At 65.8% G+C, this 111,706-nt stretch carries 104 protein-coding genes, 1 tRNA gene and 1 pseudogene (1 of these 106 cut by a window edge); 42 read left to right on the top strand and 64 right to left on the bottom strand.

The window, feature by feature from the left end:
- From PO605_RS24775 to PO605_RS24755, 5 genes are all read right to left on the bottom strand, one after another.
- A protein-coding gene (locus PO605_RS24775) for a hypothetical protein (protein ID WP_272207035.1) crosses the window boundary here: on the bottom strand, positions 1–450 show its 5' portion. It extends 561 nt beyond the left edge of the window; 450 of the gene's 1,011 nt are visible here — the first part of the coding sequence; the start codon lies at positions 448–450; its stop codon lies off the left edge, out of view.
- A gap of 80 nt (positions 451–530) precedes the next feature.
- Positions 531–1,844: a hypothetical protein gene (locus tag PO605_RS24770; protein ID WP_272207034.1), complete on the bottom strand. Its 1,314-nt coding sequence runs from the start codon at positions 1,842–1,844 to the stop codon at positions 531–533.
- 523 nt (positions 1,845–2,367) lie between these two features.
- Positions 2,368–2,859 (bottom strand): response regulator transcription factor, encoded by a 492-nt coding sequence (locus tag PO605_RS24765; RefSeq protein WP_272207033.1) that lies wholly within the window; start codon positions 2,857–2,859, stop codon positions 2,368–2,370.
- A 375-nt stretch (positions 2,860–3,234) separates the two neighbouring features.
- A complete protein-coding gene (locus PO605_RS24760) occupies positions 3,235–3,450 on the bottom strand; it encodes a hypothetical protein (protein WP_272207032.1) in 216 nt (71 codons plus the stop codon).
- Positions 3,451–3,547: 97 nt separating this feature from the next.
- Positions 3,548–4,102 carry a MarR family winged helix-turn-helix transcriptional regulator gene (locus tag PO605_RS24755; RefSeq protein ID WP_017407357.1) on the bottom strand — a complete coding sequence of 185 codons (555 nt, stop codon included), beginning with the start codon at positions 4,100–4,102 and terminating at the stop codon, positions 3,548–3,550.
- Positions 4,103–4,219: 117 nt separating this feature from the next.
- On the opposite strand from PO605_RS24755, the gene PO605_RS24750 reads away from it, so the two are divergent.
- Both PO605_RS24750 and PO605_RS24745 read left to right on the top strand, forming a co-directional pair.
- Entirely contained in the window at positions 4,220–5,071 is an 852-nt protein-coding gene (locus PO605_RS24750; RefSeq protein ID WP_047470914.1) for an EamA family transporter, read from the top strand.
- A gap of 45 nt (positions 5,072–5,116) precedes the next feature.
- Positions 5,117–5,752, top strand: coding sequence for a nitroreductase family protein (locus PO605_RS24745; RefSeq protein WP_272207031.1), 636 nt, complete (start codon positions 5,117–5,119; stop codon positions 5,750–5,752).
- Between the two features lie 28 nt (positions 5,753–5,780).
- Here the strand turns inward: PO605_RS24745 and PO605_RS24740 are convergent, their stop codons facing one another.
- Complete coding sequence (locus PO605_RS24740) at positions 5,781–6,140, bottom strand: hypothetical protein (RefSeq protein WP_047470910.1); 360 nt, start codon at positions 6,138–6,140, stop codon at positions 5,781–5,783.
- Between the two features lie 281 nt (positions 6,141–6,421).
- On the opposite strand from PO605_RS24740, the gene nikR reads away from it, so the two are divergent.
- From nikR to PO605_RS24725, 3 genes are all read left to right on the top strand, one after another.
- Positions 6,422–6,880, top strand: a complete 459-nt coding sequence (gene nikR, locus PO605_RS24735) for a nickel-responsive transcriptional regulator NikR (RefSeq protein WP_126311923.1) — start codon at positions 6,422–6,424, stop codon at positions 6,878–6,880.
- Between the two features lie 89 nt (positions 6,881–6,969).
- On the top strand, positions 6,970–9,033 hold the full coding sequence (locus PO605_RS24730) for a TonB-dependent receptor (protein ID WP_047470907.1): 2,064 nt from the start codon (positions 6,970–6,972) through the stop codon (positions 9,031–9,033).
- A gap of 26 nt (positions 9,034–9,059) precedes the next feature.
- Positions 9,060–9,767: a DUF4198 domain-containing protein gene (locus tag PO605_RS24725; RefSeq protein ID WP_272207030.1), complete on the top strand. Its 708-nt coding sequence runs from the start codon at positions 9,060–9,062 to the stop codon at positions 9,765–9,767.
- 58 nt (positions 9,768–9,825) lie between these two features.
- Here the strand turns inward: PO605_RS24725 and PO605_RS24720 are convergent, their stop codons facing one another.
- Positions 9,826–10,848 (bottom strand): tripartite tricarboxylate transporter substrate binding protein, encoded by a 1,023-nt coding sequence (locus tag PO605_RS24720; protein WP_272207029.1) that lies wholly within the window; start codon positions 10,846–10,848, stop codon positions 9,826–9,828.
- A complete protein-coding gene (locus PO605_RS24715) occupies positions 10,845–12,167 on the bottom strand; it encodes an arylsulfatase (protein ID WP_272207028.1) in 1,323 nt (440 codons plus the stop codon). The genes PO605_RS24720 and PO605_RS24715 overlap by 4 nt, the downstream gene beginning before the upstream one ends.
- A gap of 150 nt (positions 12,168–12,317) precedes the next feature.
- Between PO605_RS24715 and PO605_RS24710 the strand changes: the two genes are divergently transcribed.
- Positions 12,318–13,214 carry a LysR family transcriptional regulator gene (locus tag PO605_RS24710; RefSeq protein ID WP_272207027.1) on the top strand — a complete coding sequence of 299 codons (897 nt, stop codon included), beginning with the start codon at positions 12,318–12,320 and terminating at the stop codon, positions 13,212–13,214.
- 57 nt (positions 13,215–13,271) lie between these two features.
- Here PO605_RS24710 and PO605_RS24705 read toward each other — a convergent pair whose 3' ends face one another.
- Complete coding sequence (locus PO605_RS24705) at positions 13,272–14,570, bottom strand: D-amino acid dehydrogenase (RefSeq protein WP_272207026.1); 1,299 nt, start codon at positions 14,568–14,570, stop codon at positions 13,272–13,274.
- Between the two features lie 114 nt (positions 14,571–14,684).
- Here PO605_RS24705 and PO605_RS24700 point away from each other — a divergent pair, with 114 nt between their 5' ends.
- Together PO605_RS24700 and PO605_RS24695 are read left to right on the top strand one after the other, a co-directional pair.
- Entirely contained in the window at positions 14,685–15,170 is a 486-nt protein-coding gene (locus PO605_RS24700) for a winged helix-turn-helix transcriptional regulator (protein WP_016448134.1), read from the top strand.
- A 332-nt stretch (positions 15,171–15,502) separates the two neighbouring features.
- Complete coding sequence (locus PO605_RS24695) at positions 15,503–16,732, top strand: IPTL-CTERM sorting domain-containing protein (RefSeq protein WP_047475196.1); 1,230 nt, start codon at positions 15,503–15,505, stop codon at positions 16,730–16,732.
- Positions 16,733–16,757: 25 nt separating this feature from the next.
- Here PO605_RS24695 and PO605_RS24690 read toward each other — a convergent pair whose 3' ends face one another.
- The 8 genes from PO605_RS24690 to PO605_RS24655 all read right to left on the bottom strand — a co-directional run bounded on the left by PO605_RS24690 (position 16,758) and on the right by PO605_RS24655 (position 24,119).
- Positions 16,758–17,348, bottom strand: a complete 591-nt coding sequence (locus PO605_RS24690; protein ID WP_016448132.1) for an HD domain-containing protein — start codon at positions 17,346–17,348, stop codon at positions 16,758–16,760.
- 46 nt (positions 17,349–17,394) lie between these two features.
- Positions 17,395–18,255, bottom strand: a complete 861-nt coding sequence (locus PO605_RS24685) for a phosphodiesterase (RefSeq protein WP_047475198.1) — start codon at positions 18,253–18,255, stop codon at positions 17,395–17,397.
- The gene (locus PO605_RS24680; protein ID WP_047475199.1) at positions 18,242–19,303 is read right to left on the bottom strand and encodes an ABC transporter ATP-binding protein; all 1,062 of its coding nucleotides are present in this window, start codon (positions 19,301–19,303) and stop codon (positions 18,242–18,244) included. The genes PO605_RS24685 and PO605_RS24680 overlap by 14 nt, the downstream gene beginning before the upstream one ends.
- Entirely contained in the window at positions 19,293–20,060 is a 768-nt protein-coding gene (locus PO605_RS24675; RefSeq protein WP_034347925.1) for an ABC transporter permease, read from the bottom strand. Before PO605_RS24675 ends, PO605_RS24680 begins: the two co-directional genes overlap by 11 nt.
- A 119-nt stretch (positions 20,061–20,179) precedes the next feature.
- The gene (locus tag PO605_RS24670; RefSeq protein WP_272207025.1) at positions 20,180–21,037 is read right to left on the bottom strand and encodes an ABC transporter permease; all 858 of its coding nucleotides are present in this window, start codon (positions 21,035–21,037) and stop codon (positions 20,180–20,182) included.
- Positions 21,034–22,071: an ABC transporter substrate-binding protein gene (locus tag PO605_RS24665; RefSeq protein ID WP_047472772.1), complete on the bottom strand. Its 1,038-nt coding sequence runs from the start codon at positions 22,069–22,071 to the stop codon at positions 21,034–21,036. Before PO605_RS24665 ends, PO605_RS24670 begins: the two co-directional genes overlap by 4 nt.
- A gap of 80 nt (positions 22,072–22,151) precedes the next feature.
- Entirely contained in the window at positions 22,152–23,141 is a 990-nt protein-coding gene (locus tag PO605_RS24660) for a LacI family DNA-binding transcriptional regulator (RefSeq protein ID WP_047472773.1), read from the bottom strand.
- 87 nt (positions 23,142–23,228) lie between these two features.
- The gene (locus tag PO605_RS24655) at positions 23,229–24,119 is read right to left on the bottom strand and encodes a LysR substrate-binding domain-containing protein (protein ID WP_272207024.1); all 891 of its coding nucleotides are present in this window, start codon (positions 24,117–24,119) and stop codon (positions 23,229–23,231) included.
- Positions 24,120–24,258: 139 nt separating this feature from the next.
- Here PO605_RS24655 and PO605_RS24650 point away from each other — a divergent pair, with 139 nt between their 5' ends.
- Genes PO605_RS24650 through hpaH form a run of 3 tightly spaced genes read left to right on the top strand, consistent with a single transcriptional unit; the run spans position 24,259 to position 27,025 of the window.
- Positions 24,259–25,239: a Bug family tripartite tricarboxylate transporter substrate binding protein gene (locus tag PO605_RS24650; protein WP_272207023.1), complete on the top strand. Its 981-nt coding sequence runs from the start codon at positions 24,259–24,261 to the stop codon at positions 25,237–25,239.
- Between the two features lie 18 nt (positions 25,240–25,257).
- The gene (locus PO605_RS24645; RefSeq protein ID WP_272207022.1) at positions 25,258–26,211 is read left to right on the top strand and encodes a dioxygenase family protein; all 954 of its coding nucleotides are present in this window, start codon (positions 25,258–25,260) and stop codon (positions 26,209–26,211) included.
- Positions 26,212–26,224: 13 nt separating this feature from the next.
- Positions 26,225–27,025 carry a 2-oxo-hept-4-ene-1,7-dioate hydratase gene (hpaH, locus tag PO605_RS24640; protein WP_047472775.1) on the top strand — a complete coding sequence of 267 codons (801 nt, stop codon included), beginning with the start codon at positions 26,225–26,227 and terminating at the stop codon, positions 27,023–27,025.
- 21 nt (positions 27,026–27,046) lie between these two features.
- Here hpaH and PO605_RS24635 read toward each other — a convergent pair whose 3' ends face one another.
- On the bottom strand, positions 27,047–27,844 hold the full coding sequence (locus PO605_RS24635) for a nucleotidyltransferase domain-containing protein (protein WP_047472776.1): 798 nt from the start codon (positions 27,842–27,844) through the stop codon (positions 27,047–27,049).
- Between the two features lie 169 nt (positions 27,845–28,013).
- Between PO605_RS24635 and PO605_RS24630 the strand changes: the two genes are divergently transcribed.
- Together PO605_RS24630 and infA are read left to right on the top strand one after the other, a co-directional pair.
- Positions 28,014–29,405, top strand: coding sequence for a GntP family permease (locus PO605_RS24630; RefSeq protein WP_272207021.1), 1,392 nt, complete (start codon positions 28,014–28,016; stop codon positions 29,403–29,405).
- A gap of 490 nt (positions 29,406–29,895) precedes the next feature.
- The gene (infA, locus tag PO605_RS24625) at positions 29,896–30,162 is read left to right on the top strand and encodes a translation initiation factor IF-1 (RefSeq protein WP_016448120.1); all 267 of its coding nucleotides are present in this window, start codon (positions 29,896–29,898) and stop codon (positions 30,160–30,162) included.
- 141 nt (positions 30,163–30,303) lie between these two features.
- Here infA and PO605_RS24620 read toward each other — a convergent pair whose 3' ends face one another.
- The 4 genes from PO605_RS24620 to PO605_RS24605 all read right to left on the bottom strand — a co-directional run bounded on the left by PO605_RS24620 (position 30,304) and on the right by PO605_RS24605 (position 33,127).
- Positions 30,304–30,588: a pentapeptide MXKDX repeat protein gene (locus PO605_RS24620; protein WP_272207019.1), complete on the bottom strand. Its 285-nt coding sequence runs from the start codon at positions 30,586–30,588 to the stop codon at positions 30,304–30,306.
- A gap of 104 nt (positions 30,589–30,692) precedes the next feature.
- Entirely contained in the window at positions 30,693–31,484 is a 792-nt protein-coding gene (locus PO605_RS24615) for a molybdopterin-dependent oxidoreductase (RefSeq protein ID WP_272207018.1), read from the bottom strand.
- Positions 31,481–32,134 carry a cytochrome b/b6 domain-containing protein gene (locus PO605_RS24610; protein WP_026062850.1) on the bottom strand — a complete coding sequence of 218 codons (654 nt, stop codon included), beginning with the start codon at positions 32,132–32,134 and terminating at the stop codon, positions 31,481–31,483. The genes PO605_RS24615 and PO605_RS24610 overlap by 4 nt, the downstream gene beginning before the upstream one ends.
- Before the next feature lie 69 nt (positions 32,135–32,203).
- Entirely contained in the window at positions 32,204–33,127 is a 924-nt protein-coding gene (locus tag PO605_RS24605; RefSeq protein WP_272207017.1) for a LysR family transcriptional regulator, read from the bottom strand.
- Between the two features lie 114 nt (positions 33,128–33,241).
- Here PO605_RS24605 and PO605_RS24600 point away from each other — a divergent pair, with 114 nt between their 5' ends.
- The 5 genes from PO605_RS24600 to PO605_RS24580 all read left to right on the top strand — a co-directional run bounded on the left by PO605_RS24600 (position 33,242) and on the right by PO605_RS24580 (position 37,353).
- Positions 33,242–34,195 carry a hydroxymethylglutaryl-CoA lyase gene (locus tag PO605_RS24600; RefSeq protein WP_272207016.1) on the top strand — a complete coding sequence of 318 codons (954 nt, stop codon included), beginning with the start codon at positions 33,242–33,244 and terminating at the stop codon, positions 34,193–34,195.
- Positions 34,196–34,224: 29 nt separating this feature from the next.
- Complete coding sequence (locus PO605_RS24595; protein ID WP_334313821.1) at positions 34,225–35,370, top strand: CaiB/BaiF CoA transferase family protein; 1,146 nt, start codon at positions 34,225–34,227, stop codon at positions 35,368–35,370.
- Between the two features lie 77 nt (positions 35,371–35,447).
- Entirely contained in the window at positions 35,448–36,431 is a 984-nt protein-coding gene (locus tag PO605_RS24590; protein ID WP_047472782.1) for a tripartite tricarboxylate transporter substrate binding protein, read from the top strand.
- A gap of 227 nt (positions 36,432–36,658) precedes the next feature.
- Positions 36,659–36,946 (top strand): hypothetical protein, encoded by a 288-nt coding sequence (locus tag PO605_RS24585; protein ID WP_016453658.1) that lies wholly within the window; start codon positions 36,659–36,661, stop codon positions 36,944–36,946.
- Positions 36,943–37,353 carry a hypothetical protein gene (locus PO605_RS24580; RefSeq protein WP_043791292.1) on the top strand — a complete coding sequence of 137 codons (411 nt, stop codon included), beginning with the start codon at positions 36,943–36,945 and terminating at the stop codon, positions 37,351–37,353. The genes PO605_RS24585 and PO605_RS24580 overlap by 4 nt, the downstream gene beginning before the upstream one ends.
- Before the next feature lie 180 nt (positions 37,354–37,533).
- On the opposite strand, the gene PO605_RS24575 is transcribed toward PO605_RS24580, so the two are convergent.
- On the bottom strand, positions 37,534–37,977 hold the full coding sequence (locus tag PO605_RS24575; RefSeq protein WP_272207014.1) for a hypothetical protein: 444 nt from the start codon (positions 37,975–37,977) through the stop codon (positions 37,534–37,536).
- Positions 37,978–38,105: 128 nt separating this feature from the next.
- On the opposite strand from PO605_RS24575, the gene PO605_RS24570 reads away from it, so the two are divergent.
- The 4 genes from PO605_RS24570 to PO605_RS24555 all read left to right on the top strand — a co-directional run bounded on the left by PO605_RS24570 (position 38,106) and on the right by PO605_RS24555 (position 41,775).
- A complete protein-coding gene (locus tag PO605_RS24570; protein WP_016448111.1) occupies positions 38,106–38,405 on the top strand; it encodes a hypothetical protein in 300 nt (99 codons plus the stop codon).
- Between the two features lie 83 nt (positions 38,406–38,488).
- A complete protein-coding gene (locus PO605_RS24565) occupies positions 38,489–39,421 on the top strand; it encodes a dioxygenase family protein (protein ID WP_272207013.1) in 933 nt (310 codons plus the stop codon).
- Between the two features lie 12 nt (positions 39,422–39,433).
- Positions 39,434–41,083, top strand: coding sequence for an ATP-binding protein (locus tag PO605_RS24560; RefSeq protein ID WP_272207012.1), 1,650 nt, complete (start codon positions 39,434–39,436; stop codon positions 41,081–41,083).
- Positions 41,080–41,775 carry a response regulator gene (locus PO605_RS24555; protein ID WP_272207011.1) on the top strand — a complete coding sequence of 232 codons (696 nt, stop codon included), beginning with the start codon at positions 41,080–41,082 and terminating at the stop codon, positions 41,773–41,775. The genes PO605_RS24560 and PO605_RS24555 overlap by 4 nt, the downstream gene beginning before the upstream one ends.
- A 27-nt stretch (positions 41,776–41,802) precedes the next feature.
- Here PO605_RS24555 and PO605_RS24550 read toward each other — a convergent pair whose 3' ends face one another.
- Together PO605_RS24550 and PO605_RS24545 are read right to left on the bottom strand one after the other, a co-directional pair.
- Positions 41,803–43,113 carry an NtaA/DmoA family FMN-dependent monooxygenase gene (locus tag PO605_RS24550; protein ID WP_272207010.1) on the bottom strand — a complete coding sequence of 437 codons (1,311 nt, stop codon included), beginning with the start codon at positions 43,111–43,113 and terminating at the stop codon, positions 41,803–41,805.
- Positions 43,114–43,132: 19 nt separating this feature from the next.
- A complete protein-coding gene (locus PO605_RS24545; protein WP_272207009.1) occupies positions 43,133–45,082 on the bottom strand; it encodes a TonB-dependent receptor in 1,950 nt (649 codons plus the stop codon).
- A gap of 358 nt (positions 45,083–45,440) precedes the next feature.
- On the opposite strand from PO605_RS24545, the gene PO605_RS24540 reads away from it, so the two are divergent.
- A complete protein-coding gene (locus PO605_RS24540; protein ID WP_012204987.1) occupies positions 45,441–46,232 on the top strand; it encodes an IclR family transcriptional regulator in 792 nt (263 codons plus the stop codon).
- Between the two features lie 30 nt (positions 46,233–46,262).
- Here the strand turns inward: PO605_RS24540 and PO605_RS24535 are convergent, their stop codons facing one another.
- Positions 46,263–47,078, bottom strand: a complete 816-nt coding sequence (locus PO605_RS24535) for an ABC transporter ATP-binding protein (protein WP_272207008.1) — start codon at positions 47,076–47,078, stop codon at positions 46,263–46,265.
- A 119-nt stretch (positions 47,079–47,197) separates the two neighbouring features.
- On the opposite strand from PO605_RS24535, the gene fepB reads away from it, so the two are divergent.
- The 3 genes from fepB to PO605_RS24520 are packed head-to-tail and all read left to right on the top strand — an operon-like array spanning position 47,198 to position 50,316.
- Positions 47,198–48,199: a Fe2+-enterobactin ABC transporter substrate-binding protein gene (gene fepB, locus PO605_RS24530; RefSeq protein ID WP_272207007.1), complete on the top strand. Its 1,002-nt coding sequence runs from the start codon at positions 47,198–47,200 to the stop codon at positions 48,197–48,199.
- Between the two features lie 3 nt (positions 48,200–48,202).
- On the top strand, positions 48,203–49,279 hold the full coding sequence (locus PO605_RS24525; protein WP_272207006.1) for a FecCD family ABC transporter permease: 1,077 nt from the start codon (positions 48,203–48,205) through the stop codon (positions 49,277–49,279).
- Entirely contained in the window at positions 49,276–50,316 is a 1,041-nt protein-coding gene (locus PO605_RS24520) for a FecCD family ABC transporter permease (protein WP_047472247.1), read from the top strand. Before PO605_RS24525 ends, PO605_RS24520 begins: the two co-directional genes overlap by 4 nt.
- 46 nt (positions 50,317–50,362) lie before the next feature.
- Here the strand turns inward: PO605_RS24520 and PO605_RS24515 are convergent, their stop codons facing one another.
- Positions 50,363–50,734: a hypothetical protein gene (locus PO605_RS24515; RefSeq protein ID WP_047472246.1), complete on the bottom strand. Its 372-nt coding sequence runs from the start codon at positions 50,732–50,734 to the stop codon at positions 50,363–50,365.
- Between the two features lie 204 nt (positions 50,735–50,938).
- On the opposite strand from PO605_RS24515, the gene PO605_RS24510 reads away from it, so the two are divergent.
- Complete coding sequence (locus PO605_RS24510; protein WP_156136072.1) at positions 50,939–51,112, top strand: XRE family transcriptional regulator; 174 nt, start codon at positions 50,939–50,941, stop codon at positions 51,110–51,112.
- Between the two features lie 144 nt (positions 51,113–51,256).
- Here the strand turns inward: PO605_RS24510 and PO605_RS24505 are convergent, their stop codons facing one another.
- From PO605_RS24505 to PO605_RS24495, 3 genes and pseudogenes are all read right to left on the bottom strand, one after another.
- Positions 51,257–53,683 (bottom strand): hypothetical protein, encoded by a 2,427-nt coding sequence (locus PO605_RS24505; RefSeq protein WP_156136071.1) that lies wholly within the window; start codon positions 53,681–53,683, stop codon positions 51,257–51,259.
- 375 nt (positions 53,684–54,058) lie between these two features.
- Positions 54,059–54,430 (bottom strand): annotated as a pseudogene (locus PO605_RS24500) (hypothetical protein); the annotation flags it as partial.
- 253 nt (positions 54,431–54,683) lie between these two features.
- Positions 54,684–54,878 carry a hypothetical protein gene (locus tag PO605_RS24495; protein ID WP_156136070.1) on the bottom strand — a complete coding sequence of 65 codons (195 nt, stop codon included), beginning with the start codon at positions 54,876–54,878 and terminating at the stop codon, positions 54,684–54,686.
- Between PO605_RS24495 and PO605_RS24490 the strand changes: the two genes are divergently transcribed.
- Together PO605_RS24490 and PO605_RS24485 are read left to right on the top strand one after the other, a co-directional pair.
- On the top strand, positions 54,877–55,461 hold the full coding sequence (locus PO605_RS24490) for a hypothetical protein (protein ID WP_156136069.1): 585 nt from the start codon (positions 54,877–54,879) through the stop codon (positions 55,459–55,461). The two genes, PO605_RS24495 and PO605_RS24490, sit on opposite strands and share 2 nt — an antisense overlap.
- Positions 55,421–56,404 carry a hypothetical protein gene (locus PO605_RS24485; RefSeq protein ID WP_156136068.1) on the top strand — a complete coding sequence of 328 codons (984 nt, stop codon included), beginning with the start codon at positions 55,421–55,423 and terminating at the stop codon, positions 56,402–56,404. Before PO605_RS24490 ends, PO605_RS24485 begins: the two co-directional genes overlap by 41 nt.
- A gap of 15 nt (positions 56,405–56,419) precedes the next feature.
- Here the strand turns inward: PO605_RS24485 and PO605_RS24480 are convergent, their stop codons facing one another.
- From PO605_RS24480 to PO605_RS24470, 3 genes are all read right to left on the bottom strand, one after another.
- The gene (locus tag PO605_RS24480; protein ID WP_047472250.1) at positions 56,420–56,821 is read right to left on the bottom strand and encodes a hypothetical protein; all 402 of its coding nucleotides are present in this window, start codon (positions 56,819–56,821) and stop codon (positions 56,420–56,422) included.
- A gap of 489 nt (positions 56,822–57,310) precedes the next feature.
- Positions 57,311–58,246, bottom strand: a complete 936-nt coding sequence (locus PO605_RS24475; protein ID WP_047474256.1) for a LysR family transcriptional regulator — start codon at positions 58,244–58,246, stop codon at positions 57,311–57,313.
- A gap of 223 nt (positions 58,247–58,469) precedes the next feature.
- The gene (locus tag PO605_RS24470; protein WP_082001634.1) at positions 58,470–59,177 is read right to left on the bottom strand and encodes a class I SAM-dependent methyltransferase; all 708 of its coding nucleotides are present in this window, start codon (positions 59,175–59,177) and stop codon (positions 58,470–58,472) included.
- A gap of 358 nt (positions 59,178–59,535) precedes the next feature.
- Here PO605_RS24470 and PO605_RS24465 point away from each other — a divergent pair, with 358 nt between their 5' ends.
- The 3 genes from PO605_RS24465 to PO605_RS24455 all read left to right on the top strand — a co-directional run bounded on the left by PO605_RS24465 (position 59,536) and on the right by PO605_RS24455 (position 62,677).
- Complete coding sequence (locus PO605_RS24465; protein ID WP_047474254.1) at positions 59,536–60,504, top strand: alpha/beta fold hydrolase; 969 nt, start codon at positions 59,536–59,538, stop codon at positions 60,502–60,504.
- A 90-nt stretch (positions 60,505–60,594) separates the two neighbouring features.
- Positions 60,595–61,599, top strand: a complete 1,005-nt coding sequence (locus tag PO605_RS24460) for a tripartite tricarboxylate transporter substrate binding protein BugE (RefSeq protein WP_013802855.1) — start codon at positions 60,595–60,597, stop codon at positions 61,597–61,599.
- Positions 61,600–61,762: 163 nt separating this feature from the next.
- Positions 61,763–62,677, top strand: a complete 915-nt coding sequence (locus PO605_RS24455; protein ID WP_013802854.1) for a LysR family transcriptional regulator — start codon at positions 61,763–61,765, stop codon at positions 62,675–62,677.
- Between the two features lie 20 nt (positions 62,678–62,697).
- Here the strand turns inward: PO605_RS24455 and PO605_RS24450 are convergent, their stop codons facing one another.
- The 6 genes from PO605_RS24450 to PO605_RS24425 form a co-directional block, all read right to left on the bottom strand.
- The gene (locus tag PO605_RS24450; protein ID WP_012205004.1) at positions 62,698–63,675 is read right to left on the bottom strand and encodes a Bug family tripartite tricarboxylate transporter substrate binding protein; all 978 of its coding nucleotides are present in this window, start codon (positions 63,673–63,675) and stop codon (positions 62,698–62,700) included.
- Between the two features lie 33 nt (positions 63,676–63,708).
- Positions 63,709–65,214, bottom strand: coding sequence for an acyl-CoA synthetase (locus PO605_RS24445; RefSeq protein ID WP_047474251.1), 1,506 nt, complete (start codon positions 65,212–65,214; stop codon positions 63,709–63,711).
- Entirely contained in the window at positions 65,211–66,116 is a 906-nt protein-coding gene (locus PO605_RS24440; protein WP_047474250.1) for an SDR family oxidoreductase, read from the bottom strand. Before PO605_RS24440 ends, PO605_RS24445 begins: the two co-directional genes overlap by 4 nt.
- Before the next feature lie 319 nt (positions 66,117–66,435).
- The gene (locus PO605_RS24435; protein ID WP_272207005.1) at positions 66,436–67,881 is read right to left on the bottom strand and encodes a c-type cytochrome; all 1,446 of its coding nucleotides are present in this window, start codon (positions 67,879–67,881) and stop codon (positions 66,436–66,438) included.
- A 5-nt stretch (positions 67,882–67,886) separates the two neighbouring features.
- On the bottom strand, positions 67,887–68,474 hold the full coding sequence (locus tag PO605_RS24430) for a (2Fe-2S)-binding protein (RefSeq protein WP_047471245.1): 588 nt from the start codon (positions 68,472–68,474) through the stop codon (positions 67,887–67,889).
- A complete protein-coding gene (locus tag PO605_RS24425; protein WP_272207004.1) occupies positions 68,471–71,392 on the bottom strand; it encodes a xanthine dehydrogenase family protein molybdopterin-binding subunit in 2,922 nt (973 codons plus the stop codon). The genes PO605_RS24430 and PO605_RS24425 overlap by 4 nt, the downstream gene beginning before the upstream one ends.
- 433 nt (positions 71,393–71,825) lie before the next feature.
- Here PO605_RS24425 and PO605_RS24420 point away from each other — a divergent pair, with 433 nt between their 5' ends.
- The 5 genes from PO605_RS24420 to PO605_RS24400 all read left to right on the top strand — a co-directional run bounded on the left by PO605_RS24420 (position 71,826) and on the right by PO605_RS24400 (position 76,062).
- Positions 71,826–72,872 (top strand): methionine ABC transporter ATP-binding protein, encoded by a 1,047-nt coding sequence (locus PO605_RS24420; protein ID WP_016448088.1) that lies wholly within the window; start codon positions 71,826–71,828, stop codon positions 72,870–72,872.
- 3 nt (positions 72,873–72,875) lie between these two features.
- Positions 72,876–73,541 carry a methionine ABC transporter permease gene (locus PO605_RS24415; RefSeq protein WP_012205011.1) on the top strand — a complete coding sequence of 222 codons (666 nt, stop codon included), beginning with the start codon at positions 72,876–72,878 and terminating at the stop codon, positions 73,539–73,541.
- Positions 73,542–73,620: 79 nt separating this feature from the next.
- Positions 73,621–74,430 carry a MetQ/NlpA family ABC transporter substrate-binding protein gene (locus tag PO605_RS24410; RefSeq protein ID WP_047471250.1) on the top strand — a complete coding sequence of 270 codons (810 nt, stop codon included), beginning with the start codon at positions 73,621–73,623 and terminating at the stop codon, positions 74,428–74,430.
- A gap of 4 nt (positions 74,431–74,434) precedes the next feature.
- Entirely contained in the window at positions 74,435–74,965 is a 531-nt protein-coding gene (locus PO605_RS24405; RefSeq protein ID WP_047471253.1) for a cupin domain-containing protein, read from the top strand.
- Positions 74,962–76,062, top strand: coding sequence for a DUF6817 domain-containing protein (locus tag PO605_RS24400; protein ID WP_047470774.1), 1,101 nt, complete (start codon positions 74,962–74,964; stop codon positions 76,060–76,062). Before PO605_RS24405 ends, PO605_RS24400 begins: the two co-directional genes overlap by 4 nt.
- A gap of 59 nt (positions 76,063–76,121) precedes the next feature.
- On the opposite strand, the gene PO605_RS24395 is transcribed toward PO605_RS24400, so the two are convergent.
- Complete coding sequence (locus tag PO605_RS24395; protein WP_047470770.1) at positions 76,122–77,165, bottom strand: bile acid:sodium symporter family protein; 1,044 nt, start codon at positions 77,163–77,165, stop codon at positions 76,122–76,124.
- Between the two features lie 118 nt (positions 77,166–77,283).
- Between PO605_RS24395 and PO605_RS24390 the strand changes: the two genes are divergently transcribed.
- Positions 77,284–78,198 (top strand): LysR family transcriptional regulator, encoded by a 915-nt coding sequence (locus PO605_RS24390; RefSeq protein ID WP_272207003.1) that lies wholly within the window; start codon positions 77,284–77,286, stop codon positions 78,196–78,198.
- On the opposite strand, the gene PO605_RS24385 is transcribed toward PO605_RS24390, so the two are convergent.
- The 8 genes from PO605_RS24385 to PO605_RS24350 form a co-directional block, all read right to left on the bottom strand.
- A complete protein-coding gene (locus PO605_RS24385; protein WP_272207002.1) occupies positions 78,173–79,528 on the bottom strand; it encodes a D-tagatose-bisphosphate aldolase, class II, non-catalytic subunit in 1,356 nt (451 codons plus the stop codon). The two genes, PO605_RS24390 and PO605_RS24385, sit on opposite strands and share 26 nt — an antisense overlap.
- A gap of 4 nt (positions 79,529–79,532) precedes the next feature.
- Positions 79,533–80,501 carry a tagatose kinase gene (locus PO605_RS24380; RefSeq protein WP_272207001.1) on the bottom strand — a complete coding sequence of 323 codons (969 nt, stop codon included), beginning with the start codon at positions 80,499–80,501 and terminating at the stop codon, positions 79,533–79,535.
- 60 nt (positions 80,502–80,561) lie between these two features.
- Entirely contained in the window at positions 80,562–81,608 is a 1,047-nt protein-coding gene (locus PO605_RS24375; protein WP_272207000.1) for an ABC transporter permease, read from the bottom strand.
- A complete protein-coding gene (locus tag PO605_RS24370; protein ID WP_272206999.1) occupies positions 81,605–83,122 on the bottom strand; it encodes a sugar ABC transporter ATP-binding protein in 1,518 nt (505 codons plus the stop codon). Before PO605_RS24370 ends, PO605_RS24375 begins: the two co-directional genes overlap by 4 nt.
- Positions 83,123–83,181: 59 nt before the next feature.
- Positions 83,182–84,102, bottom strand: a complete 921-nt coding sequence (locus PO605_RS24365) for a substrate-binding domain-containing protein (RefSeq protein WP_272206998.1) — start codon at positions 84,100–84,102, stop codon at positions 83,182–83,184.
- 34 nt (positions 84,103–84,136) lie between these two features.
- The gene (locus tag PO605_RS24360) at positions 84,137–84,946 is read right to left on the bottom strand and encodes a DeoR family transcriptional regulator (protein ID WP_209800528.1); all 810 of its coding nucleotides are present in this window, start codon (positions 84,944–84,946) and stop codon (positions 84,137–84,139) included.
- Between the two features lie 111 nt (positions 84,947–85,057).
- Entirely contained in the window at positions 85,058–85,789 is a 732-nt protein-coding gene (locus PO605_RS24355) for a type 1 glutamine amidotransferase (RefSeq protein ID WP_016448076.1), read from the bottom strand.
- A gap of 150 nt (positions 85,790–85,939) precedes the next feature.
- Complete coding sequence (locus tag PO605_RS24350; RefSeq protein ID WP_272206997.1) at positions 85,940–86,851, bottom strand: DMT family transporter; 912 nt, start codon at positions 86,849–86,851, stop codon at positions 85,940–85,942.
- A gap of 14 nt (positions 86,852–86,865) precedes the next feature.
- Between PO605_RS24350 and PO605_RS24345 the strand changes: the two genes are divergently transcribed.
- A complete protein-coding gene (locus PO605_RS24345; protein WP_026062195.1) occupies positions 86,866–87,435 on the top strand; it encodes a helix-turn-helix domain-containing protein in 570 nt (189 codons plus the stop codon).
- A gap of 45 nt (positions 87,436–87,480) precedes the next feature.
- Here PO605_RS24345 and PO605_RS24340 read toward each other — a convergent pair whose 3' ends face one another.
- A complete protein-coding gene (locus PO605_RS24340) occupies positions 87,481–87,900 on the bottom strand; it encodes a hypothetical protein (protein ID WP_082001662.1) in 420 nt (139 codons plus the stop codon).
- Between the two features lie 260 nt (positions 87,901–88,160).
- Between PO605_RS24340 and PO605_RS24335 the strand changes: the two genes are divergently transcribed.
- Positions 88,161–89,381 carry an MFS transporter gene (locus PO605_RS24335; RefSeq protein WP_047475098.1) on the top strand — a complete coding sequence of 407 codons (1,221 nt, stop codon included), beginning with the start codon at positions 88,161–88,163 and terminating at the stop codon, positions 89,379–89,381.
- A gap of 187 nt (positions 89,382–89,568) precedes the next feature.
- On the opposite strand, the gene PO605_RS24330 is transcribed toward PO605_RS24335, so the two are convergent.
- From PO605_RS24330 to PO605_RS24260, 15 genes are all read right to left on the bottom strand, one after another.
- On the bottom strand, positions 89,569–94,191 hold the full coding sequence (locus PO605_RS24330) for a DUF4347 domain-containing protein (RefSeq protein WP_272206996.1): 4,623 nt from the start codon (positions 94,189–94,191) through the stop codon (positions 89,569–89,571).
- Positions 94,188–95,045 (bottom strand): sulfotransferase family protein, encoded by an 858-nt coding sequence (locus PO605_RS24325; RefSeq protein WP_034364027.1) that lies wholly within the window; start codon positions 95,043–95,045, stop codon positions 94,188–94,190. Before PO605_RS24325 ends, PO605_RS24330 begins: the two co-directional genes overlap by 4 nt.
- A gap of 13 nt (positions 95,046–95,058) precedes the next feature.
- Complete coding sequence (locus PO605_RS24320) at positions 95,059–95,586, bottom strand: phage tail protein (protein ID WP_034364007.1); 528 nt, start codon at positions 95,584–95,586, stop codon at positions 95,059–95,061.
- A gap of 9 nt (positions 95,587–95,595) precedes the next feature.
- Positions 95,596–96,123, bottom strand: a complete 528-nt coding sequence (locus PO605_RS24315) for a phage tail protein (RefSeq protein ID WP_047219765.1) — start codon at positions 96,121–96,123, stop codon at positions 95,596–95,598.
- A gap of 22 nt (positions 96,124–96,145) precedes the next feature.
- On the bottom strand, positions 96,146–96,667 hold the full coding sequence (locus PO605_RS24310) for a phage tail protein (protein WP_034364006.1): 522 nt from the start codon (positions 96,665–96,667) through the stop codon (positions 96,146–96,148).
- A gap of 57 nt (positions 96,668–96,724) precedes the next feature.
- Positions 96,725–97,222: a GNAT family N-acetyltransferase gene (locus PO605_RS24305; RefSeq protein ID WP_052013988.1), complete on the bottom strand. Its 498-nt coding sequence runs from the start codon at positions 97,220–97,222 to the stop codon at positions 96,725–96,727.
- Positions 97,212–98,393: a hypothetical protein gene (locus PO605_RS24300; protein ID WP_047473802.1), complete on the bottom strand. Its 1,182-nt coding sequence runs from the start codon at positions 98,391–98,393 to the stop codon at positions 97,212–97,214. The genes PO605_RS24305 and PO605_RS24300 overlap by 11 nt, the downstream gene beginning before the upstream one ends.
- Complete coding sequence (locus tag PO605_RS24295) at positions 98,386–98,964, bottom strand: aspartyl/asparaginyl beta-hydroxylase domain-containing protein (protein ID WP_231574509.1); 579 nt, start codon at positions 98,962–98,964, stop codon at positions 98,386–98,388. Before PO605_RS24295 ends, PO605_RS24300 begins: the two co-directional genes overlap by 8 nt.
- A gap of 53 nt (positions 98,965–99,017) precedes the next feature.
- Positions 99,018–99,704 carry an adenylyl-sulfate kinase gene (gene cysC, locus PO605_RS24290; RefSeq protein WP_043791449.1) on the bottom strand — a complete coding sequence of 229 codons (687 nt, stop codon included), beginning with the start codon at positions 99,702–99,704 and terminating at the stop codon, positions 99,018–99,020.
- Between the two features lie 749 nt (positions 99,705–100,453).
- Positions 100,454–100,529, bottom strand: a tRNA-Thr gene (locus tag PO605_RS24285).
- Between the two features lie 26 nt (positions 100,530–100,555).
- Positions 100,556–101,563, bottom strand: a complete 1,008-nt coding sequence (locus PO605_RS24280; protein WP_012205101.1) for a class 1 fructose-bisphosphatase — start codon at positions 101,561–101,563, stop codon at positions 100,556–100,558.
- A 198-nt stretch (positions 101,564–101,761) separates the two neighbouring features.
- On the bottom strand, positions 101,762–104,488 hold the full coding sequence (gene pepN / locus PO605_RS24275) for an aminopeptidase N (protein WP_047473805.1): 2,727 nt from the start codon (positions 104,486–104,488) through the stop codon (positions 101,762–101,764).
- Positions 104,489–104,566: 78 nt separating this feature from the next.
- Positions 104,567–105,671 (bottom strand): peptide chain release factor 2 gene (gene prfB / locus PO605_RS24270; protein ID WP_126312227.1). Its coding sequence is split into 2 segments (ribosomal slippage): positions 104,567–105,589 and positions 105,591–105,671, totalling 1,104 coding nucleotides; the frame shifts between segments, so codons are not numbered across the junction.
- Positions 105,672–105,963: 292 nt separating this feature from the next.
- Complete coding sequence (locus tag PO605_RS24265; RefSeq protein ID WP_272206995.1) at positions 105,964–107,823, bottom strand: methyl-accepting chemotaxis protein; 1,860 nt, start codon at positions 107,821–107,823, stop codon at positions 105,964–105,966.
- 269 nt (positions 107,824–108,092) lie between these two features.
- On the bottom strand, positions 108,093–110,681 hold the full coding sequence (locus PO605_RS24260; protein WP_047471601.1) for a sensor domain-containing protein: 2,589 nt from the start codon (positions 110,679–110,681) through the stop codon (positions 108,093–108,095).
- A 227-nt stretch (positions 110,682–110,908) separates the two neighbouring features.
- Here PO605_RS24260 and PO605_RS24255 point away from each other — a divergent pair, with 227 nt between their 5' ends.
- Positions 110,909–111,421 carry a sigma-70 family RNA polymerase sigma factor gene (locus tag PO605_RS24255; protein WP_016452940.1) on the top strand — a complete coding sequence of 171 codons (513 nt, stop codon included), beginning with the start codon at positions 110,909–110,911 and terminating at the stop codon, positions 111,419–111,421.
- Positions 111,421–111,621 carry a FecR/PupR family sigma factor regulator gene (locus PO605_RS24250; protein WP_272206994.1) on the top strand — a complete coding sequence of 67 codons (201 nt, stop codon included), beginning with the start codon at positions 111,421–111,423 and terminating at the stop codon, positions 111,619–111,621. The genes PO605_RS24255 and PO605_RS24250 overlap by 1 nt, the downstream gene beginning before the upstream one ends.
- Positions 111,622–111,706: the final 85 nt, after the last annotated feature.

The following is a 111,706-nucleotide window of genomic DNA, read 5'->3' as shown; positions in this document are numbered from 1 at the left end:
CCACTGGAGGTAGCCGGTCTCGTACACCTTGGTCCATCCCACCGGAGTGGGCGAGTATGCAGGTTCGCCTGGAGGCGTTGCCATCTTCTGCATGGCGCCTGCAAGCATCGACTGATAGGGGAATTTGCAGGCTTCGAGTACCTGCAGAAAGGTCTTGTATCCCTGCGAAAAGCTGCGCCCCGACGCTTGGTACAGCGCGCCATTGGCAGCGGACTGGGGCACCGTATCTGCAAAGAGAAACTGCGCATCGGCCATGGTGCCGGTCACTGGATCCGGCCAGTTCCACGCGGTCACCGGCATCAGCATCTGCCCCCGCACCAGCGGCGCCGAAATGGATGCCGAGCGCTTGAACACCATGCCGGTTTTCGGCCCGCTCGATACGCTTGGAGCCCTTGGGGGCGGAGGCACCAGATCAGCCAGGCCGCCGAGGAACTGATGGATCACGTTCATGAACGCTGTCTCCGGTTGACGGGGGTGGGCGGGGTGGGCAGGACCGGCCGCGGCGTCCCGCCCACCCGCTGGTCTTCAGGTCAACGGATGCCCGGGAAATCAACGATCACGCCGATGATTTGCGGGTTCACCGAGGTGCTGCTTCCCTTGAAGGTATTGGCCTGTGCGGTGCTCTTGGTGTACTCGGACTGGTGACCGCCCGTGCCACCGAAGGTGAAGGGCCCGATGCGCACACCCGCGCTGGCCTCGAAGGCCTGCTTGTTCTGCTGGTAGGTGTTGGCGCTCATCGTGATCTCGAACGAAGGCTTGTAGACGACCAGCAGCTCGGACACCCGTGCCGCGACGATGCCGTTCGGGCCGAACAGGGAGCTCGATCCCGGGCCGCCGTTGGCCACCCACGGGGCGACGATGGTGTAGCCCTGGCCGCCCGGCCCCTGCTGTGCCTTGGCCAGTTCGCTCATGAAGCCGCCCGGGTACCAGTCGCCCGGATTCACCTTCACGCGCGTGGAGGACTCGCAGCTGATCTTCACTGCCGAACTCGAGTCCTGGTTGAACAGGTCGGACTTGCTCCAGCCGCCCGATGCGTTGACGCTCCAGAAGAAGTTGCCAACGCTGGTCGAGCCCTTGGCAAACGAGGACTTGAAGTCGCTGCTCGACTGCGAAGATTTCATCGCGATCGAGAACGCGCCTGCGCTGCCATTGCTGAGCGCTGCGCGCCAGTCCGCGCCCGTCGTGTCGATGTGGAAGTCCGGCTGCCAGCGCAGGATGCCCGAGCCATCCGGCACCTTGGTCCAGCCTGCCGGTGCGTTGTTTGAGGCAGGGTCGCCCGACGGAATCTGCATCATGTCGATGGCGCGCTGCAGATCGCTGGGCATGCTGGCCCGCTCCAGCTCCATCTTCATCTTGACCGCCTGGTTGTAGGCGTTGGTGGCCGCCTGGATGGCGGCAACGTAGGCAGCAGCCTCCGGCGCGTTGTTGAGCCAGGTGTTGATGTCAGGGTAGCGGGCTGCGAATATCAAGCCGCCGTTCTGCTTTGAACTCAGGTAGAACTGGTTCATGTCGCTGTTGGCCTTGGCCATCGCATTGCTTTTCTGGACGCACAGGTTGGCCAGCTCCGCCTGATTGGCCTGCTGCTCGGGGCTGACCTTGAATGTCACGTGACCAAAGATCTGGCGAACGGCGTCGAAGAGCGTCGCATCGAGGCTGCCGTACTGGCCGATCGCGGACCACTGCGGCATGCCGCTGACGATCTGATAGGCGGCCGGGTCCCATTGCCCGGTCGGAGCCGTGCCCCAGCTGAAGTCCTTGGGGGTGCCAAGCAACTGGAAATTCGGGGTGCCGAGATTATCGACAAGGGCGTTGTACAACTGGCTGAACATGGCTTGATCTGACATGGCGTGCAATTCCTGAAATTGAATGGATAGGGAGCGACATGAGGTTTGAAGTCATGAACGCTTTTCTTTGCCAATGAGAATGATTGCCCGGTATTGGGCCTAAGGCATGGGATGCTTGGGAGAAATCGCAGGGGGTGACCGCGAAGAATGATTCATGGCGGGATACTCCTTTGAGTTGCGTGCAGGAATCCGACACGTGAGCGCCGGGAAGATGCCTCGACGGATGCGGACCGTAGAGACGGAAAAAATTGAAGGCGAAGAGACTAAAAGGCGAAGATATATGAGCCTCTGCAGTCGTTCAAGGCTCGCGCGGATATTCCATGTCAACCGCGCAAACCTCAAATGCAATGGTGCCTGCTGCAGCCGCCATAAGGAGATTGCTCACCCTCCGGTTGATCCAAAGTCGCGAAAGTCAATGTCCGAGATTCGTTGTGCTCATCATGCCCAATTGCACCAGGAGGGTGGAATACTTCCAATGTCGTATTCGGTGGGTACGGACAGGCGATGCACGCTGGCCTGGATATCAGGTGTCGCCGCCATTGCGAGTTGCCGTTGGCGCGAATGTCTGCAACTGGGCCGTGCTTGTCAGGCCCAGTTTGCGCAGAATGTTTTCGCGATGCTTGCGCACGGTCAAGTCGCTGAGGTAAAGCGAACGTGCGATCTCCTTGCTGGTCTGGCCCGCCAGCACGTGCGCCAACACCTCCTGCTCGCGAGGAGACAGAGGGAGCGGTGAGCGGGCAGCGCTCAACCAGCCGTGCCGCCTGGCATGCGTGACGAGTTCTACGGCATTGCGCAGGCCCAGCCGTGTACACATATTGCTGCGGTGCTTGCGTACCGTGTGTTCGCTGATGCCCAGCGTGTGCGCAATGTCCTTGCAACCAAGGCCTTTGGCCATCGCTTCGAGTACATCGATTTCGCGCGCAGTGAGTGCAGACGCGATGACTTCATCTGCTGTTGGATGCTCAGCATCGAGATGGCATTCGCTATTTGCCAAAGCTATTTCCGATATGTCCATGGTATGTCTCCCATTTTTTATGTGCCGATGCCATAGGGCCATTCCACGCCGAAGCCTCGGCGAGACTGCTTTGCACAGTGCCGTTTGAAAGATTGAATAACTCGCTAAAGAGCCTGTTTACCGACTGAATAAACTGGCGTCATGCCATTCGTGTAGAAATTGTGCGGTAAAGGATCAGCCGAAGAAGCCTGAACATTGGACGATTGAAAATCGCGCGCATTCAGCCTGTGGCAGCCTTTTGTATCCAAGGCGGGAGATTAGTAAACCATTATCAAGATGGTATGGTGCGTCGAGGGAGTCAAAGTCGTTTGAGAATCTGTTATCGCCATTCCACCGTTGGAATGGACATCTTAGTGGAAATCTCTGGCGAAATCATTACATCTGGCTACAAAAATTCGACACCAAGGTTTTTGCAGCAGATTGTGGGAAAGCCAATGGTCTTCTGTGGGTCGCGCTTGTGTGATCAGGATTTTCTGGCATTGCCCAGCCGAGTCCGGGATGCGGGCTGTAGCGCGGGTCTTGAGACATGCGGGTAAGCAATTGCTGCCATGGCGCATCGAGAAGCGGCTGGGTGCCTGCGACGTGCTTCAAGGGAAGCACCTCTTTTGCCAAAAGCGTTCCCGGGTCATGGCGAAGGGCGTGAGCACCACGACCGTCGCCAGTTCCAACGACCTGGATAGACGCCAGTTCAGGGGGCAGGGCGGGTGCCCTCGTCAGGCCCGCCCTCCAGCACGCGCAGCAGCAGGGAGAGCCTCTCATCCAGCTCGGCCAGTTCGGCGGCAGGCATGGGCGCCAGCATGGCGCGCTCGTTGTCCAGGTGCGCTTCCACCGCGCGGTCTATCAGCTCCAGCCCCTGGTCGGTGAGCTGCACCAGCATGCTGCGCGCGTCCTGCGGGTTGGGCAGGCGCTGCACCAGGCCGCGCGTCTCCAGGCTTTTCATGCGGTGGGTCATGGTGCCCGAGGTGACCATGAGCGTGGAAAACAGGGCCGTGGGCGTGAGGCAGAAGGGCGCGCCCGAGCGGCGCAGCGTGGCCAGCACGTCGAATTCCCACATGGTCATGCCGAAGCGTGCAAAGCATTCCTCCAGCCGCTGCTCCAGCAGGGCGGCGCAGCGCTTGATGCGGCCTATGGGGCCCATGGGGCTGGGGTCCAGGTCGGGGCGTTCGCGGCGCCATTGGGCCAGGATGGTGTCGACATGGTCGGGCAGGCGTTGGGAGGAGGGTTGGGAGGGGGGGTGGGTCATTTGTCTTGATTTTAAGATAAATCGTGCATAATGGGTTTGTCTTGAATTGAAGATAAATCCATGTCCTCCTCCTCATCGTCCTGTGCCTCCACGGCTCCTGCTGCAGCCAGCGCTGCCATGTCATGGCGCGACATCCTGCTGACCGCGCTGGCCCCCGCCATCTGGGGTTCCACCTACATCGTCACTTCCGAACTGCTGCCGCCGGACCGGCCGTTCACGGCCGCGCTGATCCGTGTGCTGCCGGCCGGGCTGCTGCTGGTGCTGTTCACGCGGCGGCTGCCAGCGGGTTCGGGCTGGTGGCGGCTGGCGGTGCTGGGCGGGCTGAACATCGGCGTGTTCCAGGCGCTGCTGTTCGTGGCGGCCTACCGTTTGCCGGGCGGGCTGGCGGCCGTGCTGGGCGCCGTGCAGCCGCTGCTGGTGATGGCGCTGGCCTGGGGCGTGGACGGGCGGGTCCCCGCGCGGCTGACGCTGTGGGCCGCCGTGGCCGGCATTGCGGGCATGGCAGTGCTGCTGCTGTCGCCGCAGACGGTGTTCGAGCCCGTGGGCATGGCGGCGGCGCTGGCCGGCGCGGTGTGCATGGCGGCCGGCACGTGGCTGACGCGGCGCTGGCGCGTGGACTTGCCGGTGCTGGCGCTGACGGGCTGGCAACTGCTGTTTGGCGGGCTGATGCTGCTGCCGCTGGCCTGGTGGGTGGATGCGCCGCTGCCCGCGCTGTCTTTCACCCAGCTGGGTGCCTATGCCTACCTGTGTCTTGCCGGCGCGCTGCTGGCCTATGTGCTGTGGTTTCGCGGCATCGGGCGCCTGCCTTCGGTGGCCGTGTCGTCATTGGGCTTGTTGAGCCCGCTCACCGCCGTGGTCCTGGGCTGGGCGCTGCTGTCGCAGTCCATGACGGGCATGTCCTTCCTGGGCCTGCTGGTGGTGCTGGCCAGCGTGCTGGTGGTGCAGTGGTCTGCTTCGCGCGGCGCCTGAGTTTCTGGCATCGAGGTTCCTCTTTTTTCCCACCGAGCGTTTCACATGACTTCTTCCGAACTTTCCTCCATGCCCATCGGGCAGGCCATCGCTTCGCGCATTTCCGCAGACCGTTTCGAGCCCGGCCGCCCGCTGGCCGACGAAACCCTGGCCGCGCTGGTGGCCCAGGCCTCGCTGTCCCCGTCGGCCTACAACCTGCAGAACTGGCGCTTCATTGCCGTGCGCACACCCGAGGCCAAGGCGCGGCTGAAGGCCGCCGCCCATGGGCAGCAGAAGGTGGAGGACGCCTCTGCCGTCTTCATCGTCTGCGGCACGCTGGCCGCCCATGCGCGGCTGGCGGAGTTCTTGCAGCCCAGCGTGGACAGCGGCGTGATGAGCCAGCGCACGGCCGATGGCTGGGTGGCGCAGGCCCATGCCGCGCATGCGGACAACCTGCAGCTGCAGCGCGACGAGGCCGTGCGCTCGGCCTCGCTGGCGGCCATGACGCTGATGCTGTCCGCCCAGGGCCTGGGGCTGGCGAGCTGCCCCATGGTGGGATTCGATGCGGAACTGCTGGCAGCGGGCTTTGGCCTGCAGGCCCACGAACTGCCCGTGATGCTGGTGGCCGTGGGCCACGCGGCCGGCACGCTGCGCCCGCAGAAGACGCGCAGGCCGCTGGCCGACATCCTGGCCTACGCCTGAGCGTGGGATGGGTTGGCCGGGTGCGGGCTCAGCTGGCAGGCTGCAGCTGCATGCCCAGGCGCGAGAACAGGATCTGCCGGCCGTCGCCCTGCAGGCGCTGTATCACCATGCCACCATCGCGGTGCAGGTAGATGCGCAGGGCGCTGCCGTTGCCGGGATCGTGGTCCAGGTAGCAGGGGTCCTTGTCCAGGTCCTTCCAGCCATGGGGTTCGACCAGCCGGCGGCCGGCGATGCGGCGCAGCTCGGACTCGGGCGCCGCGAAATAGGTGTGGGTCTGCAGCCACAGCGTGCGCAGCTGTTCGAAGGCCTGGTCGCGAGAAGAACAGGCGGGCGCAGCCTCCAGCAGGGACAGCAGCATATCCAGAAGCTGATCGTATGAATACTGCATGCCGCGCCCCTTTCAGCGATCGACGGTGCGCACCGCGCATCCTCGATCAGCGTAACCGGATATGGCGCGAATGTGAACAAAGCATGACCGTGGTGGTTTGTCGCTATTGCCAGTCCGTACCGACAGTGATTGGCGCGGCTGTTGCATGTGGGGCATGTGAGGCATGTGGGGCAAGGGCCTGGATGGCCGGACAATGGCCGGCAGATCCGGCGTGATGTTTGTCTTTTGCGCCTGCCCCGCTGTTGCCGCCATCTTCCTGTTTCCCTCCACTTGTGCTGCCCATGGAACGCTTCACCATCTCCATCGACGACGACCTGGCCCGTGATTTCGACGGCTGGATCGCCGCGCGCGGCTACGACAACCGCTCCGAAGCCATACGCGACGTGCTGCGTGCCCACCTGGCCCAGGTGCGCGAGCGCGAGGACGCCGACGGCCTGTGCGTGGCGAACCTGTCCTATGTCTACAACCACCACGAGCGCGATCTGTCCGAGCGCCTGGCCAGCCTGCAGCACGACCACCATGAGCTGCACATGGCCACCACGCACGTGCACCTGGACCACGAGCAATGCATTGAAACCGTCATGCTGCGCGGCCCGGCCAGCGCCGTGCGGCGCTTTGCCGACACCATCACGGCCGAGCGCGGCGTGCACCACGGCCAGCTCAACGTGGTGATGGTGCGCAGGGCAGAGACTGGCGGGCACGATCACGCGCACCACCATCCGCATTCGCACGACGATTGAGCCAGTCCGGGGCCGGGCGCCTTGCGCAGGCCCTGTCATGCAGGTCGGTATGAAGTTTGCTTTTTTCTTCATACAACTCCTGGAAACGCATGACACATCCCCTGAATTCCCCTTCCCGGCGCCTTGCCGTGCACCAGATTGCAGCAGCTGGCCTGCTGGGCCTGGGTTGCATTCCCCATGTCGGTGCACAGCAGGCGGGCAACGCCACGGCCAGCCTGCAGGCTGTCGAGGTCAAGGGCCAGACCGCGCGCGGCGCCTCGGCCGCCTACACCACCAGCGTGATCGAGGCCGAGGACATCGCCAACGCCCATGTCAGCCATCCGCAGGAGCTGCTGCGCCAGGTGCCGGGCATGAACGTGCAGAACTACCAGCTGTCCGGCGTGGGTGACGCCATCGTCATGCGCGGCTTCGGCGGGGGCGGGCACGGCGGCGACGTGGGCGTGGTGCTGGACGGCATTCCACTGAACGAGGCCATGTCGCATGCCGACGGCTATGTGGACCTGGGCGTCATCGTGCCGCTGGAGATGGAGCGCATCAGCATCTACAAGGGGCCGGTGTCGGCGCTGTACGGAAACTTCAACCGCGCAGGGCTGATGGCGATAGAGACGCGCAAGCAGGGCGACTACACCCCCTACCGCGAGGCCGACGTGAGCATGGCCTCGCACGGCACGCTGGACGCTCAGGCGGCGCTGGGGCTGAAGCCGGGCGATGACGAGTTCCTGAACCTGGCGGCCCAGCACTACCGCACGGACGGTTTCCGCGCGCAGTCGCAAATGCAGCGCAGCACGGCATCCCTGCGCTGGAGCAAGCGGCTCTCGTCGCAGCTGGAAGTGGCGCTGTCGGCACGGCTGCACCACGGCGAGGGCGACTCGCCTTCGTACCTGACGGCGGGGCAGTTCGCACGCGATCCGCATGGCATCGATCCGCGCGCCATGAACGATGGCACGCGCAAGAACTTCGCCACGCTGCGCGCCGATGTGCAGTACGCGCTCTCGCCACGGCTGACCTGGCTGGGCTATGCCTACACCACGCAGCAAAGCTTCACGCGCTGGTTCAGCCGGCCCATCGACGCACTGCAGTGGCGCCAGCGCGAGGAAAGCTATGACCGCGCCGTCTACGGCGCAGGCACCAGCCTCAATGGCCGCCATGCCACGGCGCTGACCCCGATCAACTGGGTGGCGGGTCTGGAGGCCGTGCGTGAGTCCACCGACTACCAGTTCTACGATGGCCTGCAGTGGCGCGAGCGCACGGGCGCTGCCCTGGATGACCGCAATTCCAGGCTCAACACCCTCTCGGCCTTTGCCGAGGTGGATGCGCCCGTTCACCGCCTGCTGCAGCTGTCCGCCGGCCTGCGCTGGGATCGCTTCACGGGCGGCTGCCGTCCCAACGGCCCTGAGGCGGGCAGCGACCCCTGCGGCCCGCTGGCGCGCACCTCGCATGCCAGTCCCAAGCTGGGCCTGCGCTCGCAGGTGGCGCCGGGTGTGCTGCTGCGCGCCAGCTGGTCCGAAGGATTTGCGCTGGCCAGCGATTTCGCCAAGTACGCGCTGGGCGCCGCGCAGCTCGATCCCAACATCTTCCGCCAGACTGAAGTGGGCGCGCAGATCAAGCCCATGCCGGGCCTGGTGCTGGATGTGGCCGCCTATAGGCTGCAGTCCTCGGGCGAGATCCGCAGCGTGGCGCCCGGCGTCTATGAGAACTTCGGCGCAACGCGCCGCACGGGCGTGGAGGCCAGCGCGCTGTGGGCCGTGCGCAAGAACCTGGACCTGCAAGTGGCCTGGGGCAGCGCCCATTCGCGCGTGACCGAGAACGGCAACCCGGCCCTGGTCGGCAACCAGGTGGCCGGCGTGCCCCGGCAGACGGCCACCGTGGGCCTGGCCTGGCGCCCGCTGGCGCAGTGGGAAGGCTCGCTCACCTGGCGCCGCGTGGGCCGCTATGCCGTCACCGCCGACAACAGCGTCTTCTATGGCGGCTACGCCACCTGGGACCTGGGCCTGAGCTGGCGCCTGCCTTCGGCGCGCAGCCGCATCTACGCCGTGGTCTCCAACCTGGGGGACAAGGCCTATGCCACGTCGGCCTCGGTCATCCGCGGCGTGCCGCTGTTCGCGCCCGGAGCGCCGCGCACGCTCAAGGTCGGCGTGCAGACGCAGTTTTGAGGAAACCCCAAATGAGAAACAGGTACATGACAGCCCGCCATCCCTTCGCCGCCGCAGCGTTCGCTGCGCTGCTGGCCTGCGCACCGCTGGCCCAGGCCCACAACGTCTGGCTGGAGCCCGATGCCGACGGCGCCTACACCGTGCAGTTCGGCGGCCATGAGGGCAAGCTGGAGAACTTTGCGGCCGGCAAGCTCAAGAGCGTTGAGGCCTATGACGCGCGCGGCCGCCGCATCGACGTGGCCGTGCAGCCCGTGCCCGGCGGCGCCCGCGCCACGCCGGCCCGCAAGGCCGCGCTGCTGGCCGCGCATTTCGACAACGGATTTTTCAGCCGCGTGGGCGAGGGGCCGATGGTCGAAAAGCCCATGACCGAGAACCCCGGTGCCACCAGCGGCGTGCATGCGCTCAAGTTCCACAAGACCATCCTCGAATGGGGCCCGGTCACCCGCGAGAAGCTGGGCCAGACCCTGGAGATCATCGCCAGGACCCGCCGCTCGCCCCACGCGGGCGAGCCCCAGCAATTCCAGGTGCTGCTGAACGGCCAGCCCCGGGCCGGCGTGCGCGTGTCGCTGGGAGAAAGCGGTCCGCCACTGGCAACCGATGCCGACGGCCTGGTGACCGTCACACCGCGTGCCGGCATGAACCAGCTGCTGGCCATCGTGCGCCTGCCCGTGGCAGGCGATGCGCGCACCACCAGCCTCAGCTACGAGTACCTGCTGGGGTTCTCGGCGCATTGAAAGGGACTGGCGGCCCGGCCCGGCGTGGCCCGGCCCGGCGTGGCCCGGCGCTGTGGGGTCAGTCCAGCGCCAGGCGCCGGTCTGCAGCCAGCTTCTTCCACTTGGCGTTGTCCTGGGACATGAAGCGCTGGATCTCGGGCAGGGACATGGGCGTGGCCACGGCCCCGGCGGCCTGCAGCGTGGGGCGCAGCTCGGGCGACTGTATGGCCTGGTTGATCCACTGGTTGAGCTGGGCCAGCCGCTCGGGGGGCGTGCCGGAGGGCACGGCCACGGCATACCACTGGGTGGCCTCGTAGCCGGGCACGCCAGCCTCGCGCATGGTCGGTACATCAGGCAGGCTGTCTATGCGCGTGGCGCTGGTCACGGCATAGGCCTTCAGCCGGCCCGACTGGATGTGCGGCAGCACGGGCGTCACGCCCAGCATGGCCAGGGGGATCTGCCCGCCCACCACATCGGTCACGGCCTGCCCGCCGCCCTTGTACGGCACATGCACCATGCTGGTGGCCGCCAGGGCGTTGAGCAGTTCGCCGGCCAGATGCTGGGAGGTGCCCGTGCCCGAACTGGCGTAGCTCCATTGGCCCGGTTTGGCTTTCATGGCGGCTACCAGTTCGCCCAGGCTGCCGGCCGCACCCGGGGCCGGGCCCACCAGCACCATGGCGCCCCGGGCCATCACGGCCACGGCGGTCAGCTCGCGGCCCACCTCGGGCTGGCGCGGGCCGGACAGCTGCGGACCGGGAACGGAGACCAGGGTCAGGCCATCTGCAGGTGCCTTCGCTGCCGCCTGCAGGCTGATCGCGCCCGAGGCGCCCGGCCGGTTTTCCACCACCACGCTGACACCGGCCCTGGCCTCCAGTTGCCGGGCCACATGGCGGGTCAGCACGTCCAGGCTGCCGCCGGGCGCAAAGCCCACGATCCAGGTGATGGGCTTGCCCTGCGGCGCGTGCGCCGGGGAATCGGCCGCGCGGGCCGTGGGCAGTGCAAGGGCCAGCAGGGCTGCGGCGGCCAGGGGGAGCAGTGCATGGCGGCGGGTGGTCGGCAGGCGGCCGCTGGCCTGCGGGGCGGGTAGGGGTGCGCAGGTCATTGGTCGGGGGCGCCGGGCCCGGTGTTGGGGTGTGCCTTGCAGCTTTCGTTGAAGCGCTGGACCATGGTCAGCATGGGGTTGAGCACCCAGGTGTTGAAGATCAGCACGTCATGCTCCTCCTTCGGGTCGCGAACGATGTTGAACAGGTAGGGGGACTCCAGCTTGCCCTTGCTCTCGTTGACCTCGGGCTCCCAGTAGAAATGCAGCTTCCAGTCGCGCCACTTCGCGGCCCGCAGCTGGTCCTTGATGTAGAAGAGAAAGCCCTCGCGCGCGGACCGGGGCTCGCCCAGCAGGAAGGCCGTCTGGTCCAGGCCGTCGATGGGCCGGTCCTGCGGCACGGCAGCGCCCGCCACCGCCGCCAGGGTGGAGAAGATGTCGGTCACGTGCATGATTTCATTGCTGGTGCGCCCGGCCTGGATGCGGCCCGGCCAGCGTGCGATGAAGGGCACGCGCAGGCTGCCCTCCATGGCCGTGTGGTAGGTGCCGCGCCAGGGGCCGGCCGTGCCGCGGTAGGGCTGGCGGAACTCGGGGCCGTTGTCGCTGCAGAAGATGAACAGGGTGTCCTCGCGCAGGCCGAGCCGGTCGATCTCGTCCGAGATCTGGCCCACGCGGTGGTCCATCTCCACCATGGAGTCGGCAAAGTCGCCCTGGCCGGTGCGGCCCGCGAAATCCGCGTGCGGCAGCGTGGGAAAGTGCAGGTGCACCAGGGGCAGGTACAGGAAGAAGCGGCGGTCCCGGGCGTGGTTGCGGCGCATGAAGTCCAGCGAGCGCTCCACCAGCTCGGCATCGATGTTGCGCCGCGATTCCAGGTCATAGACCTTGACATCGTCCGAGGGCGCGCCCGCGCGGCCTTCCATGATGTGGGGCAGGGGCGCCACCAGGGGGTCGTAGCCCGTGGTCGCGGTGAACTGGCTTTCGTCCGTGGTGCGGGGAATGCCGTACCACTCGTCGAAACCCCGGTCCGAGGGATAACGGCCTGGAATGTCCCCCAGATGCCATTTGCCGAAATGCGCCGTGGCATATCCCTGGGCGGACAGCAGCTGGGCCAGCGTGGTCTCGCCGCGCGTCAGGCCCTGTGGCAGCCCGGCCGGCACCGATTGCAGGGCACCCGTGCGGATGGGGTGGCGCCCCGTCATCAGGGCCGAGCGCGTGGGCACGCAGTCGCTTTCCACGTTGAAGTTCTGCAGCAGCAGTCCCTCGGCGGCCAGCTGGTCGATGCGCGGAGTGGGCGCGCCGCGCAGCGCACCGCCACCGTAGCAGCCCAGCTCGCCCCAGCCCAGGTTGTCCGCGACGATGAGCACGATGTTTGGTGGGTTCATGATGTGGCTCAAAAAGTTTCCATGCCAAAACTCTAGCCACAAGCCCTGTCTTGGTGATAACCAAACCAGCGAAAATCGATGCACATCTGGAATGGCTTTGCTCGGCAAGGTGGCAAGCTTTCTCGTTTTTCTTCGTTGACAAGGAATGGCATGACGGGATTTGCCTATAACGAGCTGGCCTGCTTTCTGGCCGTGGCCGAGCATGGCCATTTCGGGCGTGCGGCCGCTGCCCTGCAACTGACCCAGCCGGCCGTCTCCAAGATCGTGCGCCGCGTGGAGCAGGGCGTGGGAGCGGCCCTGTTCACGCGCGGAACGCATGGCGTGGCGCTGACCAGCAGCGGCCAGCTGTTCATGGAGCCCGCGCGCCGACTGGTGCTGCGGCATGAGGAGACGATGCGCGCCGCCAGCGACATCCAGGCCCAGCATGTGGGCCTGATCCGCCTGGGCTTCACGCAGGCCACCTCGGAAAGCCGCGCTACCCGCGCCGTGGCCGAGCTGCTGCGCCGCCGCCCCGGCCTGCGCGTGCGGCTGACCGTGGGCAAGTCCGACGACCTGGAGCGCGCGCTGCTCGACGGCAGCCTGGACCTGGCCGTGGTGCCGTCCTACCCGGGCCATGCCACGCGCTGCGCCCAGGTGGTCATCGGCGAGGACGAGCTATGGGCCGCCGCACGGCCGCGCCACCCGCTGTTCCAGCTGGCGCTGGAGCAGGGCCTGAGGTTCGGGCATTTGCAGGGCTACTCCTGGGCCTTGCCGGCACCGGGCGCCGCCGTGCGCAAGGTTGTGGACGAGGCCTTCGCGGCCCAGGGCCTGGGCGCGCCCACCGTGGCCCTGGAGATCCAGCACAACACCGAGGCCACCATCGACATCGTGGGCCAGACCGACCTGCTGTGCTACGTGCCCAGCCATGTGCTGCGCAGCAACCCCGAGCGCCTGCAGTCCCTGCCCATCCCCGAGCTGCGCACGCGCCGCAGCTGGCTCCTCATCAGCCACCCCAAGGCCCATTGGTCGCCGCTGATGTCCGCGCTGCGGGACCTGACGCTGGGGTAGCGGCCCGTAAAGCAGGGCCGGGGCAGGCTGGCTTCAGATGTTCAAGGTGTCTTGCGCTCAGGCAGAGACGGGCGTGGAGCTGCCCCCCAGGTGCCGGGCCGGCCGGTGCGTGTAGCGGTCCAGCGCCAGGCCGTCGGTGCTGATTTCCGGGCTGCGGCCGGTGATCAGGTCGGCGATCAGGCGGCCCGAGCCGCAGGCCATGGTCCAGCCCAGCGTGCCGTGGCCGGTGTTCAGGAACAGGTTGGAGTAGCGCGTGGCGCCGATGATGGGCGTGCCGTCCGGCGTCATGGGCCGCAGCCCGGTCCAGAAGCTGGCGCGCGCCACATCGCCGCCCGGGAAAAGGTCGTTGACCACCAGCTCCAGCGTGGCGCGGCGGCGCGGGTCCAGGCGCAGGTCGAAGCCGCCCAGCTCGGCCATGCCGCCCACGCGGATGCGGTCGTCAAAGCGGGTGACGGCAATCTTGTAGGTCTCGTCCAGCACCGTGGACTGCGGCGCCAGCGCCGGGTTGCCCAGCGGCACGGTGAGCGAATAGCCCTTGACGGGGTAGACGGGCAGGTCCAGCCCCAGCGGCTCCAGCGCCTGGCGCGAGTAGCTGCCGAAGGCCATCACGTAGCGGTCGGCGGTCAGCAGTTCGCCATTCACGCGCACGCCGGCAATGCGGCCGCCTTCGACGACCAGGCCATCCACGTTCTGGTTGAAGCGCAACTCCACGCCCAGGCCGGTGGCGATGCGGGCCAATTCATTGGTGAAGCGGTGGCAGTCGCCGGTCTCGTCCTTGGGCAGGCGCAGGCCGCCGGTCAGCCGGTCGCGCGCCTGGGCCAGCGCGGGTTCCACCTGGGCCAGCTGGTCGCGGTCCAGCAGTTCGTAGGGCACGGCGCATTCGCCCAGCACGGCCACATCGCGCCCCACGGCGTCCAGCTGGGCCTGGGTGCGGAACAGCTGCAGCGTTCCGCCCGTGCGCTGCTCGTAGGCGATGCCGGTGTCGGCGCGCAGCTGCTGCAGGCAGCTGCGGCTGTACTCGGCCACGCGCATCATGCGTTCCTTGTTGACGGCGTAGCGCTGGGCAGAGCAGTTGCGCAGCATCTGCGCCATCCAGCGCAGCTGGAACAGGCTGCCGTCCAGGCGCACGGCCAGCGGCGCGTGTTCCTGCAGCATCCACTTCAGGGCCTTGAGCGGAATGCCGGGCGCCGCCCAGGGCGTGGAGTAGCCGGGCGAGACCTGGCCCGCGTTGGCAAAGCTGGTTTCGGACGCGGGCGCATCCTGCCGGTCCAGCACCGTGACCTCGGCACCGGCCCGCGCCAGGTAGTACGCACTGGTCACGCCGATGACACCGCCGCCAAGAACAAGGACTTTCATGGGATTTACCGCCAGGTCAACAAGATGAAATCAAAGTCTATTGACGATGAGGCAGTGGAAATCACTGAAATATTGATACTCTCCAGTGATTGATCATCCCCGGGAAGCACCGCCATGGCCGCCAGAAGTGAAAACCGCGTGCTCGACCGCACCGACCGCAAGATCCTCGACATCCTGCAGCGCGACGGCCGCATCTCCATGACCGAACTGGCCGAGCAGGTCAGCCTCTCGGCCACGCCCTGTTCGGAGCGCGTGCGCCGCCTGGAGCGTGATGGCGTGATCACCGGCTACCACGCCCATCTGTCGCCCGAGGCGCTGGGCAAGACGCTGCTGGTGTTCGTGGAGATCAAGCTGTCGTCCAAGTCGGGCGAGGTCTTCGACAAGGTGCGCCAGGAACTGCTGCACGTGCCCGACGTGCTGGAGTGCTTCCTGGTCTCGGGCAGCTTCGACTACCTGGTCAAGGCCCGCCTGGGCGGCATGCGCGAGTACCGCCGCCTGCTGGGCGACATCCTCAAGAAACTGCCCGTGCCGGCCGAGTCGCACAGCTATGTGGTGATGGAAGAGGTCAAGGAGACGCTGGCGCTGCCTGTGGATCGGTGAGGGAGCCGTCCTCGGTGTTCCAGGGTCGGATCTACCCCCATTCCTCATTGTTATTTACTGTTTGAAACGTTTGTCGCAATAGATTTGATTCAAATGGGGTATTGTGCGATCCCATCCAAATGGATATTGGACGGCAGATCGGTCGTTATGGAGTTTCGCATTCATCGGCGCTCTCCGTTGAAAAGTAGGCAGGACGGCAACTTGGAGTTCCATTCCAATGGCGGTATTGCAAATATTTGTCATTGAATGGTGAATTTTTGGGATTGGTGATTTTTAAGGTTCAATGCCAGTGATAACTTGATAGCTCAAATCTATCTATCGCTGGGAGTTCTATGAAAAATCACGCCCTCATGGCTGCCTTGATGGCCGGTGCAGCAATCTCGGCCTGCCCACCCGCCAGCGCGCAAGTGACGCGTTACTTCGGGGAGATGAGAACCTCCTACTCGGATTTCCAGGATCGCACGGCTTGTCCCCTGGGGCCTCACGGCTCATGCCAGGATTTTCCGAGGACCGCCCGCCTGGCCGGCTGGTTTGAAACGGCCGCACCCTTGCAGCCCGACCTGGACGAGAGCGAAATAAGGGCGCTGGTGACTTCCTATGGTTTCTCGGACGGATTGACCACCTACAGCAGTGCCGATCCGGATGTGCGCGCATTCATTTTCAGGGTTTCCACGGACAGTGGGTCCAATATCGTGAGAAACAGAATCCACCTTCAACGCTGGCTGACGGGAAACAATCCGCACCGCTCCATCAATGGCGTTGGCCCGGGTGGATCTCCCAATGATGTGGATATGCTGAGCCGGTTTGAAATGGCCACGGAACAGGTGGCGGCCGTGAACAACGCGATGTGCGCTTCCCTGTTTTCGGAAACATCCCAGCACGTCAGCCATTCGGGTGAGAGCGACACCTGTCTGGGGACCTATGAGATGCCCGACAACGGCGTGTCCGTTGCGTGGACCGGGGCGCCCGTGCAAAACCAGAACGTCATGTCCTGGCACAGGGAGGCCGTGCATCCTGCCCTGTCGTTGACCCACAGCATCTCGCCCGCAGGCCAGGTGCAGGCGGGGCAGGAGGTGCGCTACACCATCACCGTCAGGAATATGGGGACCGTGGCCGCCACCCAGGCGCAGATTGCCGACAGCCTGCCTGCCGGCCTGGAGCGCGCCACCTGGACCTGTACGCCCGGCGCCAGCACGCCATGTCCCGTGGCGTCAGGCTCCGGATCGCTGGCGGTCACGGTGCCCGTGTTCGCGGCAGGAGACTCGCTGGTGTTCACCGTGATGGCCAGCGTGTCCAACCCGGCGCCCGCAACCATTACCAATGTGGCCACCGTGGATGCCGGGGACCCGTCGGTGCAGTGCATGCAAGCAGGGCAGGTCGTGGGAACGGTGCCGTGCATGGCTTCCGCGTCCATCAATACGGTGGCGGCTTTCCCCGGCGGTGGCCAGGTGACCCCCGTGCCGACGCTGCAGCACACAGCCCTTGTGGTCCTGAGCCTGCTGGCCGCAGCCATTGGATGGAGGGGGCTGGGGCGGCGCCAGCGGGTCGGCGCGGGCCGCTGACGCGGCCACAGGGACGCTGGCGCAGCTAGGTCGCGCTGGCGTCCTGCGCGGCGGCGCCCATTTTCTGGCGCGTGTCCTCGTCGAGCAGGCTGCGCACCTGGGCGAACAGAGGATCGGCGCCCGTGTACTTCCTGCCGTAGCCCAGGTTGAAGCCGTAGTCGAAATCCTGCGGATTGATCCCCTGGTTGTGCTGCAGGATGGTCTCCAGCTTGTCCAGGGCCTTGACGGCGCGGGCCTCGGGCGTGGCGGCGTCTTCGTACTCCTGCCACAGGGCCATGATGGCGTCGCGGTGCCCGGGCTGCAGCGAGCGGGTCAGGTGCAGCAGGTCGGCCTTTTCCTGCGCGCTCTTGTCGGGGTGCTGGTTCTTTTCCACGGCGGGGATGTCGCCGTGGATGGCCTCGCCCAGGTCGTGGATCACGCACAGCTTGAGCAGCTTGAGCATGTCCAGCTGTGCGAATTGGTCCTCGAAGGCGATGGCCATCAGGCACAGGCGCCAGCTGTGCTCGGCCGTGCTTTCGGTGCGGCCGGTGGAGGTGTGGGCGCTGCGCAGCACGCTCTTGAGCTTTTCCGCCTCGCGCAGGAAGTCCAGGCGGCCCTTGATGTTGTTGATATCCATGGCGGATATTCTCGTCGGCTTTCACCAGGGCCGCGCGCGTCCGGGCTCAGTCGATCAGCCGCCCCTGCGCATCCCAGAACGGGTGTGGGCCGTCAAACTGGCCGCTGGCCACGGCATGGCTGACCAGTCGGCCGCCAGGCGGCAGGGCGTGCAGCATGAAGCCGGGCGGCTCCAGCGTCCAGGCCGATGCGGCGTCGGGCGCCAGGTCCAGGCAGACCTGGTGGGCGGGCGCAGGCGAGGTCATGGCCACCGTGCCGCCAAAGGCGACCTGGATGCTGCGGTGCAGGTGGCCGCAGATGACGCGCTGCACGTTGGGGTGGCGGCGCACCAGGTCTTCCAGCGCCTGGGCACCCTGCAGCAGGCCGATCTTGTCCATGTGGCCTATCAGGGTCTCGAAGGGCGGGTGGTGCATGGCGATGACCACGGGGCGGCCTTCGCTGGCGGCCAGTTGCAGCTCCAGCCATTGCAGGCGTTCCTCGCACAACGCGCCCTCGCTGTGGCCGGGCACCACGGTGTCCAGCGCGATCAGCCGCAGATCGCCGATGTCCACGGCGTACTGGATGAAGCCTTCGCTGCGCAGCCAGGTGAGCTCGGGAAAGGCGGTGCGCAGCGCGTCGCGGTCGTCGTGGTTGCCGGGCAGCAGGTAGATGGGAAGCGTGCCCAGCGGCGCCAGCAGGCTGCGCAGGTGGGCGTATTCGGCGGGCCGGCCGAAGTCGGTCAGGTCGCCGGTGATCACCAGGGCATGCGGTGGCTGGGGCAGGGCGAGCACGCTTTGCACGCTGCTTTCCAGGTACCGGGCGGTATCGATGCGGCGGTAGGTCAGGCGGCCGGGTTCGCGGATATGCAGGTCGGTGAGCTGGGCCAGGAAGGTGGTCATGGAGGGGCGCAGGGTTTCAGGCGTGGGCATGGTTGGGCATCCATTGGTGGGGGGCGATGCGCAAGGCCACGCGGTCGCCCGATTGCGCGGCGTGGTCGCGGGCCACGTCGGCCATCAGCGGCGTGTGGCCCGCCAGCTCCAGCGTGAGCTGCAGGCGGTCGCCCAGGAAGACGCGGCGCGCCACGGATGCGGGCACGGCGCCCGGCGTGCCGGCGGCGCAGACCTCGATGTCTTCAGGGCGCAGCAGCAGCCGGGCCGCGCCCGTGCATTCGGCCGGGCAGGCCAGTTCCATGCCGGCCAGCGCCAGCCGGTTGCTGCGCGCATCGTCTTCGCTGCGTTCGACCTGGTTCACGCGCCCCAGGAAGGTGGCGACAAAGGGATGGGCCGGTCGGCGGTACAGGCTCTCACCGTCGCCCACCTGCAGGATGCGGCCTGCCTGCATGACGGCCATGCGGTCGGCAATGGCCATGGCCTCCTGCTGGTCGTGCGTGACGTGGACGGCGGTGATGCGCAGCTGGCGCAGCAGCTGGGCCAGCTCGTCACGCAGGGTTTCCTTGAGCTTGGCGTCCAGCGCGGTCAGCGGCTCGTCCAGCAGCAGCACGCGCGGGCGCGATGCCACGGCGCGGGCCAGGGCCACGCGCTGGCGCTGGCCGCCGGACAGTTCGGCCGGGCGCTTGTGCTCCAGGCCGTTCAGGCGCACCAGGTCCACCAGTTCGCCCACCACGCGGCGCTGCTCCTGCTCGGACGCGCCGCGTATGCGCAGGCCGTAGCCAATGTTGGCCTGCACGCTCATCTGCGGGAACAGCGCGTAGTGCTGGAACACCATGCCCACCTGGCGCTTTTCTATGGGCACGCGGGTGACGTCGGCGTCGCCGAAGGCGATGCGGCTGCCCGCATCCGGCGTCTCCAGCCCCGCGATGATGCGCAGCAGCGTGGTCTTGCCGCAGCCCGAGGGTCCCAGCAGGGCCAGCACCTCGCCGGGCTCCACGCGCAGGTCGGTGGCCTGCAGGCCGCGCGTTCCGTCGGCATAGGTCTTGGCGCATTGCCGGATGTCGATGGCGACGCTGTTACTTTCCATAATGCTTCTCGATGAAATGCCCCAGCGCCTGCAGCAGCCACATCACGGGCAGGATGACGATGAGGAAGATGAGGGTATAGGCCGAGCCCACCTCGATGCGCATGGACGCATAGCTGTCGGCCAGGCCCACGGGCAGGGTGCGCGTCAGCGGCGTATGCAGCATCCAGGTCAGGTTGAACTCGCCCATGGACAGGGTGAACACCATCAGGCAGGCGGCCACGATGGCGGGCAGCACGGCAGGCACCAGCACGCCCAGGAAGCGCTGCGCGAACGAGGCGCCCAGGCTGCGCGCAGCCTCCTCCAGCGCCACCAGCTCCTGGCGGCGCAGTGCCGAGCCCACCATGCGCACCATGAAGGGCAGGGTGAACACCACATGGCCCACCAGGATGAAGGCAAAGCTCTGGCGGAAGGCGGCCACGCTGCCATAGGCCAGCAGCAGGGCCAGGGCGCTGGCCAGGCCCGGAATGGCCACGGGCAGGGTCAGCAGTTCCTCGAAATGCCGGGCCCAGGGCGAGCGGCTGCGCGCCAGCGCATAGGCGCAGGGCACGCCCAGCACCAAGGTCATGGCCACGCAGGCGCAGGCCAGCAGCAGCGACATCAGCACGGTATTGCCGTAGCCGGCCCAGACCTCGGCCAGCCAGCGCGTGGTCAATCCGCTGGACAGGCCCTGGCCGTAGTTCTGCACCAGCCCGGCCAGCACCGACAGCAGCATGGGCGCCAGCATGAACACGGTGACGGTGGCCGTCACCAGCCACATCAGCGGCGGCATTTTTGGCCGCCGGGCCGCCCCAAGGCAAAAAGCGGCCCCTTCGGGGGGCCGCGGACCTTGCGCTGCAAGGGCAGCGTGGGGGCTATTTTTTTGTGTGGTCCGCATGGTCAGACTCCTGTGGCGGCCGGACCCGCCCAGCGCCGCGACAGCCACAGCACCAGCCAGGTGATCAGCCCCAGGCTGATCGACAGGCTGGCGGCCAGGGCGAAGTTGGCGTAGTTGGTGAACTCGTTGTAGATGGTGATGGGCAGCACCTCGAACTTGCTCGACAGCGTGAAGGCCGTGCCGAAGGCGCCGACCGACGTGGCGAACACGATGGCGCCGCAGGCCAGCGTGGTGGGCAGCAGCTGCGGCCACCACACATCGCGCGCCACGCGCCAGCCGTTGCCGCCCAGCGAGCGCGCGGCCTCCTCCAGGTGCGGGTCCAGCGCCTCGGCCGCTGCCGTGTAGGAGGCAATGGCGCGCGGCAGCGAAAAGTACAGGTAGCCCAGGAACAGGCCCAGCAGCCCGTAGGCGAAGGTGATCCGCTCGCTGCCCAGGGCCACCGACAGATCGGCCAGCGCGCCCTGGCGCCCGCCCAGCAGGATGATGAAAAAGCCGATGATCACGCCCGGAAACGACAGCGGCAGCGTCAGCAGCGACAGCAGCAGGCCGCGCCCCGTGAAGCGGTGGCGCGCCAGCGCAATGCCCATCACCGCGCCGGTCAGCAGCGTGGCCACGGTCACGGCCAGCGACAGGGCCAGCGTCTGCAGCAGGCTTTGCAGGTACAGCGCGTCGGTCAGGGTGGCGAAATAGGTGCGCCAGCCTTCACGCGCCGGCAGCGCCAGCAGCAGGCCGGCCGGCAGCAGCCAGAACGCCGCGAAGAAGGCCACGGCCGGCGCGCTGCAGGCCAGCAGCAGCGCGCGGGCGCGCCAGTCGCCCGGCGCTTGGGAGGGAATGCCCACGATGCAGTCCGCCCGGCTCAACGCACTTCACGCAGGTAGCGCGTGGAGAAGCCCTTTTGCACATCGGCCATCTTCTGGTAGTCCACCGAGGTGGCGCGTGCGTACTCGCTGGCGGGCAGGAAATGGCCGGCCACTTCCTTGGGCAGGGCCACGTCGCGCACCGGGCGCAGGTAGGCGTTGGCCCAGATGGACTGGCCCTTGTCGGACAGCACATAGTCCAGCACCTTCTTGCCGTTGTCCGTGTGCGGCGCCTTGTTCACCAGGCTCATCACATAGGGCATGACCACGGTGCCTTCCTTGGGGATCACGAAGTCCACGTCGGCCTTGTCCTTGTAGCGGGCGCGGTAGGCGTTGAAGTCGTAGTCCAGCAGGATGCCGATCTCGCCCGACAGCAGGCGCGCATACGAGGTCTGCTTGGGCACGATGGGCTCGTTCTTCTGCAGCTTCTTGAAGTAGTCGATGGCCGGCTGGAAGTTGTCCAGCGTGCCGCCCATGGCCTGGTTCACGGCCACGGCGCCCACATAGCCCACGAAGGCCGAGGCCGGGTCCAGGTAGCCCACCAGGCCCTTGTACTCGGGCTTGAGCAGGTCTGCCCAGGACTGCGGCACGGGCTTGCCGCCCAGCGCCGCCTTGTTGACCATGAAGCCCAGCGTGCCCGAGTGGATGGTCACCCACTCGCCCTTGGGGTCCTTGAGGCCGGCGGGAACCTGGTCCCAGTGGGCGGGCTTGTAGGCGGCGACCACGCCGTCTTTCTGCGCCTGGATGGCGAAGGTCACGCCCAGGTAGGTCACATCGGCGACGGGGCTGGCCTTCTCGGCCACCAGCTGGGCCAGCGACTGGCCGGAGTTCTTGTTGTCGGGCGGCACGGTGATGCCGGTATCGGCCTTGATGGCCTTGATCTGCGTGCCCCAGTCGGCCCATTCGGGCGGGCAGTTGTAGCAGATGGCGCTCTGGGCCAGCGCCGTGCCGCAGACGGCGGTGGTGGCGGCCAGCAGGGCAAGGTGCTTGATGGAGGGCTTGAAGGAGAGCTTGAAGGGGAGGGCAGTCAGTTTCATGGTGCGTACTCGAAGAGGTGGGGGAGCGTGGGGAAGGGGAGGGGCGCGGCCTTGGCTTGCGCGGGCCGCTGTTGTTGGTTTCAGAGCCGGCAGGACTCGCCGCTGCGCCAGCCATGCGGCAGGCACAGGCTGTCCTGCGCGGCCAGGGTTTTCTTGCCCGCCAGCGCATCGCACAGCAGGCGCACGCAGGCCGAGCCGATCTCGTGGTTGGGCTGGGAAATCGAGGCCAGCGAAGGCGTGAGATCGCCCGCCATGGCAATCCCGTCAAAGCCGACCACGCTGAGGTCCGCAGGCACGGAGAACCCGGCCAGCGATGCCGCGCGGATGGTGCGTATCGCCAGCAGATCGTTGCTGCAGACAATGGCCGTGGGCGGCGCCTGCTCGCTCAGGTGCTGCTGCAGCATCTGCACGGCGGTGGCGGCAAAGGGCACCTCCCAGACCGGCAGCGGCGACAGGCCTGCGGCCTGCATGCCCAGCGCATAGCCACGGCAGCGCTGCTGGGCGCGGTCGGACGCGCGCAACTGGCCCGTGACCATGCCGATGCGGCTGTGGCCTGCCGCAGCCAGGCGCAGCACCAGCTCCCTGACGGCGCCCGTGTTGTCCACGCCCACGCAGGCATGCTCATGGGTGTGGTGATAGGCCAGCACATAGGGCTTGCCGGCCTGGCGCACACGCGCCAGCGCCGCCGAATCGCCAGGGTTGGAGACCACCAGCACCAGCGCATCCACCCCGCTGGCCAGCAGCCGCGTGGTGGCCGCGTCTTCACCGGCGTGGTCGTATTCGGTGGTGCAGGGCGAAATCGCATAGCCGCGCAGCGCCGCCTGCGAGGCAATGCCCTGCAGGCACTCGGCAAACACCGGATTGGTGAGCGTGGGCAGCACCACGCCCAGCACCTTGCTGCTGCGCGTGCGCAGCGTGCGTGCGCTGGCATTGGCCACGTAGCCCACTTCCTGCGCCACGCGCAGCACCGTGCTGCGCGTTTGCGCATTGACCACCTCCGGCGAATTGAAAACCCGCGAAACGGTGGCGACGGACAGGCCCGCGCGGCGTGCGACCTCGGTGATGCTCATGGATGTAAACGATTTCTTGAAAACGTTTACATTGCACCCGCTGCGCGTGACAGGGAGGTGACGAAGGTTTGAAGCTTTTGTGGCAGTTCAGGCGCTGCCCGGGTAGTCCCTGACCACCTCCATGAATGCTGCCAGGATGGGAGACGTGTCGTCCCGCCGGTGGACGCAGCTCAGCTCGATGTCCTTGAGGAAGCGCGAGCGCAGCGGGCGGAAGACGACGCCCGGCAATCTCAGCATGGTTCCCGATTCGGGCGTGATGCACAGCCCCAGGCCTGCGCTGACCAGGGCGATGCAAGTGGTGACGTCCTCCACCTCCTGCATGACCTCGATCTGCACTTTTTCGCGGCGAAACGCTGCCATCACCTCCTGCGCCAGTCCCGCCAGCGGCGTGTTCGGGTACAGGATCATGGGCTGGCGCTCCAGGTCGCGAATGGAAATCCCGGCGCGTGTGCTGAGCGGATGGCCTTCATGCATGCCCACGTACATGGGCTCGCGCAGCACCAGGCACACGGCCAGGTAGGGCTCGGCAGGGGGCAGCCGGTGAAAGCCCACCTGGATCCGGTGTTCCCGCAAGGCCTGGATCTGCTCGCCCTTGGTCAGGTTGTGAAGCCGGATGCGGACCTCGGGCCGCTGCGTGTGAAAGCTCCCGATCAGGCGCGGGATGACGCTCAGCACCCCCGAGCCGAAGATGCCGATGTCCAGATCACCCAGCAGCCCCTTTCCTGCCCGCAGCGCACGTTCGCGGGCCAGCCGGGCCAGTTCCAGGATGTTCGGAACATCGCGCAAAAGGGAGTGCGCAGCCTCGGTCAGCTCTATGCCCCGGGATGTGCGCACGAACAGTTCCACACCGAGGTCCTCCTCCATCTGGCGCATCTGCCGCGACAGGGGCGGCTGCGCCATGTGCAGCCGCTCGGCCGCACGGCTGACGCTTTGCTCCTGTGCCAGGGCGAGGAAGTAACGCATATGCCGCAGATCCATGGCCATTCCCTTTTTTGGAGATACCTGAATGGTATGGCCGATCGCTGATTCGGTATTGGACAGTATGGGGAGGGCACTCGAGAATGGTTTGCACAACCCCTGCCATCGCAGCCACGACGCATTCAGGAGGAGACAGGCCATGCATTCACTCATCACGCGGATCGCGCGGATCATCGGTGCCTGGGCCTGCGCGCTGGTGCCGCTGTGCGGCGTGGCGCAGGCCTTTCCGGACAGGCCTGTCACCCTGGTCCTGGCCTACTCCGCAGGGAGCATCTCCGACGTTCTCGCGCGCAGCGTGGCCCAGCAGTTGAGCGCCCGGTGGAAGCAGCCGGTGCTGGTCGACAACCGGCCCGGGGGCAACCAGATCATCGCGGCCAGCCTCGTGGCCAAGGCCCCCGCCGATGGCTACACCCTGCTGCTGTGCGACGACGGCGTCTTCACGCTCAACCCGCATCTGTTCCGCAAGCTGCCCTATTCGCTGGAGGATTTCGCGCCGGTCGCGGATCTTGCGCAGTTGCAGATGGTGCTGTCCAGCGCGAGGCAGGTGCCCGCTGCCAGCATCGCTGAACTGGTGGCCCTGGCCAGGGCCAGGCCGGGCACGCTGAACTATGGCTCGTTCGGCACGGGGAACATCGTCCACCTGGCCATGGATGCGTTTTCCCGGATGGCCGCCATCGAACTGGTGCATGTGCCCTACAAGGGCTATCCCGACGCCATCCGTGATGTTCTGGCCAACCAGGTCCAACTGGTGCTGGGCGGCATTGGCGGGCCGGCGCTTCAGTATTTGAAAAGCGGTGCCATGAGGCCGCTGGCCGTCACGGGTCCATCGCGCAGCCCCTTGCTGCCGGATGTTCCCACCCTGGCCGAAGCAGGCTTTGCGCGGCTCGACCCGCAAGTCAATTTCATCCTCATGGCGCCTGCGGGCACGCCGCCAGCCGTGGTGCGCAAAATCAATGCAGCCGCCGCTGTCATCGTCCGGCAGGAGATTGCGGCCACGGTGCTTGCGCCCAACGGCATGAGACCGCTGGGCGCAAGCCCGGACGCCCTGGCGGCCTCGCTCAGGCAGGGCAGGGCCGCATATGCCGAACTCATGAAATCGTCTGGCGTCAGGCTGGACTAGAAAATGGAGAAAGTTGCCATGATCATCGAAAAGCAGAGCGACGTGACGGCCGCCGTGCTGGAGCAATTGCAGCAGTCAAGCGATCCCCGCTTCAAGGAGATCATGACCGCCGCAGTCACCCATCTGCACGGCTTCATACGGGACGCCCGCCTGTCGGAGGCGGAATTCCACCAGGCCTGCGCCCTCATCGCCCGGCTGGGGCAACTGACCACGGCCTCGCACAACGAGGTGGTGCTCATTGCCGGCTCGCTGGGCGTCTCCGCCCTGGTCTGCCTGCTCAACAACGGGGACAACGGCCAGACGGAAACCACGGCCAACCTGATGGGGCCGTTCTGGCGCATGGATTCTCCGCCCATGGAAAACGGCGGCTCCATCGTCCGCTCTCCCACGCCGGGCATGCCCGTGTTCGTGAACGCCTGGGTGCGCGACCGGCAGGGTCGGCCCGTGCCGGATGCCGAAGTCGATGTATGGCATGCGTCGTCCGAGGGCTTCTATGAGAACCAGGACCCGGAGCAGGCCGACATGAACCTGCGCGGCAAGTTCAGGACCGATGCCGCAGGGTGCATCACCTTTCGCACCATCAAGCCCGTGGGCTATCCCATCCCCTTGAGCGGCCCGGTGGGCGCCCTGTTGCGCGCACAGGGCCGGCACAACATGCGCCCGGCCCACATCCACTTCATGATCTACAAGCCCGGCTTCAAGACGCAGTTTGCCCAGGTGTATTCCAGTGACGATCCGCACCTGGAGACTGATGTGCAGTTCGGCGTGACGCGGGCGCTGATCGGACAGTACGTTCTTCACTCGGGCGAGACCCCTCCAGCCGACGACGTGCATGGCGCCTGGTACACGCTGGACCACCATTTCGTGATCGAGCCAGGGGAGGCTCGGCTGCCCAAGCCCCCGATCACCGGCAAGGCCGGCGGGGAGCGCCCGACGCTCACCGTGCTGGAGCGCTGCACAGACACTCACTGAGGAAAGCCCGGAAATGATCGATGCCACCGAACGCCAGGACGCGGCCCATGCGCTGCTGCAGGCCGAACAGAGCCGCCAGCCCATCTCCCAGGTCAGCCGGACCTGGCCGGCCATGGAGATAGCCGATGCCTACGCCGTGCAGCAACTGTGGGCGCAGGCCAAGGTCAAGGCTGGCGCGCGCATCGTGGGCCACAAGATCGGCCTGACCTCGCGCGCCATGCAGATGGCTTCCGGCATGAATGAGCCGGACTACGGCGTTCTGCTGGATCACATGGTCCATGCGGATGGCGCCCGGATATGCGCTTCGCAATTCCACCGGCCCCGCCTGGAGGTGGAGCTTGCCTTTGTCCTGGGCAAGTCCTTGGGTGGCACCCAGCCGGGCGGCAGGCCGGTGACGGTCTATGACGTGCTGGACGCCACGGCCTATGTGACGCCTGCGCTTGAGATCATCGACTACCGCACCGAGGTGCCGCGCAGCATCTGCGACACCATCGCGGACAACGCCGCAGCCGCCGCCATGGTCACGGGAGGGCGCATTGTGCGCCCCATGGACATCGATCTGCGCTGGGTGGCCGCCACCCTGTCCAAGAACGGCGTGATTGAGGAGTCAGGTGTCTCGGCTGCCGTCATGGGCCATCCCGCCTTGGGCATCGTCTGGCTGGCCAACAAGCTCGCGGGCCATGGCATCACGCTGGAGGCCGGGCACATCCTCCTGGCGGGCTCCTTCACTCGGCCCACGGCGATCGCTGCCGGCGACACCATCCATGCGGACTTTGGACCGCTGGGCTCCATCGGGGTGTCGTTCACGGAATAGGAAATGCCTGCCGTCCGGCCTTCACGGGACCGATGGATCCAGCTCCGATGCCAGCAACGGCTGCTGCCGGTGCAACCATTCCAGAAAGCTGGAAAGCCGGGCACTGAAGAGTGTTTTGGGCATACACGGTGCCCTGGCCTGGATCAGGAAGAAATCGATGGACTCTGCCAATTCCGGGTGGCGCTTTGAAAAACATCCGGCGAACTCCTCCAGCGTGCGCGGCCAGAACCCCCCTGAGCAGGGGCGCAGCACATTGGTGGCCCGGATCAGCTTGCGTGCGGCTTCGCGTTGCAGGCGCAGGGCCTCCATGTCGTTCGGGGTCGCGGCAATGCGCTGCAGGTAGTCGTTCAGCACCCGCACGTAGTCGCCATTGACGGCCTGTGCAATCGCCCTGGACGGCTCGAACGCCTCAAACTGCCGCGCCAGGTCTTCTCCATGGATGCAGCGGCACTCATGCTTGAGCCAGTAGCCCCAGCTGTAGAGATGGGCAGGGTCCAGCACCTCCTGCCGAGTGCCCAGGTCGAAGTCGATCTTCACGACTTCTGTGTGACGTAGTTGGAGGTCCTGGCGCAGCTGCTCCAGCCTGGCGCTCTCCTGCCTGGAGAGGGGGCGGGCCAGCACGATCGTCAGGTCCAGGTCCGAGAAGCCCGCCCTTGCGCAGCCGCGCGCCACGCTGCCATACAGATAGAGGCTGTCCAGCGCCTCGCCGAGGGCGCTGCCGATGGCTGCGCGCGCATCTGCTACCAAATCCACAAATTCCGGCTGGATGGGGGCTCTGACAAAGACTTCGAGAGTGCCAGCGGAGCCGAGGTTGTTCATTGGTCTTGCAGTAGTGGAATGGGAGGCACGGCTCTGAGCCAGTCTCCTGCGAACAAGCCTGGAGCCTACAGGTCCCCTTCGGGGTCAGGCATAGGATTTGTAGCGATTGGAAACCGCATGCATCCCAGCGTGCGGGCGTCCATCATAAAAACACAACTCCAAGCCTCCTATGTCTTCATTCGATACCCAGCTGCTGCTCATCGCCCTGATGAGCGTGCTTGTCCTCGTCGCGCTGATCGTCTCGCGCATCCGTCTTCATCCCCTGCTGGCGCTGCTGGTGGTTTCCATTGGCGTGGGCTTTGCCACCGGCATGGCGCCGGGCGAGATCGTCAAGAACCTCACCAACGGGGCCGGCAAGACGCTGGGCGCCGTGGGCGTGGTGATTGCCCTGGGCGCCATGCTGGGCAAGATCCTGGCGGACTCCGGCACCACCGAGCGGCTGGCCAGTGCCATCCTGCAGCGCACGTCCGAGCGCATGATTCCCTGGGCCATGACCCTGGTGGCCTTCGTGATCGGCATTCCCATGTTCTTCGAGGTGGGGCTGGTGGTCATGCTGCCGCTGATCTTCAGCGTGGCGCGCAAGCTGGAAAGCAATGAGCGCTTCAAGGGATCGGCCTATGTCTATGTGGGCGTGCCCGTGATCGCCGCGCTGGCCGCCATGCACGGCATGGTGCCGCCGCACCCGGGCCCGCTCACCGCCATCGCCACGCTGCATACCACGGTCGGCCCGACCATGCTGTACGGCTTTCTGGCCGTGATTCCCGCCATGGTGCTGGGCGGCCCGCTGTACGGCGCCTTCATCACGCCGCGCATGAGCACGCGCCCCGATGCAGCCCTGCTGGAGCAGTTCACATCGGGCAAGAAGGAAGGCGGCGGGGAGGGCAGTGCGCCCAGCATCGGCATGGGCGTGCTGTGCGCCTTGCTGCCCGCGCTGCTGATGCTGGTGCATGCGCTGGCCGAGGTGCTGCTGCCCAAGGATTCGGGCCTGCTGCATGCGGCGGCCTTCCTGGGCAATCCGCTGGTGGCCATGCTGCTGGGCGTGGTGTTTGCCTCCATCACCCTGGGCTATCTGCGCGGCGCCGATGCAGAGAAGCTGCGCGACGCGCTGGGCCAGAGCCTCAAGCCCATCGCAGGCATCATGCTCATCATTGCGGGCGGCGGTGCCTTCCAGCAGATCCTGACCAGCGCCAAGGTGGGCGATGCCATCGTCCACATGACCCAGCAGTTCGCCCTGCCTCCGCTGGTGCTGGGCTGGATGATCGCCATGCTGCTGTCGGTGTCCACCGGCTCGGCCACCGTGGGCATCGTCGGCGCGGCTGGCCTGCTGGCGCCGCTGGCGGCCTCCGATCCTTCGCTGAACGTGCCGCTGCTGGCGCTGGCCATCGGCTGCGGCTCGCTGTTCTTCAACTATGCCAACCACGCGGGCTTCTGGATGGTGAAGGAGTCCTTCGGCATGAGCATGGGCGAGGCCACCAAGACCATTACCGTGGTGCAGTCCATCGTGTCCTTTGTGGGCCTGCTGATGGTGCTGCTGTTCAACCTGCTGCCCAAGCTGGGATAGGTGAAAGGCATGAGGCAGGCCGACGGCGGCCGCTTCGATGCCGCGACAACCAGCAAGACAGTGCACTTCCTCCGGTTCGACTGCGAATTGTCCCAGTCGCGACAGGGAAAATGCCGCCCCGTACAGGTGCGGTACCCGGAGCCGCTTCAACGCGGGTCCGGCAATTGACCTATACTGCTGGAGGTGCTGTCCTTGTTGTTCGCCTCCTCAGTGCCCGTCTGACATTCTTGCAGTCCCCGGACTGCCGTTGGCCGCCCACTGTGACGAAGTCCGCAACTGTCACTCCCATCGGCGAGCACCACGCGGGTCCAACACCCTTCCCCGGGCCTGCACTCTCCCTGCCACCTGCAGGGGCCTCTTTCCCTTTTTTCCGATGATCCGCTGCCTGTGTGCAGCGGTCATCCTGCGCTGGCACCAAGGCCGCAGCATGGTGCTGCACCGGCAACTTGCGGCGACGCACCCCTTTCAACATGTACTCACAGGAGTCCCATTGGCTAAAGAAGAACTGATCGAAATGCAAGGCCGGGTAGACGAAGTGCTGCCTGATTCCCGCTTCCGCGTAACGCTGGAAAACGGCCACCAGCTCATCGCCTATACCGGCGGAAAAATGCGCAAGCACCGCATCCGCGTGCTGGCCGGCGACAAGGTCACGCTCGAGATGTCGCCCTATGACCTGAACAAGGGCCGTCTCACGTTCCGTCATATTGAGCAACGCTCCGGCGGCGCCCCGGGCCAGCGCCCACCCCAGCGCCGCTGAGGTCTGCCAGCCCGCTCTTGCCTCGGAGCGGGCATGGGGGGTGCACAGAAAGGACCCGGCTTTGCGCCTGGTCCCATGGCCGGCAGCCCCGCCAGCCCGGCCGCCCGGGCGGCATCGGCCGGGACAGGCGGGTCCCCCGGCTTACTTGGACATTCCGTCCTTGCCCATGGAGTCCTTCTTCATTGCGTCCTTGGACATGCCATCCTTGTGCATGGAGTCCTTCTTCATTCCATCCTTGGACATGGAATCCTTCTTCATCCCGTCCTTGGACATGGAGTCCTTCTTCATCCCATCCTTGGACATGGAATCCTTGGTCATTGCGCCCTTGGACATGCCGTCCTTGGACATCTCATCCGCAGCGAATGCCGAGGTGGCGCCGGCCAGGGCGAGGCAGGCGGCGAGCACGGTGGTGGTGAACTTGGTCATTTGAGTCTTCCTTTGGATTAGCGGTTTGCAGGTTGCACAAGCGGCCGGTCTTGCATGGCCCGGCCTCGCACCTTCGTTGGCGGCACAGCGGCTTGTGAGGCCGCTCAGCTGCCTCCGAACCAGTTGTAGCCCTGGTCTTCCCAGTAGCCGCCGGAGTAGGTGTTGGTGACGAACATGGCCTGGACGTGCTTCGGGTTCTTGTAGCCCAGCTTGGTGGGCATGCGAAGCTTCATCGGGAAGCCATATTTGGGCGGCAGGGGCTGCCCGTCGTAAGTCAATGCCATCAGCGTCTGCGGATGCAGGGCCGTGGCCATGTCGATGCTGGTGAAGTAGTCGTCAACGCACTTGAAGCCGACGTACTTGGCACTGGTGTCGGCGCCTATGTGGCGCAGGAAATCGGCGAAACGCACGCCGCCCCAGCGGCCTATGGCGCTCCAGCCCTCCACGCAGATATGGCGCGTGATCTGTTCGTCCTGCGGCATGGCGCGCAGCTCGGCCAGGCTCCAGGCATGGCGGTCGGCGACCATGCCGGTCACCTCCAGGCGCCAGCTGGCCCCATCCACCTCGCGCACCTCGTCCTCGCCGTAGTAGGCATTGAAGGGGAAGGGGCGCGTGATCTCGGCTGCAGAATAGGTGGGCGCCAGCCGCGTGGGGCTGAACAGCAGGCCCTGCACGCGATCGTTGAAGCGCGATACCTGATTGAGCGCGGCCTCGACGTGGCTGTCATCGCTGATGCTGCAGCCCGTGAGCAGGGACAGGCCGCCCAGCGTGAGCGATCGCTGCAAAAAGGCGCGGCGTGCGGGCTGGTCGAGCTTGCGGACGATCAGCGAGCGTGCCTCGCGCACCACGGCCTCGCCATCGACGCCGGGCAGGGAAGGGGCTTTGAAGATTTTCATGGTGTCTTGGGCGCACGGCCGTGGATCATGGTCAGGAAGGTCCGGGGCACCAGGGCGACCATTGCCAGGTGCACCACCACAAAGGCGACCAGCGCAGCCATGCCGAAGAAGTGCACGCGCCTTGCGGACTCATAGCCGCCCAGCAGCTCGCGCAGCAGCGGGAACTGCACCGACTTCCAGAGCACCAGGCCCGACAGCACGATCACCACCAGGTCCAGCACCACGAACAGGTAGGCCAGCTTTTGCACATGGTTGTAGCGGGCCGGGTCGGCATGCGAGAGCCGGCCCTTGAGGGCGGACACCAGGTCCTGCCGCACGCCCTGCACCGTGATGGGAAAGAACTTGCGCAGCCACCGGCCGCTGGCGATGTTCAGCAGCAGGTACAGCAATCCGTTGAACACCAGCAGCCACATGGCCGCGAAATGCCATTGCAGCGCCCCGCCCAGCCAGCCGCCCAGCGTGATGGAGCCCGGAAAGCTGAAATCAAAGAACGGCGCCGCGTTGTAGATGCGCCAGCCACTGGTCACCAGGATGACCACGGCCAGCGCATTGAGCCAATGCGTCAGGCGCAGCCACAGCGGGTGGATGCGCTGGCCATCCTGGGGCTGTGCCGGTTGGGGGGTGATGAGGGCGGTGTTCATGGGTCCCATTGTTGGAGGGACCCTGTAGCGGATGTATCACGCAAACTTCAATTAATCGTGATAACTCCCAAGGCCGGCTCAGCCCGCCTGGGCGCACCCGGCCAGATAGTCCACCAGCGTGCGCGCCGCAGGCGATAGCCGGCTGCCGTCCCTGAAGCAGATGGCGAACTGCCGCCGCGCCCAGGCATCGGTGAGCGGCACCATGTTCACGCCTTGCACACCTTGCCCGCCCTGACCGGAGCCCGCCATGCCCAGGATCTCCCTGGGCATGATGGCCACGCCCAGGCCGGCGCGCACGCAGCGGATCGTGGCGTCGAAGGAGCTGACCACGGCGCGGTAATTGAGGGGCCGGCCGATGATGGCCGCCGCCCGCGCCAGCATGGTGTAGACGGCCGTGGAGGCGGGCAGGCCCACATGCTCGCAATCCAGCGTTTCGCTGAAGCTGCAGCTGTCGCGCAAGGCCAGCGGGTGGCCGGCCGGCACGGCCACGGCCAGGGTGTCGCAGCGGTAGGGCAGGGTCTGCAGGCCCTCCAGATCGGCCGCGTTCCAGCACACGCCCATCAGGGCCAGGCCTTCGCGGATGGATCGGATGATTTCGCTGCTGGTCAGCTCCTCGATGTCCACGCGGATCTGCGCGTGCTCGGGCTTTTGCAGAAAGGCCGCAATGTCATCGGGCAGCGACTCGGCAATCGACGAGACCGAGGCCAGTATCCGCACCTGTCCCTTCACGCCATGCTGGTAGGCCGCCATGTCGCGGGCCGCGCGGTCGGCGCTGGCCAGCATGGCGCGTGCATGCTCCAGCAGCATCAGCCCGGCTGCCGTGGGCACCACGCCCCGGCGGTGGCGCTCCAGCAGCGGGGCCTGCACCTGCTCTTCCAACAGCGCCATGCGCTTGCTGATGGCCGATGAGCCGATGTGCTGCTGCTCGCCCGCGCGGGCAATGTTGCCCAGATCGCAGGCCGCGACAAAGAGCCGCAGGGTGGTCAGGTCCAGGTCTTTCATGGCGGTTATGGATTTCCATTTGGGAAACTCTAAGGCGAAAAATTATCGCTTCTGCACGCTGGTGGGAATGTCTAAAGTGCCATTCAAGACAAACCACCCCACGCGAACCTTCCCATGCCAGAACCCATCCGTGCCCCGCAGTCCGCCGTCATCCGCGAGGTCGGCCTGCGCGATGGCCTGCAAAGCATCCAGACCGTGCTGTCCACCGAGCGCAAGAAGGAATGGATACGCGACGCCTACGCTGCCGGCCAGCGCGAGATCGAAGTCGGCTCCTTTGTCCCCGCACGCCTGCTGCCGCAACTGGCCGACACGGGCGAGCTGGTGGCCTATGCCCGAACGCTGCCGGGCCTGTTCGTCTCCGTGCTGGTGCCCAATCTGCGCGGAGCCGAAAGCGCCCTTGCCAGCGGGGCCGACCTGATGCTGGTGCCGCTGTCGGCCAGCCATGCCCACAGCCTGGCCAACCTGCGCAAGACGCCCGATGAGGTCGTGGCCGAGGTGGCCCGCATGCGTGCCGCACGCGATGCGGCAGGTTCGACGATGCTGATCGAGGGCGGCATTGGCACGGCCTTCGGCTGCACGCTGCAGGGCCGGGTGGAACCGGCCGAGGTGCTGCGCTGCATGCAGGCGCTGCTGGACGCGGGGGCCGACCGCGTCAGCATGGCCGACACCGTGGGCCATGGCGGGCCGGGCCAGGTGCAATCGCTGTTCGAGCAGGCGCGGCGCATTGCGGGCGAACGCTTTTGGTGCGGCCACTTCCACGACACGCGCGGCCTGGCGCTGGCCAATGTGCATGCGGCCCTGCAGACCGGCGTCACGCGCTTTGACGCCACGCTGGCCGGCATCGGTGGCTGCCCCCATGCGCCCGGCGCCAGCGGCAATGCCTCCACCGAAGACCTGGCCTTCATGCTGGACACCATGGACATCGACACGGGCCTGGACATCGAGGCCCTGCTGCGCCTGCGCGCCAAGGTGGCCGCCTGGCTGGATGGCGAAAGCCTGCATGGCGCGCTGTGGCGCGCGGGCCTGCCGCGCAGCGTCAAAGCCGGCGCAGCCCCTGCCGCTGCATGAACCCCTTACCTTCCCACGAGCACACCTGTATGGCCACCGAACCCCTGCTGCCGCTGTCCGGCATCCGCGTCATCGAATTCACCCACATGGTCATGGGCCCCACCTGCGGCATGATCCTGGCCGACCTGGGCGCCGAAGTCATCAAGGTCGAGCCACCGGGCGGCGACAAAACGCGCACGCTGCCTGGCCTGGGCATCGGCTTTTTCCGCAGCTTCAACCGCAACAAGAAAAGCGTGGTGCTGGACATCACCACCGAAGCGGGCCGCGCCACCGCTGCCGAGCTGGCCGCTGGCAGCGATGTGGTGCTGGAGAACTTCCGCCCCGGCCTCATGCAGTCCCTGGGCCTGGACTACGCCACGCTGTCGCAGCGCGCTCCCGGTCTCATCTACGTCAGCCACAAGGGCTTTCTGCCCGGCCCCTACGAGAAGCGCCTGGCGCTGGACGAGGTGGTGCAGATGATGGGCGGCCTGTCGTACATGACCGGCCCCGTGGGCCGGCCGCTGCGCGCGGGCACCAGCGTCAACGACATCATGGGCGGCATGTTCGGCGCCATCGGCGTGCTCGCCGCCCTGCGCGAGCGTGAGCGCACCGGGCGCGGCCAGGAGGTGCAAAGCGCGCTGTTCGAGAACTGCGTCTTCCTGTCCTCCCAGCACATGCAGCAGTACCTGATGACGGGCGAGGCACCGCCGCCCATGCCCTCGCGCGTGTCGGCCTGGAGCGTCTACGACGTGTTCACCCTGGCCGGTGGCGAGCAGCTGTTCATCGGCGCCGTCAGCGACAAGCAGTTCGCCACCCTGTGCCGCGTGCTGGACCACGCCGACCTGCTGCAGCGCCCCGAATACGCCGACAACGCCGCCCGCGTGGCCGTGCGCCCCCAACTGCTGGCCGAGCTGGGCGCCATCCTGGCCGGCCATGAATCGGCCCGGCTTGCGCCGCAGCTGGAGGCCGCAGGCATTCCCTACGCGCCCATCACGCGGCCCGAGCAACTGGTGGACGACCCGCACCTGCGCCAAAGCGGCGGCCTGGCTTCCATGCAGACCGAAGACGGCGGCCAGACCGACGTGGTGCTGCTGCCCCTGCTCATGAACGGCCACCGTCCCGGCGTGCGCATGCCGCTGGCCGGGATTGGCGAGCACACCGAAGAAATCCTCGGAGCCCTTGCATCACGGACCTGACAGCCATCCCCGGGCGCCGAAGGCCGCAGAAAAACCACCCCGGCGCGCATGAGACAACACAAAAAGGAGACAACCCCATGCACTCGTCCCATCCCTTCCGCCGCCGCACCCTGCTGGCCCTGGCCGGCGCATCGCTGGGGGCCGCTGCCCTGGGCGTGCGCGCCCAAAATGGCACGCCGCTGCGCGTCATCCTGCCCGTGGGGGCAGGCTCGGGCGCCGACACCATCGTGCGCTCGGCCCAGACTGCGCTGGTGCGCTCGCTGGGCGGCCAGCCCGTGGTCATGGAGAACCTGCCGGGCGCGGGCGGCATCACGGGAACGCAGGCCCTGGTCAAGGCGCCGGCCGATGGCAACACCATCGCCTTCATCTCCAATAACCACGCCGTCAACCCCAGCGTCTTCAAGAAGCTGCCCTACGACAGCCTGGCCGACATCACGCCGCTGTCCATCGTCGGCGGTTCGCCCTTCGTGCTGGTCGTCCACCCCAAGGTGGCGGCGCGCAATGCGCGCGAACTGCAGGCGCTCATGAAGGCGCGGCCCGGCGACCTCAACTACGCCTCGTCCGGCAACGGCACCATCTTCCACCTCGCGGCCGAGGTCTTTCTGGACGCCGCCGGCGCCACGGCACGCCACATTCCCTACAAGGGCGTGGGCCAGATGGTGGTGGATTTGCTCAGCGGGCAGGTGGACTTCGGCGTGATCGCCGTGGGCACTGCGCAGGCGCACCTCAAATCCGGCGCGCTGCGTGCCATCGGCATCATGGGCCGCGAGCGCGTGGCATCGCTGCCCGATGTGCCCACCGTGGCCGAGCAGGGCTTTCCCGGCGTGGACATCGCCGGCTGGGTGGCCGCCATAGGCCCAAAGGGCATGCCGCCCGCCCAGGTGCGGCGCCTGCACGACGGCATCGCCTCTGCCTTTGCCGACCCCGAGGTCAAGGCCGGCTTTGCACGGCGCGACGAATACACCGTGCTCAACAGCCCCGAGGCCGCAGCCCAGTTCCTGCGCTCCGAGCAGGAACGCTTTGCGCGCCTGGTCAAGAAGGCCAATGTCGTGTTGGAGTAAGTCCGGATGGCCCTGGTCTGGTCGGCTGTATCCCTGCGGGCGAAGTTTCTGAACGCGCTGCTGCCTTGCGCGCAAGGCCCCACGGCCGTGCAGGCAGTCTTCAGATGGGTGTGAGAAGGTCCGGGTCGTACCGCTTTGCCGACATGCCCGAGGCATGGTCGATTCATGGGCATCGTTGACATGTACTGGCAGGGTGGATATCTTTGATATATCCAAAGGAGTTGAATATGCCGACCCGCACAAACGCCAACCAGATTGCCTTCCGCTACCGCGCAGTGGACAGCGCCACCGGCGTCACGCGAGAAACCGCCAAGCGCCTGGCCGAGCATCTTGGTGTTGATGAAACGCAGGCGATACACCGTGCGCTGCATGAGCTTGCCGTACGCATGCTGCCGCAGTACGAGGCGGATGACGGCCCCTTGACGGCAGCCCAGGTCAGGCAAATCAAGAAAAAAGTGCCGCAAGGAGAGCAACGCTCGGTGAAGTCGAGCTTGTTCGACTTGGAGACGCTGTGACCGCACCTTGGTGGGATGAGCCCACGGCGGGCGACATCGTCTGGTGCTATTTCCCGCAAGACATCATTCCCGGGCCCAAGCCTCGGCCCGCGCTGATCCTGGTGGTCTTCGATGACGATGCTCCGCAGTTCACGGTACGAGTCGCCTACGGCACCAGCCAGCGCACTACCACGCTGTACAAGGGCGAGTTTGCCATCCTGCGCGAGCGCAATCCCGTGGCCTATGCGGCTGCCGGGTTGAGCTATGACACGAAATTCAATCTCAAGCAGGCCCTGGATCTGCCGTATACGGCAGAGTGGTTTGCAGTGCCGCCTGCAGCTCCCCATGGACAGACGCCCAAGTTGGGAGTCCTGCATCCTTCCCTTGTGCGCGCGGTGCAGGCCGCTTATCAGGCAGTGTCCAAATAAGCAGGGTTCTGCCACTGCCGCCAGCTATGCGTACGGTGTAATGTTCTTTCGCCAGAAGCTGCAACGCATTGACTGAGCCCTTGAATCCCTGGACCAGCGCACTGCCCATGCCTGCCACCGCGCCGAAGGCATTCCCCCTGCCGCCCGCGCTGGTCGGCAAGTTGCAGGCGCTGGCACGGCTCAGCGGGGGGGCGCTGGCGTTGTGAGCGACGGATCCGCAGCCGGTTGGCCGGACGACATCACCGCCTCCAGCCCGCTTCTCGGGAAGACCGGGCTGTAGTTCACCTGGATCTCGGAGAGCCTGTCATTCACCCGCGTCGTCATGAAATAGCGCGGCATGTCGAATCCCACTTTCATCACCAGACCGCGAAGCTCGGAGAGGGCGCCGACCTTCACATCGGGATCGACCAGCACGGCAATGCGAACCGTGCTTTTGGAATCGGGGGCAGCGGTCAGCTTCCTGGAGAGTGTGTTTCTCAACTGAGCCGGACTGACCCGCTGGCCATCCAGGCTGTACGGGCGATCATTGCCGCTTGCCGCATGCATTTCGATCACGGTCAGATCCGCAGCAAGAGCGGGTGGGCAGAGCAGGGCGGCCAGCAGCAGGAATCTTGTTGGTTTCATGGTTCTGTTGTGCGATGCAGAGCTTGTTGACCCACTCGCTCTGTGAGCTTGTACCAGCTCGTCCCCACTTCTCCCAATTTCCCCCCAGATTGGTCGCAAGAATTCCTTGGCAACTCCAGGAAAAGACCATGATTGATTTCTCGCAAACCAACGCTTCACGCATTCGCCCGGCCCTGGTGCTGGCTGTGGCGGCCTTCGCGGCGGCCTGCAGCCATGCGCAGGGCCACGGGGGGCACGGCAATCCGCCGTCGCCGCCGCCCGAGGCCTATACGGCCTGCCAGGGCAAGGCCGAGGGTGACAGCGTGACGCTGACCATGCCCGATGGCAAGACGCTGGCCGGCACCTGCCGCAGCCTGAACGGGCAACTGGTGGCCATGCCGGCCGGCGGGCCCGGCGCAGGCGGGCCGCCGCCCCATCCGCAGCAGTGATCGCGTGGCCCGGCGGGCCACGCCGCCGGGCTGTCTGCAACCCCACGGGCCTGCGCACAGGCCCTCATGAAAAAGCCATCCCCATGAACCACTCTCAAGATGCCCACGACCTGGGCCTTCAGCACGATCTGCAAGTCATGGCGCGCCGCCTGTTCGACCGGCGCCGCATGCTGGGCCTGATGGCCTCTGGCGGCGCCGTGGCGCTTCTGTCCGCCTGTGGCGGCGGTGGTGATTCCAGTGATTCGACAGGAACCGGCACGGGCACCGGATCCGGGACAGGAACGGGCACCGACACGGGCACAGGCACAGGCACAGGCACAGGTACAGGTACAGGTACAGGAACCACGACCGGCGCCTGCATGGTCGATCCCACGGAAACCGAGGGTCCTTACCCCGCCGACGGCTCCAACGGCTCGCGCGGCAGCCTGGTCAACGTGCTGTCGCAAAGCGGCGTGGTGCGCAGCGACCTGCGCAGCAGCTTTGGCGGCATGAGCGGCACGGCTGCGGGCCTGCCGCTGACGCTCAAGATCACCCTGGTCAACGTCGGCACCAACTGCAGCCCGCTGGAAGGCTATGCCATCTACCTGTGGCATTGCACCCGCGAGGGCGAGTATTCGCTGTACTCCACCGACCTGCTCAACCAGAACTTCCTGCGCGGCGTGCAGGCGACGGACAGCAATGGCGAATGCACCTTTGTGACCATCTTCCCGGGCTGCTATGACGGGCGTTGGCCGCACATGCACTTCGAGGTGTTCCGCAGCCTCAACACGGCCGGCAGCTACACCAACAAGCTGCTGACCTCGCAGATGGCCATGCCCAAGGACGTGGCCAGCGCCGTCTATGCCGGTGTCAGCGGCTACAGCGCCAGCGTCTCCAACCTGTCGCGGGTCAGCGTGACATCGGACAATGTCTTCGGCGACAACACCAGCGAGCAGATCGCCTGGCAGACGCCCACCTTCACCGGAGATACCACCAATGGCCATACCGCCACGATATCCATCGGCATTGCCGTCTGACGCAGCAACTGAATGAGCCTCCGCCTCCCGCGCCTGAAGCTGCAGCACAAGGCCTTCTTCGCCCTTGCCGTGCTGCTGGTGGCCCTGCTGCTGGTGTTTCTCGGCTTCTCGCGCCTGGGCCTGCAGCGGGGCCTGGGCCCGTACATGGCCGAGGTGGAGCTGACCGGCATGGACGGGCTGGCCGAGCGGCTGGTCCAGCACCATGAGCAAAACGGCGGCTGGGATGCGGCGCGCGCCAACCCCGGTTTCTGGCGCGACATGGTGCGCCCGGGCGCAGGCATGGGCCGGGGCTTTCCTGCGGGCGAGCCCGGGCCACGGCCCCCCATGCCCATGCCCATGCCCATGCCGGAGCCGAGACCTGGTTTTGAGGGAAGCCGCGGTCCGGGGCCGGGCCCGGAGTTTCCGCCGCCACCTGGGCCGGAAGGCGGAGAGCCTGCAGATCGCTCAGAGCGCTCAGAGCGCTCAGAGCGCTCCGACCGTACAGACCGCCCAGGCCCGCCGCCAGACCGCCCGTTCGGCGGCCCGTGGGCGCGCGTGGGCCTGCTGGATGCCCAGGGCCAGCTCATCTCCGGCATGGCGCCGCAGCCCGGTGCGGCGCACCGCGTTCTGCGCGCCGCCAATGGGCAGGCCATTGGCGAGATCGTGCTGTCCCCCGTGCAGACCGGGCAGGGCATGCAGCGCGACCTGGACCGCGCCTTCCTCGCGCAGCAGATGGGTTTTGTGGCCTGGACCGGGCTGGCCGGCCTGCTGTTGGCGCTGCTGCTGTCGGCCTGGCTCACGCGGCGCTGGCTGGAGCCGCTGACCGCCTTTGTCGACGGCCTGCGCGGCATTGCGGCCGGGCGGCTGGACACGCGCGTGGCCATCAAGGGCGATGCGGAGCTGGCCCGCCTTGCGGAAACCTTCAACGACATGGCCGTGCAGTTGGCCACCATGGAGGCCTCGCGCCAGCGCTGGCTGGCCGACGTGGCGCATGAGCTGCGCACGCCCCTGTCCACCATGCGCGCCGAGGTCGAGGCCGTGCAGGACGGCGTGCTGCCCATGGACGACCGCATGGCGCTGCGCCTGCACCGGCAGATCATGCGGCTGATACGGCTGGTCAGCGACCTGCGCGTGAGCCTGGACGACCCGCAGGCCCTGCACGGCTCGGGCCATGTGCCCGTGCATGTGCTGACCCTGCTGGGCGAGGCGCTGGACGGCGCGCGGCCCGGCTTCGAGCAGGTCGGCATTGGCCTGGACCGCTCCACCGTGGACCAACTGGCCGCGCGCGTTCCGCCGCCGCTGGTGCAGGGCGATCCGCACCGGCTGCACCAGGTGTTTGCCAACCTGCTGGAAAACAGCCTGCGCTACACGGCTGCGGGCGGGCGGCTGCAGGTGTCCGCCGAAATCGTCCAGATGCAGGACCGCAGCATGCTGCAGCTGTGCTGGGACGACACGGCTCCCGGCGTGGCCAGCCAGCACCTGCCGCGCCTGTTCGACCGCCTCTATCGCGTGGACGCCTCCCGCGTGCGCGACGGCGACGGCCTGGGCGGCTCCGGCCTGGGGCTGGCCATCTGCCGCACCATCGTCCAGGCCCATGGCGGCAGCATCGAGGCCGCCGCCTCGCCACTGGGCGGCCTGCGCATCACGCTGTGGCTGCCCTTGCTGGAAAATCCCGCGCCATGAAGCCTGCACGCATCCTCCTGGTCGAGGACGAGACCGACATGGCCGCCATCGTCATCGACTACCTGCGCCATGCAGGCTACGAAGTCGAGCACATCCGCCACGGGCGCGAGGCGCTGGACCGCATGCTGCGCTCCCCGCCCGACCTCACTTTGCTGGACATCATGCTGCCGGGGCTGGACGGCCTGGACATCCTGCGCCAGTTCCGCCCCCACAGCGCCAGCCCCGTCATCCTGCTCACCGCGCGTGTCGAGGAAATGGACCGCCTGCTGGGCCTGGAGCTCGGTGCGGACGACTACATCTGCAAGCCCTTCGCCCCGCGCGAAGTCGTGGCCCGCGTCAAGGCCGTGCTGCGCCGCAGTGCCGGCCCCGACCCCGCGCAGCAACGCCTGACGCTGCTGCCCGAGCAGGGCCGCGCCATGCTCAACGGCAGCGTGCTGCCACTGACCAAGCGGGAGCTGACCTTGCTGCAGGCCCTGATGCGCCAGCCCGGCCGCCTGTACTCGCGCGCGCAACTGCTGGAGCTGGCCTGCGCCGACACGCTGGACGTGAACGAGCGCGCCATCGACAGCCACATCAAGAACCTGCGCAAAAAGCTCAAGGCGGCGGACGACCGCCATGAGTGGATTCGCTCCGTCTATGGCGTGGGCTTTGCGTTCGAGCCCGATGGCGGGTCCGACACGCGGGCGCAGTGAAGGCCAGGCGAGGGCAGGGCGCAGCCCCTACCTCGACTCGTCGAGGTGCTCCATGAACGTGGTGCCCGTGTAGCGGGAGCGGAACAGGCCGGCCTCCACCAGGCGCGGCACCAGCTGCTCCAGCACGCAATGCAGGGACTCGACGGAGCCGCCAGGCGCGGCCAGAAAGCCGTCGATGGCGCCAGCGGCGCTCCACTCGGTGATCTGCGCCACGGCATCGTCCACCGTGCCGACCACCTGCCAGTGCGCGGCGGAGAGGATTTCCGGCCGCAGCAGCAGCTCGTCGATGCGCAATGACTCGCGTTCCATCAGGCGCCTGAGCAGGCCCGCATGCGTGCGGCTGGACGGGGTTGCCACGGGCGGCGGAAGGTCGGCTGCGGTGATCGGCCGGTCTGCGGGCCAGTCCGTCAGGTCCAGGCCGACCATGGCCTTGATCGATGCCAGCTTGCGGCCCCTGTCCACCCGGCCGTGCGTCTGCTGGAACATCTCCCGGGCCTGCTCGCGGGTGTCGGCCAGGTACAGGCTCAGGCCGGGCAGCAGGCGCACATCCTGCGCCTGGCGGCCATGGCGCTGGGCGCGCCGAGACAGGTCCCGGCGCAGCTCCAGCGCCGCGTCCAGGTCCGGCGTGGGGGCGAAAACAATGTCTGCCACCGATGCGGCAAAGTCGCGCCCTGTGCTGGACGCGCCCGCCTGCACCAGCGGAATGCGCGGGCCGCCGAACTCCGGCAGGTTCAGCGGGCCGCGCACCTTCAGGTGCGGTCCCTCGTGGTCTATGGGGCGGACCAGCGAGGCGTCGGCGTAGCGGCCGCTGTCCCGGTCGATCTTCAAGGCCTCGTTGGGGAAGCTGGCCCACAGCCGGCGCACCACGTCGGTGAACTCTGCGGCCCGCGCATAGCGTTCATCGGCATCGGGCATGGCCTGCAACCCGAAATTCTCGTGGCCCTGCAGGGCCGTGACGATGTTCCACCCGGCGCGGCCGTTGCTGATCCAGTGCAGCGACTGCAGCTGGCGCGCCACCGCATAGGGCGGGAAAAACGTGGTCGATACCGTGGACACCAGGCCGATGCGCGAGGTCTCGCGTGCCAGCGCTGCCATCAGCACCGTGGGGTCCAGGCTGGCGAAGCCCGCGCCCGTCTCCAGCGCCTCCATGGGCAGAAAGCTCACGTCCGGGCGGAAGACGAAGTCCAGGTGCGCGGCCTCGGCGCGCCGGGCCAGGTCCAGGGCGAAGTCGCTGGAGTACAGCCCTTCGATATGGCTGCCGGGCCGCCGCCAGGCGTCGCCGCTCAGCCAGGTGGGGGCCAGCGAAAGGCCGATGTGCAGGGGTTTGCGGGTTGTCATGTCTGCTGTCATTCCCATCTCAGAACGTTCCGCGCACGCCCACGCCGATCATGCGCGGCGCGGTCATGCTGGCCTCGATGCCGCCGATGCCGCGGTTTTGCTGCAGGTACGTCGGTGCGCGCCTGTCGAACACGTTCTTGATATAGCCGTACAACTGCACGCGCGCGCTGTAGGCATAGGTCATGCGCAGGTCGGCGATGGTGTTGGAGCCGACCGCATAGGCGCGGGTGTTGGCGGTATCGGAGTAGTAGCCGTCCAGGTGGCGCACCTGGCCGGAGACATTGAACCGGGGGCTGGCGTCCCAGCTCACGCCCAGGCTCAGGTTGTAGCCGGGCGAGCGGGCGAAGCGGTTGTGCTCGTAGCCGGGGTTGCTGCCCATTTCCTCGATGCGGGTGCGCAGCACGCCCACGCCGGCCTTGATCCGCAGGTTGTCCAGCGCGCGGTAGTCGGCGCCCAGCTCGAAGCCGTAGGCATGGGCCTTCTCCGCGTTGATGGTGTAGGACTGGGCCACGCCCGGGGAGATGACCACGGGGATGTTGTACTGCGCATCCCGCATGTCCATGTAGAACAGGTTGGTGTTGAGCATCAGCCGGTCATCGAGCAGGCTGGCGCGGCTGAACAGCTCGTAGTTCCAGATCGACTCCTTCTTGAAATACGCCCATTGCCGGCTGGTGAGGTTCAGCGACACGCCGCCCGGGTTGTAGCCCCGGCTGACCAGCGCGCCCACGGTCCAGCGCGGTGTGGCGGCATAGGCCAGGGACAGCTTGGGCAGCAGTGCCGAGAAGGTTTTCGTGTAGTCGAGGGCGGTGGGTGCCAGCACCGAAGTGCCGGTGCGCACCACCTCGTCCTGCTGGTAGCGCAGGCCGCTGGTCAGGGTCCAGCGGTCGGCCAGGCGCCAGTTCAGCTCGCCGAAGACGCCCAGGTTCTTCTTCGTGTCGTCGAAGGCGGACAGGCCGCGCAGCAGCAGGCTTTCGTCCGTGCCGGTGCGCGCATAGTAGACGCCGCCGAAGCCGCTCAGGCGGTCCTTGTCGCTGCCCACCAGGGCGCGGAACTCATTGGAGACATTGTTCTGACGGATATCGGCATCGCCCTCGCCGGGAATGCCCGTGTAGCGCTGCACGGACGAGCGCGAATACTGGGACTGGTTGACCAGCCGCACGCCGTTGCCCAGCTCATAGCTGAGGTCGAGGATGCCGGTGTCGGTCTTCTGCTTCCAGCTGGGCATGGTTGTCGTCCAGTGCTCCAGCGCGCTGAACGGAGCGGACGCCGCCTCCTGGCTGGGGCGGTTGCTGTCGTTGTGGGAATAGGTGAACTTGGCCTCCAGGCCCGGAACGCTGCTGGGCAGCCACAGGAACTTCATGCGTGCGTTCAGCGCGCGGAAATCCTGATCGGCCTGGCCCCGCTGGAACTGCGGATTGGTGTAGTCGATGAAGGTATCGCGCCCCGAGTAGTCCACGGCCAGCCGCGCGGCCAGCTCCTCGCTCACGGGGCCGGAGACGGCGATGGACGCACGCCGCGAGTGGTAGTCGCCCGCCTCCAGCTGGTAGGCCCCTTCGCGCTTGAAGCTGGGGTCCTTGGTGTTCACGACGATGGCGCCCGCAATGGCATTGGCACCCTGCGAGGTGGTCTGCGGGCCGCGGAACACCTCGATGCTCTCCACATCCCAGACCGAGGTCGCGCCGAAGAACATCTCGTTGTAGTTGAGATAGTGCCCATCCAGGTTGATGGTGGCGCGCGGCACCGTGCCGCCCCAGAAGACGTTCTGGCCGTTGTTGGGGCCCTGCGTGTCCTGCCCGCGGATGATGGGCGCGCCCACCGTGTCGGTGTAGACCACGTTGGGCACGTCGTGCAGCACCTCGTGGACCGAGGCATTGCCGGACTCCTGCCGGGCCAGGTCCTTGCCGGCCTTGACCGACACGGAGGAGGCCGTGTCCTTGAGTTCGCGCCTGACCTTTTCTCCGCTGACCACGACCGCTTCAAGCGCGTTGGATTCCCCCCCGGAACCCGATGCGCCCTGTGCGAAGGCGCCGGCCGGCGCCATCAGGGTAGAGAGTGCGATGGCGCCCGCCCGGGACGGTAGCCTGCGATGGAAACACAGCTTCACAGCATCTTCCTTTGATGAGAATGATTCGTATTTTTCAAAGGTCGCCATCATGCATTGAAATTCCACAGTAGGGAATGCATTCCCACATGCGGAAGAAAAAAACAGCGGCGAAATGGTGTGCGCGCACCCGTGCAGAGCCTTCGGCAGAGCCGGTATCATCGACACCGGCGGCGCCTGCGCCCCCACCTGCGATGCGCCTGGTACAGGCAAGAAAGCCAAGCCCTTGAAAACAACAACACCTCAGACGACAGCCGGCGAGAAGCGCTCCGGCACCATCCAGTCCGTCTCCATCGCCACCCGGTTTCTCATGGTCCTGGCCAATGCCGAAAGCGAGCTGGCGCTGGGCGAGGTGGCCCGGCGAACGGGAACGGGGGGCTCCACGGCCCACCGCTACCTGCAAAGCCTCGTCAAGGAAGGCCTGGCCAAGCAGGACCCGGCCAGCGGCCTGTATGACCTGGGCAGCGCGGCGCTGAGCATCGGCATTGGCGCGCTCAAGCGTGTGGATGCGGTGGAGATTGCGGCGCAGCGCATGAAGGCGCTGACGCACAGCCATGCGCTCAGCGGCGGCGTGGCCATCTGGACCGACCGCGGTCCGACCCTGGTGCGCTGGTACCGCAGCGCCTACTTCTCGATCAACCCGCTGGCGCTGGGCGACATCCTGCCCATAGACAACACCGCCTGCGGCCTGGTGTTCCAGGCCTTCCTGCCCAAGGCCACCATCGACGCCGCACGGCGCCAGCAGCCCGCCCATTTCCGTGGCAAGCCGCCGGCCAAGGCCGTGCTCGACGAAGTGCGCGAGCGCTGCTGGTCCGAGATGACCAGCCACCTGCTGTCCAACGTCACGGGCCAGGCGGCGCCGGTGTTCGATGCGCAGCATGAAATCGTCTGCGCGGTCACCACCGTCTCGGACCTGGGCCAGCTCAAGTCGCCGCAAGACCGGGTCGCACTGTTCCGCGAGGCCAGCCTGATCAACCAGTCCACGGGCGGGCGGGCCTTCAGCGCAGATTCGCCTTGAAAGCCGCGCCGGGAAGAATGGCCGGGCGCCTCAGTTCCCTGCGGCGCGCTCCACGGCATTCACGGCCCTGCGCCCCCTGGGCACCACCAGGGGCGTCCCCGACACAGGGTCTGCCATGATCACGGCCGGCAGGCCGAACACCTCCTGCACCAACTGCTCCGTGAAGATCGCCCCGGGCGCGCCCTGCGCGGCAATGCGCCCGTCGCGCATGGCGATCAGGTGCGAGGCATAGCGGCAGGCCTGGTTGAGGTCGTGCAGCACCGCAACCACCGTGCGGCCGGCGTCGTTGAGATCCGCCAGCAGCTCCATCAGCTCGATCTGGTGGGCGATGTCCAGGAACGTCGTGGGCTCGTCCAGCAACAGGATCGGCGTCTGCTGCGCCAGCACCATCGCAATCCACACCCGCTGGCGCTGGCCGCCTGACAGCTCGTCCAGCAGGCGGTCGGACAGCGCTGCCACATCGGTGGCCTGCATGGCCTCGGCCACGGCCTGCTCATCCGCGTCCGTCCACTGCCTCAGGAAGGATTGATGGGGGTAGCGCCCCCGCGCCACCAGGTCCGCCACCGTGATGCCCTCGGGTGCCACCGCGCTTTGCGGCAACAGGCCCAGGCGCCGCGCCACCTCCTTGGCGGGAAATTGCGAGATGTGCCGGCCATCGAGGATGACCTGCCCGGTCACCGGCACCAGCAGCCGCGACAGCGCGCGCAGCAGGGTGGACTTGCCGCAGGCATTCGGCCCCACGATGACGGTGAAGGAGCCATCGGGAATGGCAAGGGACAGGCCCTGCGAAATCGTGCGCTCGCCGTAGCGCAGCGTCACCGCATCAGCACTCAGGCGCTGCGTCATGGCCGGTCATTTCCCACAATCGATAGGTCCTTCGGTGTTTGCAATGTGGAATGAATTCTACAATGCGGAATACGCTGAAGACGCCGCCCTGGCGCCCGGCCCCGTCGCTTCGGATCGAGATGAACAGACTCCAACTTGCCGCCCTGGGTGCGGCCGCCGCACTGGCCGTGCTGGCCTGTTTCGCATGGTTTCCACGCGCCGCCGTTCCCGTGGCGGGCGCCGCACCGCATACGTCGGATACATCGCATGCGTCGCATGCATCGGGTACGCCGGCTGCAGCACACGCAGACCATGCACCGCTGCCCCGGCGCATCGTCTCCACCTCGCCCAGCGTGACCGGCATCCTGCTGGCCATCGATGCGCCGGTCGTCGCGACCGCCGCGACCACGCCCAGCCGCATGACCGACGACAAGGGCTTTTTCTCGCAATGGGCCGCCGTTGCCGACAAGCGTGGCGTGCAGGTGCTCTACCGCAACCTGCAATTCGACATCGAGGCCGCCATCGGCGCCAGCCCCGACCTGCTGGTGGCCTCCGCCACCGGGGCCGACAGCGTGGCCCAGCACCGCACCGAACTGCAGGCGCAGGGCGTGCCCATGGTCGTGGTCGACTATTCCAGCCAGTCCTGGCAGGACATCGCCACCGAGCTGGGCCGCATCACGGGCCATGCGAAGCAGGCCGCCGCAGCCATTGCCCGCTTCGATGCCCATGTGGCGCAGACCGCCGCCTCCATCACGCCACCGGCCCGGCCCGTCAGCATCGTCGCCTACAACCTGGCCGGCAGCTACTCCATAGGCCGCGCCGCCAGCCCCCATGCGCGGCTGCTGGCGGCACTGGGCTTCAAGGTGGAGGGCCTGCCGCCCGCGCTGGCCGCCCAGGTCACACGCGCCTCGGACTTCGAATTCATCTCCCGCGAGAATCTCTCGGCCGCCATCACCGGCGACTCCGTCTTCCTGCTCGGCGCCTCGCAGGGCGATGTGCAGGCCTTCCTGGACGATCCGCTGCTGGCCAACCTGCCCGCCGTTGCCGGGCGGCGCGTCTATCCGCTGGGCCCGACCTCGTTTCGCATCGACTACTACTCGGGGCAGCAGATGGTCGACGCCGTGGCAAGCCATTTCCGCTGAGCCATGCGTGCACGGCTCCAAGGCGCGGCGGCGCGGCCTGCCCAGCGCTCGTGTTTGTGCTCCTCCTCGCGGTCCTCCCTGCACTGCAGGCGTTGGCTGGGCCTTGCAGGCGGGCTGCTGGCGCTGGCCATCATCGCCGTGCTCGGCATCACCGTCGGCTCGCGCGACATTGCGCTGGCCGACATCCTCGGCGCGCTGCGGGCTCCGGACCTGCGTGATGACCAGCACCTGATCGTCAGCCTGCTGCGCATGCCCCGCACCGTGGTGGCCATCCTGGCCGGCATGGCGCTGGGCGTGGCTGGCGCGCTCATGCAGGCCGTCACCCGCAATCCCCTGGCGGAGCCGGGCCTGCTGGGCGTCAACGCGGGTGCGGCGCTGGCCGTGCTCATCGGCATGACGGCCTTCGGCCTGACGTCCGTGCTCCAGTACGTCTGGTGCGCCTTTGCCGGCGCGGGGCTGGCGGGCGCCGCCGTCTTCGCGTTCGGGCAGTCCCGGGGCGCGGGCGCGCACCCGGTGCGCCTGGTCCTGGCCGGGGCCGGCCTGTCGGTCATGCTCACCTCCAGCGCCGGCATCATCCTGCTCAACGCGCCCCCGGAAGTCTTCGACGGCTTCCGCCACTGGGCGGCCGGCTCGCTGGAGGGCAGCGGCTATGCCAGCGCCGCCGTGCTGGCGGCCGCCGTGGCGGCAGGGCTGGCGGCGGCCTGGGCCATCGTCGGCCAGCTCAACGCCATGGCGCTGGGGCATGACGTGGGCTTGGCGCTGGGTGTCAATGTGCGCGCCACCGCGCAACTGGCCTGCCTTGCAGTCATGCTGCTGGCCGGGGCGGCCACGGCGGCCGTGGGGCCCATCGCCTTCGTCGGCCTGGTGGCGCCGCATCTGGCACGCCTCTCGTGCGGGCCGGACTACCGCTGGATACTGCCGCTGTCCGCGCTCTACGCGGCGGTGCTGCTGCTGGGGGCCGACGTGCTGGGCCGCGTCGTCGCGGCGCCTGCCGAAGTGGCTGCGGGCATCGTCGCCTGCCTGATCGGCGGGCCGTTCTTTGTCTGGGTGGCGTGCAGATACCGGTTGAGCAGGCTATGAAGACCTCCGTGAACACATCCGTTGTGCGCTGGGGAGCCTGTTCGTTTCTCTGGCGGCCCAGGCCGCTGGCCGTGGGCATGGCGCTGGTCGTGCTGGCCCTGGTGCTGGGTGTGCTGCTGCTGGGCACGGGAACCCTGTCCCTCAGCCCCGCCGAAGTGCTCGACAGCCTGCTGGGCACGGGCTCCAACCCCGCAGCTGAGCGCATCGTGCAGCGGGTGCGGCTGCCGCGTGTCCTCACGGCCGTCTTCGTGGGCGCGTCGCTTGGCATGGCGGGCGCCATCTTTCAGTCCATCTCCCGCAACGCGCTGGGCTCGCCGGACGTGATCGGCTTCACCACCGGCGCGGCCAGCGGGGCGATTGCGCTCATCGTGCTGGGTGACGCCGGGCCGCTGTGGACATCGCTGGCCGCCGTGCTGTCGGGCATGGCCACGGCGGCGGTCGTGCTTGCGCTGTCCGGAGGCCGGCGTGCTGCCGGCGGCTACCGGCTGGTGCTGGTGGGCATAGGCGTGGGGGCCACGCTCTCGGGCCTGAACACCATCTTGCTGGTCATGGGGGACCTGGACCGGGCCGTCGCCGCGCAGCGCTGGCTGGCCGGCTCGCTCAGCGCGCGGACCTGGGCCCATGTCGTGCCCGCCGCGCTGGGCTTCATCGCCATCGTGCCCGTCGTGCTGTGGTGCGCCCGCCGCATCAACCTGCTGGAGCTGGGCGACGATGCCGCCACCCAGCTCGGCGTCAACGTGCCGCGCACGCGGCTCACCATGGTGATGGCCGCAGTGGCCCTGACCGCCATCGCCACCGCAGCGGCGGGGCCCATCGCCTTCATCGCGCTGGCCGCGCCCCAGCTGGCCAGGCGCCTGGGGCTGTCGCCCGACGTGCCCCTGTTCACGGCGGCAGCCATGGGCGCCGTTCTGCTGCTGGCGGCCGACATGCTCAGCCATTGGGCACCCGTGCGCCTGCATCTGCCCATCGGGCTGGTGACGGGGCTGCTGGGCGGGGTGTATCTGCTGTGGCTGCTGTTTCGCACACGCAAGGGATAGACGGTCGTGCAGGGTGCAACGGGGCGCAGCCCCAGTACCTGCGGGACTACCTGACGCCCCGCGCCGCCCCAGGCCCCACCACGGTGTACACATGCCCGGCCTCTTCGGCAGCCACCTTGGCAGCCTCGCTGCGGCGCACCTCCGCCTGGTCCTCGTACTCGCAGTTCATCACCCGGGCTTCACTGCCCGCGAACTCCGCCAGCGATTCAGCGCTGTTGCGAATGGTCACCAGCGCCTGCGCCACCACGTCCAGCCGCTGATGGCCCTCGGGGATCTCCAGCCAGGCCAGCGCCAGCTGGGCCAGGGCGGAAACCTCGGCACAGCCTTGCTGCACGAAGCGGTCCATTTCATGCAGTGCGGTTGCGAGCTTCTGGGTGTGGGTGTTTTCGGGGGGAGGGGATGAGGGGATGTGCTTCATGGGTTCGACTCTCCACGAAGCATTCCATTGGTGTCTGACATTGCATCTCCTTCAGAAAGGGATGATGCTTGCCGGTTTTTCTTGACGCAGATACTACGAGTTGCGTAGCTGATTGGCAGGGCGTTCAAGAAGATGGGGGCTGCCGGATGGACTTGAGGCGGGTGCCTACCAGTTTGTGGTTGGCCGCGGGTCAATCGCTATGAGCTGGGGAAACACAGACCGGACCTCCTGACCGCGCGCAAGTTGGCGGAAGTGCTCAAGGTGCCGATGGCGCTTTTCTATTCGGATACGGATGATGAGGTGGCGGAGTTGTTGCTCAGGTATGGGCAGGCGAGCAGGGCGGTGCGCAAGAGGGTGGGCGAGGTGTTGAAGAGGTAGGGCGTTCGGGTTGCGTGGAAGGCGGATTGCGACCCTTATCGATCGTTCGCTTCTGTCAAAAATTCATGATTTGAATTTAGAGCTATGAGGACACGAGAGAGGTTGCAGAAATGATGCGGGAATTTATTTGTTGCCCGTTAAATATTATTTATTCCTATTGGCACTTAATAGGATGCGTGGCTTCTCTGACTCCCAGCTGCTAATTGTTGCTGGTAAAAAATGATACGCTGGAGAAAGATCGTAATAGGCGATTTCTCTTTGCTCTTCTTGACTTAAATAATTCAAAAATAGCTCCATCTTTTCCAGCCTAAGCTTCACGCGGTCAAATCGCTTTCCATCTTTAAATAACTGAACTTCTGCATTCGCCAAATTCACCAGAGCATTGCAATGGCTTTCAGATCTCATCCCGCAATCCGTGCAAACGAGATCGATGTACGTAAAGGCCCTGTGCAGTTCATCCAGCGCAAACTGTCCAAAAGAAGTTATACGAATTGCATCAATTTCATCTGAAAACGCGTCGTGCCGGGTAGATGACTCAATCAGATTGGATGCAAGCAATTTATCTATCCAATACCGAAAATCAGTATCAGAACCGAAGACATCGGAAAAAAATCCTCGTAGCTCAGGCAGAGGAACAAATGCAGGCGAGAGTGGATCCTGGGCAACAGAAAGTCGCTTAAGTATTCTTAATCCCGTAAAGTGCGATCCCCCATCATTGGTTCGAATCTGATAGAGATTCGGGATCTTGCTATTTTTCTCGTCGTAAAAAAGGCGTGTTGGTGTCATAAGAGGCTTGATAACCTGATGAATTAGCAATTTCCATCCTCCAGCAGATTGGGCCATCTCCTGTGCATTTGTATAGCCAGATAGTATCAAGTCACCAAAAAGGTCCAACGCAAGACGGATATTTCCGTGAGCTGAGGCACTTATAAACTGATTCAAAGGAGACGCTGGGCTTCTGGAAAAATCGTTCCTGAAAACTCTGAAAAATGCAGTTATATTGTCAATTGAATGCTGCTCAATTTCTATCTCACCATATTTTATAAGCTCTAAGACGTAGTTGATTCTTTTATTAAAAACCTCATCAGGAGTAGGTGAGCTAATATGAAAAGCACTATTCTGATATGCATCGAGAAATCCGCGAATCTTAGAAGCATAAAATCTCTCTTCCCGCATAGATATAAGTACTACACATCCTAAGCTCTCGGTAATCTCGGCTGCAAGAGAGAAAGTGTAGTCTTGCAGTTCATTATCTAGTTGATCTGTATTATCGACTGCCACTATCACGCTTCTGTGATGAAGCATGTGCCATGCCACTAAACGCTGAGCCACATATTTTTCATCATTCTTCCATTCTTTGATCAGTTGATTTAAGTTTAAATTATAGGCTTCTGATTCATAGTGAAGGCCCGCCAATGACTGTTTTTGTGCTACTTCAAATCTATCTGAAAAAAGCTGCAATAGCTGTGCTCGATCTGAAGCCAATAAATTCTCTGAATCCAACTGCTTGGTCAATGACTCCCATAGAAATTTTCTTACTGAAATGGCATCCTTCGGCGAGGGAAGCATGTCAATTACAACGGGTATGCAGTTTTTCTTTAGGTAGGAAGGTGGGCGAAAATAAAGTACTTTTTTTATAAAAGTCGACTTGCCAGACCCTTTTCCACCAAATAATATTACTATATCGCCGTTTGTATTTTTGCGCATTCCATCGATAAGCCGATTAGCAAAAACTCCTCCAGAATCCATGTCTTCAGTTTCTATGATTCCATAATTTTGCATGAATGGTGAAACAGAATCTTTGATCAGAGTGCGAACTCCCATGATATTTTTGTCATGCGCTCTTTCATGCACATAACATTTTTCAACGAATTCCGAGTCATCGACATCAATTGGGCCAAAATAGCGTAAGACTATGCCCCTTATTTGCCTGGCAAGCGCATTCGAATTGATTGTCTGATTAAAAGAGACTATTCGCTCTTTGGGGAAAAATATTTCTCCACTATCAGGAGCTCCGCCTTGGAAAGCGCGTTGTAAACTATGCTGCTCTACAACAGATGTATACCCGAGAAGCTCTATAGCTTCCATGTAATTGGATTCAAACCAATCGATATCTGAAATGACTAAGGCTGACAAATCTTTCCATGCCTTGCCTTTTTGAAAGGCCTTGAAAATTATAAACTGTAGCCCATTCGTCACGAGGCCAAACTCACAACCCTCATCAGCGCAATATCGTTGTGCCTGAATAATTGCAGCCTTAGCTGTCGCAGAAGTTAGTAGTGTTTTGGTTTTTACAGCTCTGAATCTTTTTTTATAATTGAAATTTGCTGGTAAATCAAAATAAACGCCTGTTCTTTTGGCCTCGATAATGAGGGCTGGTCGTCCAGAGGTACGATTCAGATGATAGTCTGCATATCCGTCAACAGAGTTTTGTTCCATGCGGAATGACGCAATAGGCCAACCAAGGATTTCGCGCAAAATCCTATCAATGATCTGAAATCTCGTATCGGCCTCGTTTAGATCTGCTGATTTTGCGAATGAGACAATTTCTGCTGCAATGACGTGTGACATTCATATACCTCCGAACGCAAGCATAGTAGCGCAACCAAGGTGCTTTTCTCAAATAATTAGCTGTCGAGCCTGCCGGATGGTCATCGCCTGAAGCAGCTCATACGTCGAGTGTTGCTGTTTGAGTGAGAAGCTAGCGACTGTATCAAGTCGGACAATGTGGATCGCCAAGCCAACTCTCAAGAGAGGAGCAGAGTGTTGAGGCCTCGTCTCGCTTGTCAGTGGAAATGCCATCCGACATGGTTCGTGCGCTGTCTTTCCGCAAAGCACTCTTCAATGCAAACCACGCAGTCGGGCCGCTACTTCTCGCAAGAACGAAGCTAGACCGAACGGCTCCTTCTGGCCGTAACCCGTTCTCCACAGACCGCCAAAACTCTCACCCAAAAATCCTCCCTCATCCAACAGCTCAAACGCTACCTCCGGCGTCCTCTCCATCCCCCGCCGAATCGCCGCAGGAATCGCCTGCCGCGTCTTGCTGCACAGCCCGCGCATGGGCAAGACCTCGATCTGTATGCCGCGCACGGTGCGCACTTCGCTGGCGCTGGGCTCGATGCGCACGCGGATGCCTAGCTGTTCATACATGCGCTGCTCCATATGGCGCAGGTCCTGCAGGCTGGTGATCTGTTCGAGCCGCAGCAGCAGGCGCTTTTCCTCTTCCTTGGTGAGCCGTAGGATGCGCTGGTCGGCCCTGGGGTCGGCGAGCAGGGCGCTGTGATATCGGCCAAGGCCCCTGCAAACCAAGTTGGTCATTGACCTTGAATGCAAGGTTGGCAGCAACTTGCGCTTGCGGCCTTAGATATCCCGTGACAAAATCTTCCACAACTGTCAGTTAGATCATTGCCATGATCATCGCTGATGGTGGCGATACTGCAAATTGCCGGTCTTCAGAGTAAAGCACCCTATTATTCTGGTGCGCCTGCATGCGCAGGCAATAACAAAAATTTCCCCCTCCCCATGAAAATCCGCGCCACGTGGTAGCCGTGGCGTCGTTTGATGCATTGTTTCAAATTGTCGATGTTTGTCGGCGCAACGCCTGTAGCTCAATAGCAATATTCTGTTGAGTTTTTTGTTGTGAAGTATTCTTCATGGAAGGAGGCTGTAGCTGATAAAGCCTTGATAAAAATAATGCCAGCGAAAAGCTGGTGGCTTGAGTTCCACGATTTTGTTGATTTTTAATTGAAGCTCGGGAGGAGTTCATGAATCAAATAAAATTGAATGTGAAATCAAAGTATTTTGTCAATGTGATTGAAGGAGTAGCAAGTTTCGTATTGGTTTTGGCGTTTTGGTTGTTCTCGATGCCGGCTACGGCACAAATATTGCCGGTAGTCACCATCACAGATAATTTTGCCTATGGAGGCGGTTTTGGTGTTGATGGGTTTGAATTCAATCGTGGAGGGGGCGCTGGAACCGCGTTCAGTGGTTATCCACTTATGATGGGGTTTCTTAATTTCAAATCTACATCTCTCGAGGACGTGCGTTGTACGGGAGAAGCCTCTAAAGGTACAACGTCTCATGCAGATCCGAATACAAGGTGGATGGCTGCGGAGGCAGTCTTCAGAGTGGTAAGGCAGAGTTTGAATACATGGCAGAAGATCTTTGGACGTGGTACCACCCCGTGGCATGATGGAAAGTTGAGAGTGGTATATGCCGATGGTGGTTCGGAGATCTGGTTGGTAACAAGTCCTGGCATGTCGGCTGCCTTAGTTCCGTCGTCCATGCCAGGGTCTTTGAAGCTGGGTGATGGAATCCCAAAGCCTCATCATGTTTGCGGGAAATCATGAAATGAAAATCTCATTTAAATTAATTTTGGCAATCATTTTTTTATCGATGGGATTGCTTGTTGCATACTATCTTGCACAAACGTTTCAGGGGCCAAACACTAGTTTTGAAAAAGAAGTCAATTTGTCATCTGATGTAGTTGAGCAGAAAGATTCAGGGCAAGCCACGGCAGCGCTGCCTGATGTTGGTGCTTTGAATAAGCTGCCAGAAAAGAGCGATACGGGAAAAGCTATCGATTTGATGCAGAATTCCAGAGACTATCGGGCGGTTATGGAAAAGCTGGCCCAAGCGGGCACCGAAGAGGCAGGCCTGTATGCAGATACCATTTTGAAGCAGTGCTACATGATCATCCGGTCAGGAGTGCAAGGCGTAAAAACCGCATCCACCAAGCAGGATCAAGCCAAGGAACTGCTATGGTCCAGATGCAGTTCCTTCAGTTCGGATGAAATCTCGGCAGAAAGAGTTCGTCAGCTTGAAAGCGACCCTAGATTTCCAAAAGGGTTGATGGAACTTCGCAGCCAATGGAACGAGGTTGGCAGTGACTCACTCAAGCAGCAAGAAATTCTTGGCCGTATTTTTCATAAACGTGATCCGATTTTGCTAGAACAGGCTGGTCTGGGTCTGATCGCTTCACACGATGAGAAAATGAATTTGGATGGTACAGAGTTTTCTGGTGGAAAAGCTCTTGCTGCGGTAAGGAATAGCTGGATTGCGGCCGTTTGCGAAGGAACTGGATCTGACTGCGGTGGCAATGATTACTACGCTGTGGACATGTGTGCAAACACAGGTATATGCGAAAACTCAAGGTTTGAAGCATTTCGCTCGGCAACAGCCAGGGATCAAGGAGATGTTTATCTAAAGGATTTTGATTCAGCTTACCGTATTTTTGTACATGCAATCAAAACAGGAAATTCTGCAATATTCTTCGAGCAGATTAAAAAGTAGGAAAGGTGCCTGAAGTTACCCAAACAACCCCCCCTCATCCAACAACTCAAACGCCACCTCCGGCGTCCTCTCCATCCCCCGCCGAATCGCCGCAGGAATTGCCTGCCGTGTCTTGCTGCACAGCCCGCGCATGGGCTGAACTTCAATCTGTATGCCGCGCACCGTACGCACTTCGCTGGCGCCGGGCTCGATGCGCACTCTGATGCCAAGCTGCTCATACATGCGCTGCTCCACATGGCGCAGGTCCTGCAGGCTGGTGATCTGTTCGAGCCGCAGCAGCAGGCGTTTTTCCTCTTCCCTGGTGAGCCGCAGGATGCGCTGGTCGGCCATGGAGTCGGCGAGCAGGGCGTCGTGCTCGCAGATGCAGGCGCCCGGAGGGCAGGGGACTCGGATCGGAATCTGAACGGGAAAGCTCATCGATGCCCAAAGGAGAGCCGCCCCGGCCGGGGCGGTGCAGGCCATGCTAGTTCAAGGCTGCAGCGGGGCCAAGGGGAAAGTCCTGGGCGCGCCCGCTGCCTGCGTCTGCTGCCTTTTCCCCCTCCCGTATGTCCGCGCCTGCGTCGTGGCGGTTGCGGGGTTGCAAGCCTGCCGAAGGACAGGCTTGCTTCGTCATCTGACTCGCCGTGATGTTTGAGTGAAGCGCGCAGCGCGCAACGAGTTTCACGGCGAACCCCGCAGCCGCCACGACGCAGGTGGCCCCGCAGCGAAGCGAAGGGGTCGCGGACATTCGGGTCGCCTTCTTTGATCTGACCTTTCTTGGCGAATCAAGAAAGGGCAGTCGGCTGCCGGGCCGAGACCCGGCCTCGAAAAGCAATCGCCCGGCAGGGTGAACAAGTGCGCGCGGCGTTCAAATTTACAGACGCTCAGAGCCGCAACAGCGAAGTCGCATGGGTTGGCCCGCCCGCCTCACGACTTCTGACTCCTCCCATAAAGATTCTCCAACCCCGCCCACACCCTGCGCGTGAGCGGCTTGCTCTGCGCCGCAGGCCGGCGGTACAGCCGCACGTTGATGGGCACGTCCTTGTCGGGCCCGGCCGCGCGGGCCAGGCGGCCTTCGGTCAGGTCGGTCTTGACCAGGGTGAGCGGCAGCCAGGCCAAGCCCAGGCCCTGGTGGACCATGGCGTGCAGGGAGTCGGCGAGGTCGGCCTCGTAGACGGTGCGCAGGCGCGTGGTGTCGCACAGTTCGTGCAGGTGGCTGCGCAGGATCTTGCCCAGGGACATGCTTTGCGCGTAGTCCAGGTAGGGCACCAGCGGGCCGCCGCCGTGGGCGGGCAGGGCGTATTTGGGCAGTTGCGGGACCAGGGGGATGCTGACGGGGATCAGCGTGTCCTGGCCCACGGGCAGCCAGGCCAGGTGGTGGCCCTGCAGGCTGCCTTCGATGGCGGGCTGGGCGTGGCACATGAGCAGGTCCACCTTGCCTTGCAGCAGCATTTCCACGCCGTAGTCCAGGCTGGTGGTGACCACTTTCCAGCACAGCTGGGGCATGGCCTGGTTGAGGGCGGTGATGATGCCCGGCAGGACGGTGTGCGACAGCGTGCGGCCGGCCGCGATGGTGATGGTTTCGTCGCGCGTGCGGTGGGGGCGCTGCAGCAGGCCGTGGGTTTGCTCCAGGATGCCCAGCACTTCATGGGCCGAGGCCAGCAGCGTCTTGCCGGCGGCCGTGAGCGTGGTGGACTGGTGGCTGCGCTCGACCAGGGGCGTGCCCGCCCATTCCTCCAGCGCGCGGATGCGGCGGCCGAAGGCAGGGTGGGTGATGTGGCGGCGCTCGGCGGCCTTGTAGAGGCTGCCGGTGTCGGCCAGGGCCTGCAGGTCCTGCAGCAGTTTGAGGTTGAGTTCGTGCATGGCAAAGGCGAAGAAATCTGGATTGCGTTGACTTGGCGCTGTTGTTGTGCCGCAGTGAGCATGGAGTAATTAGGATTTCTTGATTTTAGAAAATGACAAATTTTTGAATGGAAACTATGAAAGCTTTCATTCAATAATCAAATCAAGAAATCCGTATGACTAATATGCTGAGAGTCAACAAGCTGTTTCTCCGTCTTCAAGCCAAAGGCAAATTCTGCTCTTGTCAAGACAGAGGGAGTTTTCGGTATATTCCAGCCCAGCTTGCAAGAATTCCCAGGCGGCCTCTTGATATGGCATGCAGTCCAGCAAGAACAATATTGATTGTCAGAATAAGGTATCGATTGAATGTGTCTCTATTTCCTTGTGGAGATGGATAATAGGATCGGTGATTTCGGATGCGCCAGCTATCGCGGAAGAACCATATCTCATTCAACATCAACTTATTTTTTGGTTTGAAGGAAACGGGTCCATTTAGAATTCCAAACATCATCCCGATACTTTGAGGTGTGTAAGGGCGGATATGTGTGTAGTCATGCCAGAACCTGATGCCCGGCATTGGCGTCAGAAGAAGCAGTGCTCCATTTTCTTCAAGCATTTCAAGATAGTTATCCATGAAAGCAATCAAATCTTCTGGAGCCATGTGCTCTACAATATGAGACATTAAAAGGAGATCATATTTTTGAGCAGGCAGATTGTCGGGTGTATATGCATTGAATCCTTCTTTGCGGAGGTTTTCAACCTGAACAGAATTGACATCGACCCCGGTTACTTCGGAAGATATGTTTTTTAATAATCGTAGATATTTTCCTTGGCCACAACCAATATCTAGAATCCTCTTTCCCTTGAAATTTGAGGAAAGAATCTGTGCAAGGCGCCGTTCTTCAAGAATCTGATAGTGAGTGCTGGAAAATAGTTTCTGAATTCTGTTCATGTTTGTGAATCCTTTTGTGGGAGAATATGGTGGCGTTTTTCGGAATGCTGGTCTTGGGTGCGTGGGAATTATTGTGAGATGATTTGAGTATCAATATTTCCCGACTTATTTCATTGTTTCGCCGAATTAAAACAGGGCGCAGTCAAAAGTAGGACTGGGAACAGAATTATGCTCAAAGTTCTGTAGCCATTTGAGGCTTGGTTCGTGCAGGCGAAGGTTGTGGTATGCGTTTTTGGGGTATGGGGTTGTGCTGATCCGGCACAGCCCCGCCGCAATCGGCACAGCACCAAGGCGGGGCATGCCTAGCATGGCGGCATGCGAGAGAAGCCCTGTTATGCCTGAAGTTTGCCTCAGGAAGATGCAAAGCCATTTCATTGGCGGTGCGCAGCGCACGGTGAGGGATCTGCCGATCCAGCACAGGGAGGTGGTGCGCAACGGCGGCGAGCGGCCGCTGGACATGAATGGCAGCTATGCCGTGGGCCAGATGTACGCCATGGAGTACCGGCTGGCGCGTCCGCGCAGCCCCCTGCCGGTGCTGCTGTGGCACGGCGGCGGCATGACAGGGGCGCAGTGGGAGTCCACGCCCGATGGGCGCCAGGGCTGGCTGTGGCGCCTGCTGGAGGCCGGCCATGACGTGGTGGTCTGCGATGCCGTGGAGCGCGGCCGCGCGGGCTGGGCGATGTTCCCCGAGATCTATGCCGAGGCGCCCGTGTTCCGCAGTGCCGAGGAGGCGTGGACGCTGTTTCGCATAGGCCATGGTGCGCCTTCGGGCGGCGGTGTGGGCGAGCCCTTCGTCGGCCAGCGGTTTCCGCATGAGAATTTTGGTGCCCTGGTGCGGCAGATGGTGCCGCGCTGGCTGGGGCATGAGGCCATGGCCATGGCGGCCTATGACGCGCTGCTGGAGCAGTTCGGCCCCTGTGTGGTGATGGGCCACAGCCAGGGCGGTGGCTTTGCCGCGCATGCGGCCATCCGCAAGCCGCACCTGGTGCGCGCCGTGGTGGGGGTGGAGCCTACGGGCATGCCGGTGGTGCAAGAAGGGCAGCAGGGGCAACAGGGGCAGGAGGGGGCGGATGCGTTCGCGCCTGCCTCGGCCATCCCGCACCTGGCGGTGTGGGGCGACCATTTCGCGCACAGCCCGCAGTGGCAGAAGTACCGCGCGCAGACCGATGTGTATTGGCAGCTGCTGCGCCGCCTGGGCGGCCGTGCCGAGGTGCTGGACCTGCCGGCCGCAGGCATTACCGGCAATTCGCATTTCTGCATGCTGGACACCAATGGCGACGAGGTGCTGGGCCGGGTGCTGGCCTGGCTGGAGCGCCTGGGCCGGTGACTGGCGGGTTACTGGCGGGTCACTGGCGGGTCACTGGCCAGTGACTGGCCGGTCCTGGTCCCGAAGAATTTCAACGAGGAGAAAAATCTCATGCAACGCCGCAATTTCATGATCCGCAGCCTGTCTGCAACCACGGCGGCCCTGGCCCTGGGCGCCCTGGCGCCCGCGCAGTCGGCCCTGGCGGCCGATGCCGGCTGGCCCACGGCCGAGCCCATCCGCCTGATCGTTCCGTTCCCGCCCGGCGGCACGGCCGATGTGGTGAACCGCCTGTTCGCGCAGCAGCTGGGCAAGGTGCTGGGCGCCTCGGTGATCGTGGAGAACAAGGCGGGTGCCGGTGGATCGCTGGGCACGCGCTTCGTGGCCGATGCCAAACCGGACGGCTATACGCTGCTGGGCGCCACGTCCAGCACGCACGGCACGAATCCGGCCGTCTACACCAAGCTGCCCTATGACGCGGTGAAGGACTTCACGCCCATCACCCAGGTGATCACGGTGCCGGGCGTGCTCAGCGTGCATCCCTCGGTCAAGGCGGCGAATCTGAAGGAGCTGATCGCGCTGGCCAAGGCGCAGCCGGGCCATCTGTCGTATGCGTCCTCGGGCGCGGGCGGGCTGGGCCATCTGGCCATGGAGCTGTTCAAGGCCAAGGCGGGCGTGCAGATCATGCATGTGCCCTACCGCGGTGCAGGCCCGGCCTTCACCGATCTGATCGGCGGCCAGGTGTCCATGCTGTGGGAGCCGCTGCCGGCCTCGCTGCCGCACATCAAGTCCGGCAAGATCCGCCCGCTGGCCGTGGCCACGGCCCAGCGCAGCAGCGAGCTGCCCGATGTGCCGACCTTTGCCGAGTCCGGCGTGCCCGGCTATGCCGTGCAGGCCTGGAACGGCCTGCTGGCGCCCAAGGGCCTGCCCAAGGACATCCGCGACAAGCTGCACAAGGCCAGCGTGCAGGCCCTGGCCGATCCGCAACTGCGCCAGCGCCTGGCGGAGCTGGGCGGCACGGTGGTGGCCAATACGCCGGAGCAGTTCGGCGCGGTGATCCTCAAGGATGTGACGACCTGGAAGCAGGTGGCCGCTTCGTCGCAGATCAGCCTGGACTGATGCGGCGGGCACCGGGGAAAGCCCTGTGTCCCGGCGCCCACGGGTGGCGGGGCCAGGCGTTGTGACGGTGCCATAGTCCGGGGGTGGCGGTCCGGGCGCGTTGCCTGCGGCCGCGCACAAGGCCGCGAACAAGGCGAACCGCCTGACCTGCCGCTCTCAAGCCATGGACATCAACCTCATCCGCAATTTCGTAGAGATCGTGGACGCCCGCAGCCTCAGCGCTGCGGCGCGCAAGCGCGATATCACGCGCTCCAAGGTGAGCAAGGAGCTCAAGTCGCTGGAGACGGCGCTGGGCGTGACCCTGCTGCACCGCACGACGCGCAGCTTTTTGCTGACGGCGGCGGGCGAGGTGCTGTACGAGCATGGGCGCAGCATCATCCAGGAGGTGGAGGCGGCGCAGGGCGCCATCGACGCGCTGCAGCATGTGGTGACGGGCTCGGTGCGGCTGAGCATTCCCACGGGCCTGGGCGAGCTGTACCTGGCCGACATGCTGCTGGCCTTCCAGAAGCGGCACCCGCAGGTGCGCATCCGCGTGCTGTTCTCCAACCGGGTGAGCGATCCCATGAGCGCCCAGGTGGATGTGGCCGTGCGCGTGGCGCGCGACGTGCAGGAGCACCTGGTGGCGCGCGATCTGGGGCCGGTGGGCTTTGGCCTGTACGCCAGCAGCGCCTATGCCAAGGCGCGGCCGTTCCACGACCCCGCCGAGATTCCCCACGGCGTGTTGCTGACGCCGCCCGGCGACGGCAAGACCTATGCCGTCTCGGTGAAAAAGGGGCAGCAGGAGATTGCACTCAAGTGCGAGCCCTGCATCACCAGCGAGCATTTCCCCTTCCTCAAGCAGTCCATGCTCCGGGGCAGCGGCGTGGCCACCTTGCCCAACTACATGGTGATGGACGAGCTGCGATCGGGCGCCGTGCAGCGCGTGTGCCCGGACTGGACGGTGTCCGGCCTGGGCGACAGGCTGTACATCATCACGGCCGAGGACCGGCGGCCCTCGCATGCCGTCAAGGTGATGACCGAGTTCCTCAGGGCCAGCCTGCTGCGCTTCGTGGAGCAGGCCGGGGAGCCCGGCCCTTAGCGCCTCGGCTCACCAGTTCTTCAGTTCTCCAGCGCAATCGCGTTGTCCGCGATCACCTTGCGCCACATCTGGCCGTCAGCGGCCAGGAAGTCGTCGAGCTGGGCCTGGGTCTGGGGCTTTCTGGCGGCCAGGGTCTGGTTGCCCAGGGCACTGGCGAACTCGGGGTTGAGCATGACCTTGTTGACGGCGGCCTGCAAGGTGTTGCGCGCGTCCGCTGGCGTGCCTGCGGGCACGGCAATGCCGAACCAGGTGGAGGCCCTGAAGCCCGGCACGCCCGATTCGGCAATGGTGGGCGTCTGCGGCAGGAACTGCGAGCGCTCGGGCCCGGTGGTGGCAATGGCCACCAGCTTGCCGGCCTTGATGTGGGGCAGGGAGGTGCCGGCCACGTCCACCATGAGCTGGGTGTCGTTGGCCATGAGGGCGGTGAGGGCCGGCGCGCTGCCGTTGAAGGGAATGTGGGTGGCGGCCACGTCCAGGCGGGACTTGATCAGCTCGGTGGTCAGCTGCAGCGGGTTGCCCAGGCCGACCGAGCTGTAGTTGAGCTTGCCCGCGTGGGCCTTGGAGTAGGCCTTGAGGTCGGCCACGTTTTTGATGCCGGTCTGGCTGTTGGTGACCAGCACCAGCGGGGCCTCGGCCAGGATGTTGGTGAGCTTCAGCTCCCGGTCGGGGTTGTAGCTGAGCTTCTTGTAGAGCAGGGGGTTGAGGACCATGCTGGCATTGCTGGCCAGCAGCAGGGTGTAGCCATCGGCCGGCGAGCGCGCCACGGCCGAGGCGGCAATCATGGTGTTGGCGCCCGGCCGGTTCTCCACGACCACGGACTGCTTGAGCTCCGTGGACAGGTGCGTGGCCAGGGTGCGGGCGAGAACGTCGACCGAGCCGCCCGGCGCATACGGGGCGATGAGCTTGATGGGCTTGCTGGGGTAGTCGGACTGGGCGAACCCGGGGGCTGCGGCTGCGGTGGCCGCAGCGGCAAGCAGCAATGCAATGGCCTTGTTCATGCGTTGTCTCCTTCTCTTTCGGTGTTGGCGGGTTCAGATCTTGCGCTGCGTCGCGCCCCAGTGGGCGTCGCGCAGCTTTCTTTTGGCGATCTTTCCGTTGTCGTCGCGGGGCAGGCGCTGGAAGACGAAGCTGCGTGGCAGCTTGTAGGCCGCCAGCCGGCCGCGCAGCCATTCTTTCAGTTCGGCCTCGGGCAGTGTGCCTGACTGGCCGGGCTCGACCAGGGCCAGCAGCCGTTCGCCGTACTCGGCATCGGGCACGCCGATGACGGCGCAGTCTGCTATGCCGGGGTGCTTGAGCAGCTCGTTCTCAATCTCGGCCGGGTAGATGTTCACGCCGCCGGAGATCACCATGTCCGAGTCGCGGTCGCAGACGTAGAGAAAGCCTTCTTCGTCCAGGTAGCCCATGTCGCCCAGGGTGATGAGGCCGCCCTGGTCCACCTTGCGGCGGGCCTCTTCGTTGCCCTTGTAGGTGAAGTCGGCATAGGCGGGCTGGCGCACGTAGATCAGGCCCACCTCGCCCGTGGGCAGGCCCTGGCCCTGCCTGTCGAGGATGCGGACTTCGGCGTCCTGCAGCGGCAGGCCCGCGCTGCCGGGGTGGGTGAGGGCCTCGGCCGAGCCGATGAAGGTGACCAGGCCCGATTCGCTGGAGGCATAGGTCTCGTTGATGATGGGCCCCATCCACTCGATCATGGCCTTCTTGACCTCGGGCGCGCAGGGCGAGCCGGTGGAGGCGATGAAGCGCAGCGAGGAGATGTCGTAGCGCTCGCGCACCTCGCGCGGCAGCCGGAGCAGGCGCACGTACATGATGGGCACCATGTAGGCCGTGTCGATGCGGTGCTCCTGCACCAGCTGCAGGAAGCGCTCGGGGTCGAAGCGCTGCTCCAGCACCACCAGCTCGCTGAGCATGAGCGCGTTCTGGAAGTACAGGCTGGGCGCGCTGTGGTAGATGGGCGCGGTCAGCAGGGTGCGCGCGCCGGGCTGCAGGCCGTAGGCGGTGGCGATCAGCGCCTGGTTCACGGCCAGGCGCCGGGGCAATTCTTCCACGGGAAACGCCTTGCGCAGCACGCCCTTGGGGCGGCCCGTGGTGCCCGATGTATAGGCCATGTGGCCGCGCGGCGCGACCAGCGGGCCGTCGTAGGGTGCCTGGGCGGCCAGCCAGGTTTCGTAGTCCAGCTCCGGCTCGCGTGCGTGGGCGACGCGCCGGGGCAGGTCCGCATAGAGTTCGCCCTTGAGGCCGTCGAGCAGGTCCTGGCTGGTGATGAGGGCGCGGGCGCCGCTGTCGGCCAGGATGTAGTCGATCTCCGTGGCCGTGAAATGCCAGTTGATGGGACAGTAGTAGATGCCCGCAATGCGGCAGGCATGGACCACGTCGGCGTATTCGATGCCGTTGCGCAGGAAGACGGCCAGCACGTCGCCTTCGGCCAGGCCCAGGCTGCGCAGGCCCTGGGCCAGCTGGCGGCCGCGCTGCTGCTGGGCGGCGCCGGTCAGCGTGCGCTGTTCGAAGACCAGGGTGGAATGGGGCGTGGCGGCGGTGCTCATGTGGGCGTGGCCTCCTGCTCCCCATCGTTGACGTTGGGCTGGTTGGCGGCCTTGGCCATCTGCCGGGCGCGCGCCCAGTCGGCATCGTCCCAGGCCTGGTATTCGGTGAAGTAGGCGCCGTTGGCCAGGGCGTCGCCGCCGTCCAGCGTGATGGTCTGGCCGTTGAGCCAGGTGTTGCCCGGGGCCAGGATGAAGGCGGCCATGTTGCCGATGTCCTCGCCCGTGCCCAGGCGGCGCGTGGGGTTGTCCAGGCGGCGGCGGTCGGCCGAGTCCTCGTTGCCGTCGATCCTGGGGCGCAGGCGCTGGCTGGCGCCCTGGGTGGGAATCACGCCCGGTGCAATCGCGTTGAACCGTATGCGCTTGGGACCCCATTCCACGGCCAGCGATTTGGTCATGGCGTCCAGCCCGGCCTTGGACATGGCCGAGGGCACGACGAAGGGCGAGCCCGTGTCCACCCAGGTGACGACGATGGACAGCACCGAGCCCGGCAGCCCTTCGGCGATCCAGCGGCGGCCCACGGCCTGGGTGACGTAGAAGGTGCCTCGGAAGACGATGTCCGATATGGCATGGAAGCCGTTGATGCTCAGGTCCTCGGTGCGGCTGACGAAGTTGCCGGCCGCGTTGTTGACCAGGCTCGTCAGCGGGCCGTGTTCGGCCCAGATGCGGTCGATGACGGTGTGCACGGCCTCGGGCTGGCGAATGTCGAGTTCATGCGCAAAGGCCTGCGCGCCCGTGTCGTTGCTCAGCATCTCGCAGGCCTGCTGCACCACGGAATGCCGCCGGCCGCACAGGTGCAGCTCGGCACCCAGCTCCGCCAGCTTGGCCGCCATGGCCAGGCCCAGCCCCGTGCCGCCCCCGGTGATCAGGACGCGCTGGCCCTGGAATAGATTGGCTTCGAACATGCTTGTCTCCTTTTGCTTTCACTCTAGGGAGACAGGGGCGGCTGGCAAAGGAGGGTGGTGGAACGCGGTTGGTTCCGTGGTGGAAACAATGGGCTTGTGTTTTGGGGCTGTGCCCCCGGCTTGTCAGCGAGTGCAGGGGGGCTCATTTCTCCCTGCCGGGTGGTTGTTTTTCGAGGCCGGGTCTCGGCCCGGCGGCCGACTGCCCTTTCTTGATTCGCCAAGAAAGGTCAGGTCAAAGAAGGCGACCCGGATGTCCGCGACCCTCCGCTTCGCTGCGGGCACGGGCATACGGGTTGGGCTCCGTAGAACAGCCGGTGTTTCACGGCGCAGCCTTGTGCCCGGCCTTTCCAGCTGCGCTGCGCAGGTCTGCCACCTGGGCGGCGGTCACATCGGCAGGCTGGCCGCCCAGGGCCGTGCGGGTGTAGTTGGCCAGGGCGGCGACTTCGCCATCGGTCAGTTCCTGCATGAAGCCGGGCATGCCGGGCAGGGGCGTGGGGCCCTGCTGGGTGGCCGGGTGCTTGGGCAGGCCGACGAGGATGGCCAGCACCAGGTTGCGGGCGTCGGCCTGGCGCACGGTGCTGTTGCCCTTGAGCGGGGGCATGGTGAGGCTGCGGCCCAGGCCCTCGCTGCCGTGGCAGCTGGCGCACAGCGCCATGTAGTGGCCCCGGCCCGCGTCCAGCGTGCCCGCGCCGTTGCCGGTGCCGGAATCCGGGGACACGGCGGCCGGCAGGGGCTGGGGCGCGGGCGGGTTGTCGCCCAGCAGGAAGGTGGACAGCGCCGTCATGTCCTCGGCCGTGAGGTACCGGGTGCTGTTGGCGATGACCTCGTGCATTTCATCGAAGGCGCTGCCGTGGGCCGAGAAGCCCGTCTGCAGGAACTGGGCCATGCCCTCGCGCGTCCAGCCGCGTGCGGCCAGGGCTTCGGCGGTGATGCCGGGGGCCGTGAACAGCGACAGCGTGCCGCCCTGCAGCCAGCGGTCCTTCTGCATCTGGCCGAACATGCCGCGCGGCGTGTGGCATTCGGCGCAGTGGCCCATGACATTGCCCAGGTACTGCCCGCGCAGCCAGGCCGGGCTCTGGCCCTGCGAGCCTACGGGCAGGGGAGCGCTGGACAGGAACAGCGTCTTCCAGCCGAACATCAGCACGCGCAGGTTGAAGGGGAAGGGCAGGGCGGGCTTGGTGTTGGGCTGGGCCACGGGCCGGATGTTCATCAGGTAGCCGTAGATCAGGTCCGAGTCTTCGCGGCTCATCAGGTGGTAGGAGGCATAGGGCATGGCCGGGTAGAGCTGGCGCCCGCCCGGCGCCGTGCCGCGGGTGACGGCGGCGTGGAATTCCTCGGCCGTCCAGCGGCCTATGCCGTGGTCCGGGTCGGGGGTGATGTTGGTGCCGTAGAGGGTGCCGAAGGGCGTGGGCAGGGGCTTGCCGCCCGCAAAGGGCTGGCCTTCCCGGGCGCCACCCATGCCACCCACCCCGTCATGGCAGGCCATGCAGTCGGCGGCGCGCGCCAGGTACAGGCCTTGGGCCAGCTGCTGGGGGCTGCGGTGCACGGCCTGCGGCTCGCGCTGTGGCACATGGGGCCGGTTGCCCCAGACGGCGGCAATGGCAAACAGCACGGCCAGCAGCAGGAGGATGAGCAGCAGCCCGCGCCAGCGGCGCCTGGGCCTGCGCGGTGGCGGGGGGCGGGCACCGCTGTAGTCGGCAGGTGGCGCGGCGGTGGCGGCGGTGGCACCGGTGGGGGCGGCTGCGCTGGGGTCGGCGGCGGACATGGCGCTCATCCTTTCAAGGTCAGCCCGGGCGTGTTCAGGACCAGGTCCTTCACGGCCGCGTAGTAGCGCACATAGCCGGTGCAGCGGCACAGGTGGGGCTGCAGCGCCTCGCCCACGACCTGTTCCACATCGGCCGCGCGGATGGGCGCCTTGGCCAGGCGCTCGACCAGCACCGTGGCCGCGATGACGAAGCCCGGCGTGCAGTAGCCGCACTGGAAGCTGAAATGCTCCAGGTACTTCTGCTGCACGGGGCTGATGGCGATGACCTTGCGCGGCTGGCCCGAGGTGCCCGGGGCTGATGGGGGCGCGGTGTCCGCACCGGCCGGGTCGGCAATGCCTTCGATGGTGCGGACCTTGCGGCCCTGGAAGTAGTGGGCGCCGGTGATGCAGGTGCGCATTTCGCGGCTGCCCTCGGGACCGTCCACGATGATGGTGCAGGCCCGGCATTCGCCGATGCCGCAGCCCAGGCGCGAGCCGGTGAGGTTCAGGTATTCGTGCAGGAAGTCGATCATGGGCATGCCTTCGGGCACGTCCATGGGGCCGACGGTCTGGCCGTTGACGGTCAGCGACAAGGGGCGCGGGACAAGGCTCATGGTGCGAGTGCCTCCCTGATCTTTTGCGGGGTCACGGGCAGGTCGTGGAAGCGCTTGCCTATGGCGTGGTGCAGTCCGTTGACGATGGCGGCGACGATGGGAATCATCACCACCTCGGCAATGCCCTTGGGTGGATCGGTGTCGGACAGCGGGGGCAGCAGCTCGGCCGTCTGCTTCCAGACCGCCACCTCGCTGCCGCGCGGCAGGTGGTAGCGGTGGAAGTTCCAGTTGCCGTCGCCGGGGCCGCCCTCGTACAGCGGCAGGGTTTCGTACAGCGCATGGCCTATGCCCATGGCAATGCCGCCTTCGAGCTGGCCGTGCACCAGCTCGGGCACGATGGGCCGCCCGCACTCCATGATGGAGTGGTGGGCCAGCAGCTCGACCGCGCCCGTGCCCGTGTCCACCGCCAGCTCGACCAGGGCCGCATTGGCGCTGTAGTAGGTGACGCCCGCGTTGTTACGCTGCATGGGCGGATAGAACAGGTTGCGCCGCGCAATCATGCGGTAGCCGGCGGCGCTGCGCCGCGCGGTGACAGAGGCCTCGACGGGCGTGGCCGCCTGCGGCGTGTCGCTGGTGTCAGGGGCCGGCGTGACTGCGGCAGCATCGGGCGCGCTGCCCAGGCGCACGGCCAGCGCGTCCAGCGGCCGGCGCGCGCTGGTGCCCAGGATGTCGAAGTCGGCCTCGGCCCATTGCCAGCGGTTGAAGGTATGGCCCACGGCGCCCGTGACCAGCTGCATGGCATGGGCCTTCTGGGCCAGGGCCTGCAGGGACAGCGGCTGCATGCCGTTGGCCGTGAGCATGCCGTTGACCCAGCGCGCGTCCTCGCGGCGCACGACGTAGGGCGCCTTCTGGCCGCCGCCCGTGCCCTGGCTCCAGATGGCGACGGCGGCCGGCCACAGGCCGTGCTCGAAGACCACGCGCGCCGTCTCGCTGGTGGCGTGGCTGTAGTAGTAGGCCGAGTTGCTGGCGCTGGCCGGCGAGGCGTAGACCGGCGTCCACAGCGGCCGGGCGGCGAAGCGGTCCTGGTCGGCCTGGGGCATGGTGTAGTTGTCGCCCTCGGCCTTGAGCGGCAGCTCGGGCCAGTCCAGGCAGGCGGTCTGCAGCTCGTCGGCGGGCTTGCCGAACCATTGCACGCACAGCTGGGCCTGCGAGGTGCCCATGCCCGTGCCGATCTCGGTGCCAGAGTGGTGCAGCAGCACGCGGCCCTGGGGCGATATCTCGATGCGGGCGAAGGCCGCCTCGCCGCCCGTGCCGAAGTCCTTTTGCACGCAGGCAAAGCCCACGCCGTAGCGCTGGCCCGGGTGGCTGGCCTCGTAGGCGGTCTTGCGCTTGGCGCGCTCGGTCCACAGCGGGTGACGGCGGGCGCGCTCCAGCACCTCGTCGGCGCGCAGGGCGCCAGCGGCAATGGCGCCCTGGGTGTTCTTGGCGCCCGAGGTCAGCACGTTGCGCAGGCGCAGCTCGATGGGGTCGATCTGCAGCAGTTCGGCGATTTCGTCCACCATCATTTCGGTGGCCGCCATGCTCTGCAGCGTGCCGTAGCCGCGTGCCGAGCCCGCGTCCAGCGCGCGGCTGGCCAGGGCCACGGCGGTGATGTCGTTCTTGGGAAAGTAGTAGATGGACTGCGCTGCCGTGCCGCCGACCATGGCGACCGAGGGCGAGAAGTTGGCGCGCCCGCCGCCATTGGCCGTCATGTTGGCCACCAGGCTCTGGAAGAGGCCGGTCTTCCTGTCGATGGCCATGGTGTAGTCGATCTCGAAGGCATGGCGCTTGAGCGAGGACTGGAACTGCTCGAACCGGTCATTGGCCAGGCGCACGGGCTTGCCGTCCGCATACAGCGCGCAGACCAGGCCGTAGTAGGGCATGGGCGCGTGGTCCTTGGAGCCGTAGCCCACCGTGTAGCACGGGTGCACGAAAAGGCGCTTGAGCGGGAACCTGCTGGCCTGCACCATCTGCGCTGCCCATTCGGCCACTTCGTGCGGCGATTGCGTGGCCAGCACCATGTGCAGGCTTTGCGTGGCCGCGTCATACCAGCAGTTGGCGTTGTCGGGCTCCAGCGCGGCCGTGTCCACCGATTGCGTGGCGTAGTGGCGCTGCAGCACCAGCCAGTCGGCGGGCGGCGTGGCCAGTTCCTGGGCGATCTGCTCGGCCGCGCGCAGGCCGCGTGCCGTGACCGCGTCGGCCTTGGAGATCTGCGGCCAGACCAGCGGCTTGCGTTCGGCGGGGAACAGCGGGGCATCGCGCAGGCTGGAGAACACGTCGTCGTCAAAGGCCGCGGCACCGCCCTGGCGCACATAGCGGAACACGCCCCAGGGCGGACGGTCCAGCGCGCCCGTGATGCGGCCGTAGCGGATGACGCTGGCCGTGGCCTGCAGCCTTTCCTTGGCAAAGCGAAAGCGCGCGAAGTCGTGGTAGATGAGGATGGCCACGGCCTGGCCCAGGTAGGCGGGGGTCTTGCCTGCGGGCAGCAGCATGTCTTCGCCATAGAACTCGGGAAAGGCCAGGCCGTCGCGCGCCAAGTCCTCGGCCGTGACCACGCGGTCGGGCGCCAGCTCGCCGTCCAGTGCGGAAAGGTCCATGCCGTCGAACAGCCGGTCGGCCAGCGTGGTGCGCACGATGAAGGCATGGGATTGCTGCTGTGGCCAGTGCGGCATGTCGCGTGCGCGGATGTCGCGGGCGAAGACCTTGGCGCCCATGACCTTGGAGCGGCCATCGAGCCGCATGCGCGGCAGCTGGGTGGCCGGCTCGCGGGCCACGCTGCCCAGGACGCGATCTTCAAAGAGGGCTGCATAGGCCTGGCTGGCCAGCGGCGCCACCCAGACGCTGACGCCTGCGATGCTGGCGGCCTGCAGAAAGCCGCGCCGCGACAAGGGAGCCGCGCCGGCCTGGCTGCCGGCGCCGGAGTGTTGTTCTGGGCGCATGGCGCTCTTCTCCTGTGGGGTTGAGCCCACTGTAGGAGGGCGCATGCCGCGCGGCCTGTCAGCAAAGGCTGCTTCTGGCGTCAGCGCGGCGGCAGCGGCGGGTGCCTGCCATCGTCAAAAGCAGGAGCGGGCCAGGGCCGCCAGGCCGCGACGGCAGCGTGCCGGCCATACTGTCAATCAGACGCCGCCGCAAGAAGGGCCTTGCCTCAGTGCTCCGTGGCGCCGCGCATAGCCCGGCAGGGTCAGGGAGTGTCCACATTCAGGCATAGTTGAGGGTTGTGCAGAAAGTAGTGAAGTCCCGGGCATAACCGGAGCTTCTTATTACTTAATTTTTTTATAGTTTGCGTTTTTATACGCGCAACCTATATTTGCTCCCACTTCCCAACAATGCGCAGCGGCGTCCCCAGGCCGTCCTGCGCCGCGGCGTTTTTTCATGATCGAGATTCGGGATCTTTCCCTGACCTACAAGGGCCCCACCGGGCCCGTCCATGCCTTGCGGGGCATCAACCTGCAGATCGAGTCGGGCGAGGTGTTCGGCATCATCGGCCGCAGCGGCGCGGGCAAAAGCTCGCTGGTGCGCTGCCTGAACCTGCTCAACCGTCCCACCTCCGGCCAGGTGCTGGTGGGCGGCCGGGACCTGATGCAGCTCAGCGATGCCGAGCTGCGCACGGCGCGCCGCGACATCGGCATGGTGTTCCAGCATTTCAACCTGCTGTCCTCGCGCACGGTGTTCGACAACGCCGCGCTGCCGCTGGAGCTGGCGGGCATGTCGGCCGACGACATCAAAAAGCGCGTGGACCCGCTGCTGGACCTGGTGGGCCTGAGCGCGCTGCGCGACCGCTATCCGGCGCAGATCTCGGGCGGGCAAAAGCAGCGCGTGGGCATTGCGCGCGCGCTGGCCAGCCACCCCAAGGTGCTGCTGTCGGACGAAGCCACCTCGGCCCTGGACCCCGAGACCACGCGCTCCATCCTGGACCTGCTGCGCAAGGTCAACCGCGAACTGGGCCTGACCGTGGTGCTGATCACGCACCAGATGCAGGTGATCAAGCAGATCGCCGACCGCGTGGCCGTGATCGACGGCGGCGAGATTGCCGAGCTGGGCCCCGTGATCGACGTGTTCACGCGCCCGCAGCAGGCCATCACGCGCAGCCTGATCGACGAGATCGTTCCCCAGCAACTGCCCGAGTCGGTGGCCGTGCGCGTGAACGCGCTGGCCGCCCAGCTGGCGCCCGGCCAGCAAGGCCGGCTGCTGCGCCTGTCGTATGCGGGCGAGAGCGCCTACCAGCCCATCCTGTCGCACCTGATCCGCGAGCTGGGGCTGGACCTGTCCATCCTGCATGGGCAGATCGACGAGATCCAGGAGCAGACCTTCGGCTCGCTGGCCGTCTTCGCCAGCGGCGATGCGGCAAAGATCGATGCCGCCGTGGACCATCTGCGCGCCACCGGCGTGCAGGTGCAGATCGTTTCCACCAGGGATTGAGCGATGTTTGAGAATTTTTCGGAAATGATGCTGGAGCTGTTCGTCAGCTCGCTGTGGGAGACCATCATCATGGTCGGCGTCTCGGGCCTGGTGGGCGGCCTGATCGGCATTCCCCTGGGTGTGTTCCTGCGCCTGACCGACCACGGCGGCGTGCTGCAGAACGGCCCGGCCAACAAGATCGTGGGCTGGATCGTCAATGCCCTGCGCTCCACCCCCTTCATCATCCTTTTGGTCGCCATCATCCCGCTGACGCGTCTGATCACGGGCTCGTCCATCGGCACCTGGGCGGCCGTGGTGCCGCTGACCATTGCGGCAGCCCCCTTCGTGGCGCGCCTGGTGGAGACCGCGCTGCGCGAGGTGGACAACGGCCTGGTGGAAGCGGCCCAGTCCATGGGCGCCACCACGGGCCAGATCGTCTGGAAGATCCTGCTGCCCGAGGCGCTGCCCGGCATCGTGGCAGGCCTGACCATCAGCTTCGTGAGCCTGACCGGCTACTCGGCCATGGCCGGCGCCATTGGCGGCGGCGGCCTGGGCGACCTGGGCATCCGCTACGGCTACCAGCGCTTTTTGCCCGACGTGATGCTGGCCGTGGTCATCATCCTGATCTTCTTCGTGCAGGCCATCCAGAGCCTGGGCGACTGGGCGGTGCGCAGGTTGAGCCACCGCTGATCCACACACCCCGGCGGCCGGTGCGGGTGGCGTGGCCGGGGCGGCAAGCTGCCGCGAGATTGTCTGAAAGAGGGATTCCATGAAAAAGCGCGCATTGCTTCAATCGCTGGCCCTGGCCGCCGTCCTGCCCCTGGCGGGAATGGCCGCGCTGCCGGCCCATGCGGCCGACGGCTCGGTCACCATCGGCGTGACCTCGGGCCCGCATGCCCAGATCGCCGAGGTGGCCAGGAAGGTGGCCGAGAAGAACGGCCTCAAGGTGAAGCTGGTCGAGTTCGGCGACTTCATCCAGCCCAATGCGGCGCTGTCGCAGGGTGAGCTGGATGCCAACATCTACCAGCACCAGCCCTTCATGGACGCCCAGAACAAGGACCGAGGCTACAAGCTCGTGCCCGTGGCCCGTGCGGTCAACCAGCAGATGGGCGTGTACTCCAAGAAGATCAAAAGCCTGGCCGACCTCAAGAGCGGTGCGCGCGTGGGCATTCCCAACGACCCCACCAATGGCTCGCGCGCACTGATGGTGCTGGCCGCGCAAAAGCTGATCGAACTGAAGACCGGCGCGGGCGCCCGTGCCTCGGTGCTGGACATCACGGCCAATCCGAAGAAGCTGAGGTTCGTCGAGCTGGAGGCCGCCCAGCTGGCGCGCTCGCTGGACGATCTGGACGCCGCCGCCGTCAACAGCAGCTACGCCGTGGCCGCAGGCCTGTCGCCGCAAAGGGATTCGCTGGCGCTGGAAGCCACGGACACGCCGTACGTGACCGTGCTGATCGCCACGCGCGCCGGCCATGAGAAGGACACGGGCCTGCAGGCCTTCGTCAAGGCCTACCAGTCGCCCGAGGTGCGCCAGTTCATCGACACGCAGTTCAAGGGCGCCTACACGGCGGCCTGGTAAGACTATGGGCGCCCTCGCATCCCACCGGGTTTCCGACGCGGATTTCGTGGCCGCCATCGGCGTGCAATGGCAGCACCGTCCGCTGGCGCCCGAGCCCGGCCTGGCCGCGCTGCTGGCGCAGGCCCAGCTGGATGACGGCGGCAAGGCCACCGTGGTCCAGGCCGTGGGCATGCTGGTGGTCGACGAATGCGTGGCCCATGGCTACCACAGCATGGACCTGGTCGTGCTGCACCCAGGCACGCCGGGCCTGGACGAGGCGCTGGAGCGCTTCGACAAGCCCCACACCCATGCCGATGACGAGGTGCGCTACATCCTCGAAGGCGAAGGCCTGTTCGGCTTTTTTGATGCCCACGGCGAAGAGCGCGTGCTGCGCGTGCAGCCCGGCGACTACCTGCGCATACCGGCCGGCGTGGAGCACCGCTTCACGCTGACCGCCACGCGGCGCATCAAGGCGCTGCGCCTGTTCGCCGATACGGCGGGCTGGGTGGCGCAATATACCCAGCGGCCTGCCGCTGCCATGGAGGTACCTGCATGAGCCTGCCTGTCCCGACACTGTTCCAGACACTTGACGAGGCGCTGTTCACGCGCGCCCAGGACCTGCTGGACGAGGAATGGCTGGCCAAGGATGCCGACCTCGCCCCCGTGCTGCCCGTGGTGCTGGCGCGCGGCGTGGGCCAGGACTGGCACAAGGCCGGCACCTTCCGCCACCACCTGGCGGGCGTGGCGCGTTCGCTGGCGCTGTGGCGCCAGCCGCGCGACATGCGCCTGCTGGGCCTGCTGCACAGCGTCTACGGCAACGCCTTCGTGGACCTGGTCAAGTTCGACGCGGGCAGCGAGCGCGGCCGCCTGCGCGAGCTGGTGGGCGAGGGCGCCGAGCACCTGGTCTACCTGTTCTGCACCATGAGCCGCACGCAGTTCATGCAGAAGATCCTGGCCGGCGACCTGGCCGAAGACGGCTCCATGGCGCTGGAATCCGCCGGCCGCAGCCAGCGCCTGAGCGCCTATGAGGTGGCGGCCTTCACCATCGTGAGCATGGCCGATGCCATGGAGCAGTGGTTCAGCTGGCAGGAAGACATCTATTCGCAGTTTCCGCAGGTGCAGAACCAGCGGCAGCAGGGCGTGCACTGGGCGGCCTCGCTGTGGCCCGGTCCCATGCGGCCTGCCAGCCGCATGCTCAGCCAGATCAGCGACCTGGGCCGTGCGCTGCAGCACCCGGCGCTGCGCGCCCAGCTGCCGCTGCCGCCGGTGTTCGACCATTGCAGCCGGCAGCTGTCGCCCGGCGACGAGGCCGCTGCCGTGTCGCTGTACTGGTCGGTGATCCAGCTGGACCAGCCGCTGGTGGACCTGGACGCCGCCACGGCCGTGCTGGAAAGCGCCGTGCGCCTGAACCCCTGGGTGGGCGAGCCGCAGATGGTGCTGGCCCAGCTCTACCTGTCTGCCGGCCGCGCCGACGACGCCGCGCGCGCAGCCACCAGCGCGCTGCAGTGCTTCAGCGGCTGGGGCAATGCCTGGGACAAGCGCGTGCAGTGGGACGCCTGGATCGCCTGGACGCGCATCCTGCTGCAGTCGGCGCAGCAGGGAAGCTGGCCCGAGCGTCTGGACAAGCTCAACAACCTGGCCCTGAAGGGCTGAGATGCAAAAAAGCCTGGCGCGAGAGCCAGGCTTTTTCGTTGTGGGAGCGCGCCCGTGCCTTATTTGGCCGGCGCCGTTTCGGCCTTGGCGGCCGGCGCAGCGCTGGCGGGCACGGCGCCATCCTCGATCGCCTCGGGGTGCATGGGCCGGCGTGCATAGCGCTGGGCCAGCACGGCGCAGACCATGAGCTGCAACTGGTGGAAGATCATCAGCGGCAGCACGATGGCGCCCACGGCGCTGGACTCGAACAGCACCTTGGCCATGGGCACGCCGCTGACCAGGCTCTTCTTGGAGCCGCAGAACACCAGGGTGATCTCGTCCTCCTTGGAAAAGCCCAGGCGGCGCGCCGTCCATGACGTGATGACCAGCACCAGGGCCAGCAGTATGGACGACAGCAGCAGCAGGCCCAGCAGCGCGGGCAGGGGCGTCTGCTGCCACAGGCCGCTGATGACGGCGGCGCTGAAGGCCGTGTACACCACCAGCAGGATGGAGCCCTGGTCCACGAACTTCACGCGCTTGGCATGGCGCGAGATGAAGCCGCCGATCACGGGCCGCAGCAGATGGCCCAGCACAAAGGGCAGCAGCAACTGCAGCGCGATCTTGCCGATGGCCTGCAGCGCGTCGCCCCCTTCGGCGCTCTTGTGCAGCAGCATGCTGACCAGGATGGGCGTGATCACGATGCCCATCAGCGTGGAGGCCGAGGCGCTGCACACGGCAGCGGGCATGTTGCCGCGCGCCATGGCCGTGAAGGCAATGGCCGATTGCACCGTGGCCGGCAGTGTGCACAGGAAGAGCACGCCCATGTACATCTCGGGCGTGACCAGGGGCTCCAGCACGGGGCGCAGCGCCCAGCCCAGCAGGGGGAAAAGCACGAAGGTGGCCGCGAAGATGGTCAGGTGCAGGCGCCAGTGGCCTATGCCGGCAAAGATGGCCTCGCGCGAGAGCTTGGCGCCGTGCAGGAAGAACAGCAGGCTGACCATGAGCGTGGTCGCCACCTCCAGCCATTGCGAGACGGCGCCCGAGGCGGGCAGGAAGCTGGCCAGTGCCACGGTGGACAGCAGCATCAGCGTGAAATTGTCAGGGGCGAAGCGGGGGCGTGCCATGGGAAAACTCTCTCCAACTAACTATCGGTTCGTGCAGCCAGGCTGCAAGGCCCCGATTGGACGCCACGGCCATTGAAAAGAGAAATGGATTTATCTGATGGTTTTATAATTTTTCCGTATGAATATCAGCCTGCGCCAGCTGCGCGCCTTCCTGGCCGTGGCGGAAAGCCGCAACTTCAGCCGCGCCGGCGAGCTCATGGCGCTGACCCAGCCTGCCGTCAGCCGCAATGTCACCGAGCTGGAGCAGGCCCTGGGCGTGCAGCTCTTGCACCGCACCACGCGCGAGGTGGAGCTGACCGACGCCGGCCGCCTGCTGCAAGGCCATGCCACGCGCGTTCTGGATGCGCTGGATGAATGCCTGCTCGAAGTCAGCGGCCTGGCCACCCAGCGCCTGGGCAAGGTGCGCGTGGCCAGCAGCCCCACCCTGTCGGCGCATCTGATGCCGCGCTGCATTGCGCGCTGCCGCGAGCAGGCGCCGGGCATCGAACTGCTGCTGCTGGACCGCATCCAGAGCGATGTGCTGCAAAGCGTGCGCAGCGGCGAGGTGGACTTCGGCGTGGTCATCGACCCGCAGGGCCGCGATGACCTGTACTGCGAAACCATACTCAGTGAACCGTTCTGCCTGGTCTGCCCGTCCACGCACCGGCTGGCTCGCAAGCGCCAGGTGGCCTGGAGCGACCTGGCCGGCCAGCCGCTGGTACTGCTGGACCACGCCTCGGGCAGCCGCCGCCTGATCGACGCCGCGCTGCAGGCCCACGACGCCGAGGCCGCCGTGGTGCAGGAAGTCGGCCACACCACCACCATCTTCTGCATGCTCCAGGCGGGCCTGGGCCTGAGCGTGGTGCCGGAACTGGCCGTGCCGCAGACATGGCGAATTCCCGCGAGTGGCGCCGCCCCCGACGCCCTTGCCAGCCGCCCCCTGCTGCCGCGCGTGCAGCGCGACATCATGCTGGTGCGCCGCCGCCAACGCGAACTGTCGCCCGTGGCGCAAAGCGTGTGGGATTTGATCAGGGGGGAGGCGGGGCAGCTGTGAGGCTCGCGTTGCAGGCTGCCGCATACGGCCGTATCGCCTCGCGCACGCGGTCCAGCACCAGCGCGTGGGGCGAGGGGGCCAGCCGCCCGGCGCGCACGGCCTGGTATTGGGCTGGGAGGAACTGGCTGAGCATGTTCTCGGGCAGGGTGCAGGCGGACAGGTTGTCCAGCAGCCGCGCCACGGCGGCGTTCACCGTGGGGTCGGCCCAGTAGTAGCGGATGCGGTCGCTGTAGCTGTAGATGCGCAGCAGCCTTTGGACGCCGGGATCGGGCTGCTCGCCGCGGTAGTAGCGCTCCCAGTTGGCGGGGCGGCCCAGCATGGCCGACTCCAGCACGGCGGGCAGGTGGGAGCGCTGGGGTGCATCCACGAGCTGCTCCTCTATGGCGGCCAGCGCGAACAGCGCCTCGCGCAGCGCAAAAGTGGCGCCGGGCCCGACCTTGAGGATGGCAAAGCCGTCCTGCACCAGCTGGCGCAGGGCCTCGGGCCGCTGGTAGTCGGTGGAGTGGGCCTCGAAGACCAGTTGCGGATGCTGGCGCAGCAACTGCCGGAGGTCGGCTGCCCCGGCTGGCGCGTAGTCCACCACGCGCGTGTGATCGAACTCCACGCCCGGCTGCACCACCATCGCGATGATGCGCGGCCAGACAGCGTCCAGCCCCTGCTGCGCGAAGACGTCGCGGTGCACCTGCAGCGTGCGCTGGGCGTCGGCGCGCGCGGTGACTTCCACATGCTCCAGCGCATGCGCGGCGCCGCCGGGCACGGGCACTTCGGTGCCGATCACGTAGACGGGGCCGGGCGCCGGGCAGGTGCTGCCGCGCTCGGCCGCCTGGCAGAGCAGGGCAGCGCGGCGGGCCACGGTTTCGTCGTCCAGCGCCTGGGGGTCGTCTGCGCAGGCCATGCTGGCGTCCAGGTGCAGCTTCACGAAGCCGGCTGCCGCATAGGCGTGCACCAGGTCCTGCGCCAGTTCCATGGCCTCGGCGGCAGGCAGATGCGTCCACGCCATGGGGCCCAGGTGGTCGCCGCCCAGCAGCACGCGGTCTGGCGGCAGGCCGCAGTGGTCGGCAATGGCCAGCACGAAACGGCGAAAGTCGGCGGGCTGCATGCCGGTGTAGCCGCCGAACTGGTTGACCTGGTTGGCGGTGGCCTCCACGAGCAGCGGCGTGCCGTCGTCCAGCGCCTGGTGCATGGCCGCCTCGATGACCAGGGGATGGGCCGAGCAGATGGAGTAGATGCCGAGTGCGCTGCCTGTAGCGCGCGCATCGCCTGCGGCTGCTGGCGTTTGCCCGGAGCGTGACTGCGCCAGGCGGGTGAGGTGGGTGAGATGGGCGGGCATGGTTTCAGCCCTCCATCACCGCATGCCGCAGGTGCTGCGGCTGTTGTGCCAGCAGCGCGTCGAGCCCGGCAAAGCCGGATGTGCCCTCCATCGGCCCCTTGCTGGCGACGGCCAGCGCGCCGGCCGCATTGGCGTAGCGCAGCGATTGCAGCGCGGTCTTGCCCATGCGCCGGCAGGCGATGAAGGTGGCGCCGAAGCAGTCGCCCGCACCCGTGGGGTCGGCCACGTCCACGGGGAGGGCGTCGAGGTCGATGCGCTCGTCGGCACTGAAGTAGCTGCAGCCGTCGGCGCCGCGCTTGACCACGATTTCGCGCACGCCGCGCGCAAAGATCTCGGCGATGGCGCCGGCCTCGTCGGCCGAGCGGGCCAGCTGGGTGACCTCGTGGCCGCTGGGCAGGAAGATGTCGGTGAACTCCAGGATGTAGGCCAGGGCTTCGCGCATTTCGGGGATGCGCAGCATCTCCTTGCGCACGTTCGGATCGAAGGACACGGTGCCACCCTGGGCCTTGACGATCTCGATGGCCTTCTTCATGGCATCGATGATGCGAAACGAGAACAGCGACGAGCCCATGACGTGGAAATGCGCGCAGTCCTTGAGCACGGCCTGGTTGACCTGCTCGGGCTGCAGCTGGGCCGAGGCGCTGTTGGTGATGTTGAAGATGAAGTCGCGCTCGCCGCTGTCGCGGTAGGTGACGAAGGCGCTGCCCGTGACGGCGTTCTGGCACACGGCGATGGCGCTGGTGTCCACGCCGTCGCGGCGCAGCCGGTCGATGTTGAGCCAGCCAAAATCGTCGTCGCCCACGCAGCCGATGATGGCGGCTGGATGCCCCAGCCGGGCGACCTGGTCGATGAAGATGGCGGGCGCCCCGCTGGCGTAGGGCCCGGCCAGCGGCCCCGGCGCGCGAAAGCTCTGGCCTTTTCGCTCGGCCATGATTTCGACGAGGATCTCGCCCATGGTCATGATGGATTGCATGCTCTCCCTCCCTTTGGAATCAAACCCCGTGCGCCGTTCGCTGCACCGCCGGCCCATGCGTCAGCGCCTGCGCCTGCTGTGCACATCGATGCACACGGCCACCAGAATCACGCTGCCCTTGACGATGAGCTGATAGAAGTAGGGCACGCTCATCAGGTTCATGCCGTTGTTGATGACGCCGATCATCAGCGCCCCTATCAAGGTGCCCGCAACGCTGCCGTGGCCTCCGGCCAGGCGCGTGCCGCCCAGCACGGCGGCGGCAATGGCGTCCAGCTCCCAGCCCATGGCCGCGTTGGGCTGGGCCGAGTACAGGCGCGAGGTGAGCAGCAGGCCGCCCACGGCCGCCATCAGCCCCGACAGCATGAAGATGGCGATCTTGAGCCGCCCCACCCGTATGCCCGCATAGGTGGCCGCCTCTGCATTGCCGCCCGCCAGATAGGTCTTGCGGCCGAACACGGTGCGCGACAGCACGAAGTGGTTGGCAGCCAGCAGCGCGGCCAGTATCCAGATGGGCACGGGCATGCCCAGCAGCTCGCCATTGCCGATCCACAGAAAGGCTTCGCTGTCCACCGGCTGCGGCATGCCGCCCGAGACGATATAGGCCAGCCCCCGGAAGATGCCCATGGTCGCCACCGTCACGATGAAGGACGGCAGATGCAGCAGCGCCGACAGCGAGCCGTTGACCGCGCCCAGCAGCAGGCCGCACAGCAGCACGGCGGGCAGCACCAGGGCAGGTGCCAGGCCCTGGCCCAGCATCAGGCCGGCCACGCTGCCGGCCAGGGCGACCACCGATCCCACCGAGAGATCGATCTCGCCCAGCAGCAGCACATAGGTCATGCCGAAGGCCACGATGGCGATGATGGACACCTGCAGCAGCACGTTGCGCAGGTTGCCGGCCGTCAGAAAGGCCGGCGACAGCAGAGAGAACAGCAGCACCAGGGCGGCCAGGCCCATGAGGGTGCCGGCGTGGCGCCGCAGCGATCGCCAGCCACCTCGCAAGCCGTCTCGCCAGGTTTCCTGGCGGTTCGGGATGCTTTCGGCGGCGTCGGAAGCGTTGGAGGCCTTGGAGTAGTCAGACGCGGTGATGCTCAGTTCGGAAGGGGTCATGGCAGTCCTGCTCCGGTGGCGTGCGCCATCACGGTCTCCTGGCGCAGATGAAGGGTGTCCAGGCTCTGGACCAGGCGCTTGTTGCGCATGACCAGCAGGCGGTCGCTCAGGGCCAGTGCCTCGGGCAGTTCCGACGACACCAGGATGACGGCCGTGCCGGCTGCTGCCAGCTCGCGGATCAGGGCATAGATCTCGAACTTCGCGCCCACGTCGATGCCGCGCGTGGGCTCGTCCAGCACCAGCAGCCGGGGGCGCATGGCCAGCCATTTGGCGAACACGATCTTTTGCTGGTTGCCGCCCGACAGCTGGCGCACGGGCTGGTGCAGGCCGGCAACGCGTATCTTCAGCCGCTGCACGCAGGCGCGGGCCAGCGATTGCTCGGCGGCCTCGTCGGTGAGCAGTGCGCCGCCGCGCCCGCTGTGCACCTGCACCATGCAGATGTTGTGCTGCACGGACTGGTCCAGCACCAGGCCTTGCTCCTTGCGGTTCTCGGTCACGAAGGCCACGCCGTGGCCGATGGCGTCGGCCGGCGAGCGCAGGCGCAGCGGCCGGCCGTGCATGAGGATGCTGCCCGTGCAGCGGTGCATGCCGAACAGCGCATCCATGACATCGGACCGGCCCGAGCCCACCAGCCCGAAGAAGCCCACGATCTCGCCCGCGTGGACCTCGAAGTCAATGCCTTCGAAGCGCCCGGACAGGCCCAGGCCGCGCACTTGGAGCAGGGCGCGCATGCTGCGGTCAGGGGCGGGGCCGCGCGGCGGATAGATGTCCTGCATCTGGCGTCCGACCATGAGCGCGATCAGCGCCCCGATGTCGGTCTCGTCCCGCGCCAGGGTGCAGATGGAGCTGCCATCGCGCATGACGGTGATCTCGTCGGAGATGCGCATGATCTCGTCCATGCGGTGCGAGACGTAGATGATGGCGCGCCCCTCGGCCTTGAGGCGGGCGATGAGGGTGAAGAGAATCTGCGCCTCGCTGTCGCTGAGCGAGGACGTGGGCTCGTCCATGATGACGATGCGCGCGGGCTGGCACAGCGCCTTGGCGATCTCCACCAGCTGGCGCTGGGCCAGCGACAGGTCGGCCACCTGCGCGTCGGGGTCCAGGTCCATGCCCAGTCGGGCCAGTAGCGCGGCGGCGTCGCGGCGCAGTGCGCGGCGGTCCACGCAGCCGGCCCGCTGCGGGAGCCGCGCGGCAAACAGGTTGTCCGCCACGCTGAGGTTGGGCGCCAGGCTCAGCTCCTGGTGAACGATGGCGATGCCGTGGCGCTGCGCATCGCCGGGGCTGCCGAGCCGGGCCTGGGCGCCGGCCACCAGCAGCTGTCCGCCATCGGGCCGGTGTACGCCGGCCAGGATCTTGAGCAGGGTGGATTTGCCGGCCCCGTTCTCTCCCAGCAGCGTGTGCACCGTGCCTGCGCGTAGGCGGAAGGAAACGCCTTTGAGCGCCTGCACGGCGCCGAAGGATTTGGCCAGCGCCCGGGCTTCGAGCATGGGGGGCGGCGCAACGGCGGCGAGCATGGCACGGCCTGGGTGGCTGTGTGCAGTGGGGCCTGGCATGGCGGGCTCCGCAGGTCCATTTACCTGGCGGCAGCCGTGTACACGCCGGGCAGCACGGGGTGGAATTTTTCCACCGGCTTGCCCGACAGCAATTGCGCGGCAAGGGCCACGGATTGCAGTCCCAGCTGGTCGGGGTACTGGCGGATCACGCCCACGAAGGCCGGTTCGCGGTCCACGGCTGCACGGGCCTCGGCCATGCCGTCAAAGCCCACGATCTTCACCTGCTCCAGCTTTCTGGCGGCCTTGACGCTGGCCAGCGCGGCCAGGGCCGCATCGTCGCCAAAACCGAAGATGCCTGCCAGGTCGGGGTGGGCCTGCAGCATGTTCTGCGATGCGGACAGGGCCTCGGCGCGTGTGATGCCGGGTTGTACCGAGACGATCTTCATGCCGGGGAAGGCCGCGATGGCCGACTTGAAGCCCTCCACGCGATCGACCACGGACTGTATGGACGGGTAGTGCAGCACCCCGATCTGGCCCTTGCCACCCGTGGCGCGGGCCATGAGCTGGCCGGCCAGCACGCCGCCGGCGCGGTTGTCGGTGGCCACGTGCGAGGCCACTTCCACCCCGCTGGCCGCAATGTCCACGGTGATCACGGGTATGCGGGCGGCGGCGGCCTTGAGCACGGCGGCCTTGACGCCGCGTGAATCCACGGGCGACAGGATGATGGCATCGACCTTCTTGCTGACGAAGTCCTCCACATCGGAGATCTGCTTGCCCAGGTCCTGGTTGGCAATGCTCAGGTCCAGCTTCAGCCCCTGCCGCGCGGCTTCCTGCTGCATGGCCTGGGCCAGCTCCAGGTAGAACGGGTGCTGCTGCGTGAGCAGGGACACGCCGAGGGTGCGCGCGGGGCCGGGGCCCGGCTGTGCAAGCACCGGGCTGGCCGGCAGGCCGAATGTGAATGCGCCGGCCAGCATGCGCCGGAGAAACGTGTTGCGGTCCATGGCGGTCTCCCTCCCTCTGTCGTCGTGGAAAAACTCAGCTTCTGGCGAACTCGATGCGGCCCTCTGCCTTGTGGGTGGCCTGCAGCCGGTGGCGTGCCAGCAGATCGAAGGCGCCGGGCTCCATGTCCTGGTGCGCGCACAGGCCGTCGAGTTGAGCGATGTCGCAGACCGGGTGTCCGCCCGAGGTGCTGTCCAGATCCAGTGCCAGCGCCACGGCCTTGGCGCTGTGCTCCACGGCTGCCGCGTAGAGCCGCGCGGCGCCCGGGTCGCGGCACAGCAGGCGGTTGCGCTCGTCGATGCCGCAGATCTCGAAAAGGCAGATGTCCAGCGGCCGGCCGCGCAGGCCCGTTTCAGCGCCGGGGCCGATGAGGCAGGGCTCGTCGCCGGCCAGCGAGCCGCCCGTGACGTGGATGGCGCAATCGAGAAACTGCCGTGCCGTCGCCACCATGGACAGGTCGTGCAGCGTCAGCGCAATGCCCTGGCGGCTGGCCAGCAGCGGCAGCACGCGGTGGGTGATGCGTCCGCTGCCCAGGAAGACCGAGGCGTCGTCCTCGATCCAGCCCAGCGCGCCCTGGGCTACCTGGGCCTGTGCCGGGCCTTGTGCGGCGGCGTGGGCGCCGGGCAGCTCGGCCGCCGTCTTGAGCAGGGCCGGGTTGTAGCGCGCCTTGCCGAAGGCGCGCACCACATAGCCCTGCTGCTCCAGGTAGTGCAGGTCGTTGCGGATGGTGACGGTGGAGACGCCGAAGAGCACGCTCAGCGCCTCCACCCGCACCTCGTCGGTCTTGCGCGCCAGCTCCACGATCTGCAGCCTGCGCTTGAGTGAACTGTTGCCTTGTTCCTGCATGGATTCTTTCGATTCGAAAGTTTTCTATTTCGTATCGAAAGTTTCCCTGCACGCAAAAGCTGCGTCAAGCGCACCCAGGGTATTCACCAGGGATTGCCTGGCCTGGAAGGTTTACCGGCTGGCCGCGCTCAGGGGCACGACCACGGGCCGCTGCAGCTGTGACGTCCAGGCACGGTAGGTGCGGTGGGCCAGGGCATGCAGCACGGGAATGCGCAGGTCCAGGTGGCGCAGGATCTCGCTCTCGGTCTGAGCCGCGGGGCCGCGTGCGCGCAGCAGCTCGTCATGGCCTTCGGCGCACCAGGCAGCCACGCTGGCGGCAGTCACCTCCATGTGGCCCTGGAAGGCCCAGTGCCGGCCATGTCGAAAACCCTTGTTCAGGCAATGGCTGCCGTACATGGTGCGCACGGCGCCGCGCGGGATCTCGAAGGTGTCGTAGTGCCAATGGAAGATCGTGGCCTCGCGCGGCAGGTCCATGAGCTGCTGGGCGGCGGCCGTCACCCAGATGCGGCTCCAGCCAATGTTGGGGCAGGGGTTGCGCCAGACCCTGGCGCCCATGGCGCGCGCCAGCATCTGCGCGCCGAAGCAGTGGCCGAGCACGGGAACGTCATGCCGCAGCGCGTCGGCCAGCAGGGACTGTTCATCCTCCATCCAGGGCAGGCCCTCGTTGACGCAATGGTTGCTGCCCAGCACCACGATGCCGCTGTAGTCGGCGGCATGCACAGGGGCTCTGCCATCGAGGGCGGGCTGCAACATTCGGTAGGGAATGCACTGCTGCTCCAGGTGTTCACGCAGAACGCCGGGGCCCTGGGTGGATTCGTGCTGGAGGATGGCGACAGGTCTCATGGCGGCGCGGCTTCATCGGGAAGCCATTTGTTGTGAGGCCTTGACTCTAGGGACGGCTGCCTCAAGGGCGGATTGTGTTTGCGCACAACGCCATCAAGGCCGCATCAAGGCAGCACCGGGACAGCACCACGGATGTCGCCCCCGTCCCTCTCAAGCCGTGGATGCTCCAGCCTTGCGCCGGCTCCATTTCAGCTCGCTGACCAGCACGCCGCCCACGATCAGCGCAGCCCCCAGGATGGCCAGCCCCGGCAGCCGGTCGCCGGCCATGCGTCCCACGATGCCGGCCCAGACCGGCTCGCTGGCATAGATCACGGTCGCACGCGTGGGCGACAGGGACTTCTGGGCCCAGTTCATGGTCAGCTGGATCAGGATGCTGGCGCAGGCCATGGCCACGGCGGCCGTCAGCCAGATCCACGAGAAATCCGGCACCGACTCGCCAGCCACGGGCATGGCCAGCAGCGCCATGGTGCCGGCCGCCAGCAACTGCACCGTGGTCACGCGCCGCGCATCGACCTTGCCCGCGAAATGCCCGATCAGGAGCACCTCGGCCGCAATCGCCAGCGTGCTCAGCATGGTCGCCATCTCGCCCACGTTCAACTCCATTCCCCCGGACTCGGGCCCCGCCACCAGCATCAGGCCCGTGAAGGCCAGGCCGATGCCTATCCAGCTCATCAATCGCGGCGGCTTGCCCATCACCAGCCATTGCAGCAGGGGCACGATGGGCACATACAAGGCGGTCAGAAACGCCGACTTGCTGCTGCTGATGGTCTGCAGGCCGAAGGTCTGCAGACCATAGCCCAGAAAGATGCTGGCGCCGATGGCCGTGCCTGCGACCAGCTCGGTGCGCGTGAGCCCGGCCATGACCTTGCGGAACACCAGCAGCCCGATCAGACCCGCCGTGACGAAGCGCAGGCCCACAAAGAACAGCGGCCCGCTGTGCTGCATGGCCAGATGGACCACGAGAAAAGTGCCGCCCCAGACCATGGTGACGGCGATCAGGGCCAGCTCCTGCCGGCTGAGCAGCGGCGTGCGCGAACTGTGAGAAGATGACGTGTGCAACATATTGCGCAGATCATATGAGAAATATATTGCACAGCGCTGGCGAGCGCTCCGATGTCCTGGCTTTCGTCAGCGAAAACCTGCGCCGCCTTCGCCAGCGTGCAGGACTGAGCCAGGCGGCCCTGGCCGAGGCCGCAGGCCTGAGCCGGCGCATGGTCGTGCAGCTGGAAGGCGGCGACACCAATATCAGCCTGTCCAGCCTGGATCGGCTGGCCGATGCGCTGGGCGCCAGCTTCATAGAAATCGTCAGCGACCCGGCCGCGCAGCGCCTGCGCATGGACGCCATGGCCTGGCGCGGCACCCGGCCCGAAAGCCAGGCCATGCTGCTGGGCAGCGTGCCCGCCACGCGCGAGGCTCAGCTGTGGTCCTGGTCCCTGGGCCCCGGCGAACGCTACCAGGCCGAACCCGACCCGGAAGGCTGGCACGAGATGATCGTCGTGGTCGAAGGCCGCCTGCTGGTGGACCTGAGCGAAGGCCCCATGACCATCGAGGCCGGCGACTACGCCATCTACGGCAGCGCCCAGGACTACGCCTACGTGAACCTGCACGAAGGCGTGACGCGGTTCATTCGGAATGTGATTTCCTGAGGGCGCTGCAGCGGTCTGTGCCGTGCTTTGAGCAAGGCGCTGTCGTCAGTGAAATACGGTGGCCTGCGTTGCCGCTTCAGACTGAAGCGGTGCATACACAGCGCGGACTACCAAAGGATCTGTGCTGCGCAAATCAAAGGAACGGGCAAAGCCGCAGATCGACTCGCCGTTGCGGGTGGCGGCAAGCGCCTGCAGTCTGGTTTTCTCGCGGTTGTTCGACCATGCTCCGCAACTGACCAATGCAGTGACTGTGAGAGCTGTGGCAGCCGGATGAGCCACGGAAAGAGTGCCTAGGGCGCACGCCAAGATTGCAATGAGGCTCCAGAAAGCCAAGCGCTGCAAAACGCCGGGCACGGTGCCCGGTACCGTGCGGGCGAGGGAAGCTGTCGGCGAGAAGATCTGCGCATGGAGAGAGTGCAGCCCGTGAACGGATGCAGGAAGAAAACGATTCTTCGTGGCGATCATAGATGTGCAGCGGCTGGGCGCAAGGAGGCATGGATTGCCACAGGCGATGGTTTGGTGACCCGCCTCGCCCCAGCCCATGCACCCTTGCGGCCGTCCCTCTGAACAACGCCTTGTCTCCCATACACCGGCTATGGAATGCTGCCGGCCTTGCAGGTGCGCCGTCCTTGCAATTTCGCTCTTTGCCCTGTATTCCTGGGGTTGATACCTAATGTCTAAGCATGTATAGACAACTAAAGTCATCCCATACCAAGGAGATGCAAATGAGGCGAGGCAGACTTTTCCGGGGCTGGTACATCGTGGGCGCCGTCCATGTGCTGCTGGCGCTGATCTTTGGCGCGGCCTATTCGTTCGGGGCGTTTTTTGCCAGCATCCAGACCCAGTTTGGCGCCAGCAGTTTTTCCACGGCCTCCATCTTTTCCCTGACTGCCCTGATCTACTACGGCGTGGGCGTGTTCTCGGGGGCCTGGAGCGACAGGACGTCGGTACGCACCGTCACCTCGGCCGGCATCGTGTTGCTGGCGCTGGGCTTTGTGGCCAGCAGCCTGCTGTCCTCATCGCTGGTGCTGTTCCTGGGCGCCTTCTGCATTCTGGTCGGCCTGGGCGTGGGCCTGGTGTATGTGCCCGCCGTCTCCACCATTGCGCGCTGGTTCGTGCTGTGGCGCAGTTCTGCCTCCGGCATCGCGCTGGCGGGCACCGGGCTGGGCACGCTGCTCGGCCCCGTGGTGGCGGGCGCACTCATGGAGCACCTGTCCTGGCAACTGACCATGCAGGTATATGCCGCAGCCATCGCACTGACTGGCCTGGCGGCGGCGGCGGTCCTGCGCGGCCGGCCTGAGGAGCTGGGGCTGCATCCCGACGGCGTGCCGCCTTCGGGTGACCCTGCCGCCGGGCAGTCCGCCCAGGGCATGGACCTGGCCCAGGCGGCGCGGCAGGCCCGTTTCTGGTGGTATTTCGCGGCCATCTTTCTGGGCTCCATCGGCCTGTTCCTGGCGCTGATCCACATCAACCCGCTGGCACGCCAGCAGGGGTTGTCTGTCGCTCAGGCCAATGGGCTGATCGGGCTGATCGGCGTGGGCAATGTGCTGGGGCGCCTTGCGCTGGGCCGGCTGGGCGACAGGATGGGGGCGCTGCGCTTTCTGCTGGTGCTCACCGTGTCCCTGGCAGTGCTGTGCGGGCTGTGGGCCATGGCGCGAGGCTCCGTGGCACTGGCCGGTTTCGCGCTGGTGTTCGGCGCGGCCAACGGCGGGTGCATCGCGCTGTATCCCGCCGTGGCCGCCACTTGGTTCGGCACGCGGAACCTGGGCGCCATTTTGGGTGCGCTGTATGTGGCGGTCGGTATCTCGGCCATGGCCGGGGGCAGCCTGGCGGGCTGGCTGTTCGATATCTGGGGTGGCTACACGCCGTCCATCCTGCTGGCGGGAGCCAGCGCTGCGCTGTCGGCCCTGGCGGTGTGGCGGGCCGAATGCGCTGGGCGCGGTTAAGAAAAGCCTTGTGCAGCAGGCATGGCTCACAGGGATGGCGTCTTGCCGCATTCCCAGGCGATACGGGCTCTGCGAACGGCCGTCGCCGCACCTGCGCCGAAGGCGGCCTGCGCTCTTCATGCAAAAGGCCCTGGCTCTTGCGAACCAGGGCCTGCCAAGCTGCCAAACAGCCAGGGCAGCTTGCGCGTCAACGCCGTGCCGTGAACACCTTCCTGCTGCGCAGAGCCAGGCCTCCCAGCAGCCCGGACAGCATTGCGAGCGCCCATCCACCCAGCGAGGGAATGGCCTGCGCGCCGCCGGGTGCCACTGCAGCCACCACGGGAACGAACGGATCGCTGACGGTGCCCGTGGCCGGGTTGGTATCGCCCAGACCGTTGTCGGTGATGGTGTAGCTGACCGTGGTGCGGGCAGCGTTCAGGACCACGTTCAGCGAGGTGGCCGCATTTGTGGGGTCGAACCAGCCTCCTGCTCCGTCGGGCTTGCGGAACTGCACGCCCACGGGCAGCGGGCTGGGGTAGACCAGGGTCATCGTCACGGCGCCCGTGCACTGCTCGGCCGTGAAGGCGAATTGGCCGTTGGGCGCCTGCAGGCCTGGCGGTGTGGACGCTGCAGGGCCGAAGCCGCCGGTGGCCTGCAGCGTGCAGGTGGCACCGCCGCCGGACAGCGTCGCTGTTGGCGTGCCGGACATGCCGGGCACGCTGCCTGGTGCGCCCATCAGCTCCAGCTTTCGCGGCGTGGCTTGTACCGCTGCGGAGTCCGCGCTGGTCTGTGCGCCGTTGGTGGCCTTGACGGTGAAGTTGTAGACAAATCCATTTGTCAGACCCGTCACGACGATGGGCGATGCCGTGCCCGTCTGCGTTGTCACGGCGGGTGCACCGGGTGCCGCCACTGGCGTGGCGGTCACGGTGTAGCCGGAGATGGGTGCACCGCCGCTGCCCACGGAGGCTGTGAAGTTCACCGTGGCCTGGGCGTCTGCGGCAGTGACGGTGCCGATGACGGGGATATCAGGCGCGATGGCGTTCACGGCAAAGCTCTGCGTGACCTGGGGTGCGGCGCTGATGGCGGCATCGCCGGCCTGGTCGGCTGCAATGGTGCAGGTGCCCGCGCTCACGAAGGTCAGCGCGCCTGTCGGAGTGACGGTGCATACGCCGGTGGTGGATGACGTGAAGGCCACCGGATAGCTGGCGCCCGCGCTGGAGGTTGCCGTCAGTGTCGGCGTGGTGCCGAAGTTCTGTGCACCGGGGTTGGCAAAGCTGATGGTTTGCGTGGCCTTGGGCGTTACCTGGTTGGATGTGGCCGAGGGCGTGCCGGTACCTGCGGAGTTGGCGCCGGTCACTGTGAAGGTATAGGCCGTGCCGTTGGTCAGGCCGGGCACGGTGATCGGGCTGCTGCCCGTCGCCATGATGCCCCCCGGGTTGGACGTGGCGGTGTAGGTGACGGCTGCACCCCCCGTGAAGGCGGGCGCGGTAAAGCTCACCATGGCCTGGGCATTGCCGGCCGTGGCCGTGCCGATGGTGGGCGCACCGGGGGCGACGGCGTTCACGGCAAAGCTCTGCGTGACCTGGGGTGCGGCGCCGATGGCGGCATCGCCGGCCTGGTCGGCTGCAACGGTGCAGGTGCCTGCGGTCACGAAGGTCAGCGCGCCTGTCGGAGTGACGGTGCATACGCCGGTGGTGGATGACGTGAAGGCCACTGGATAGCTGGCGCCCGCGCTGGAGGTTGCCGTCAGTGTCGGCGTGGTGCCGAAGTTCTGTGCACCGGGGTTGGCAAAGCTGATGGTTTGCGTGGCCTTGGGCGTTACCTGGTTGGATGTGGCCGAGGGCGTGCCGGTACCTGCGGAGTTGGTGCCGGTCACTGTGAAGGTATAGGCCGTGCCGTTGGTCAGGCCGGGCACGGTGATCGGGCTGCTGCCCGTCGCCATGATGCCCCCCGGGTTGGACGTGGCGGTGTAGGTGACGGCTGCACCCCCCGTGAAGGCGGGCGCGGTAAAGCTCACCGTGGCCTGGGCATTGCCGGCCGTGGCCGTGCCGATGGTGGGCGCACCGGGGGCGACGGCGTTCACGGCAAAGCTCTGCGTGACCTGGGGTGCGGCGCCGATGGCGGCATCGCCGGCCTGGTCGGCTGCAACGGTGCAGGTGCCTGCGGTCACGAAGGTCAGCGCGCCTGTCGGAGTGACGGTACACACGCCCATGGTGGACGAGGCGAAGGTCACCGGATAGCTGGCCCCTGCGCTGGAGCTGGCCGCCAGTGTCGGCGTGGTGCCGAAGTTCTGGGCGCCGGGATTGGCGAAGGTAATGGTCTGCGTTCCCTTGGGGACGACGGTATTGGTCGTGGCTGCTGCGCTGGTCAGGCCGGCGCCGTTGGTGGCCGTGACGTTGAAGCTGTAGCTGATGCCATTGGTCAGACCGGGCACGGTGATGGTGCAGGCTGTCGGCCCCGTGCAGTATCCGGTCTGGCCTCCGCCCCCGCTGGCCACTGCGTTATAGGTGGAGATGGCCGAACCGCCGTTGCTGGCCGGGGCAGCGAATGTGATGGAGGCCTGGGCATTGCCGGCCGTGGCCGTGGCACCCGTGGGAGCACCAGGGGCCACCGGAACGGCGACCGTGTGAGTCCCGCCGCTGTTGAAGGACGCAGGCGGCCCGTTGCCCACGCTGTCGGCGATGTTGGTGCTGCCGTTCAGGTTGATCTTGATGGTGCCGGTGCCCGTGATGCCCGAAACGTTGACGTTGACGGAGCTGCCCGTGCTGGCCGAGACACTGGATATGGTGCCTGAGGCCGTGCCCGTGCCGATCAGGGTAAAGTCGTCGGTGGAGATGTTGGTGACTGGCTTATTGAAGGTTGCCGTGAACGCCACGCTGGCATCGCCCGGGGCTGGCGAGCCGCTGACGGCGATGCTGCTGACGGCGGGGGCCAGGGTGTCCACGGTGGCGTTGGAGCTGCCTGCCGTGGTGGTGATGTTGCCGGCGTTGTCCACGGCGCTGATGCTCGCGTTGAGGTTGTTTCCTGCAACCCCAGCCGGCAGCGGGAGGGTGGCTGTCCAGATCCCGGCGGCGTTGGTGGCCGGTATGGCCACCGGGCCGTTGAAGGCGGACAGGTTGATGGACACTGCACTGATGGTGTCAGTGTTGTTGTCGCCCGCAGCAGTGTTGTTCCACTGGGCGGTCACGGTGTCACCGGCCTTGAAGGCGCCGCCCACGCCGGACGCTCCCGACAGGGCGATGTTGCCAGGGGTGACGACAGGAGCAATGGTGTCTACCGTGGCATTGTTCGTGCCTGCCGTTGTTGCGGGACCATTGCTGTTGCTTGCCGTGACGGATACGTTGCGATTCGTGGCATCGATGGCGCCAGCCGACAGCAAATGGGTCGCTGTCCAGATGCCTGCAGAATTGAGAGCCGCCACCGAAGCGCCGCCACCGAACTGGGACAAATCGAAGTTGACGCCTGTGATCGGTGTGGCGTTGTAGTCTCCGCTGGCAGTGTTGTTCCAGCGTGCCGTGACGGTGTCACCTATCTTGAACGCTCCGCCTGTTCCCGTGGCTCCTGTCAGGCTGATGTGGTCAATGGAGATGCGTGGCGAGTTCTGCGCCCCTGCGATCGTGAAGCCGCGGAATTCGAAGTCGGCGAACTTGTTTGCCGGGCAGGCGCCACCGTCCCCGCCGCAATCCACATAGAGCTTGAAGCCTTTGAGTTTCTTGCCACTGAAATCGGCAAGCTGGGTTGCCGTGAAGGTGAACGCTTCTCCTGGCGTGTCGCTGCCGTTGATGGTGCTGGACGTGACCGTGCCACCGGATGCCAGCATCCCCACGATACGCACGTTGGTGAACTGGCTGAAGGCACCAAATTCACCGGCTGACAGGCCCGTCAGCTCGAACTTTGTGGTGTTGATATCGTCCGCTCTGAGATAGAAGTAGGTGCCGGTCGCAGTCCCTCCGTTCTGGATGTAGGCGGCGAAGGGCGCAGCTGAATATATTTGCAGTCCCAGTTGTGTATGTGTGCTGTCCCAGGCGGAGACGCGAAAATCCGTCTGGACTAGATCGAGGCTGTTGACGCTGAAGCTGGAGAAAGACTTTGGTCCGTCGCTGGCCAGCAGCACGCCCGAGAAATCAGCCAGAGCCTTGTCCGAAAACGCCAGCTGCGTATCGACGTGGCCGCGCCGCACCTCCAGCTGCCAATCTCCACCCTGGGCCAGGTTGCCTGTGGCATTGCTGGACGCCGCCACGTCCAGCTGCGTTGCATGCTGCACGATGTCCAACAGTTGCTCGCCTTCGGGCGTGGCTGCGAGATCGCAGCCGTAGAACAGCAGGTCACCGCCGGGACGCACGGCATTGCGCAGTGCGGCCAGCGATTCGATCTCGCCCTTGACGCTTTCGGCCGTGATGCGGCTGCTGCCCAGCAGCAGCACGCCGGCCTCGGCATGCGAGACCACGTGGACGGCTGACAGATTTTTGAACGAAGCCAGGGCCTGGACCAACTGGGGCAGGCCGGGGCGCGAGGCATCGATCTCCACCATCTGCACGCCGGGCTTGAGCGCACGCTGCAGCACGGCCCGGTCCTGCACGGCAGAGTCCACGATCACCAGTTCGCTGACGGGCGATGCCACGACGATCTCCAGCTCTCCCGGGGGGCGAGGCCGCAGGTCGCGCGCCGGCGCGGCACTGCGGGACAGGGGCAGGGCGATCTGCTCGCCAGAGTCCTGGGGCGATCTCAGGTACGAGCGCAGGTACGAGCCCGCTGCCGGGCCTGCGGAGCCCAGCAGGCCCAGCGGAAGCAGTGCGGCGGAGAAGCCGCCAAGGAATGTGGTGCCTATCATGGTGTTCCTCTCTGTGTTTCGGTGTCCGTCGCGGACGCTCTCTTGCTGGCGATGATGTGGGCCGAGGTGCCGGTGGTGTCCTGCCAGAAGTCCATGGCCTGGTACCTGGCAAACAGGTCGGGCGGCAGGATGCTGCGGCGCGGCTTGAAGGCCACCTTCCGGCGCACGTCGTGCAGGCCTTTGACGCCCAGTTGCAGATCGAACTCGCTTTCGGAGTACTCGACGGCATTGAAGTCGTGGGCGAAGGCCTCTTCGCCGAGAAATTGGTAGATGAGTTCCACCGTGCGCCGGGGGTGCTGGGTGAGCAGGTCGTAGTCCACGATCAGCAGGCGCTCGGAAAACTCGCCGTAGTAGGCTTCCTTGAGCGCGGTCCATGCGCTGCCCACGGCACCGGCCACATGGATGAGCGACTCGCAGCGGCTGTACACCGTCTGGCGCGAGGCCGCGTTGAACATGCGGCTGTAGTCGAAGGGGTTCCTGCGGTAGATGGTCTCGAAGCTGTCCATGACCCATGCCGGATTGCGCACGCAGCACACCATCCTGAAGTCGGGCACCAGTTCCACAAGCTGGTGCATGCGTGCCGTCCACTGGCGGTTGGTGTCGAAGAGGACGGGCTGCTGCTGGCCGGCATAGTAGGCATCGACGATGGCCCGGCAGATGGCCTTGCGCCGGGCCTCGTCGAAGAAGGCGTGGGATTCGCTGCCGGCGCCCATCTGCTCGAGGGCGCCGTTGACCAGCCCCGCCACGGGACTGCTCATCGCGGCGTGAAAGCGCGGGTTCTGCCGCAGGATGCCCGCGAGCAGCGTGGAGCCCGAGCGCGGCAGGCCAGAGATGAAATGCAGTGTGCGTGGCATGGGCTGCGGCACGTCAGTTACGTGAGGGGAAGACGCCTTGCAACGCAATGCAGAAGTTCAGCACGAGAAAGGGCTGGCGATTCTCATGCGCGGTGTTGCCTCCGGCCGGAGTCAGCATGTTGGGAGCCATGGCGGCGCTGGGCGTGCCGTTGGTTCGCATGTACCGCACGACCCCAGTACCCCCCCGACCGTCGAACGTCAGGTAGGACGTGCTGTCAGGCGCTGCCTGGGTGCCTGGATTGTTCAGCCCGGTCAGCAAATGGTTGTGCTGGGGCATTTCAGTGGTCAGCAGCGTGACGGAATCAGTGCCTTCCGTGGAGCCGATGTTCCAGGACTGCTGCGGGTCGGCTCCGGTGACGACATGGCCTATCAGATTGGGCAGGCCGAAGGTTGTGGTTCCGTTGCCGCCATAGAAGGTTCCGATGATGGAAAACAATGCGGGGTTGGACTGGATGGCCAGCAACTGGCCATTGCACAGCGCCCAGTTCTTGGGGGCGAAGTTGAACGGAAATTGGCGAATTTCGCCGATGAAAGCGTCCACGGTGCTGTCCTAGTTCCTGGAGGGGTAGATTCCGTAGAGCGCAATGATGTAATTCATCGCCATGCTGGGCATGATGTTGTCGTGCGGTTGGCTGTTGCCTGCGACCGTGACCGATGCGGGTGCCATGGTCTGTGGGTTGGCCCCTGCCACCGGCTGTGGCGCATAGAAGAGATCGGACCCGTTTTGTGCAGGCACCAGCCCTGTGGCCTGTGCTGCGGTAGCCAGGGAGGTGCTGGCGACAAGACCGTGGGAATGGGTGGGGATCTGGTTTGTCGTGAGCGAGACCTGTGCCACTCCGAACTGCTGACCCACGGCGCGACTGGTCAGCCCCGGGCCTGCTCCCTGCCCCACGGGCACGCGGGATCGAAGGTCCGGCAGCTTGAAGGTGGTTTGCCCGTCTCCTCCGTAGATCGTTCCCAGCAGCGAGTACAGGGCGTCGTATTCAGAGATGTTGAGCGTCGCGCCATCGCACAGGTGCCAGCCTGCGGGTGCAAAACTGCCTGCGAACAGGCGGATCTCTCCAAGGTAATAGTCCATTGCGTATTCCTGTGGGCGCGTGTCAGTTGCGCGAAGGGTAGATGCCGGTCAGCGCGATGCACGGTGTCAGCACCAGCGAGGGTTGGCAGTTCTCGTGCGGCTGATTGCCGCCGGTGTTGGAGACGCTGGCCGGCGCGATCGGCTGCTGGCCAGCGGTGCCTGGTGCATAGAAATTGGTGGGGGCGCTGGTGGCCACGAGCGTGGCCGTGGCCATGCTGTTGTTGCTGAACGCGGGCGCATCCCCGCTGTCCGTGCTTGCCATGACGAAGTGGGTGTGCTGGGGAAGATTGTTGGCGACCAAGGTGACGCTTTCCACGCCACCCGGCAAGCCTTGCTGCAAGCCGCCGCCCGTGTGCCGTGCGACCCGGCCACGAAGATCGGGAAGCGCGAAGGTAGTGCTGCCGTTTCCGCCGAATTGCGTACCCAGCAGCGAGAACAGTGCCTGGTTCTGGTTGATGGCCAGAATCTGTCCGGCGCACATCGCCCATCCCTTGGGAGGCCAGCCATAGGGATACAAGCGGATTTCTCCAATGAAGTTTTCCATGGAAGCGTTGCCTTTCTGTTATCGCTTTGTGGGGGTGCAGGAGGGGTATGAAGGTGTTCAGGCGGCAGGCGGATGCCAGGCCATGCCCAGTTGAACGGCATCGATGCCCGATGACGCGAAGCCCAGCCGGGCGTACAGCCTTTGCGCGCCGTGGTTGGCTGCATCGACGCTCAGCGTGACCCGGCGGCCCAGCACGGCGGCACTGCCTTGCACCCAGCGCAGCAGGGCCGCGCCGTATCCTTGTCCCCGTACGGCAGGCGTGATCACGATGTCCACGATGTGCAGGTCCGCTCCGTTGTCATGCACCGTCAGTGCGCCTATGGGCACGCCCCTTTCCTGCACGATGAGGCGGGGTGCGCCGGCAAAGCGGCGCTGGTAGTCGGCCTGCTGGAAGTCGTACTGCTGATCCAGCAGCTGGGCGAGGGCGGCCCCGGGCAGTGGCAGGGATTGCAGGTGCGGGCGCGCGGAGAGAAACAGTGCGCGCTGGAAGTCGCGGTCTTCGGGTTCAGCGGGACGGGTGAACAGGCCGGGGGGGCGCAGCGCTTCAAGCAGCATGCAGGGCCTCCGCATCCATCAGGGGTTGTGCGCACTGCAGCAGCTGTGCGTGCAGCGGGCCCAGGCGCGCTTCGATATCCTGGCGATCGCCTGCGCCAAAGACGGCTGCCTTGTCCTGCCCATCAGGCGAGAAGCGTTGGTCCAGCGCCTTGGCATGCTGGCTGAGGCGCACGGCGATGCGCTGGCGTGCGGCCTCGCTCGCATGAAGGCCGAAGCGCCGGGCTATCTGCTCCATGGCCCCGGCACCCAGCTGGCTGTAGTGCAGCACAGGAACGCCCTGGCTTTCGTGCAGGCCCCGCATCTGCTCCATCAGTGCCTGCAGCACGCGCATGCGATGGTCGAGCATGGAGACAAAGGGTTGGCTGCTCCTGCCGCAACAGAACACCGGACTGGCGCCAGCCAGCGACGGGTCGCCTGACATGTGCCGGCCGGCCTGCCTGTGGTGCGAGGCCAGGATCTCCACAGGATCGCGCACCAGCATCAGGCTGGGCACCTCGGGGTAGAGGTCCTGCAGTAGCTCCCACTGGAAGATGTCCCAGGCATTCCACTTGACCACAAGGTCATGGCGCCCAGGCACGGCGACGGTGATTGCCGACACCAGACCGGCAATGCCCTCGCGCTTTTGCGCACGGTCCAGCGAGGTGTCCAGCAGCAACTCGGTGAACACCGGCGGCTCCGACAGAACCAGCGTGCTGTCCAGCTCGGAAAGGCTGCCCGAGACCAGGGTGGAGCCGCAGCGCGAGAGGTGGAAGATGAAGCCGGCAGGGCGATGGCCCCAGCGCCTGGGAGCGCTGGCTGCGCACAGCTCGGCCAGCGGCGTGCGTGGCCGGATGAACTGATTCAGCAGCCTGCGCTGCAGGCAGCGGCTGATGTACTCGTCATGGAACGGCTCGGTGGCAGGGCCGTCCGGCAGGCACCACTGGATGCTGCGCGTGCGTGCCTCATACCTGTGTGGAAGCCAGCCACCGGCCAGCAGCGCGGTGGCTGGCACGGCAGCCTCCTTGCTCAACTGCTCCAGAGTCTGGATGAGCCGGGCATCGCCCCAGCCGTGAAGACGCCACAGCAGCCGCAACTGGGCGAGCACCGATTCCACACTTCCAGCCCGCTCAAACAAGGCCTGCTGCGACGGGCTTGCGATCAGTGCGGCAAAAGCGACCTGCAGCTCATGCATAGGCCTGTCCCTTGCCGATGCGGTCGGCCAGCCAGGCGTTGGCAATGCAGTCGATGACCAGATGGGTGCGGTCCTGCGTGCTCTGGTTCAGCACTTCATGCGTGGCGTCGGCATTGAAGTACCAGAGCTCTCCTGGGGCCATGGGGATTTCCAGGCCTTCCACGATGAATCGCACATCGGGGTGTGTGTAGACGGGCACGTGCAGTCGCGCCTGGCCATGCTCCAGGCTCAAGCCATGGTCGCGATGCGGCTTGATGGATGAGCAGGCCTTCAGCTGCATCAGGCGCACGGAGCGCAGCGGGCATTGCAACTGGTCCAGCACCTCACGCATCGCCGGGCTGTGCTGCAGCGAAGGCAGATCGTCCCATTCTTCGTCAGGCGCCTCGATGGAGAAGCTCTGAAGAAGGGGGTGGGCCGCCACATGCTGGCGCTGGCAGCGCAGCGGCACCACGCGCCATGCACCTTCGTAGCCGCGGTGGTTCACATGGTCACACCAGTGTGAGGACAGCAGCTCATCGACCTCGTCCCGCAGTCCCTGCAGCCGTACCTCGGCCTCCAGCCGGGCAAACAAGGGCGCGCCGGCGCATGCGCCGACAGTTGTACAAGACGGGATGGCCCTGGCATTCATTGCAGTGCCTTGGCCAGCGGCAGGGGTGAGTCCACCAGCGGCACCACGCCACATGCTGCCGGGCCTGGTTCGGCCGCCTGCTCCATCTGCAGCAGCGCCTGTATGCGCGAGACGCAGGCAGCGATGCTGAGCTGGTGCGTGGCCAAGGCCAGGTCCGGAGCAGAGGGCACCTCGTAAGGAGAGTCGATGCCGGTGAACTGGCGCAGCTCGCCGCGGCGGGCTTTCATGTACAGGCCCTTGGGGTCGCGCTGCTCGGCGACGGACAGGGGAACATCCACGAAGATCTCGAAGAAGTCGCCCTTGTCGAACAAGGCCCGCGCAGCATCGCGCTCGGCCCGGAAAGGGGAGATGAAGGCGGCGATCACGATGGTTCCCGCATCCACGAACAGCCGTGCGACCTCTGAAACCCTGCGGATGTTCTCTGCACGGTCTTCGTTGGAGAAACCCAGGTCGCGGTTCAGGCCCTGGCGGATGTTGTCGCCATCAAGCACATAGGTGCGTCTGCCGGCGGCATGCAGCCGGGCCTGCAGCGCATTCGCGATTGTCGATTTGCCAGATCCGGAAAGACCAGTGAGCCATATGGCGCATGCCCTGTGGCCATGCAGATTTTCCCTGTCTTGCCTGGTAATGCAAAACGGTTGTGCATGTACGTCGGGCGGTGGGGTATGGCCGGAAAATGGCATGGCTTGGGTGGGAAAGCGGGAAAACGAAAGACGGGTCAATCGGACAGGGCGAATATCTACGAATTGTTAAGAAATTTCAAGAAAAATTACTGACGACAACATTCGCTTCTCCGCAGTGCAGGCGCACCCGTCTCCCCGGGGAAAACGTGCCGGAGCGTCCTGTCAGGGGATTGGGTGGGATGTCAATAACCAACGGCGATGGTTGTTGGCTATCTATTTATTTCAAGAAGGCATTTTCAATAGTTTTTTTGAAAACGTTTATCGACCATGCAAGCAGGTGAGATTTTGGTCGAAATGATTTTTCATTTTCATTAATACCACTCGCTCCCATGAATATCGCTGAGATGAGAGGAAGCCGCGATCATAGTAGACGCACGGAAAGTGGTATATCACTGGAAATGGGTATTCGTATGGGACGCTCCGTTGCCGGCATCAAGTCCATATCGGCCGCCGAGCGCTCCTGCGCGTGCATGGGCCGGCAGCCCTTTTTCCGTCCGGCCCCGGCAGGTCACGTGTGATGGATGTTGGAAGCAGGGCCGCTGCGTGTATGTCGCCCGAGCGGGCTACAGCGGCGCAGGCAGCGAATGGCTGGTCCTGGCTGCGATCCGCGGCCCTGGCAGGGCCAGGCTATGCCTGGGAGTCGTTGCGGGACAGAGGGCTGGCAGCGCCCCTGCCCGCAGGAGGCAGGGGGGATGCCCGCGGCAGCATGAAAAAAGCCCCAGACTCTTGCGAATCTGGGGCTTCTTGTTTGGTGCCGGAGAAAGGAATCGAACCCTCGACCTTCTCATTACGAATGAGCTGCTCTACCAACTGAGCTACACCGGCGACAGACAAAAATTATAACGGCAAATTTATGCCTCGGAATGGTATTGCGTCACTTTTTCGACTTCGTTCTTCGAGCCGAGGATGACGCTCACACGTTCGTGCAGCTGCGTGGGCTGGATGTCGAGGATGCGCTGCTTGCCGTTGGTGGCGGCGCCGCCGGCCTGTTCGACCAGCCAGGCCATGGGGTTGGCTTCATACATCAGGCGCAGCTTGCCGGGCTTGTTGGGCTCGCGGCGGTCCCAGGGGTACATGAAGATGCCGCCGCGGGTCATGATGCGGTGCACGTCGGCCACCATGGAGGCGATCCAGCGCATGTTGAAGTCCTTGCCGCGCGGGCCTTCCACGCCGGCCAGGCATTCGTCCACGTAGCGCTTGACGGGGGTGTCCCAGTGGCGCATGTTGGACATGTTGATGGCGAATTCCTTGGTGTCCTCGGGGATGCGGATGTTTTCCTGCACCAGCACGAAGGAGCCTTGCTCGCGGTCCAGCGTGAACATGGAGACGCCGTCGCCCACGGTCAGCACCAGGGTGGTCTGCGGGCCGTAGATGCAGTAGCCGGCTGCTACCTGCTGGGTGCCGGGCTGCATGAAGTCCTGCTCGGTCACGCCGGGGTGGCCTTCGGGCTTCTTGAGCACGCTGAAGATGGTGCCGATGGAGACGTTGACGTCGATGTTGGACGAGCCGTCCAGCGGATCGAACATCAGCAGGTACTCGCCGTGCGGGTAGCGGTTGGGCACCAGGTAGATGCCTTCCATTTCCTCGGAGGCCATGGCCGCCAGGTGGCCGCCCCATTCGTTGGCCTCGATCAGCACCTCGTTGGCGATGATGTCCAGCTTCTTCTGGACTTCGCCCTGCACGTTCTCGCTGCCGGCCGTGCCCAGCACGTCGCCGATGGCGCCCTTGTTGACGGATTGGCTGATGCGCTTGCAGGCGCGTGCCACGACTTCCAGCAGCAGGCGCAGCTGGCCGGGGATGAGGCCGTCCACGCGTTGCTGCTCGACCAGGTAGCGGGTCAGGCTGACGTTTTTCTTCATGGGTTCAACTCCTAAAAATCCGGGAGCAGATGCGGCATGGCGTATGCATCTGCTGATGAACAGCATTTCAGTGATTCCTGGCTTGCAGCATAAAACCGGCGCTGCTCAAGCCGGGGACACCGAGGAAGAGCCGCCTCGCACCGAGGGTGTCGTCCCCCTGCAAGGGGGAAGGCGCGAAGCGACTCAGGGGGTGGCTCGTCAATCCGCGAGGGCGCGGGTGACGACTTCACGCACGTCGTTGCTGAGTTCGGCGCGAGCCGCCACGCGGGCGATGGCTTCACGTGCAGCCGTGCGGTAGGGCTCGGCCAGCTTGCTCCAGCGGTCCAGGGCACGCGCCAGGCGGGCGGCGACCTGGGGGTTGATGGCGTCCAGCTCGATGACGCGCTCGCTCCAGAACACGTAGCCCGCCGCGTCGGCGCGGTGGAAGGCGCCGGGATTGGCGCTGCAGTAGCTGAAGATCAGGCTGCGCGCGCGGTTGGGGTTCTTGATCTGGAAGTCGGGGTGCTTCATCAGCTGCTTGACGGCCGGCAGCACGTTGCCGCCACGGTCGCAGGCGCCGCCCTGCAGCGCGAACCACTTGTCCAGCACCAGCGCATCGTGCTGGAACAGCTTGTGGAAACGCGCCAGGGCCTGGGCGGCCAGCGGGTGGCCGCTTTGCACCAGTGCCGTCAGGGCGCTCATGCGGTCGGTCATGTTGCCTGCGTCCTTGAAGCGCTGCAGCGCCTTGCCGGGCCAGACCGTGTCGCCCGAGGCGCGCGCGGCCAGGCACAGCATGGACAGTGCCATGCCGGACAGGGCGCGGCGGCCGGAGCTGACGGGGTCGGGGCGGTAGGCGCCGGTGTCGCTGTGCTCCTGCCATGCCTGCTGCCAGTCGGCCTGCAGTTCGGTGGCCAGTTGCTGGCGCATGGCTTCGCGCACGGCGTGCACGCGCTGCGGATCGACCACGGCCAGCTGCTCGGCAATGTAGCTTTCGCCGGGCAGGGTCAGCATCAGTTCCTTGAAGGCCGCATCCAGCTGCGGATGGCGCAGCACGCCGCGCATGGCCTCGACGAAGGAGGCCGGCAGCAGGGCAGCGGCGATCTGGCCGCTGGCGTCTGCCGTGATGGAGGTGTCGCCAATGGCCTGCAGCGCGATGCGCAGGCCCAGGCGCTGGCCGGCTTCCCAGCGGTTGAAGGCATCGCTGTCATGGGCCAGCAGGGTCAGCAAGGCGGCATCGCTGTCGCTGTGCTGCAGCACCACGGGGGCGCTGAAGCCGCGCAGCAGCGAGGGCACGGGCTCCTGGTCCACGTCGGTGAAGACGAAGCTGTGGCTGGGTTCGGACAGCACCAACAGGCGGCTGTCGCCGGCTGCCTGCGCATCTTCGCCCTGCAGGCGCAGGGTCAGCGCGCGGCCGTCCTGGCCCAGCAGGCCCATCTGCACGGGGATGACGAAGGGCAGCTTCTCGGCCTGGCCGGGCGTGGGCGCGCAGCTTTGGCTCAGGGTCAGCGTGTAGGTGCGGGCGGCCGCGTCATAGCTGCCTTCGGCGCGCAGCTGGGGCGTGCCGGCCTGGCTGTACCAGCGCTTGAACTGGTCCAGGCGCCGGGCCAGTTCGCTGTCGGGGTTGGCGTCGGCCATGGCCTGGGCGAAGTCGTCGCAGGTCACTGCGTGGCCGTCATGGCGCTCGAAATACAGCTTCAGCCCCAAGGCAAAGCCTTCGCGGCCCACCAGGTTGTGCTGCATGCGCACGACCTCGGCACCTTTTTCGTAGATGGTGACGGTGTAGAAGTTGTTGATCTCGATGTAGCTGTCGGGCCGCACCGGGTGGGCCATGGGGCCTGCATCCTCGGGGAACTGGGCGGTGCGCAGCACGCGCACGTCCTCGATGCGCTTGACGGCGCGCGCCGAGGGGCTGCCCGCCATGTCCATGCTGAATTCCTGGTCGCGGAAGACGGTCAGGCCTTCCTTGAGCGACAGCTGGAACCAGTCGCGGCAGGTGACGCGGTTGCCGGTCCAGTTGTGGAAGTACTCGTGGCCGACGACGGACTCGATGTTGGCGTAGTCGGTGTCGGTGGCCGTGGACTGGCTGGCCAGGACGTACTTGGTATTGAAGACGTTCAGGCCCTTGTTCTCCATTGCGCCCATGTTGAAGTCGCTGGTTGCGACGATCATGAAGCGGTCCAGGTCCAGGGACAGGCCGAAGCGGGCCTCGTCCCAGGCCACGCTGGCCATGAGGGAGTTCATGGCGTGCTCGGTCTTCTCCAGGTCGCCGGGGCGCACGAAGACCTGCAGCAGGTGGTCGCGGCCTGCGCGGCTCTTGATCTTTTGCTCGCGCGCAACCAGGTTGCCGGCCACCAGGGCGAACAGGTAGCTGGGCTTGCGGTGCGGATCGGCCCACTTGGCGAAGTGGCGGCCGTCTTCCAGCGCGCCTTGCTCGACCAGGTTGCCGTTGGACAGCAGCACCGGGTACGCGGTCTTGTCGGCGCGCAGCGTCACGGTATACATGGCCATCACGTCGGGACGGTCCAGGAAATAGGTGATGCGGCGGAAACCCTCGGCCTCGCACTGGGTGAAGAACGTGCCCTGGCTCACATACAGGCCCATGAGCTTGGTGTTCTTGGCGGGCGCGCAGGTGGTGAAGATTTCCAGATCGACGGGGTCGCCGCCCTCGGGCAGGTTCTCCAGCACGAGCTGGTCGCCGTCCATCTTGAACGAGGTGCCGCCGCCGTTGACCAGCACGCGCGCAAGGTTCAGTTCATCGCCGTCCAGGCGCAGCGGCTGCGCCGGCACCTCGGTGTTGCGGCGCACGCGCATCTTGTTGAGCACGCGGGTCTTGGCCGGATCGAGATCGAAGGTCAGGTCCACGGTGTCGATCCACCAGGCAGGAGCCTGGTAGTCGGCGCGGTGGATGGCGGTGGCAGGGGCCTGCCCGTCACGCAGTTGCAGCATACAGATTCCTTCCTATGCCAATATCAGGGGACAGAGTCCAAGCCCCTGTGCGGCCGGTGCCGCCCAGGGGCTTGAAACTCAGAGGCCTTGCTTGAGCGAGGCTTCGATGAAAGCGTCGAGGTCGCCGTCCAGCACCTTCTGGGTGGCCGAGATTTCGACGTTGGTGCGCAAATCCTTGATGCGGCTGTTGTCCAGCACGTACGAGCGGATCTGGTGGCCCCAGCCCACATCGGTCTTGGTGTCCTCCAGCTTTTGCTGCTCCACCATGCGCTTTTGCATCTCGTGCTCGTAGAGCTTGGAGCGCAGGCGCTGCCATGCGACGTCACGGTTGCTGTGCTGGCTGCGGCCATCCTGGCATTGCACGACGATGCCGGTCGGGATGTGCGTCAGGCGCACGGCCGAGTCGGTCTTGTTGATGTGCTGGCCGCCGGCGCCCGATGCGCGGTAGGTGTCGGTGCGCACGTCCGAGGGGTTGATCTCGATCTGGATCGAGTCGTCGATCTCGGGATAGACGAACAGCGAGGCAAAGCTGGTGTGGCGGCCGCCCGAGCTGTCGAAGGGCGACTTGCGCACCAGGCGGTGCACGCCGGTTTCGGTGCGCAGCAGGCCGTAGGCGTACTCGCCCTCGATGTGGATGGTCGCGCTCTTGATGCCGGCGATGTCGCCCGGCGTCTCTTCCTCGACCGTGGCCTTGAAGCCCTTGCGTTCGGCGTACTTCAGGTACTGGCGCAGCAGCATGCCGGCCCAGTCGCAGGCTTCGGTGCCGCCGGCGCCGGCCTGGATGTCCACGAAGCAGTTCAGCGGATCGGCTTCCTTGCCGAACATGCGGCGGAACTCCAGTTCCTCGATCAGGGGCTGCAGCTTGGCGGTCTCGCCCTCGATGGTGAGCAGGCCGGTCTCATCGCCTTCTTCCTTGCTCATCTCGAACAGCTCGGCGTTGTCGGCCAGCTCGGTGGTGAGCTTTTGCAGCGTCAGCACGACGCCGTCGAGCAGCTTCTTTTCCTTGCCCAGTTCCTGGGCCTTCTTGGGGTCGTTCCAGACGCTGGGATCTTCCAGCGAGGCATTTACCGTGCGCAGTCGTTCGTACTTTGCATCGTAGTCAAAGATACCTCCGTAGATCTGCCGTCCGCTGCGACAGATCTTCGAGGGTGTTGCCGATGAGGTTGATGCGTTCTGCTTCCATGATGTGTTCCGTCTTCTGATGAATGTGTTCTTGGCTGAATCGCCGATTTTCTCATGCTGGGGCACCGTGCCGGGCCAAGCGCCTGTCGCGCGGGGCTGCGGGAGGGCGGCAGACTGGCGAGGGCTTTCAAAACAAGGGCTTGCAGCGGTCGATCATGGCAGATTTGAAGGGCTTGGCCATGGCAGGGGCGTGATCCGCCTGCGAGGCGCCCGGAAAAAAGGCCCGGCCAGCAGGAGCTGGTCGGGCCTTGGCCGGTGTGTCCGCCCCCGGGCGGGGCGGGTGAAAACCTGGTTCAGAAAGTTTCCCAATCGTCGTCGGAGGCCGTGCTGGCCGCCTTGGCCTTGGCCCTGGCAGGTGCGGTCACGGCAGGCCGGGCCGGCTGCGCCGGCTGGGCCGGGCGCGCGGCGCCTGCCGGAGCAGGGGTTGCACCGGCTGTACCGGCCGCACCAGTTGCAGAAGGCAGGGCGGCCGATGCGCGTGCGGGCACAGCGCCTTTGGGAGCGGCAGGCGCCAGATGCGGACGGGGCGCCGCCGGTGTTTGGCGGGGCGCTGCCACGGCGGCGGCGTGGCTGACACCGCGGCTGCTGCCCAGCATGCCGGTGGACGGCGAGAGCTTGAACACGCTCACCACCTCGGCCAGCGCCTTGGCCTGGGCCTGCAGGGCGCCGGTGGCCGCCGCCGATTCCTCGACCAGGGCCGCGTTCTGCTGGGTCATCTGGTCCATCTGCGTGACGGCCTGGTTGACCTGCTCGATACCGGCCGTCTGCTCATGGCTGGCGGCCGAGATCTCGCCCATGATGTCGGTCACGCGGCGCACGCTGGCCACGATCTCTTCCATGGTCTTGCCGGCCGAGTCGACCTGGGCGCTGCCTTCCTCGACCTTGCCCACCGAGTCGTCGATGAGCTGCTTGATCTCCTTGGCGGCGGCGGCCGATCGCTGGGCCAGGGTGCGCACTTCCGAGGCGACGACGGCAAAGCCCCGGCCCTGGTCACCGGCGCGGGCCGCTTCCACGGCGGCATTCAGCGCGAGGATGTTGGTCTGGAAGGCGATGGAGTCGATGACGCCGATGATGTCCACGATCTTGCGCGAGGCATCGTTGATGGCGGACATGGTCTGCACCACCTGGGCGACGGCCGAGCCGCCGCGCACGGCGACCTGGGAGGCGGCGGCGGCCAGCTGGTTGGCCTGCTGGGCGTTGGCGCCGTTTTGCTTGACGGTGGAGGTCAGCTCCTCCATGGAGGCGGCGGTCTGCTCCAGCGAGCTGGCCTGTTCCTCGGTGCGGGCCGACAGGTCCTGGTTGCCCGAGGCGATCTGGCCGCTGGCCGTGGCGATGGAGTCCGTTCCCTGGCGCACCTGGCCGACGATGCGCTGCAGGCTTTCGTTCATGTGCTGCAGGGCCAGCAGCAGCTGGCCGGTCTCGTCCTTGCCATGCACCTCGATGCGGCTGCCCAGGTCGCCTGCGGCCACGGCCTGCGCCAGGCTCACGGCCTGCTGCAGGGGGCGTGCCACGCTGCGGGCGATCAGCAGCGCCATGCCCAGGCCGAAGAGGACGGCCCCCGCCAGCAGGGCGATCACCCACCAGCGCGCGGCGGTGAAGATGTCGTCGCCTGCCTGGTTGGCATCCTCGATGCCCTGGGCGTTGATCTTGAGCAGTTCGTCCAGCTTGGTGTTGATGGCACGGCTGGTCTTGACCGAATCGCCGCGCAGCACCTCGGACGCCTCGTCGGTGCGCAGGGCGTGGGACAGGTCCACGATCCTTGCCGTGTGCTGCGCGTACTGGCCCAGGTCGTCCTTGATGCCGGCCATCAGCTCGCGCTCACGCGCGGTGTTGGCATAGCGTTCGAAGGCCTGCTGGTTCTTGAGCAGCTCGGACCACAGTGCCGGCATGCTCTTGTCGTAGACGGCCATCTCTTCCATCGAGGTGGCCAGCACATGCTGCATGGTCTGCGAGCGGTAGCGCTGCAGCTGATAGCGCATCTCCATGATCACGCGCTCGGCGGGCATCCAGTGGTGCGCCAGGTCGGTGGCCGTGCGGTTGACACGGTCCAGCTGTACCACGGAGAACAGGCCCAGGCCGGCGGTCAGCAGCAGCAGGGCGATGAAAGAGGCCAGCAGCTTGTGGGCCAGCTTCAGATTGCGGAAAAACATCATGGTGGGGAGTGCCGTACGGCGAGAAGCGAAAGCGGGTGAGCGGCGGTGGCTGCGAATCGAGGGGATGCGGTGGCGATCTGCGGCGACCAGCGGGGCCGACACTCAGCCGCCGCCATGCCGCAGATATCGGTCACTTGCCGGCGAGGCTTAGAGAAAAATAGGTCCAGTCCGAATATTTATTGCGGATTGTTACTTTTTCCGGCCAAGGTCTCCGCGCGCATGGCCTGGTCCGCTCACATGCCCGTTCACATGTCCGCTCACACGTCCGCTCACACGTCCGTCGCCACGCCGGCTTGCAGGCTCGATGCCTGCAGCCACCGTTCCAGATCAGCGGCCGGCAGCGGGCGAGAGAACAGATAGCCCTGTGCCACCGGATAGCCCTGTTCGCGCAGGATGGTGTTCTGCGCTGCCGTCTCCACGCCCTCGGCCACCACGGTCAGGTGCAGGCTGCGGCCTATGCCCAGGATGGCGTTGCTCAGCGCCTGGGCGGCCTCGTCGTGCTCCAGGTCGGCGACGAAGCTGCGGTCCAGCTTGAGCTCGCTGACGGGCAGGCGCCGCAGGTAGCTGAGGCTGGAGTAGCCCGTGCCGAAGTCGTCCATGGACAGGCGCACCCCCTGGGAATGCACGGCCTGCAGCGTGCGCATGGTGCCCGGGTTGGTGTCCAGCAGCAGGCTTTCGGTGATCTCCAGCGTGAGGTCCTGCGGCTTGAGCGCGTTGTGCTCCAGGGTGTCGGCAATCATGTGCGGCAGGTCCAGGTTGTGAAAGCTGGTGGGCGAGAGGTTGACCGACATGGCCGGCACGTCGATGCCCCGGCTGCGCCACTCGCCCAGCTGGCGGCAGGCCTCGCGCAGTGCCCAGGTGCCCAGCTCGCCGATCAGGCCGCATTCCTCGGCCAGCGGAATGAAGCGTGCGGGCGAGATCTCGCCGAATTCCGCATGGCTCCAGCGCGCCAGGGCCTCCACGCCGTAGAGGCGCCCGTCCTTCAGGTCGAGCTGGGGCTGGTAGTGCAGGCGCAGGCCGCCGCTGCGCAGGGCGTCGCGCAGCGCCGTCTCCAGCACCAGGCGTTCCTGGGCCAGGCGGTTCATCTCGGGGCTGAAGAAGCTGTAGAGCCCGCGCCCGCCCGACTTGGCCTGGTACATGGCCATGTCGGCGCGGTGCAGCAGGGTCTCCATGTCGCGCCCGTCGGCGGGAAACACGGCAATGCCGCAACTGGCCGTGCTGGCCAGGGACACGTCGTCGATCATGCAGGGCTCGCCAAGTGCCGACTGCAGCCGCTCTATCACCTCGGCCGCCTGCGCACCGCCGCAGTGTGGCAGCACGATGACGAACTCGTCGCCCGACAGCCGCCCGGCAATGTCACCCGTGCGCAGCTCCGCCTGAATGCGCTGGGCCACGCTGCACAGCAGCCGGTCGCCGGCCGGGTGGCCCAGCGAGTCGTTGACCTGCTTGAAACGGTCCAGGTCGATGAAGACCACGGCCAGCTCGTGGCCCTCGTGCGAAGCCACGGACAGCGCCTGCTCGGCCTGGGCCAGCAGCAGGCTGCGGTTGGGCAGCGTGGTCAGCCCGTCGTAGAACGCCAACTGGCGGATGCGCCGGCGCGCCTGTTCGCGCTCCAGCGCCAGGGCGCACAGGTCGGTGCAGGCCTCCACCAGGCGCTGGTGGAAGGGATCGGGGCCGGGCCGGTCGAAATGGCGGTAGTAGAAGGCAAAGGTGCCGGCCACGCCGCCCTGCAGCCCGCAGATGGGCGTGGACCAGCAGGCCGTATACCCCAGCGGCAGGATGAGGTGCTTGTAGTCGGCCCACAGCGGGTCGGTGGCGATGTCGCCCACCAGCACGGGCCGGTTGTGGAAGGCCGCCGCGCCGCAGGAGCCGACATTGGGGCCGATGGGCACGCCGTCCAGCGCCGCCGAATAGGAGGCCGGCAGGCTGGGCGCGGCCAGCGGATGCAGGCGATTCTGGTCATCGACTTCCAGCACCGACACCGCGATATCGGGCGCAATGCGCTCGACCTCGCGGCACACCAGGTCCAGCACCTCGGTCAGCGGCTGGTCGCGGGCCATGGCCTCCAGGGCGCGCCGCTGCAGCACCTCGTGCATCTTGGCCTCGGTGATGTCGGTGATCACGGTCACCGTGGTGTGGAGGCGGCCGTCGGGGCCCATGACGGGATTGGCCTGGGCGCTGACCCAATACCGCTCGCCGTCCTTGCCGACGAGGATCTCCTCGCGGTACACCGGCTTGCCTGCGTCCAGTTCGGCGCGGTAGGCGGCCGTGAATTCGGGCGAGGCATGGGGCACCAGCAGGGCGATGGGCGCACGGCCCACGACCTCTTCGCTGCTCCAGCCGAACATGCGGGTGAAGCCTGCGTTGACATAGGAGATGGTCCAGTTGCCGTCGGCGATCACCACGGCCGCGTCGGTGGCGTCTGCCACCAGGGACAGGCGCCGCATGTGCTCCTGCCGCCGGCGGTCGGCCAGCATGCGGGCCGAGACATCGGTGGCAATGCACAGCACATGGCTGAGGGCGCCGGCCGCATCGAGCACGGGCGCATAGGTGGCCTCCAGCCAGCAGGTGCTTCCGTCGCGGCGCCGGTGCTCTCCCACGCGCGAAACCGTCTCGCCCGCGCCCCAGCGCTGGCGCCACTGACCGTAGGCGGCCGGGTCGGCCTGGGCCTGCGTGCACAGATCGCTGTGAAGCAGACCTTCAGCGCCCGTGGCCGGATAGCCGAGGATGGCCTCGTAGTTGGCATTGGCGCGCATCAGCCGGCCTTCGGGCGTGAATTCCGCCAGCGCCATGGCCTTGTCCAGCGTGCTCCACAGCGCCTGTTGTCCTGCCGTGCCTGCTACCCGCGTTTCGAACATGGTTCGCTCTCCTGATGGATGCTGAGCTGATGATTGATTGTTTCTAAATGATACCGATCCGGCGCAGCAGCTGGATGTCAGCCACTCTGGTCGCACTTGCTCCCACTGTTCGCCTTTGGATGGTCCGCCTGATGGCACTCTTAAGCAAGTGATTCCGCTGGTTACAATGATTTGAGAATGATTCTTGTTTGATGGTGGCTCCCGCCTTCAAGCCATCGGGTCCTACCATGCCATCCGCCCCAGCCTCCACCCCCCAGCACCGAGAAGCCGCCTCCCTGTACACCGCCCACCATGGCTGGCTGCAGGGCTGGCTGCGTCGCAGGCTGGGCAACGGGGCGGATGCGGCGGACCTGGCGCAGGACACCTTCGTGCGCATCCTGGGCGTGCGCGACCTGGCCGGTGTGCAGGAGCCGCGTGCCTACCTGACCACGGTAGCCAAGGGCGTGCTCGTCAACTGGTACAAGCGCCAGGCGCTGGAGCGCGCCTACCTCGAAGCCCTGGCCGCCTTGCCCGAGCCTGTGGCGCCTTCGCCCGAGCAGCGCGCCCTGGTACTGGAGACCCTGCACGAGATAGACGCCATGCTGGACGCGCTGCCGCCCATCGTGCGGCGCACGTTTTTGCTGTCCCAGCTGGACGGCATGAAGTACGAGGACATCGCGCAGCAGCTGGAGGTCTCGCTCACCAGCGTCAAGCGCTACATGGCCCAGGCGTTTCGCCAATGCCTGGTGGCAATGGCGTGATGGAGACGCCCCTGCAAGCGCGCGTGCTCGACGAGGCCGCCGAATGGCTGATGCGCCTGCACGACAGCGGCGCCACCGATGCCGACCGCGCCGCCTGCGAACGCTGGCGCCAGGCCGACCCCCAGCATGCCCTGGCCTGGGAGCGCGCCGAGCGGCTGCTGGGCAAGTTGGGCGGCCTGCCTGCAGGGCTGGCCATGTAGCGCTTGACGCTGGTCAACGCCTCCATCCACGTCATCAACCCCTACGTCTATGCCAGCGCGCCCTACGACGCCTTCCGCGATTTCG

This window comes from Delftia sp. DT-2 (assembly GCF_028401915.1).
GTDB lineage: Bacteria > Pseudomonadota > Gammaproteobacteria > Burkholderiales > Burkholderiaceae_C > Comamonas > Comamonas tsuruhatensis.
This window is presented reverse-complemented; position numbering and strand designations above follow the sequence as displayed.

Excerpts from the sequence above, each read along its gene's own strand:
- PO605_RS24770 (WP_272207034.1), bottom strand. The coding sequence starts at position 1,844 with ATGTCAGATCAAGCCATGTTCAGCCAGTTGTACAACGCCCTTGTCGAT.
- PO605_RS24765 (WP_272207033.1), bottom strand. The coding sequence starts at position 2,859 with ATGGACATATCGGAAATAGCTTTGGCAAATAGCGAATGCCATCTCGAT.
- PO605_RS24755 (WP_017407357.1), bottom strand. The coding sequence starts at position 4,102 with ATGACCCACCCCCCCTCCCAACCCTCCTCCCAACGCCTGCCCGACCAT.
- PO605_RS24750 (WP_047470914.1), top strand. The coding sequence starts at position 4,220 with ATGTCATGGCGCGACATCCTGCTGACCGCGCTGGCCCCCGCCATCTGG.
- PO605_RS24745 (WP_272207031.1), top strand. The coding sequence starts at position 5,117 with ATGACTTCTTCCGAACTTTCCTCCATGCCCATCGGGCAGGCCATCGCT.
- PO605_RS24740 (WP_047470910.1), bottom strand. The coding sequence starts at position 6,140 with ATGCAGTATTCATACGATCAGCTTCTGGATATGCTGCTGTCCCTGCTG.
- nikR (WP_126311923.1), top strand. The coding sequence starts at position 6,422 with ATGGAACGCTTCACCATCTCCATCGACGACGACCTGGCCCGTGATTTC.
- PO605_RS24730 (WP_047470907.1), top strand. The coding sequence starts at position 6,970 with ATGACACATCCCCTGAATTCCCCTTCCCGGCGCCTTGCCGTGCACCAG.
- PO605_RS24725 (WP_272207030.1), top strand. The coding sequence starts at position 9,060 with ATGACAGCCCGCCATCCCTTCGCCGCCGCAGCGTTCGCTGCGCTGCTG.
- PO605_RS24720 (WP_272207029.1), bottom strand. The coding sequence starts at position 10,848 with ATGACCTGCGCACCCCTACCCGCCCCGCAGGCCAGCGGCCGCCTGCCG.
- PO605_RS24715 (WP_272207028.1), bottom strand. The coding sequence starts at position 12,167 with ATGAACCCACCAAACATCGTGCTCATCGTCGCGGACAACCTGGGCTGG.
- PO605_RS24710 (WP_272207027.1), top strand. The coding sequence starts at position 12,318 with ATGACGGGATTTGCCTATAACGAGCTGGCCTGCTTTCTGGCCGTGGCC.
- PO605_RS24705 (WP_272207026.1), bottom strand. The coding sequence starts at position 14,570 with ATGAAAGTCCTTGTTCTTGGCGGCGGTGTCATCGGCGTGACCAGTGCG.
- PO605_RS24700 (WP_016448134.1), top strand. The coding sequence starts at position 14,685 with ATGGCCGCCAGAAGTGAAAACCGCGTGCTCGACCGCACCGACCGCAAG.
- PO605_RS24695 (WP_047475196.1), top strand. The coding sequence starts at position 15,503 with ATGAAAAATCACGCCCTCATGGCTGCCTTGATGGCCGGTGCAGCAATC.
- PO605_RS24690 (WP_016448132.1), bottom strand. The coding sequence starts at position 17,348 with ATGGATATCAACAACATCAAGGGCCGCCTGGACTTCCTGCGCGAGGCG.
- PO605_RS24685 (WP_047475198.1), bottom strand. The coding sequence starts at position 18,255 with ATGCCCACGCCTGAAACCCTGCGCCCCTCCATGACCACCTTCCTGGCC.
- PO605_RS24680 (WP_047475199.1), bottom strand. The coding sequence starts at position 19,303 with ATGGAAAGTAACAGCGTCGCCATCGACATCCGGCAATGCGCCAAGACC.
- PO605_RS24675 (WP_034347925.1), bottom strand. The coding sequence starts at position 20,060 with ATGTGGCTGGTGACGGCCACCGTCACCGTGTTCATGCTGGCGCCCATG.
- PO605_RS24665 (WP_047472772.1), bottom strand. The coding sequence starts at position 22,071 with ATGAAACTGACTGCCCTCCCCTTCAAGCTCTCCTTCAAGCCCTCCATC.
- PO605_RS24660 (WP_047472773.1), bottom strand. The coding sequence starts at position 23,141 with ATGAGCATCACCGAGGTCGCACGCCGCGCGGGCCTGTCCGTCGCCACC.
- PO605_RS24655 (WP_272207024.1), bottom strand. The coding sequence starts at position 24,119 with ATGGATCTGCGGCATATGCGTTACTTCCTCGCCCTGGCACAGGAGCAA.
- PO605_RS24650 (WP_272207023.1), top strand. The coding sequence starts at position 24,259 with ATGCATTCACTCATCACGCGGATCGCGCGGATCATCGGTGCCTGGGCC.
- PO605_RS24645 (WP_272207022.1), top strand. The coding sequence starts at position 25,258 with ATGATCATCGAAAAGCAGAGCGACGTGACGGCCGCCGTGCTGGAGCAA.
- hpaH (WP_047472775.1), top strand. The coding sequence starts at position 26,225 with ATGATCGATGCCACCGAACGCCAGGACGCGGCCCATGCGCTGCTGCAG.
- PO605_RS24635 (WP_047472776.1), bottom strand. The coding sequence starts at position 27,844 with ATGAACAACCTCGGCTCCGCTGGCACTCTCGAAGTCTTTGTCAGAGCC.
- PO605_RS24630 (WP_272207021.1), top strand. The coding sequence starts at position 28,014 with ATGTCTTCATTCGATACCCAGCTGCTGCTCATCGCCCTGATGAGCGTG.
- PO605_RS24620 (WP_272207019.1), bottom strand. The coding sequence starts at position 30,588 with ATGACCAAGTTCACCACCACCGTGCTCGCCGCCTGCCTCGCCCTGGCC.
- PO605_RS24615 (WP_272207018.1), bottom strand. The coding sequence starts at position 31,484 with ATGAAAATCTTCAAAGCCCCTTCCCTGCCCGGCGTCGATGGCGAGGCC.
- PO605_RS24610 (WP_026062850.1), bottom strand. The coding sequence starts at position 32,134 with ATGGGACCCATGAACACCGCCCTCATCACCCCCCAACCGGCACAGCCC.
- PO605_RS24605 (WP_272207017.1), bottom strand. The coding sequence starts at position 33,127 with ATGAAAGACCTGGACCTGACCACCCTGCGGCTCTTTGTCGCGGCCTGC.
- PO605_RS24600 (WP_272207016.1), top strand. The coding sequence starts at position 33,242 with ATGCCAGAACCCATCCGTGCCCCGCAGTCCGCCGTCATCCGCGAGGTC.
- PO605_RS24595 (WP_334313821.1), top strand. The coding sequence starts at position 34,225 with ATGGCCACCGAACCCCTGCTGCCGCTGTCCGGCATCCGCGTCATCGAA.
- PO605_RS24590 (WP_047472782.1), top strand. The coding sequence starts at position 35,448 with ATGCACTCGTCCCATCCCTTCCGCCGCCGCACCCTGCTGGCCCTGGCC.
- PO605_RS24585 (WP_016453658.1), top strand. The coding sequence starts at position 36,659 with ATGCCGACCCGCACAAACGCCAACCAGATTGCCTTCCGCTACCGCGCA.
- PO605_RS24575 (WP_272207014.1), bottom strand. The coding sequence starts at position 37,977 with ATGAAACCAACAAGATTCCTGCTGCTGGCCGCCCTGCTCTGCCCACCC.
- PO605_RS24570 (WP_016448111.1), top strand. The coding sequence starts at position 38,106 with ATGATTGATTTCTCGCAAACCAACGCTTCACGCATTCGCCCGGCCCTG.
- PO605_RS24565 (WP_272207013.1), top strand. The coding sequence starts at position 38,489 with ATGAACCACTCTCAAGATGCCCACGACCTGGGCCTTCAGCACGATCTG.
- PO605_RS24560 (WP_272207012.1), top strand. The coding sequence starts at position 39,434 with ATGAGCCTCCGCCTCCCGCGCCTGAAGCTGCAGCACAAGGCCTTCTTC.
- PO605_RS24555 (WP_272207011.1), top strand. The coding sequence starts at position 41,080 with ATGAAGCCTGCACGCATCCTCCTGGTCGAGGACGAGACCGACATGGCC.
- PO605_RS24550 (WP_272207010.1), bottom strand. The coding sequence starts at position 43,113 with ATGACAACCCGCAAACCCCTGCACATCGGCCTTTCGCTGGCCCCCACC.
- PO605_RS24535 (WP_272207008.1), bottom strand. The coding sequence starts at position 47,078 with ATGACGCAGCGCCTGAGTGCTGATGCGGTGACGCTGCGCTACGGCGAG.
- fepB (WP_272207007.1), top strand. The coding sequence starts at position 47,198 with ATGAACAGACTCCAACTTGCCGCCCTGGGTGCGGCCGCCGCACTGGCC.
- PO605_RS24525 (WP_272207006.1), top strand. The coding sequence starts at position 48,203 with ATGCGTGCACGGCTCCAAGGCGCGGCGGCGCGGCCTGCCCAGCGCTCG.
- PO605_RS24520 (WP_047472247.1), top strand. The coding sequence starts at position 49,276 with ATGAAGACCTCCGTGAACACATCCGTTGTGCGCTGGGGAGCCTGTTCG.
- PO605_RS24515 (WP_047472246.1), bottom strand. The coding sequence starts at position 50,734 with ATGAAGCACATCCCCTCATCCCCTCCCCCCGAAAACACCCACACCCAG.
- PO605_RS24505 (WP_156136071.1), bottom strand. The coding sequence starts at position 53,683 with ATGTCACACGTCATTGCAGCAGAAATTGTCTCATTCGCAAAATCAGCA.
- PO605_RS24490 (WP_156136069.1), top strand. The coding sequence starts at position 54,877 with ATGAATCAAATAAAATTGAATGTGAAATCAAAGTATTTTGTCAATGTG.
- PO605_RS24495 (WP_156136070.1), bottom strand. The coding sequence starts at position 54,878 with ATGAACTCCTCCCGAGCTTCAATTAAAAATCAACAAAATCGTGGAACT.
- PO605_RS24485 (WP_156136068.1), top strand. The coding sequence starts at position 55,421 with ATGGAATCCCAAAGCCTCATCATGTTTGCGGGAAATCATGAAATGAAA.
- PO605_RS24480 (WP_047472250.1), bottom strand. The coding sequence starts at position 56,821 with ATGAGCTTTCCCGTTCAGATTCCGATCCGAGTCCCCTGCCCTCCGGGC.
- PO605_RS24475 (WP_047474256.1), bottom strand. The coding sequence starts at position 58,246 with ATGCACGAACTCAACCTCAAACTGCTGCAGGACCTGCAGGCCCTGGCC.
- PO605_RS24470 (WP_082001634.1), bottom strand. The coding sequence starts at position 59,177 with ATGAACAGAATTCAGAAACTATTTTCCAGCACTCACTATCAGATTCTT.
- PO605_RS24465 (WP_047474254.1), top strand. The coding sequence starts at position 59,536 with ATGCAAAGCCATTTCATTGGCGGTGCGCAGCGCACGGTGAGGGATCTG.
- PO605_RS24460 (WP_013802855.1), top strand. The coding sequence starts at position 60,595 with ATGCAACGCCGCAATTTCATGATCCGCAGCCTGTCTGCAACCACGGCG.
- PO605_RS24455 (WP_013802854.1), top strand. The coding sequence starts at position 61,763 with ATGGACATCAACCTCATCCGCAATTTCGTAGAGATCGTGGACGCCCGC.
- PO605_RS24450 (WP_012205004.1), bottom strand. The coding sequence starts at position 63,675 with ATGAACAAGGCCATTGCATTGCTGCTTGCCGCTGCGGCCACCGCAGCC.
- PO605_RS24445 (WP_047474251.1), bottom strand. The coding sequence starts at position 65,214 with ATGAGCACCGCCGCCACGCCCCATTCCACCCTGGTCTTCGAACAGCGC.
- PO605_RS24440 (WP_047474250.1), bottom strand. The coding sequence starts at position 66,116 with ATGTTCGAAGCCAATCTATTCCAGGGCCAGCGCGTCCTGATCACCGGG.
- PO605_RS24435 (WP_272207005.1), bottom strand. The coding sequence starts at position 67,881 with ATGTCCGCCGCCGACCCCAGCGCAGCCGCCCCCACCGGTGCCACCGCC.
- PO605_RS24430 (WP_047471245.1), bottom strand. The coding sequence starts at position 68,474 with ATGAGCCTTGTCCCGCGCCCCTTGTCGCTGACCGTCAACGGCCAGACC.
- PO605_RS24425 (WP_272207004.1), bottom strand. The coding sequence starts at position 71,392 with ATGCGCCCAGAACAACACTCCGGCGCCGGCAGCCAGGCCGGCGCGGCT.
- PO605_RS24420 (WP_016448088.1), top strand. The coding sequence starts at position 71,826 with ATGATCGAGATTCGGGATCTTTCCCTGACCTACAAGGGCCCCACCGGG.
- PO605_RS24415 (WP_012205011.1), top strand. The coding sequence starts at position 72,876 with ATGTTTGAGAATTTTTCGGAAATGATGCTGGAGCTGTTCGTCAGCTCG.
- PO605_RS24410 (WP_047471250.1), top strand. The coding sequence starts at position 73,621 with ATGAAAAAGCGCGCATTGCTTCAATCGCTGGCCCTGGCCGCCGTCCTG.
- PO605_RS24405 (WP_047471253.1), top strand. The coding sequence starts at position 74,435 with ATGGGCGCCCTCGCATCCCACCGGGTTTCCGACGCGGATTTCGTGGCC.
- PO605_RS24400 (WP_047470774.1), top strand. The coding sequence starts at position 74,962 with ATGAGCCTGCCTGTCCCGACACTGTTCCAGACACTTGACGAGGCGCTG.
- PO605_RS24395 (WP_047470770.1), bottom strand. The coding sequence starts at position 77,165 with ATGGCACGCCCCCGCTTCGCCCCTGACAATTTCACGCTGATGCTGCTG.
- PO605_RS24390 (WP_272207003.1), top strand. The coding sequence starts at position 77,284 with ATGAATATCAGCCTGCGCCAGCTGCGCGCCTTCCTGGCCGTGGCGGAA.
- PO605_RS24385 (WP_272207002.1), bottom strand. The coding sequence starts at position 79,528 with ATGCCCGCCCATCTCACCCACCTCACCCGCCTGGCGCAGTCACGCTCC.
- PO605_RS24380 (WP_272207001.1), bottom strand. The coding sequence starts at position 80,501 with ATGCAATCCATCATGACCATGGGCGAGATCCTCGTCGAAATCATGGCC.
- PO605_RS24375 (WP_272207000.1), bottom strand. The coding sequence starts at position 81,608 with ATGACCCCTTCCGAACTGAGCATCACCGCGTCTGACTACTCCAAGGCC.
- PO605_RS24370 (WP_272206999.1), bottom strand. The coding sequence starts at position 83,122 with ATGCTCGCCGCCGTTGCGCCGCCCCCCATGCTCGAAGCCCGGGCGCTG.
- PO605_RS24365 (WP_272206998.1), bottom strand. The coding sequence starts at position 84,102 with ATGGACCGCAACACGTTTCTCCGGCGCATGCTGGCCGGCGCATTCACA.
- PO605_RS24360 (WP_209800528.1), bottom strand. The coding sequence starts at position 84,946 with ATGCAGGAACAAGGCAACAGTTCACTCAAGCGCAGGCTGCAGATCGTG.
- PO605_RS24355 (WP_016448076.1), bottom strand. The coding sequence starts at position 85,789 with ATGAGACCTGTCGCCATCCTCCAGCACGAATCCACCCAGGGCCCCGGC.
- PO605_RS24350 (WP_272206997.1), bottom strand. The coding sequence starts at position 86,851 with ATGTTGCACACGTCATCTTCTCACAGTTCGCGCACGCCGCTGCTCAGC.
- PO605_RS24345 (WP_026062195.1), top strand. The coding sequence starts at position 86,866 with ATGAGAAATATATTGCACAGCGCTGGCGAGCGCTCCGATGTCCTGGCT.
- PO605_RS24340 (WP_082001662.1), bottom strand. The coding sequence starts at position 87,900 with ATGATCGCCACGAAGAATCGTTTTCTTCCTGCATCCGTTCACGGGCTG.
- PO605_RS24335 (WP_047475098.1), top strand. The coding sequence starts at position 88,161 with ATGAGGCGAGGCAGACTTTTCCGGGGCTGGTACATCGTGGGCGCCGTC.
- PO605_RS24330 (WP_272206996.1), bottom strand. The coding sequence starts at position 94,191 with ATGATAGGCACCACATTCCTTGGCGGCTTCTCCGCCGCACTGCTTCCG.
- PO605_RS24325 (WP_034364027.1), bottom strand. The coding sequence starts at position 95,045 with ATGCCACGCACACTGCATTTCATCTCTGGCCTGCCGCGCTCGGGCTCC.
- PO605_RS24315 (WP_047219765.1), bottom strand. The coding sequence starts at position 96,123 with ATGGACTATTACCTTGGAGAGATCCGCCTGTTCGCAGGCAGTTTTGCA.
- PO605_RS24310 (WP_034364006.1), bottom strand. The coding sequence starts at position 96,667 with ATGGAAAACTTCATTGGAGAAATCCGCTTGTATCCCTATGGCTGGCCT.
- PO605_RS24305 (WP_052013988.1), bottom strand. The coding sequence starts at position 97,222 with ATGCTGCTTGAAGCGCTGCGCCCCCCCGGCCTGTTCACCCGTCCCGCT.
- PO605_RS24300 (WP_047473802.1), bottom strand. The coding sequence starts at position 98,393 with ATGCATGAGCTGCAGGTCGCTTTTGCCGCACTGATCGCAAGCCCGTCG.
- cysC (WP_043791449.1), bottom strand. The coding sequence starts at position 99,704 with ATGCCATTTTCCGGCCATACCCCACCGCCCGACGTACATGCACAACCG.
- PO605_RS24280 (WP_012205101.1), bottom strand. The coding sequence starts at position 101,563 with ATGAAGAAAAACGTCAGCCTGACCCGCTACCTGGTCGAGCAGCAACGC.
- pepN (WP_047473805.1), bottom strand. The coding sequence starts at position 104,488 with ATGCTGCAACTGCGTGACGGGCAGGCCCCTGCCACCGCCATCCACCGC.
- PO605_RS24265 (WP_272206995.1), bottom strand. The coding sequence starts at position 107,823 with ATGATGTTTTTCCGCAATCTGAAGCTGGCCCACAAGCTGCTGGCCTCT.
- PO605_RS24260 (WP_047471601.1), bottom strand. The coding sequence starts at position 110,681 with ATGTTCGAAACGCGGGTAGCAGGCACGGCAGGACAACAGGCGCTGTGG.
- PO605_RS24255 (WP_016452940.1), top strand. The coding sequence starts at position 110,909 with ATGCCATCCGCCCCAGCCTCCACCCCCCAGCACCGAGAAGCCGCCTCC.
- PO605_RS24250 (WP_272206994.1), top strand. The coding sequence starts at position 111,421 with ATGGAGACGCCCCTGCAAGCGCGCGTGCTCGACGAGGCCGCCGAATGG.